This is a genomic window from Lactococcus sp. dk101 (genome assembly GCF_009601055.1).
In the GTDB taxonomy this organism is placed as follows: Bacteria; Bacillota; Bacilli; order Lactobacillales; family Streptococcaceae; genus Lactococcus.
Window position 1 is genome coordinate 1 of record NZ_WITI01000008.1, and the last position, 96,789, is coordinate 96,789.

At 39.0% G+C, this 96,789-nt stretch carries 86 protein-coding genes, 4 pseudogenes and 1 other annotated feature; of the genes and pseudogenes, 70 read left to right on the forward strand and 20 right to left on the reverse strand.

The window, feature by feature from the left end; all coding sequences use genetic code 11:
* From GHI45_RS07055 to GHI45_RS07065, 3 genes and pseudogenes are all read left to right on the forward strand, one after another.
* A pseudogene (locus tag GHI45_RS07055) lies at positions 1-106 on the forward strand (IS982 family transposase); the annotation flags it as partial.
* Between the two features lie 365 nt (positions 107-471).
* A complete protein-coding gene (gene rnr / locus GHI45_RS07060) occupies positions 472-2,469 on the forward strand; it encodes a ribonuclease R (RefSeq protein WP_147780194.1) in 1,998 nt (665 codons plus the stop codon).
* Positions 2,470-2,580: 111 nt separating this feature from the next.
* On the forward strand, positions 2,581-3,432 hold the full coding sequence (locus GHI45_RS07065; RefSeq protein WP_228386047.1) for an HAD family hydrolase: 852 nt from the start codon (positions 2,581-2,583) through the stop codon (positions 3,430-3,432).
* Positions 3,433-3,454: 22 nt separating this feature from the next.
* Here the strand turns inward: GHI45_RS07065 and GHI45_RS07070 are convergent, their stop codons facing one another.
* Positions 3,455-4,519: a PTS transporter subunit IIC gene (locus GHI45_RS07070; RefSeq protein ID WP_147780193.1), complete on the reverse strand. Its 1,065-nt coding sequence runs from the start codon at positions 4,517-4,519 to the stop codon at positions 3,455-3,457.
* Between the two features lie 238 nt (positions 4,520-4,757).
* Between GHI45_RS07070 and GHI45_RS07075 the strand changes: the two genes are divergently transcribed.
* From GHI45_RS07075 to GHI45_RS07090, 4 genes are all read left to right on the forward strand, one after another.
* Complete coding sequence (locus tag GHI45_RS07075; protein WP_147780192.1) at positions 4,758-5,789, forward strand: AI-2E family transporter; 1,032 nt, start codon at positions 4,758-4,760, stop codon at positions 5,787-5,789.
* A 197-nt stretch (positions 5,790-5,986) separates the two neighbouring features.
* Complete coding sequence (ylqF, locus tag GHI45_RS07080) at positions 5,987-6,823, forward strand: ribosome biogenesis GTPase YlqF (protein WP_147780191.1); 837 nt, start codon at positions 5,987-5,989, stop codon at positions 6,821-6,823.
* A gap of 18 nt (positions 6,824-6,841) precedes the next feature.
* Positions 6,842-7,621, forward strand: coding sequence for a ribonuclease HII (locus GHI45_RS07085; RefSeq protein ID WP_147780190.1), 780 nt, complete (start codon positions 6,842-6,844; stop codon positions 7,619-7,621).
* A gap of 83 nt (positions 7,622-7,704) precedes the next feature.
* Entirely contained in the window at positions 7,705-7,947 is a 243-nt protein-coding gene (locus tag GHI45_RS07090; protein ID WP_147780189.1) for a hypothetical protein, read from the forward strand.
* Positions 7,948-7,969: 22 nt separating this feature from the next.
* Here GHI45_RS07090 and GHI45_RS07095 read toward each other — a convergent pair whose 3' ends face one another.
* Positions 7,970-8,716, reverse strand: coding sequence for a mechanosensitive ion channel family protein (locus GHI45_RS07095; RefSeq protein WP_147780188.1), 747 nt, complete (start codon positions 8,714-8,716; stop codon positions 7,970-7,972).
* Positions 8,717-8,847: 131 nt separating this feature from the next.
* Here GHI45_RS07095 and GHI45_RS07100 point away from each other — a divergent pair, with 131 nt between their 5' ends.
* The 25 genes from GHI45_RS07100 to GHI45_RS07220 all read left to right on the forward strand — a co-directional run bounded on the left by GHI45_RS07100 (position 8,848) and on the right by GHI45_RS07220 (position 37,824).
* Positions 8,848-9,870: a branched-chain amino acid aminotransferase gene (locus tag GHI45_RS07100; protein WP_147780187.1), complete on the forward strand. Its 1,023-nt coding sequence runs from the start codon at positions 8,848-8,850 to the stop codon at positions 9,868-9,870.
* Between the two features lie 153 nt (positions 9,871-10,023).
* Positions 10,024-14,505, forward strand: a complete 4,482-nt coding sequence (gltB, locus tag GHI45_RS07105) for a glutamate synthase large subunit (RefSeq protein ID WP_147780186.1) — start codon at positions 10,024-10,026, stop codon at positions 14,503-14,505.
* Positions 14,498-15,943, forward strand: coding sequence for a glutamate synthase subunit beta (locus GHI45_RS07110; RefSeq protein ID WP_147780185.1), 1,446 nt, complete (start codon positions 14,498-14,500; stop codon positions 15,941-15,943). The genes gltB and GHI45_RS07110 overlap by 8 nt, the downstream gene beginning before the upstream one ends.
* Positions 15,944-16,007: 64 nt before the next feature.
* Positions 16,008-17,273 carry a diaminopimelate decarboxylase gene (locus GHI45_RS07115; protein WP_147780184.1) on the forward strand — a complete coding sequence of 422 codons (1,266 nt, stop codon included), beginning with the start codon at positions 16,008-16,010 and terminating at the stop codon, positions 17,271-17,273.
* A 163-nt stretch (positions 17,274-17,436) separates the two neighbouring features.
* Complete coding sequence (locus GHI45_RS07120) at positions 17,437-17,685, forward strand: YneF family protein (protein WP_147780183.1); 249 nt, start codon at positions 17,437-17,439, stop codon at positions 17,683-17,685.
* 74 nt (positions 17,686-17,759) lie between these two features.
* Positions 17,760-19,178 carry a glutamate racemase gene (racE, locus tag GHI45_RS07125; RefSeq protein WP_147780197.1) on the forward strand — a complete coding sequence of 473 codons (1,419 nt, stop codon included), beginning with the start codon at positions 17,760-17,762 and terminating at the stop codon, positions 19,176-19,178.
* 10 nt (positions 19,179-19,188) lie between these two features.
* Positions 19,189-19,692: a metallophosphoesterase gene (locus GHI45_RS07130; RefSeq protein ID WP_147780182.1), complete on the forward strand. Its 504-nt coding sequence runs from the start codon at positions 19,189-19,191 to the stop codon at positions 19,690-19,692.
* A 32-nt stretch (positions 19,693-19,724) separates the two neighbouring features.
* A complete protein-coding gene (gene cbpB, locus GHI45_RS07135; RefSeq protein WP_147780181.1) occupies positions 19,725-20,174 on the forward strand; it encodes a cyclic-di-AMP-binding protein CbpB in 450 nt (149 codons plus the stop codon).
* Positions 20,161-20,868: a site-specific tyrosine recombinase XerD gene (gene xerD, locus GHI45_RS07140; protein WP_228386048.1), complete on the forward strand. Its 708-nt coding sequence runs from the start codon at positions 20,161-20,163 to the stop codon at positions 20,866-20,868. Before cbpB ends, xerD begins: the two co-directional genes overlap by 14 nt.
* A gap of 30 nt (positions 20,869-20,898) precedes the next feature.
* Positions 20,899-21,630 carry a segregation/condensation protein A gene (locus GHI45_RS07145; protein ID WP_147780179.1) on the forward strand — a complete coding sequence of 244 codons (732 nt, stop codon included), beginning with the start codon at positions 20,899-20,901 and terminating at the stop codon, positions 21,628-21,630.
* Positions 21,623-22,207 carry an SMC-Scp complex subunit ScpB gene (gene scpB, locus GHI45_RS07150; RefSeq protein ID WP_147780178.1) on the forward strand — a complete coding sequence of 195 codons (585 nt, stop codon included), beginning with the start codon at positions 21,623-21,625 and terminating at the stop codon, positions 22,205-22,207. The genes GHI45_RS07145 and scpB overlap by 8 nt, the downstream gene beginning before the upstream one ends.
* Position 22,208: 1 nt before the next feature.
* Entirely contained in the window at positions 22,209-22,946 is a 738-nt protein-coding gene (locus GHI45_RS07155) for a pseudouridine synthase (protein WP_147780177.1), read from the forward strand.
* 251 nt (positions 22,947-23,197) lie between these two features.
* Positions 23,198-24,232: an Rgg/GadR/MutR family transcriptional regulator gene (locus GHI45_RS07160; protein ID WP_147780176.1), complete on the forward strand. Its 1,035-nt coding sequence runs from the start codon at positions 23,198-23,200 to the stop codon at positions 24,230-24,232.
* A 221-nt stretch (positions 24,233-24,453) separates the two neighbouring features.
* On the forward strand, positions 24,454-24,666 hold the full coding sequence (locus GHI45_RS07165; RefSeq protein WP_147780175.1) for a hypothetical protein: 213 nt from the start codon (positions 24,454-24,456) through the stop codon (positions 24,664-24,666).
* A 24-nt stretch (positions 24,667-24,690) separates the two neighbouring features.
* Positions 24,691-24,882, forward strand: coding sequence for a hypothetical protein (locus GHI45_RS07170; RefSeq protein WP_147780174.1), 192 nt, complete (start codon positions 24,691-24,693; stop codon positions 24,880-24,882).
* A 36-nt stretch (positions 24,883-24,918) separates the two neighbouring features.
* Positions 24,919-25,590: a CPBP family intramembrane glutamic endopeptidase gene (locus tag GHI45_RS07175; RefSeq protein WP_147780173.1), complete on the forward strand. Its 672-nt coding sequence runs from the start codon at positions 24,919-24,921 to the stop codon at positions 25,588-25,590.
* 100 nt (positions 25,591-25,690) lie between these two features.
* On the forward strand, positions 25,691-26,074 hold the full coding sequence (locus GHI45_RS07180) for a hypothetical protein (protein WP_147780172.1): 384 nt from the start codon (positions 25,691-25,693) through the stop codon (positions 26,072-26,074).
* Between the two features lie 461 nt (positions 26,075-26,535).
* Positions 26,536-28,686: a peptide cleavage/export ABC transporter gene (locus tag GHI45_RS07185; RefSeq protein WP_147780171.1), complete on the forward strand. Its 2,151-nt coding sequence runs from the start codon at positions 26,536-26,538 to the stop codon at positions 28,684-28,686.
* Positions 28,687-28,695: 9 nt separating this feature from the next.
* A complete protein-coding gene (locus tag GHI45_RS07190; protein ID WP_147780170.1) occupies positions 28,696-30,087 on the forward strand; it encodes a bacteriocin secretion accessory protein in 1,392 nt (463 codons plus the stop codon).
* A 428-nt stretch (positions 30,088-30,515) separates the two neighbouring features.
* Positions 30,516-31,097, forward strand: a complete 582-nt coding sequence (locus GHI45_RS07195; protein ID WP_147780169.1) for an ECF transporter S component — start codon at positions 30,516-30,518, stop codon at positions 31,095-31,097.
* Positions 31,098-31,261: 164 nt separating this feature from the next.
* Complete coding sequence (locus GHI45_RS07200; RefSeq protein ID WP_147780168.1) at positions 31,262-33,034, forward strand: ABC transporter ATP-binding protein; 1,773 nt, start codon at positions 31,262-31,264, stop codon at positions 33,032-33,034.
* Entirely contained in the window at positions 33,018-34,805 is a 1,788-nt protein-coding gene (locus GHI45_RS07205) for an ABC transporter ATP-binding protein (RefSeq protein WP_370450757.1), read from the forward strand. The genes GHI45_RS07200 and GHI45_RS07205 overlap by 17 nt, the downstream gene beginning before the upstream one ends.
* A 219-nt stretch (positions 34,806-35,024) precedes the next feature.
* Positions 35,025-36,689, forward strand: coding sequence for an acetolactate synthase AlsS (alsS, locus tag GHI45_RS07210; protein WP_147780167.1), 1,665 nt, complete (start codon positions 35,025-35,027; stop codon positions 36,687-36,689).
* A gap of 37 nt (positions 36,690-36,726) precedes the next feature.
* Positions 36,727-36,858 carry an ATP-binding protein gene (locus GHI45_RS11570; protein WP_147780166.1) on the forward strand — a complete coding sequence of 44 codons (132 nt, stop codon included), beginning with the start codon at positions 36,727-36,729 and terminating at the stop codon, positions 36,856-36,858.
* 210 nt (positions 36,859-37,068) lie between these two features.
* On the forward strand, positions 37,069-37,824 hold the full coding sequence (locus GHI45_RS07220; RefSeq protein ID WP_147780165.1) for an HAD family hydrolase: 756 nt from the start codon (positions 37,069-37,071) through the stop codon (positions 37,822-37,824).
* A 27-nt stretch (positions 37,825-37,851) separates the two neighbouring features.
* Here the strand turns inward: GHI45_RS07220 and GHI45_RS07225 are convergent, their stop codons facing one another.
* Entirely contained in the window at positions 37,852-38,808 is a 957-nt protein-coding gene (locus tag GHI45_RS07225) for a rhodanese-related sulfurtransferase (RefSeq protein WP_147780164.1), read from the reverse strand.
* 229 nt (positions 38,809-39,037) lie between these two features.
* On the opposite strand from GHI45_RS07225, the gene budA reads away from it, so the two are divergent.
* The 5 genes from budA (at position 39,038) to GHI45_RS07250 (ending at position 44,999) form a co-directional block, all read left to right on the forward strand.
* Positions 39,038-39,748 (forward strand): acetolactate decarboxylase, encoded by a 711-nt coding sequence (gene budA / locus GHI45_RS07230; protein ID WP_147780163.1) that lies wholly within the window; start codon positions 39,038-39,040, stop codon positions 39,746-39,748.
* 88 nt (positions 39,749-39,836) lie between these two features.
* The gene (gene dprA / locus GHI45_RS07235; RefSeq protein WP_147780162.1) at positions 39,837-40,682 is read left to right on the forward strand and encodes a DNA-processing protein DprA; all 846 of its coding nucleotides are present in this window, start codon (positions 39,837-39,839) and stop codon (positions 40,680-40,682) included.
* 186 nt (positions 40,683-40,868) lie between these two features.
* Positions 40,869-42,995 carry a type I DNA topoisomerase gene (gene topA / locus GHI45_RS07240; protein WP_147780161.1) on the forward strand — a complete coding sequence of 709 codons (2,127 nt, stop codon included), beginning with the start codon at positions 40,869-40,871 and terminating at the stop codon, positions 42,993-42,995.
* Between the two features lie 42 nt (positions 42,996-43,037).
* The gene (gene trmFO / locus GHI45_RS07245; protein ID WP_147780160.1) at positions 43,038-44,369 is read left to right on the forward strand and encodes a methylenetetrahydrofolate--tRNA-(uracil(54)-C(5))-methyltransferase (FADH(2)-oxidizing) TrmFO; all 1,332 of its coding nucleotides are present in this window, start codon (positions 43,038-43,040) and stop codon (positions 44,367-44,369) included.
* Positions 44,370-44,537: 168 nt separating this feature from the next.
* Positions 44,538-44,999, forward strand: a complete 462-nt coding sequence (locus GHI45_RS07250) for a DUF2798 domain-containing protein (RefSeq protein ID WP_147780159.1) — start codon at positions 44,538-44,540, stop codon at positions 44,997-44,999.
* 40 nt (positions 45,000-45,039) lie between these two features.
* On the opposite strand, the gene xerS is transcribed toward GHI45_RS07250, so the two are convergent.
* Positions 45,040-46,110 (reverse strand): tyrosine recombinase XerS, encoded by a 1,071-nt coding sequence (gene xerS, locus GHI45_RS07255; protein WP_147780158.1) that lies wholly within the window; start codon positions 46,108-46,110, stop codon positions 45,040-45,042.
* Between the two features lie 219 nt (positions 46,111-46,329).
* Between xerS and GHI45_RS07260 the strand changes: the two genes are divergently transcribed.
* Positions 46,330-46,626 carry a type II toxin-antitoxin system Phd/YefM family antitoxin gene (locus tag GHI45_RS07260; protein ID WP_187230098.1) on the forward strand — a complete coding sequence of 99 codons (297 nt, stop codon included), beginning with the start codon at positions 46,330-46,332 and terminating at the stop codon, positions 46,624-46,626.
* A 156-nt stretch (positions 46,627-46,782) separates the two neighbouring features.
* On the opposite strand, the gene treR is transcribed toward GHI45_RS07260, so the two are convergent.
* The gene (gene treR / locus GHI45_RS07265; protein WP_147780156.1) at positions 46,783-47,499 is read right to left on the reverse strand and encodes a trehalose operon repressor; all 717 of its coding nucleotides are present in this window, start codon (positions 47,497-47,499) and stop codon (positions 46,783-46,785) included.
* 138 nt (positions 47,500-47,637) lie between these two features.
* Between treR and GHI45_RS07270 the strand changes: the two genes are divergently transcribed.
* The 20 genes from GHI45_RS07270 (at position 47,638) to GHI45_RS07365 (ending at position 69,674) form a co-directional block, all read left to right on the forward strand.
* Positions 47,638-48,123: a glucose PTS transporter subunit IIA gene (locus GHI45_RS07270; RefSeq protein ID WP_147780155.1), complete on the forward strand. Its 486-nt coding sequence runs from the start codon at positions 47,638-47,640 to the stop codon at positions 48,121-48,123.
* A 96-nt stretch (positions 48,124-48,219) separates the two neighbouring features.
* On the forward strand, positions 48,220-49,866 hold the full coding sequence (locus GHI45_RS07275) for a PTS transporter subunit EIIC (protein WP_147780154.1): 1,647 nt from the start codon (positions 48,220-48,222) through the stop codon (positions 49,864-49,866).
* A gap of 143 nt (positions 49,867-50,009) precedes the next feature.
* Positions 50,010-52,328: a glycosyl hydrolase family 65 protein gene (locus GHI45_RS07280; RefSeq protein WP_147780153.1), complete on the forward strand. Its 2,319-nt coding sequence runs from the start codon at positions 50,010-50,012 to the stop codon at positions 52,326-52,328.
* 126 nt (positions 52,329-52,454) lie between these two features.
* The gene (locus GHI45_RS07285) at positions 52,455-52,730 is read left to right on the forward strand and encodes a hypothetical protein (protein ID WP_147780152.1); all 276 of its coding nucleotides are present in this window, start codon (positions 52,455-52,457) and stop codon (positions 52,728-52,730) included.
* A 64-nt stretch (positions 52,731-52,794) separates the two neighbouring features.
* Positions 52,795-54,168, forward strand: a complete 1,374-nt coding sequence (rlmD, locus tag GHI45_RS07290) for a 23S rRNA (uracil(1939)-C(5))-methyltransferase RlmD (RefSeq protein WP_147780151.1) — start codon at positions 52,795-52,797, stop codon at positions 54,166-54,168.
* A gap of 24 nt (positions 54,169-54,192) precedes the next feature.
* A complete protein-coding gene (locus GHI45_RS07295; protein ID WP_147780150.1) occupies positions 54,193-54,813 on the forward strand; it encodes a class I SAM-dependent methyltransferase in 621 nt (206 codons plus the stop codon).
* A 38-nt stretch (positions 54,814-54,851) separates the two neighbouring features.
* Entirely contained in the window at positions 54,852-56,216 is a 1,365-nt protein-coding gene (locus GHI45_RS07300) for an aldehyde dehydrogenase (protein WP_147780149.1), read from the forward strand.
* Between the two features lie 17 nt (positions 56,217-56,233).
* Complete coding sequence (locus GHI45_RS07305) at positions 56,234-57,835, forward strand: NAD(P)/FAD-dependent oxidoreductase (RefSeq protein ID WP_147780148.1); 1,602 nt, start codon at positions 56,234-56,236, stop codon at positions 57,833-57,835.
* Between the two features lie 68 nt (positions 57,836-57,903).
* Complete coding sequence (locus GHI45_RS07310; protein WP_147780147.1) at positions 57,904-59,091, forward strand: AI-2E family transporter; 1,188 nt, start codon at positions 57,904-57,906, stop codon at positions 59,089-59,091.
* Positions 59,092-59,112: 21 nt separating this feature from the next.
* A complete protein-coding gene (locus tag GHI45_RS07315) occupies positions 59,113-60,354 on the forward strand; it encodes a tetratricopeptide repeat protein (protein ID WP_147780146.1) in 1,242 nt (413 codons plus the stop codon).
* 90 nt (positions 60,355-60,444) lie between these two features.
* Entirely contained in the window at positions 60,445-61,203 is a 759-nt protein-coding gene (locus GHI45_RS07320; protein WP_147780145.1) for a VOC family protein, read from the forward strand.
* Positions 61,204-61,290: 87 nt separating this feature from the next.
* Positions 61,291-61,416: a sequence feature (ribosomal protein L10 leader region), on the forward strand.
* A gap of 32 nt (positions 61,417-61,448) precedes the next feature.
* Positions 61,449-61,958 carry a 50S ribosomal protein L10 gene (rplJ, locus tag GHI45_RS07325; protein WP_147780144.1) on the forward strand — a complete coding sequence of 170 codons (510 nt, stop codon included), beginning with the start codon at positions 61,449-61,451 and terminating at the stop codon, positions 61,956-61,958.
* 105 nt (positions 61,959-62,063) lie between these two features.
* Positions 62,064-62,429 (forward strand): 50S ribosomal protein L7/L12, encoded by a 366-nt coding sequence (gene rplL, locus GHI45_RS07330; RefSeq protein WP_147780143.1) that lies wholly within the window; start codon positions 62,064-62,066, stop codon positions 62,427-62,429.
* A 218-nt stretch (positions 62,430-62,647) separates the two neighbouring features.
* On the forward strand, positions 62,648-63,196 hold the full coding sequence (locus tag GHI45_RS07335; protein ID WP_147780142.1) for a ClbS/DfsB family four-helix bundle protein: 549 nt from the start codon (positions 62,648-62,650) through the stop codon (positions 63,194-63,196).
* A 137-nt stretch (positions 63,197-63,333) separates the two neighbouring features.
* The gene (gene murQ / locus GHI45_RS07340; protein ID WP_147780141.1) at positions 63,334-64,227 is read left to right on the forward strand and encodes an N-acetylmuramic acid 6-phosphate etherase; all 894 of its coding nucleotides are present in this window, start codon (positions 63,334-63,336) and stop codon (positions 64,225-64,227) included.
* Positions 64,228-64,279: 52 nt separating this feature from the next.
* On the forward strand, positions 64,280-65,560 hold the full coding sequence (locus tag GHI45_RS07345; RefSeq protein ID WP_147780140.1) for a PTS sugar transporter subunit IIC: 1,281 nt from the start codon (positions 64,280-64,282) through the stop codon (positions 65,558-65,560).
* A 54-nt stretch (positions 65,561-65,614) separates the two neighbouring features.
* Entirely contained in the window at positions 65,615-66,766 is a 1,152-nt protein-coding gene (gene anmK, locus GHI45_RS07350) for an anhydro-N-acetylmuramic acid kinase AnmK (RefSeq protein WP_147780139.1), read from the forward strand.
* A 10-nt stretch (positions 66,767-66,776) separates the two neighbouring features.
* Positions 66,777-67,862, forward strand: coding sequence for a DUF871 domain-containing protein (locus GHI45_RS07355; protein ID WP_147780138.1), 1,086 nt, complete (start codon positions 66,777-66,779; stop codon positions 67,860-67,862).
* 10 nt (positions 67,863-67,872) lie between these two features.
* On the forward strand, positions 67,873-68,790 hold the full coding sequence (locus GHI45_RS07360) for an N-acetylglucosamine kinase (protein ID WP_187230097.1): 918 nt from the start codon (positions 67,873-67,875) through the stop codon (positions 68,788-68,790).
* 35 nt (positions 68,791-68,825) lie between these two features.
* Positions 68,826-69,674 carry a MurR/RpiR family transcriptional regulator gene (locus tag GHI45_RS07365; protein WP_147780136.1) on the forward strand — a complete coding sequence of 283 codons (849 nt, stop codon included), beginning with the start codon at positions 68,826-68,828 and terminating at the stop codon, positions 69,672-69,674.
* A gap of 37 nt (positions 69,675-69,711) precedes the next feature.
* On the opposite strand, the gene gdhA is transcribed toward GHI45_RS07365, so the two are convergent.
* Entirely contained in the window at positions 69,712-71,064 is a 1,353-nt protein-coding gene (gdhA, locus tag GHI45_RS07370) for an NADP-specific glutamate dehydrogenase (protein WP_147780135.1), read from the reverse strand.
* Between the two features lie 275 nt (positions 71,065-71,339).
* Here gdhA and GHI45_RS07375 point away from each other — a divergent pair, with 275 nt between their 5' ends.
* The 3 genes from GHI45_RS07375 to icd are packed head-to-tail and all read left to right on the forward strand — an operon-like array spanning position 71,340 to position 76,463.
* Entirely contained in the window at positions 71,340-72,674 is a 1,335-nt protein-coding gene (locus GHI45_RS07375) for a citrate/2-methylcitrate synthase (RefSeq protein WP_147780134.1), read from the forward strand.
* A complete protein-coding gene (acnA, locus tag GHI45_RS07380) occupies positions 72,671-75,223 on the forward strand; it encodes an aconitate hydratase AcnA (RefSeq protein ID WP_147780133.1) in 2,553 nt (850 codons plus the stop codon). The genes GHI45_RS07375 and acnA overlap by 4 nt, the downstream gene beginning before the upstream one ends.
* Positions 75,224-75,227: 4 nt before the next feature.
* Entirely contained in the window at positions 75,228-76,463 is a 1,236-nt protein-coding gene (gene icd / locus GHI45_RS07385) for an NADP-dependent isocitrate dehydrogenase (protein ID WP_147780132.1), read from the forward strand.
* A 19-nt stretch (positions 76,464-76,482) separates the two neighbouring features.
* On the opposite strand, the gene GHI45_RS07390 is transcribed toward icd, so the two are convergent.
* On the reverse strand, positions 76,483-77,178 hold the full coding sequence (locus GHI45_RS07390; RefSeq protein WP_147780131.1) for a hypothetical protein: 696 nt from the start codon (positions 77,176-77,178) through the stop codon (positions 76,483-76,485).
* Between the two features lie 177 nt (positions 77,179-77,355).
* On the opposite strand from GHI45_RS07390, the gene psiE reads away from it, so the two are divergent.
* Complete coding sequence (gene psiE / locus GHI45_RS07395; RefSeq protein ID WP_147780130.1) at positions 77,356-77,787, forward strand: phosphate-starvation-inducible protein PsiE; 432 nt, start codon at positions 77,356-77,358, stop codon at positions 77,785-77,787.
* Between the two features lie 110 nt (positions 77,788-77,897).
* Here psiE and GHI45_RS07400 read toward each other — a convergent pair whose 3' ends face one another.
* The 4 genes from GHI45_RS07400 to GHI45_RS11420 all read right to left on the reverse strand — a co-directional run bounded on the left by GHI45_RS07400 (position 77,898) and on the right by GHI45_RS11420 (position 79,242).
* Complete coding sequence (locus GHI45_RS07400; RefSeq protein ID WP_153497421.1) at positions 77,898-78,062, reverse strand: hypothetical protein; 165 nt, start codon at positions 78,060-78,062, stop codon at positions 77,898-77,900.
* A 168-nt stretch (positions 78,063-78,230) separates the two neighbouring features.
* The gene (locus tag GHI45_RS07405) at positions 78,231-78,707 is read right to left on the reverse strand and encodes a GyrI-like domain-containing protein (RefSeq protein ID WP_147780129.1); all 477 of its coding nucleotides are present in this window, start codon (positions 78,705-78,707) and stop codon (positions 78,231-78,233) included.
* Positions 78,708-78,771: 64 nt separating this feature from the next.
* Positions 78,772-78,924 (reverse strand): hypothetical protein, encoded by a 153-nt coding sequence (locus tag GHI45_RS11415; protein WP_222705837.1) that lies wholly within the window; start codon positions 78,922-78,924, stop codon positions 78,772-78,774.
* A 108-nt stretch (positions 78,925-79,032) separates the two neighbouring features.
* The gene (locus tag GHI45_RS11420; RefSeq protein ID WP_222705836.1) at positions 79,033-79,242 is read right to left on the reverse strand and encodes a hypothetical protein; all 210 of its coding nucleotides are present in this window, start codon (positions 79,240-79,242) and stop codon (positions 79,033-79,035) included.
* Between the two features lie 110 nt (positions 79,243-79,352).
* Here GHI45_RS11420 and GHI45_RS07415 point away from each other — a divergent pair, with 110 nt between their 5' ends.
* The 5 genes and pseudogenes from GHI45_RS07415 to GHI45_RS07435 all read left to right on the forward strand — a co-directional run bounded on the left by GHI45_RS07415 (position 79,353) and on the right by GHI45_RS07435 (position 82,577).
* A complete protein-coding gene (locus GHI45_RS07415) occupies positions 79,353-80,321 on the forward strand; it encodes a YafY family protein (RefSeq protein WP_222705835.1) in 969 nt (322 codons plus the stop codon).
* 74 nt (positions 80,322-80,395) lie between these two features.
* Positions 80,396-80,950, forward strand: coding sequence for a DUF6036 family nucleotidyltransferase (locus GHI45_RS07420; protein WP_147780128.1), 555 nt, complete (start codon positions 80,396-80,398; stop codon positions 80,948-80,950).
* Positions 80,947-81,222, forward strand: coding sequence for a hypothetical protein (locus tag GHI45_RS07425; protein WP_147780127.1), 276 nt, complete (start codon positions 80,947-80,949; stop codon positions 81,220-81,222). The genes GHI45_RS07420 and GHI45_RS07425 overlap by 4 nt, the downstream gene beginning before the upstream one ends.
* 96 nt (positions 81,223-81,318) lie before the next feature.
* A pseudogene (locus tag GHI45_RS07430) lies at positions 81,319-82,137 on the forward strand (oxidoreductase).
* 96 nt (positions 82,138-82,233) lie between these two features.
* Positions 82,234-82,577 (forward strand): annotated as a pseudogene (locus tag GHI45_RS07435) (DUF1622 domain-containing protein).
* A gap of 31 nt (positions 82,578-82,608) precedes the next feature.
* On the opposite strand, the gene GHI45_RS07440 reads toward GHI45_RS07435, so the two are convergent.
* Complete coding sequence (locus tag GHI45_RS07440) at positions 82,609-82,974, reverse strand: hypothetical protein (RefSeq protein ID WP_147780126.1); 366 nt, start codon at positions 82,972-82,974, stop codon at positions 82,609-82,611.
* Positions 82,975-83,279: 305 nt separating this feature from the next.
* On the opposite strand from GHI45_RS07440, the gene GHI45_RS07445 reads away from it, so the two are divergent.
* The 3 genes from GHI45_RS07445 to GHI45_RS07455 all read left to right on the forward strand — a co-directional run bounded on the left by GHI45_RS07445 (position 83,280) and on the right by GHI45_RS07455 (position 88,081).
* Positions 83,280-85,637, forward strand: a complete 2,358-nt coding sequence (locus GHI45_RS07445) for an HAD-IC family P-type ATPase (RefSeq protein WP_147780125.1) — start codon at positions 83,280-83,282, stop codon at positions 85,635-85,637.
* A 115-nt stretch (positions 85,638-85,752) separates the two neighbouring features.
* Positions 85,753-86,865 carry an FAD-binding oxidoreductase gene (locus GHI45_RS07450; RefSeq protein WP_147780124.1) on the forward strand — a complete coding sequence of 371 codons (1,113 nt, stop codon included), beginning with the start codon at positions 85,753-85,755 and terminating at the stop codon, positions 86,863-86,865.
* A gap of 118 nt (positions 86,866-86,983) precedes the next feature.
* Positions 86,984-88,081: a family 20 glycosylhydrolase gene (locus GHI45_RS07455; RefSeq protein ID WP_187230096.1), complete on the forward strand. Its 1,098-nt coding sequence runs from the start codon at positions 86,984-86,986 to the stop codon at positions 88,079-88,081.
* Between the two features lie 270 nt (positions 88,082-88,351).
* Here GHI45_RS07455 and GHI45_RS07460 read toward each other — a convergent pair whose 3' ends face one another.
* From GHI45_RS07460 to GHI45_RS07495, 8 genes and pseudogenes are all read right to left on the reverse strand, one after another.
* The gene (locus GHI45_RS07460) at positions 88,352-89,089 is read right to left on the reverse strand and encodes an MIP/aquaporin family protein (RefSeq protein WP_147780122.1); all 738 of its coding nucleotides are present in this window, start codon (positions 89,087-89,089) and stop codon (positions 88,352-88,354) included.
* 26 nt (positions 89,090-89,115) lie between these two features.
* Complete coding sequence (gene glpO, locus GHI45_RS07465; protein WP_147780121.1) at positions 89,116-90,945, reverse strand: type 1 glycerol-3-phosphate oxidase; 1,830 nt, start codon at positions 90,943-90,945, stop codon at positions 89,116-89,118.
* Positions 90,946-90,956: 11 nt separating this feature from the next.
* On the reverse strand, positions 90,957-92,453 hold the full coding sequence (gene glpK, locus GHI45_RS07470) for a glycerol kinase GlpK (protein ID WP_147780120.1): 1,497 nt from the start codon (positions 92,451-92,453) through the stop codon (positions 90,957-90,959).
* Positions 92,454-92,584: 131 nt separating this feature from the next.
* Positions 92,585-93,037: a hypothetical protein gene (locus GHI45_RS07475; protein ID WP_147780119.1), complete on the reverse strand. Its 453-nt coding sequence runs from the start codon at positions 93,035-93,037 to the stop codon at positions 92,585-92,587.
* 90 nt (positions 93,038-93,127) lie between these two features.
* Positions 93,128-94,048: a helix-turn-helix domain-containing protein gene (locus GHI45_RS07480; RefSeq protein ID WP_147780118.1), complete on the reverse strand. Its 921-nt coding sequence runs from the start codon at positions 94,046-94,048 to the stop codon at positions 93,128-93,130.
* A 221-nt stretch (positions 94,049-94,269) separates the two neighbouring features.
* Entirely contained in the window at positions 94,270-94,692 is a 423-nt protein-coding gene (locus tag GHI45_RS07485; RefSeq protein WP_147780117.1) for a GtrA family protein, read from the reverse strand.
* A gap of 83 nt (positions 94,693-94,775) precedes the next feature.
* Positions 94,776-96,097 (reverse strand): annotated as a pseudogene (locus tag GHI45_RS07490) (glycosyltransferase).
* 1 nt (position 96,098) lies between these two features.
* A complete protein-coding gene (locus tag GHI45_RS07495; protein WP_147780116.1) occupies positions 96,099-96,605 on the reverse strand; it encodes a cell division protein in 507 nt (168 codons plus the stop codon).
* Positions 96,606-96,789: the final 184 nt, after the last annotated feature.

Here is a 96,789-nt window from a genome sequence, read left to right on the forward strand (position 1 = left end):
ATTAGAAATGATCTTTTTAGCGTACTCTATTCTTCTAAAGCTGGCTAAAACATTGAAACCAGAGACTTTGAAGTACTCAATTGGCTATCAAGTGATGGCAAAATAATCAACTAGCAATTCGGGTATTGTATAGAAATTTTAAAAAATGATAAAAATGTGTTGTTCAAATTAAGAAAACATTAAAATATATTTACTTATTTTATATATATAATCTTTTATGAAAGCCTATTCTAATCATCTTTTGACAAGACCTTAGGAAAAATTCATGCAATAAATGTGAAAAAAATGAAAGAATTAGTAAAAAATAAATAATAAAATTATTAGAATTATTCTATATAATAACAAATAAATAATATTATAAAAAGATTGTGAAATTACTCAATGGAGATGACTATCAGCATTTAAGTAAGCGGATACTTTTTTTGCTTATGTTATAATATGAGATGAGATAAAAAGATAAGAGGAAAACACTTGAAATTAGCTGATTCAGTCGTTGTAAAAAAAGAAAAGATTACAGGGACTTTTAGAGCAAATGCCAAAGGATTTGGCTTTGTTTCACCACTTGATGCAACAAACAGAAAACAAGATGTCTTTATTGGCATGAAAAATACACTTGATGCTTTGGACGGCGATGAAGTACTTGTCGAAATATTGCATACTGCTGAACAGTCCAAAAAAGGTGCAGATGGTAAAGTGCTTAAAATTACCAAACATGCGACTGTTGATACTGTTGGAACATTTATTCCATTTTCAAAAGAAGATAATAGTGGCTTGTTGGGGCAAGTTTTGTTGTACAATGATAAAATTACGGCAGCCCTGTATATCACCCATTCTGATGCAGCACTTTTACCAAACGATGTTGTGCGCGTGCATATTGACCAATATCCAAATAAAAAAGATGCCAAATCATTCCGTGGCATAATTACGGAAGTGATTGGACACCAAGGAGATGTTGGACTTGATATTTTGGAAGTGCTTTGTGCCATGGGAATTCCTGAACAATTTCCTGATGAAGTCATGGAACAAGCAAACGCCATTGCAGATGAAATTTCGGCTGATGAACGACAAGGTCGTGTGGATTATCGAGACGAAATCACTTATACAATTGATGGGGCAGACTCAAAAGACCTGGATGATGCCATTCATGTCAAAAAATTGGCCAATGGCAACTTTGAATTAGGCGTGCATATTGCCGATGTAGCACATTATGTGACCGAAGGTTCACCGCTTGACGAAGAAGCACTGTCGCGTGCAACTTCTGTTTACGTGGCAGACCGTGTTGTGCCAATGCTCCCTGAACGCTTGTCAAATGGCATCTGCTCATTAAACGAAGGCGTGGAACGCTTGACTCAATCTTGCGTCATGGAAATCGATGCCAAAGGCAAAATTTTATCAGCCAAAATCAATCCATCCGTTATCAAGACAACCTATCGCATGACTTATGATGCGGTCAACCAAATGATTGATAAAGATGAAGCTGCGCTTTCTGAATTTAGTAAAATTAAAACTTCCGTGGAAATCGCAACAGAATTGCATGAGGTCTTGTACCAAATGCGTTCAGAACGTGGGGCGATTGAATTTGACGATGCCGAATCAAAAATTATTTTGGACGAAAAAGGCATTCCAGTTGATATTGTCAAAAGAGAACGCGGTACTGCGGAACGTATGATTGAATCGTTCATGTTGGCGGCCAATGAATCTGTAGCGCATTATTTTATCAGTCACAAATTACCAGCTATTTATCGTGTCCATGATGAACCTAAAAAAGAAGCTTTTGCCAAATTAATGGTTTTTGCTGGAGATTTGGGCTACTCAATTTCATCTTCAAGTCATCAAGCGCTTGAATATTTCATGGAAAGCATCCAAGAAACACCAGAAGAAGCTGTTTTATCGACCATGCTTTTGCACAGTATGTCAACTGCTGTTTATTCCGAAGAAAATACGCATCACTTTGGTCTTGCGGCGCCAGATTATACCCACTTTACAAGTCCAATTCGTCGTTATCCTGACTTGTTGGTGCACCGTTTGCTCCATTTTTATGCTGACCATCAGTTGACCAATGAAGAAAAGACTGAACTGGAGGCAAAAATTCCACCGATTGCCAAACAATCTAGTGATATGGAACGCCGTGAAGTTGTAACAGAACGCATTGTTGACGCCATGAAAAAGGCAGAATACATGACGCAATTTATTGGGGACAGTTTCTATGGAACAATCAACGGTATTCAAAAATTTGGGATTTTTGTTCAACTTGAAAATTCTGTTGAGGGCTTGATCCGTTTGAATTTGCTTAAAGGCGAAGCGGGCGACCATTTTGATTTTGATGAAGAACAACAAATGGTTATCGCAAGCAAGTCTAAAACGACATTTAAAATGGGACAACCGATTAAAGTTAAAGTAATTGCAACTAATAAACGTAAAGGTGCAGTTGACTTTGAACATGTTTTAGTGACTTCCGAAAATGACTAAAAAATCCTAAGGGATTTTTTTATTTTAAGTAAAATAATTGCTAAATTTGGGTCTTTTGTTAAACTAGAGAAAGAGAGAAAAAATTGTCAGCGCTGACGGAGGAATAAAGAAATGATGAATATTGTATTTTCAGATATTGACGGCACTTTTCAAGGCTTAGGTGTGCCAGTTGACCCAATCAATCTTGAGGCAGTCGATTACCTCAAAGGAAGAGGGGATCATTTTGTTTTTGTCACTGGCCGCGGCATTGATATGGTGGAAATGATGCAAGAAGAACTCGGGATTTCTTGTGACATCATTTTTGGAAATGGAGCTGGATTAAAAAAAGACGGCCAAACGGCCACTTATCGTAATTGCCTCACTTTGTCAGACTTGGAAGCAGTGCTGCCAATTTTAGAAGGACTTGGGTTGCTTTATTTTGTCCATACAGACAAAGAAACGGTCATTCCTACTGTCGATCGATTTGATCAAAACCTGGCTGATTTGGCAGAAAGTCTGGGAAGTCTTGGGGAGACGGGGAAGCAGATTATGGCTTATAAGAAAGATTATTTTGAAAATGAATGTCATCAGGTACCCGATGTTCTAGCCTTTTTCAAGGCGCATCCTGATCGACACATTGTCAAAATTGAACTGATGGAAGCGAGCGACCGTAAGCATGAAGTTGTGCGTGACCAGCTGTCAGCACTGACAGTCTTCGTTTTTAGTTCCTTTGTCCATACGCTTGAAATTGTCAATCCGTTGAGCACTAAAGGTGCGGCAATTCGGAGTTATTTACAAGATTTTACCGCATATAAATCTTTCGGGATTGGCGATGGTGAAAATGATTTACCCATGTTTGAAGCCGTGGACGTGGCAGTGGCTATGAAAAATGCGCCTGAGGACATCAAAGCGAAATGTGATGTGGTGGCTGAATCTTGCGAATCCGGTGGTGTTGGCAAATTCATTTTTGATTATTGCAAATAAAAAAGAGCCGAGGCTCTTTTTCTTATTGTAATTCGATGACCAGATTATCGCGTTTGGCTCTTCCCATCATCAACATCACGTAGTAAATCAAGAAAGTCAATGCGGCAGACAAGACAACTCCTACAAGAATAAAGGTCATAAAGCTATTAAAATCGCTTGACCAGAGATTAAGTGGCACAATCAGCGAATTGAGACCAAGACCTGCTAATTCATAGCTGACTCTGAAATTAAAGGCAACAGTGGCAAGTGGGGCACAAATTGCAGCAGCAATAAATGGCGGAATAATCATTTGTGGGTGATTGATTAGATTTGGAAATTGAATTTTTGGTGTAATAAAGCATTGGGCAATGTTTGCACCAGGTTTGTTCACTTTCCAGCTCATGACAGTAAAACCGATAAATTGGGCGGTACATCCAATCAAGGCGGCAGCAGAAGACGCAGGGTCAAGCTGTAAAGCAATGGCAATCGCAACAGATGAAGCAGGCGTCATTAAGAGCGTGCTCCAGCACAAAGCAATCACAATCGAACCAATGATTGGTGAAATCGCAATACTACTTGCCATGAATGCACTAACAGAAAGTAAGAGTGGAGTGGTTACTTTGGCCAACAAAATCCCTGATAATCCACCGATGAATAAGCTTGAAAAAGGAACCAACAACATGTCAAGTGGTGTTTTCCCAGTCAAATATTTTCCGACAAGTGCAGCAATAATCCCTGCTAAAACGGCACTAATCGGCTGACCAGAATTAATCACGAGTCCGCCAGCAGCTTGAGCGGCGACGCTACCAGTTATGGCAAGTCCCTCAACAGGCGCTTGAGTAAAATTAATGGCATTGGCGCCGACGGTTGAAGCAATCATTGAGCTAAAAACGACCAAAGTGTTAGTTTTTAGCTGAAAAGCAATGGCCGCACCAAAAGCAGGGGCCAACAACATTTTAGCAATGGTTCCAATTTGAGTAATTCCAATAATTCCAGTTAAATTTCCAATTGTTTCAAACAACAAGCCAATTCCCAAACAAACCAAAACGGCGTTTGAGATTCCGGCGGAAATGCGATAGGCATAGTCTTTGATAACAGTTTTTTTCATAACAATTCTCCTTCAAGTGGTATTAAGATAATAGTCTAACAAAATATTCAGACTATTTCAAATATAATAACATTTACTGAAAATTTTATTTTTAATTTTATCCCATTCATCACAAATAATGTCATTTTATGAAATTTTTTTGTATAATTAGAATAATAAAATAATTTGAATTAAGGAGAAATTTTTCATTTTGTGTCAATGTTTTTTTGAATGGAAGATGGATTGATAGGGAGAAAAAATGCAATTTGAAAACTTAAAAAAGAATACCAAACTGAGAAGATGGCTTGTCCTCTTGATTGTGATTGGGCTCTTTTTTGTCCTTAAAGACATCGTTTCTCTTGTCTTATTGACTTTCGTTTTATCTTATTTGAGTACACGGATTTCTCATTTTTTCAAAAATAAATTTAAAATTCCGGAAAAGATAACGGTAATCCTCTTATATCTTTTGATTATTGTACTTGTTTATTTGGCTCTGACCATTTATGTACCCATGCTCGTAACGGAAATTCTCAAGCTTTCAACGGGAGTTCAAAAATTTTATGCCACTCTTAAGTACAATAATAATTCGTTCGTGATTGAAATGTACAACTGGGTGCAAAACTTTAATATCGGCGAAAAAATTCAGAAAAACGCCAGTTTGATTTTGGATTATGCGACAAGTTTTGGCAAATCAATTTTGGCATTTGTCATGGCCTTTCTGTTTAGCTTTTTCTACAGTTATGATCGAAAAGAAACCAATGCTTTTTCTAAGAAATTTGAAAAAGGAGATTTGGGTTGGCTCTTTAGCGATATTGCCTATCTTTTACGGACATTTTCTGAAAAATTTGGTATCGTTATCGAAGCTCAAATCATGATTGCAGCAGTCAATACCTTCTTGTCTCTCATTTTCTTGAGCTTATTGAAATTCCCTGCCCTCTTAAGTTTAGGCGTTATGGTCTTTATTTTAAGTTTGATACCGGTTATGGGCGTTGTCGTGTCCTTTATTCCGCTTGCAGTGATTGGTTATTCAATCGGTGGCATCAAGACAGTTGCCTTCGTTCTCTTAGCAATTCTTGCCATTCATGCGTTTGAGTCTTATTTTCTCAATCCAAAACTCATGTCACATAAATCAAATCTTCCCATTTTTTACACATTCTTACTCTTATTTTTGGGAGAAAAATTATTTGGTGTTTGGGGACTTATCATGAGTATTCCAGCTTTCCTCTTTTTGATGGAACTCTTGCAAGTGGACAAAAACGAAGATGACCTTTCAAGTAAATCATTAAACTGAGAAAGTAGTATGCTCTTGACTGCTTGAAGTCACATAAAAATAAAAAAAATGTTAAAATTAAAACAGGTAAGTTGAAGCTTATCTGTTTTATTATTGGAGTTGATAAATCAATTTCATATTGAGATGACAGATGATTTCAGAGCAACTGAATTGTGAAATAGAAAAAAACTGTGAAACACAGTGGAGGTAAAATAAGAATGGTGATACAATGGTTCCCAGGACATATGTCAAAGGCACGTCGTCAGGTGCAAGAAAATTTGAAATATGTTGATTTTGTGGTGGAACTGGTCGATAGTCGTTTGCCAATGAGTTCAAGAAATCCAATGCTTGGAAAGATTATCGGAGATAAGCCACGGATTGTGGCCTTGAATAAGGCGGATTTGGCTGACCGTGTTTTAGTGAAGCAATGGATTGAATGTTTTGAAAGTCAAGGCTTTATTGCTTTGGCAATCAATTCTAAAGAAGATTATACAGCAAAACGCTTGACAGTAGCCGCAAAAAAACTGATGGCCGACAAATTGGCGCATGATGCGGAACGTGGCATCAAAAATAAATCCTTACGAACCATGATTGTTGGGATTCCAAATGCAGGGAAATCAACTTTGATGAACCGCCTCGCTGGCAAAAAAGTGGCAATTACGGGAAACAAGCCTGGTGTTACTAAAGGACAACAATGGTTGAGAACTAATCCAGATTTGGAAATTTTGGATACACCAGGGATTTTGTGGCCAAAATTTGAAGACAGTCAAGTAGGTCTGAAACTGGCTTTGACGGGTGCAATTAAAGATCAACTTTTGCCAATGGACGAAGTGACTATCTTTGGTCTCACTTACTTTTTAGAGAATTACAAAAAAGAGACCATGAAACGTTATCGCATGAAAGAAGCCGATTTAGAGCTTGAAATTCCTGAATTGATCATGGAATTGACAGCACGTTTTGGCTTCCGCGATGATTATGATCGCTTTTATGAAATGTTTGTTAAAGATGTCCGTGACGGACGCTTAGGTACTTATTGCTTAGATAAACTGTTATAAATAAAATTGGGGGATTTTATGGTACAAACAATTAAAGAAATCAAAAACTTGCTGTCAGAGCTGACAGATACTGCACATCCAATGTTCAAAGATTATGCTTCCGACAAACGTGTCGGGGTGCAAAAAGCGATTGAACAACGTAAAAAACAACTTTTGGCTGACCGTCATGAAGATGAACGTTTAGAAGAAATGTTGACGTATGAAAAAGCCTTGTATGAAAAAGGCCTTACTTTGATTGCGGGGATGGATGAAGTTGGGCGTGGCCCACTTGCTGGTCCAGTCGTTGCTGCGGCAGTGATTTTGCCCAAAAATTGTAAAATCAAAGGTTTAAATGACAGCAAGCAAGTACCAAAATCAAAACATCAAACCATTTATAATGAAATCAAAAAACAGGCAATAGCCATTGGGATTGGCCTTGTAGATCACGCTGTCATTGATGACATCAATATTTACGAAGCCACAAAAATTGCTATGACTAAGGCACTTTCTGATTTGGAAGTTCATCCAGAACATGTCCTTATTGATGCCATGAAACTTGAACTTCCCATTCCGCAAACAAAGATCATTCATGGTGATGCCAGAAGTGAGTCTATTGCGGCTGCCAGCATTGTCGCCAAAGTTACACGTGACGAGATGATGAAAGATTTCGCAAAGATATATCCTGGTTATGATTTTGAGCATAATTCAGGTTATGGAACAGCAAGTCATCTGGAAGCATTGAAAAAACTGGGTGTGACGCCCATTCATCGCTTGAGTTACGAACCAGTCAAAAGTATGGTTGAGTCATCTAAAGATTAGCAATATTTCATAAATAGTTGAAAATCTTGTCATAGTCTGCTAAAATAGCCTTGTAATTATATTTTGAAACGAAAGGTAAAGCGATGGATACTGAATTAATCAAACGTTTAGTTGATGAAACCAATCAAAAGGGATCTGCTAAATATCGTACTTATGTTTTAACAAAAAATGAACAAGGTTACCAGTTGACCATGAATAAAAAACCAATGGTCAATTTCGTGATCACTGGTTATGAACAAGGTTATCTTGAAGAAAATATGGCCAAAACGGATTATCAAATCAATACGGTAGCAAATCTTCAAGCCTTCTTAACAGGACAGTATTAAAAAAAACGTGCGTGCACGTTTTTTATTTGTCAAAATAAGCGTCTAAAATTTCCATTTTTAGTTTTGTCAGCTCTGACAAAGGAGCCGTCAATTGGCTGCGGATGAAAATTTTATCTTGCAAGGTGATAATGCCTAGAAATTGAACCTGCGGATAGTTTTGATTGACTTGAAGGATTTTTTCTTTCCAGTCTTTTAGATTGTAAGTCGTTACAGGAACATCCAGTAAGACTGAGCGGTCGCCATAAGAATAATTTTTGAGCGATTCGATGTTACGGTTGGGGATATAAGTGGTGGCACCGTCCATTGAGGTGAGCGTGATGGAGCGGATACCGACAGCTTTCACAACACCCTCAAGGTCTAAGTTTTCAAAGCGAATGGTGTCTCCCACGTTGATTTGATGTTCAACGATGATAAAGAAACCATTGATGATGTCAGCCACTAAATCACGGCCAGCAAAACCGAGTGCCACACCAAAGATACCAGCTCCCGCTAGAAGATTGCTGACAGGAATTCCTAAAATGCCAAGCACAGTATAAACATATAAAAAAGCAGTGACGTACTGAATACCAGAAACTGAAAGTTTAGAAAATGTCAAAATGCGAGCAGTATCACTGCTTTTTCGTTTACTGTAATTTAAAAAGAGTTTCCGAACAATGTATTTGCCGACCCGATTAAGTACGACAAACAGGAGGCTGACCCAGATGAGTTCGATTGATTTATCAATAAGGAGGCTACTAAAGCTCTCCCAATTAAAGGATGAAAGTTTCATATTTTTACCTAATTTTCTGAATGTTTTCTTGTATTTCGTTCAAAAAAATACTATAATCTCTATTATAACAAAAATTTAAAAAACAACGAAAAACGCTTGAAGTTGTTTCGATAATTCGAGGAGGAATAATAATGACTGTTGAACTTGACTGGGAAAATCTGGGATTTGAGTATCGTAACTTGCCTTTTCGCTACATTTCTTATTACAAAGATGGAAAATGGGACGAAGGAAGCTTGACGGGAGACGCTCAATTACACTTGAGTGAATCATCTCCCGCCCTTCATTATGGGCAACAAGGTTTTGAAGGCTTGAAAGCTTATCGGACTAAAAATGGAGACATTCAACTTTTTCGTCCTGACCGCAATGCGGCTCGTTTGCAAGCAACGGCAAAACGCTTGCGCATGGCAGAAGTCCCAACGGAAAAATTTATTGATGCAGTCATGCAGGTGGTTAAGGCAAATGAAGAATTTGTTCCTCCTTACGGAACTGGAGCGACCCTTTACATTCGTCCACTTTTGATTGGTGTAGGAGATGTAATCGGCGTTAAACCAGCGACAGAATATATCTTTACGGTTTTTGCCATGCCAGTTGGGTCTTATTTCAAAGGTGGACTTGCACCATCAAGTTTCGTGATTTCTCGCGAATATGACCGTGCTGCACCACTCGGCACGGGAGGTTCAAAAGTTGGTGGCAACTATGCCGCATCGCTCCAAGCTGAAGTTGAGGCAAAAGAAGGCGGCTATGCCGATGCCATTTATCTTGACCCTGCCACCCACACAAAAATCGAAGAAGTCGGCGCTGCAAATTTCTTTGGAATTACAGCCAACAACGAGTTTATTACACCGCTCAGCCCATCGATTTTACCATCCATTACCAAATATTCACTCTTGTACTTGGCAGAACATCATTTGGGCATGAAAGCAATCGAAGGCGATGTTTATGTGACAGATCTGGATCAATTTGTCGAAGTTGGTGCATGTGGAACTGCGGCTGTCATTACGCCAGTTGGTTCGATTGATGATGGTGAAATTCATCATGTCTTTCATTCGGAAACAGAAGTTGGGCCTACCATTCGTCGCCTCTTTGATGAGTTGGTCGGTATTCAATTTGGAGATGTGGAGGCACCAGAAGGTTGGATTTATAAAGTAAAATAAATAAAAGCGCTCGTTAGAGTGCTTTTTTCTTCTATTAAAAAGCATAAAATGTAAAACCAATTTTACATTTGTTAATAATCGTCAGAAAATATTGATTTTTACAAATAATTCGAGTAAAATGAATTGTAAACTTTTTAATAGAGGTTAAAAATAATGGAAATAAGAGATAAAAAAACAGCTTTGAGACACACCCTCTGGCAACCTGAATTTGAGTCTGATGCTTGTGGAATGGGCTTTATTGCACAAATTGATGGCAAGGCAAGTCATCTACTTGTTGAGCATGCATTGACCATGCTCAAACGCATGAATCATCGAGGTGGAACGGGTGCTGAGCCCGAAACCGGAGATGGGGCAGGTGTCTTGTTAAGCTTGCCTGACGAATTTTTCAGAGCAGTCCTAGCTGATGAAAATATCCAACTTCCTACATTGGGGAATTATGCAGTTGGACAATTCTTTTTAACGCGGGAAACATTTCGTAAAGAAGAACTTTTAGATGCCATCAAAGCGGAGGTCAAAGCTAAAGGAGATGAAGTTATCTTTGTCCGTCAGTTGCCTTACAATTACTCAGCTTGTGGCCTTTCAGCGCAACAAATCATGCCTGCATTTGTTCAAGTCTTTATCGAGAAAAAAGCTGTCAGTGCTGACAATGCTTCTTTTGAACAGACACTGTTTCAAATTCGGCGTCGTTTGGAGAAACGCTTTGGCGAAGAGGAGCTTTATATCTGTTCTCTATCCAGTCGCACCATCGTTTATAAAGGGATGCTGCACGCTTATCAAGTCAAATTATTTTATCCGGACTTATCAGATGAGCGCTTTAAATGTCATCTTGCATTGACCCATAGCCGTTTTTCTACCAATACTTTTCCCTCATGGGATCGGGCGCAGCCATTTCGATTTTTAGCACATAATGGCGAAATCAACACCCTGCGAGGTGCTGAAAATTGGATGAAGGTTAACGGCATTGAAATCTACAATGAAAATAACTCGGACTCTGCCAAGTTGGAAAACTGTATGGAGTATTTTTTACGGCGAGGCATTGAAATCCCAGAAAGTTTGTTGATGATGATTCCAGAAGCTTGGAGTGAAGAAGCTGGCTTAAGCCCAGAATTGTCGGCATTTTATGAATACGCGACGTCGCACATCTCACCATGGGATGGGCCTGCCGCTCTGGTCTTTACGGACGGAAAAACGGTTGGCGCGAGATTGGACAGAAATGGCCTTCGACCAAACCGCTATATCGTGACGAAAGACCGCTTTATCATTGCTTCAAGTGAATCTGGTGTGGTAGATATTCCGGCTTCTGAAATTGTCGAAAAGCGTGTTTTAGGGCCAGGGAACATGATTTTAGTTGATACCGAAAAAGGTGAAATCATCCGAAATGAAGCGGTCAAAAAAAGCATTTCACAAAAACATCCTTATGAGAAATGGCTTAAAGACGGTCTTAAAAAGCTGTCAGAGCTGACAGAACGCAAAAAAGTTCCAGCGATTTCTGCTGACCGAATGAAAGAGCTTTGGAAAGTCTTTGGCTATAACGATGAAATCATTCGAACGGTCATGTTGCCGATGGCAACCAATGGCGAAGAGCCAATTATTTCGATGGGCTTTGATGCACCTCTGGCTGTTTTATCAGACCAAGCTCAGTCGCTTTATACCTTCTTCAAACAGCAGTTTGCTCAAGTCACAAATCCACCGATTGATGCCATTCGAGAGAAAATTGTCATTGGAACGGAAACCTATTTAGGTGCTGACGGAGACCCCGCGTGTGTCAGTGCTGACAATGTCAAAAAATTGAAATTGGATAGTCCTGTTTTATCAACTTTTGAGTTTGAAAAAATCTTGGCACTTAAGAAAGAAAACTATCATACTGAACTTGTTTCAACCCTCTATGATGAAAATGATGTGCTTGAAAATGCCTTGAATAAACTATTTTATAAGGTTGAAAATTTAGTTTCAGATGGGGCAACAATTATTGTATTAAGCGACCGTGATTTTGCTCAAGGGAAAGTTGCTATGCCGATTTTACTTGCTTTATCGGGCTTATATCACTATATGCTGGGGCGGCAAGCCGCAAGTAAGTTCGCCATTATTGTCGATACTGCTGAGGCTTGCGAGGTTCACCATTTTGCAACTTTGGTTGGCTTTGGGGCGTCTGGCATTCATCCTTATGGCGCTTATGCGACTTTGAAAGACTGGGAGTTTGGTCAGGAAGAAGCCCTAGAAAATTATCGTCATGCGGCTGAAAAAGGCATTGTAAAAGTCATGAGTCGTATGGGAATTTCCACAATATCAGGTTACAAAGGCGCACAACTTTTTGAGGCCATTGGTCTATCTAAAGCAGTCATTGATAAATATTTCACGGGAACAACGACCCGTATCGGTGGTTTATCTCTTGCTCAGGTCGAAAATGAATACCGCAAACGCTACGAAAAAGCTTATGGGCGCAGAAAAAATGATCCACTTGAAACAGGCGGAAGTTTCCAATATCGCGCAGATAAAGGTGAGACACACCTTTATGATCCCGTCATGATTTATCAAATTCAAAACGCGGTCAGAAATGACAACTATGAGCAATTTGAAAAGTACATCGGCCATCTCAACGAGATAACCACAAAAAATCCAACCAGTTTACGTCATCTATGGGACTTGAAGTCACCACGCCAAGCTGTTGCTCTGTCCGAAGTGGAACCGGCCGAAGTGATAGTCAAACGGTTTAAAGTCGGTGCCATGAGTTTTGGATCGCTTTCACAAGAAGCTCATGAATGCATTGCGAAAGCCATGAATTCCATCGGTGCTAAGTCCAATTCTGGCGAAGGTGGCGAAAATGTTAACCGCTACAAAAATGCTAATAATTCAAAGATTAAGCAAGTCGCTTCTGGCCGTTTTGGCGTTTCCGCAGCTTATTTGATGTCGGCAGAAGAAATACAAATCAAACTTTCACAAGGAGCTAAACCAGGTGAAGGAGGCCAACTTCCCGGTAAAAAAGCTTTTCCTTGGGTTGCCGAAGTTAGAAATTCAACACCGGGTGTGAGTTTGATTTCACCGCCACCTCATCACGATATTTATTCGATAGAAGATTTGGCTCAGTTGATTTTTGATTTGAAAAAAGTCAATCCCTTTGCCAAAATAAATGTGAAATTGGTTTCCTCAACAGGCGTGGGAACTATTGCGACAGGGTGTGTGAAAGCAGGCGCTGATAAAGTCGTTATCTCAGGTTACGATGGTGGAACGGGAGCAAGCCCGCGGAATTCAACACGCGATGCTGGATTACCTTGGGAAATGGGACTCATCGAGACACATCAGACCTTAAGCATGAACCATTTGCGAGATCGAATGACGCTTGAAACAGACGGAAAGATTGTGACGGGACGGGACATTGTGATTGCTGCGGCACTGGGTGCAGAAGAATATTCTTTTGCCAGTCTTGTTTTGGTTGCAATCGGCTGTATCATGACGCGTAACTGTCATCTAAATACGTGTCCTGTTGGCATTACAACACAAAATCCAAGTTTACGCGCCAATTTTGCAGGGAAACCTGAACATATTGTACGTTTGATGTTCTTTATGGCAGAAAATCTTCGTAAATTGATGGCAGAACTGGGTTTTCGTTCTATCAACGAACTCGTGGGCCATTCAGAAATCTTGACTGAAAAGCAGGATTTACCAGACAAAATGCGTGGGCTTGACTTCAGTCGAATGATTGGACAAGCCTTGCCTATTTTGCCCAAAACACAAAATCCATTTGCTGAAACTAAAAAATGGCGAGAACTCGATGCCGTCGCTAAAGCAGCATTAGACAGTGGGGCTAAGACGCAGGTCAGTGAAAACATCTCAAATATCAATCGCTGTGCGGGGGCTAGAATGGCAGGATGGGTTGCGGAACGCTATGGGAATTTTGGCTTACAGGACGGCAGCATAAAAACAGTTTACACAGGCGTTGCGGGCCAGTCATTTGGCTCATTTGCAACGGCTGGAATGGAATTAAGCTTGATTGGCGAAGCCAATGATTATATCGGTAAATCCCTGTCAGGCGGGCGTTTGATTGTCAAACCGCCACATGATGCGGCCTATGATATTGAAAATACAGCTATTGTGGGCAATGTTTCCTTGTTTGGCGCCATTAAGGGTGAAGCCTATTTTAGAGGACGAGCGGGAGAACGCTGTGGCGTAAGAAATTCGGGTGCTCAGTTTGTTGTTGAAGGCGTGGGGGATCACGGCTGCGAATACATGACAGGTGGTGTTGCTGTTATCTTAGGAACAACGGGGCGGAATTTTGCAGCAGGAATGTCCGGTGGAATAGCTTATGTCTATGATGTCAATGGCGATTTCGCTACAAAGGTCAATCCTGAAATGGTGGACTGTTTTGGCTTATTTGAGATTGCGGGAGATCAGGTCCTACAAGAATTATTGAGAAAACACCTGCACTATACAGGATCAAAAAAAGCAAAAATGATCCTAGAAGATTGGGAGCATCAACAGGAAAAATTTGTTAAAGTTTATCCGCGTGAATTCCACCATATCAATGTTGTAGAGGCTAGTCTACAAGCAAAAGGACTTACTGGCGAGCGCTTGATCTATGAAACATTTGAACACGTTCAGATTGAACAAGGTGTAATGAGAGGAGGCAAAAATGGCTGATCCAAATGGTTTTTTAACATATGAAAGAAAAGATAATCCTTATCGGGAGATTGCTGAGCGGGTGCGCGATTTTGCTGAATTACAACTCCCCTTATCCAATGAAGAACGGAAAAAGCAAGCGGCAAGATGCATGCATTGCGATGTTCCATTTTGTCATTCAGGTGTCTTTTATGGTGGCAAACGTGCTGTTTCTGGTTGTCCCAATGATAATCACATTCCGGAATGGAACGATTTGATTTATCGAGGCGCTATGAAAAAGGCTTATGAACGTATGAGCTTAACCAATCCCTTTCCCGAATTTACGGGCAGAGTTTGTCCAGCACCTTGTGAAAAAGCCTGTGCCGAAGCTTTAAATGGCAGTGGAGTTACGATTAAGGACAACGAACGTCATATCGCTGATACCGCAAATGAAGCAGGTTGGGTGCTTGAAATGGGAAAACCGAGTCAAAAAACGGGTATCAAAATTGCAATCGTTGGCTCTGGGCCTGCTGGTTTAGCAGCGGCTTGGCGGCTGACTCAACTTGGACATTCGGTTACAATCTATGAAAAATCAGACCGCTTTGGCGGCTTACTCATGTACGGTATTCCAAACATGAAATTGGATAAGGCCATTGTTCAGCAAAGAATTGACTTGATGCACCAGTTGGGCGTGACATTTATCGCCAATGCCGAAGTCGGAAAAACCATAAGTTATGACGAGCTTCAAAAGACTTATGCGCGCGTGATAATTGCTACAGGAGCTGGGGGTCCGCGGGATTTAAAGGTTGTCGGTCGCCAGAGTTCAGGCATTGAATTTGCAGTTGACTTTTTAACGCAAACCACCAAACGTTTGCTTGTCAGTGCTGACAAGAGCTTAGAGCCATCTTTGAGTGGCAAGAAAGTGATTGTCATTGGTGGTGGCGATACTGGAAATGACTGTATCGGAACGGCGGTTCGCTTGGGTGCGGCATCGGTCAAACAGTTCGAAATCACGCCAGCCCTCCCACTTTCAAGAAATGCAAACAATCCGTGGCCGGAGTGGCCAATGATTTTAAAAGAAGGGTATGGACAAGCAGAAGGTCAATTTGCTGGGAATAATGATTTGACCGAATACACCATTGCAACACAAGCCTTTGTCAGCGATGACAAGGGTGCTGTTAAAGGGATAAAAGTAGCACAAGTGGGCAGTGATTTTAAACCAATCGCTGGAACCGAACAAGTTATCGCAGCAGATTTGATACTGCTTGCCATGGGCTTTGTCGGAACAGATACGGCAGTTCTTGACGGCTTTGATGTGACCGAAATTGACAATGACTATGCCACAAATAATCCTCATGTTTTTGTCTGTGGAGACGCAAGGCGTGGCCCGTCGCTCGTGATTTGGGCCATCCGAGAAGGGAGAAAAGCGGCTGAGTTTGTTGATAAAAGCTTAGAAGCGCTCATAAAAATATCTGTCTAAGCTGACTTATTTTTCAAAATTTTATAGAAAGTAAGGTATAATAAGATAAAAAGATGGAGGACTCATGAAAACACCATTTGTAACTAAAAACCAACTCGAAAAAATCACTGAACAATACCCAACGCCCTTTCATATTTATGATGAAAAAGGCATTCGTGAAAAGGCTAGAGCATTAAATAATGCTTTCTCATGGAATAATGGCTACAAAGAATTCTTTGCGGTTAAAGCGACGCCGACACCAGCTATTTTAAAAATCTTGAAAGAAGAAGCTTGCGGTGCGGATTGTGCCAGCTATGTTGAACTTTTGATGGCAGACAAATGTGGATTTGACGGAGCAAATATCATGTTTTCGTCAAATGATACGCCAAAAGAAGAATTTTTATTGGCTAAAAAATTAGGGGCGACAATCAACTTGGATGCTTACGAGCATATTGCCTTTCTGTCAGCGCTGACAGAAACCGATGGCTTTGAATTTCCTAAAACCATGAGTTTGCGTTACAATCCTGGCGGTGTCTTTGCCATGGGGACTAAAATTATGGACAATCCCGAGGATTCTAAGTTCGGTATGACGCATGAGCAACTGCTTGACGGTATTTTACAACTCCAAAAACAAGGTGTTGAACATTTTGGTATTCACAGCTTTTTGGCTTCCAATACCGTAACCAACGATTATTATCCAGAACTTGCCCGCCAATTATTTGAATTTGCACTTGAAATTCGTGAAAAAACGGGTGTAACACTTGATTTCATCAATTTATCAGGTGGGATTGGTGTGAATTACCGTCCAGAAGAAGTTGAAAATGATATTGCTGTCATTGGTGACGGCGTTAGACGCGTTTATGAAGCGACTTTAACTGCAAATGGCATGGGGCAAGTCAAAATTTTTACTGAGCTTGGCCGTTTTATGTTGGCACCTCATGGCTTGCTTGCCACACGTGTTTTACACCGTAAAAAGACTTATCGCACATATATTGGCGTTGATGCTTCTGCGGTCAATTTGATGCGTCCTGCCTTTTATGATGCCTACCATCATATTACAGTTTTGGGCAAAGAAAATGAGACAGCTACAGAAATCGTAGATGTGACCGGTTCTTTATGTGAAAACAATGATAAATTTGCTAAAAACAGAAGTCTTCCTGTGATTGAACCAGGCGATTTGCTTGTCATTCATGACACAGGCGCGCATGGCTTCTCAATGGGCTATCAATACAATGCCAAATTACGTTCGGCAGAGCTTTTACTAAAAGAAGATGGGCAAGTTCGTCTCATTCGTCGAGCTGAAAAACCTGAAGATTATTTTGCAACGATTGAAGGCTTTGATTTTGAATAAAAAAGACCAGCAGAAAAGCTGGTTTTTTTGTCTCTCTTTTTTTGAAAATGACCATTAAAATTTTTTAAGATTAGCAGATAAAAAGCTGACAAAATACATAAATTTTGATATAATGTTTAAGTAAACGTGACCATATTGGCCACACAGAATTAGGAGATGACTAATGAATTTAGTTTTAGCTATTATTTTAATGATCGTTTTTGCACTTGCAGGCTTTGCTGGTGGGACTTACTACATGCAACGTCAAACGAAAAAAATGTTGATTGAAAATCCACCACTTAACGAAGATGGTGTGCGTCTCATGATGAGTTCAATGGGCCGTAAACCTAGCGAAGTTCAAGTTCAACAAGTACTTCGCCAAATTCGTGCTGCCGCTAAACAAGCAGACAAAGACGGAAAAAAGAAAAAATAATCAAATGAAAAGGTACTTTGCTTTTGGGCAAAGTATCATTTATCAAATGAATAATTAAATATTGGGAGGAAATGATGAACAACAGACCAATCGGATTACTTGATTCAGGTGTCGGAGGACTAACAGTTGTTCGCGAAGTTCTTCGTCAATTACCGAATGAAGAAATTGTCTATATCGGAGATACCCGTCGCGCCCCTTATGGGTCACGAACTAAAGAGCAGATTACCGCTTTTACTTGGGATATGGTCAATTTTTTGCTATCTAAAAATGTAAAAATGATTGTCATGGCTTGCAATACAGCCACCGCAGCCGCACTTGAAGAAGTGAAGCAGACTTTAGATATTCCAGTTCTTGGCGTTATTTTGCCTGGTGCGTCTGCTGCACTACAAACAACACAAACAAAAAAAATCGGAGTTATTTCAACTCAAGCCACACTTGATTCGAAAGCATATGTTAAAAACATCATGCAAAGAACCAGTGACGCTGAGGTGTTGAGTCTAGCTTGTCCGAAATTTGTTCCGATTGTGGAATCAAATGAAATGAATTCAGAGATTGCTAAAAAAGTGGTTCACGAAAGTGTTCAATCGCTTGTTGGCAAGGTGGACACTTTGATTTTGGGGTGTACACACTATCCACTTCTGAGACCCTTGATCCAAGAAGCAATGGGCTCAGAGGTTAAATTGATTGATTCAGGTGCTGAAACCGTACGCGATATTTCAGTCTTGCTGAATTATTTCGCATTAAATGGCGATAAGCGGCAAGAAAATCATCATGAATTTTACACGACTGCTAGTGTGACACCATTTTATGAAATTGCACACAACTGGCTCGATGGATTAGAAGACCTCAAGGTTTTCCATGCCGAAATTGAAACGAAGCCTAAAAAAGTCATGTTAGTTGCGACGCACAATCAAGGAAAAGTTAGAGAATTTGAAAAACTATTTGGTAGCTTTGGCTATCAGATTAAGAGTTTGAAGGATTTTCCAAATCTGCCTGACATTGACGAAACAGGGACGACTTTTGAAGCAAATGCCAGACTCAAAGCAGAACAAATATCAGCGCTGACAGGTGAACTTGTCATTGGTGACGATTCAGGCCTTTGTGTTGATGCATTAGGTGGACGCCCTGGCGTCTATAGCCACCGTTATGCTGGCGAAGATCCTACGGATGCACAAAATAATGCCAAGCTTTTGCAAGAATTATCAGCTACTGAAAATCAGCCAGAAAAACGAACGGCGCATTTCCATACAACACTTGTAGCTGCTCGCCCACAACATGAAAGTTTAGTGGTTGAAGCCGATTGGCAAGGACATATCGCCACTCAAGCGCAAGGCGAGAATGGCTTTGGCTACGATCCCCTTTTCTTGCCGGAAAACAGCTCTAAATCTGCGGCTGAATTGTCGGAAGAAGAAAAAAATGCCCAATCGCATCGGGGACAGGCACTTCAAAAATTGATGTTGGCTTTGCCAGAATGGCTTGAAAACAAAGCCTAAAGGAGAAATGATGTTTGTTGTCATGTCTGATTCTCATTATGATCGACAGGTTGTAATGGCAATCAAAGAAAAATACCAAAATACAGCGTCGGCCATTTTTCATTGTGGCGATTCTGAGCTTGATAGTTCTGATCCGATTTGGTCAGGGCTGACCGTTGTCCGTGGAAATTGCGATGACGATCCGGGTTATCCAGAAGTAGATAGCAAACGCGTTGAAGGAAAAAAGGTGCTGATTACTCATGGTCATCTCTATAATGTTGGCTTTGGTTTAGATCAGTATTCCTACCTTGCTGAAGAAGTGGGTGCAGACATTGCGCTGTTTGGCCACATTCATCAGCCTGTTGCCCAACGGATCAATGGAATTTTGTACTTAAACCCAGGATCAGTTGCACAACCACGCGGCCACTACCAGATTAAGATGTATGCCACTATCGAAGTGAGTCAGGATAAGTATATTGTGTCTTATCGTGATCTCAATCACCGTCCGATCAAAGAATTGCAGTTTGTTTTGTAATCTTATCAACTTACCTATGGAGTAATTAGCCAATGATTGACAAATCGATTAAAGCCTTTATTTTAGACCAAAGCGAGACCTTTGTGAAGAAAGCGGAAGATGTCGCTGTACTCTACGCCGAACATAACCTATCGCATGCCAAATTACTTTTGAGCCAATATCAGTACACTCGGGTTCCTGTTTTAAATGAAGCCAAGGCCTATGTGGGCGTGATAGGGCTGACAGACATTGTCAATTATGAAATGATGCATGAAAATGCGTCGGATGTAAAAATTTCAGAAGTGGTCAATAAGGAAGTTCCTACCTTACAAGCTAACTTTACTTTGGAAGAAATTTTAAATCTACTCGTCAAAGAGCCATTCATTCTCGTCTTGCAGGGGGAAACCTTCAAAGGAATTGTGGTTCGTCAAGAAATTCTAAAGGCATTTAATGCTTTTGCACATGACTTTACAAAAAAATATGAAATTAATGAACGAAATTGATGATTTTTTAGACAGTAAAAACTTCTCACAGAACACAAAATCGAATTATTACTACGATTTAATTGCATTTACTCATTTTTTTGAGAACAAAAAAATTTCAGAAACGGGGCTGGAGCTTTATCGAGCCTCTCTTGTCAATGCAGCCATTTCGGCACAGAGAAGAAAAATTTCAAGCGTCAATCAATTTTTGCTTTATTTATACAATCAAAAAAAGATTGACCATTTTTACCATTTGGAGCAGGTGTCTTATCCTAAGTCACAACCGCAAAAAGCTGCACATCCTATGTATAAGGAATTTCCAGAATTCTACAAGGATTTGCAATCGCCAGGTCAATTTCTGGCCCTCTTAATCTTGGAATTTGGACTTAATTTTTCAGAAATTCAGCAGCTTGAATGGCGAAATTTTAATTGGAATTTCAAAATTTTGACCATTGAAAAAAAGGGCATGACACGTGTACTGCCCATTCGTGAAAAATTTGCATTACGGGTGCGTGGCATTACAAATGCGGATGAATTATTCAGCAAGACGCGCCAGTTTTTGTATTTGGAACTAAAAAAATATACGACTTACTCTTCAAAAGAATTGAGAGAACAATATATTTTAAGACAGATCAGATCAGGAAAAACCATTTACGAAGTCGCAGAAATGCTTGGTTTATCAACCATTATCACGCTTGAAAAGTACTACCGTTAGGAACATTACATAAATTAAATTACGTTAAATATGACCAATGAAATAAAAATTAAAATAAATGACTTTGAAGGACCGCTGGATTTGCTCTTGCACTTGGTCAGCCAATACGAACTTGATGTTTTTCAAGTCCCTCTTGTTCCTGTCATCGAACAATACTTGGCTTATATTAAGGCTTCGCAAAACTTAGAACTTGAGATTGCAGGAGAATATATGGTCATGGCGAGTCAGCTGATGCTGATAAAATCAAGACGCTTGCTGCCAGCGGTGACGGATCATTTTGAAGAAGACACCGCTCAACTTGAATATGACATTTTGGCACAAATTGATGAGTACCGCAAATACAAACTTTTATCAGAGGATCTGGCTGAATTACATCAAGAAAGAAGTCACTTTTATTCCAAAAGTAAAACAGAATTGATGACCGAAGACATGACCTTGCTCAAAGACAAAACCAGTGTCGATTTGTTCTTGGCATTCAATAAGATTTTGGAAATGCACAAGCAAAAAGTTCAAGATGAAAATACGACCATTGAGGCCGAAAAATATACAGTTGCGGATAAGATTTTGGAATTAAGCAAGAAGTTTAAGCGCCGTAAAAGTTACCGCTTTTCACAACTTTTTAAGGCTTCAGCCCCAAAAACAGAGCTTTTAACCACTTTTTTAGCACTCTTAGAATTGATTAAAAATCAACAACTGGATTTCACTCAAGAAAGTCTATTTGGGGAGATTATTTTAGAAAGAAGAGGCAAGCAGATTGAATAAAACGGCAACGTGTGAACTTTTATTGTTTGTTTCAGGAGAGGCAGGCCTTTCTCTAGCCGAGCTGTCAGCACTGACAGAGCTTCCTAAAGCGGCTTGTCAGCAGCAAATTGATTACTTGAGAGAAAAATATCATGCTGATGTGGAGTCTGCTTTTACCATTATCGAAACGGCTGGGAAATTCAGAATGACCAGCAAAGAAAGCTTTGCAGAGCTTTTGAAAAATTATGCAAAAACCCCACTCAATCAATCCTTATCAAAATCAGCCATGGAAGTCTTGTCAATTATTGCTTATAAGCAACCGATGACCCGACTTGAAATTGATCTTTTACGTGGCGTGAATTCGTCAGGTGTGATTACGACCCTTCGGGCATTTGATTTGATTGAAAAAGTTGGCGAAGTTGAGGCACCGGGGCGTCCAAGTCTTTATGCGACCACGGACTTTTTCTTGGATTATATTGGCATCAATAGCCTGGATGAACTTCCAGAAATCAATGAAGCAGACTTTGCTGCAGAACAACAAAATTTGTTCAATGATACTGAACTTTTTGACCAACACATAGAAAACTTAGAGGATTAAAATGACCCGAATTAACAAATACATTGCGCACGCGGGTGTTGCAAGTCGGAGAAAAGCGGAAGAATTGATTTTGGCTGGACGGGTAACCGTGAACGGACAAACCATGAAAGAACTTGGCTACCAAGTGGAGTCAGGAGATTTGGTGGAAGTCAATGGACTTGCCATTTATAACGAAGAACCTGTTTATTATCTTTTGAACAAACCAAGAGGTTATATCTCTTCTGTCAGCGATGACAAAGGCCGAAAAACTGTGCTTGAATTATTGCCAAACGTGAAAGAACGGATTTATCCAGTCGGACGTTTGGACTGGGATACGTCAGGGCTTTTGATTTTGACAAATGACGGTGATTTTACCAATTTGATGACTCACCCTCGCCACGGGATTGAAAAAGTCTATGTGGCAAAGGTTGAAGGACAAGCCAATAAAGTCAATCTGCGTCCTTTGACATTGGGCATGACCATTGACGGCAAAAAAGTAAGCCCAGCCCGTTATGAAATCATCCGCCATGAACAAGAAAAAAATCATACCATTGTTAGCTTGACCATTCACCAAGGACAAAATCACCAGGTCAAAAATATGTTTGCGGCGTGTGGACTTCCCGTCCAAAAATTGAGCCGTGTCCAATATGGAACATTGGCGCTTGACGGTTTGCCAACTGGCCAATACCGCCGTTTGAACAAAAAAGAAGTTTCACAACTGGTCAATCAAGCCAATCAAAAAGGTGAAAACAAAGAATAATGCTGCTTGTCAGCACTGACAAAAACCGTTTCAGAAGAGGAGCGGTTTTTCTTTGTTTGATTTTTGAAAAAAATTATTATTGCGTGTTGAATCCATAAAAAAATATACTTACTATCTTAACTTACACGTATTTTATTTATGCCACCCAAAGAATATAAGAGTATAATTGGAATTATCAAAAAATTCAATTTTTTGATACTGCTGTGGCATTCTATTTTATAATTAAAATTTAGAAAAGGAAATATTGATTTATGGAACTTCAAAAAATGGCAAAAACATTCAAATTTTTGCGTGAGCAACGTGGATTGTCGCTCTCAGATTTCAATGTAGTTGGCATATCCAGACAAAATATCGCAACTTTTGAATCAGCAAAAAGTATGATAAAAATTGATACACTAGAAAGTGCATTACAATTTATGGGAATTCATTTGGACTCTTTTCTTACACTTGTGGATAATAAGGCAATTTTTCGTCGCTATGGTAAGGTATTTCATGATTTTCGTGAGCAACGAGAGTTCCTATTAACTGATTTTCAAAATATTGGATTAAGTGAATTAGGTCTATCTTTATTTGAAGAAGGAAAAATTATGCTTAATTTTGATGTAATCGATGCAGGACTTCAAATGATGCATGTTCCTTTATCGGAATATAGTTATGCTTTAAATTTTGGAACAGAAGAAAATTTTGTCGTGATTTATCATGACTTAAATCAAGCCTACTTTAAAGCTGATTGGGATAAAATTAAGTCCATATACGAGGAAGCCAAACATCATAAAGACTATCAGATGGTTGCCTATTCAGCAAAAGCGTGCCTAGAGCCATTAAATGAATTTGAAATTACCGAAGTAAGCACATATTTCTTTGGGTTAGAAGATTGGACGTCAAGCGAACTAAAGGCATTTATATTAATTTGTAAGAATCTAGAAACTGATACCATCCGATTGATTATAAAAGATTTTATTCGCAATAAAATTCTATATGACTATCGTATTGGTTATCACAATCTGATAATTCGAGCTGCGTTGACAGTAAGTTTTATCCTAATCAATAGAGAAGAGTATGAATTTGCACGCCTTATTTTGAAAAATTGTCAGACCTTATTCATGGATCGGGACGAATATGCTAGGATATCCTTTAATTTTGTGACAGGATATTTTTACTTTAAACACGAAGATAAAGAACATGGACTTGAAGAAATGAAACAGGCCATTAAGCTTTTTAAACAACTTGGTGATGTTCAGACTTACAATAGATTTCGCAGTCTTTATCAGCAATATGTCAAATAAATAATTAGTCGTCAAAAATTTTTGACGATTTTCTTATTCTCAAAAAACGGGGTGTATAATAAACTCATAAAGATAAATGAGCTGAACGAGAAATCGTAAAGCGAGGAGAGGAAGATATAGTAGAGGTACACTCCAATGGAATTTTTAATATAGATAATCAGATGTGATTATCATAGGTGTCGCAAAATCAAAACTATTTTAATAAGGAAAGCGTGAATTTTATGATGAACGAAAAATTTGTAATAATCTCCGATGAAAAACTCTCAGAAATTAAAGGTGGTTGGTACTATAATGGGTGTGCAGGTGCTACTAATGATACAGAATATACCAGTCCCAGTCATGGAGGGTATGACTTAGGAAATTTTTTCATCGATGCATTTAGAGGTTGGTGTGCTGGATTTTCAAAAGCAGATCGTGTAACAAATGGTTATTAATACGGAAGAATGGAGGATATTATCATGAAAAATGATATTAGTGAAATTACAAAGAAATTTAATAAAATTTCTGATGAAGAGCTTTGTACTATACTTGGAGGAGAAAGCGGAGTCTACAAATTTTTTGAATTCTGTGGTTATACTGCGGGACTGTTCGCTTATGGTTTCAGCCAAAGTTATGGTAATAACGAACCCAACTATGATTTTGATCAATAATCATCAGAAAGTAAAAAGGTTATCAAGAATAGTAAAATGACGTTGACACATAAAATAATCGAGAATATACAATCGATAATAATTAACATTCCAATTATTTTAGGGCTGATTACACTTAACTTTATTCCTCAAAAGATTATCTATTTTTTCCAACCTCACAATGGAGATCTTTCTTTTATACAAATGGTGATTGTAACGGGAGTAACTTTGTTGGATATCGTCTTTTTCGTTTATTGGACGAAGAAAAAAGGTTTTAGTAAGTGGGAATGGCGATTAATTTGGCAAAATAGATTAAAAATAGTTTTCGCTTTTGGAACTATATTTATTGGGCAACTCATTTTGACTGCTGTTAGGGTTGTAAGTCATGCTTCGGTACTTTCCTCTAATCAAAGTAGCATTCGTTCGTGGAATATACCTACTTTTCTCATTTTGTTATTGGTTTGCATTGCGGGACCCATAATGGAAGAAACTATCTTTCGTATAGGATTTTTTGAGCTTCTGTTTCAGAACAATAAAAGATTATCTTGGATATGTTCGACAGTTTTCTTTGCTGCTTGGCATATGCAATATCAGATTACTTGTTGGATACAGTGGCTACCTTATCTTTTGATGGGAGCAGTCTTTAGTTCATTGTATTATAGAACTGGAAAGGTTGAAATAAGTGTAGTGGCACACTGTATTTGGAACATTTTCGTAACTATTATTTAGAAGATGTGAAGTATGAGAGTCGCTTCATCCAAAGTGACAGTTGTAAAAACTAAAAAATACTAATTTAATAAAAATGAGTAGACAAAGAAAGCTGATAAAAATGAGCAAAAAAAGAATTTGGACGTTATTTGCAGCTATTGCAAATACAGTCACTACACTAATACTGATAGGGATTTTTTCCATTTCCTTTAATCAAGATGCTGTAAATGGCTTTAATGCTGGAGCACAAGGAAGCGCACGACTTTCAATCGGTACAGCATCAATGATTGGAATACTAATTATGAGTATTGCCATTTTGGGATGTATCCTGACATGGATTTCTTTCGCAAAACCAAATCTCAAAATATTAAATACTTTCCTCCTTATTTATGGTATCCTTTCAATCTTTCCTGGAATGTTTTTTACACTTTTCTTAAGTATTATTTCAGGTCTCTTGATGATAGTAGCTTCTAGAATAAATGATAAAGTTACAAATGTTGCTTAAACTATAAAACTTCATTATGTTGTTGCTAGATATACTGCAGGATACGTGTTGGTTGGACTGATTTTCTAAATGGACTAATGTCAGGATACATGTCTGGATTTTTCGACTTTCAACAGGAAGAAATCCGATATATTCGGCCTTGTCCAACATATGCTTAAGTCTTAAAAAATAAATTCAGACAATTAGTCTGAGTTTATTTAAGAGGAGGATATCATGGATAAAATAAAACATTTCGCTCTGTTAGGAAATATCTTCAATACTATCCTGATTTGCATAATGTGTTTGATCTTTAAGCTTAATAACGGCAATATTCTATTTTCTCGTAGTTATAAACTATAACAAAAAGGTTTAAATTAACAAACTCTGTTACTAGAAATTGCAATTTTTTGCAATTTCTACAACAGCCTATAAGATTTGTAGGTTGTTGCAGAAATCAAGTTTCTTTAGGAAGTGGGTTTGATATGCCAAAATTTAAGAAACAATATTATACACCTCAAGTTGACCAACGTGATTGTGGAGTCGCAGCACTTGCAATGATTTTAAAAGTCTATGGTTCTGAACAATCACTGGCTGCTTTACGTGTTAGAGCAAAGACCGATATGGAAGGAACCTCAGCATTTGGCATTGTTCGGGCTGCAGATGAACTTGGTTTTTCTACCCAAGCCTTACGTGCAGATATGACTTTATTTGAGATGAGTGATATATCTTATCCTTTTATTGTCAACGTTATTAAAGAACAAAAATATGCCCATTATTACGTGGTATTCGGACACAAAGGCAATGAAATTCAGATTGCTGACCCAGATCCAACTGTCAAGATATGCAAAATATCTAAAGAACGATTTGCTAAAGAATGGACTGGCGTAAGCTTGTTTATTGCACCAAAGCCAGAATATAAACCCCTAAAAGAAAAAGCAAGTTCCTTGGCTTCATTCATCCCTGTCCTTATCCGCCAAAAGAAATTAATTATAAACATCGTAGTTGCAGCTTTACTCGTGACTTTGATTAACATCGTTGGTTCCTACTACCTTCAGAATATCATTGATGATTATATTCCAAATGCCTTAATGAATACGCTTGGGATTATCTCTGTAGGGCTTCTCGTGACTTATATAATTCAGCAAGTTCTATCCTTTGCTCAGACTTTTTTACTCAACGTTTTGGGGCAACGTTTAGCAATTGATGTGATTTTATCATATATTCGTCATATCTTTGAATTACCGATGTCCTTTTTTGCAACACGACGAACAGGAGAAATTACGAGTCGTTTCTCTGACGCTAATTCTATTTTGGATGCACTTGCTTCAACGATGATGTCGCTCTTCTTAGATGTATCTATTGCCTTACTTACAGGCACAGTACTTGGACTCCAAAATTTAAATCTCTTTTTACTAGTTCTCGCTTCAATACCGATTTATGCCGTGATTGTCTTTCTTTTCATTCCCTTGTTTGAAAAGAAAAATCAAGAAACAATGCAAGCAAATGCTATTTTAAGTTCATCTATTATTGAAGATATTAATGGAATTGAAACAATAAAGGCACTTGGAAGCGAAGCGGCACGTTATCAGAAGATTGATCGCGAGTTTGTCTTTTATCTCAAAACTTCATTTGAACGTCAAAAATATGAAGCCTTGCAAGCTTCTTTCAAAACTGGAACTCAGCTTATGTTGTCAGTTTTTATTCTTTGGTTTGGTGCGACACTTGTTATGAGTCAAAAATTGACATTAGGGCAACTGATTACATTCAACGCCTTATTAACCTATTTTACTAATCCTTTGGCCAATATTATCAATCTTCAAACGAAACTTCAATCGGCAAAAGTTGCCAACAATCGGCTCAATGAAGTTTATTTAGTCGAGAGCGAGTTTGATAATACAAAAGCACAGATACTCATTCCAAATCATGAAATTCATCTGAATAATGTTTATTATAGATATGGCTTTGGTCGAGATACTCTCTCAAATATTAACCTCAGCATCAAAGAAAATGAAAAATTAACGTTGGTTGGAATGTCTGGATCAGGTAAAAGTACACTTGTTAAATTACTGGTCAATTTCTTTGAGCCAACGAAAGGAAATATCACATTCGGTGGAATTGATATTCAAAATATGGACAAACATCAGCTCCGTAAAGTCATTAATTACCTTCCACAACAGCCATATATTTTTACAGGTACAGTTCTTGAAAATCTAACACTGGGATGTGAAGTAGAGGTAACGCAGGAAGCGATTATGAAAGCAGTTGAATGTGCTGATATTCGCTTAGATATTGAGCGGCTACCTATGGGCTATCAAACAGAGCTTTCAAGTGATGCGACGACTTTATCAGGCGGTCAAAAACAACGAATTGCGTTGGCTCGTGCTCTGCTGTCTCCAGCTAAAGTCTTGATTTTTGATGAAGCGACAAGTAATCTTGATGTCATCACTGAAAAGAAAATTTTAAACAATATTTTTGCACTAGATAAAACGATTATATTTATTGCACATCGTTTATCTATTGCAGCACAGAGTGACAGAGTGGTGGTAATTGAACAAGGAAAAATCATTGAGAGTGGAAGTCATGAAGAACTAGTCGCTCAAAATGGTTTCTATGCCAAATTGTACCAAAGTTAGGAGTTATCAATGTTTGATAAAAAATTATTAGAAAGTGCTGAACTCTATTCACGACGCTACAAAAACTTTGCAACGATGGTTATATTTCCAGTTCTTGCCTTGATGATTGGATTGCTCATATTTTCCGTTTTTGCAAAAAAAGAGGTACTCGTTACGAGTCAAGGTGACATTGAGCCTAGTGCGATTGTTGCACAAATTCAATCTACCAGTAATAGTCAGATTGTGGTTAACAATTTACAAGAAGGGAAAAATATTTCAAAAAATGACTTACTTATCAAATACAATAGCATTGCAGATACGACAACACTTGATGCAATAATTGCACAGGAGAAGCAATTTGAAGCACAAAAAATTCAACTCTTAATTTTAAAGCAAAGTGTATTAAACGGAAACGATGAATTTCAAAAGGATGATGGTTTTGGATATGAATCGGAGTATAAGGCATATCAAGCACAAGAACAGTCAGTAACAGCTAATGTCAATAAGTCTAATCAAGCCGTAACGGATCAGAATAATACAGTTGCAGACGAGCAAAGCACAATCAGTGCACAAATTGTAACTTTGAACACCCAAATCTCACAGTATCAAATTCTTGAAAATGCAGTCAATACTTCCGGAAGCGGTAAGGTTGAAAGCGAAAATCCATTCAAAGCGCAGTTAGACAGTTTCAATAGTCAAATAAAAACAATAACGGGTACAGATACAGCCTCAACTTCACAGAAGCAGGCACTACAAAGTCAATTTTTAGCGAGTATTCAAAGTAGTATTAACAGTTTACAAGAACAAATTCAATCTTTGAACGTTCAAAATTCAAGTTTGAATAATAGCAATGCGATAGATACTAGCTTGGGAAGTCAACTGTCAGAGCTTAAATCGCAAGAACTTCAGAACATTGATAAAAATATGACAGATTTAACATCAAATTTAGCTAATATAAATGCAAAAATTGGTTTACAGAAACAGGAAAATCAACAAGGAGAAATATTATCCAATAATAGTGGGATACTCCATGTACTACCTAATATAATTGGCTTAAAGACTATTCCAAATGGGACACCACTTGCACAGATTTATCCGACATTATCTATAAAGACACCAGTAAAGATTACAGCATATATTCCTAGTTCCCAACTTTCAGGTATCAAATTAGGACAGACCGCAAGGTTCACTGTGATTCAAACACTGCCCAAACCTGAAATTATGGAGGGGAAAATTACACATATTGACAGTGCACCGACAGATCAAAATAATCTAAATTTCTATAAAGTTGAAGCAACGACAACACTAAATAAATCAGACCTTCTAAATATAAGATATGGTATTCAAGGTAAGGTTGGAATAATCATAGGAGATAAAACATTTTTTAACGATTATTTAGACAAATTAAGCGGTAAAGAATAAATACTAGAAAAAGAAATCTAATAATATTTTAAAGTCGAACTGTTTAAGTTTGAAATAAGAAGCTTGTCATTCGTAAGACTTTATGTTATAATACTCTTATCTTCAGGGCACCGTGAAATTCGGGACCGGCGGTAAATCAGGCTGATTTAGATAGTTAGACCTGACAACTCCGCGATTCGCAAGAGCGATTGAGCTAGTGAAAATCTAGCAGCGACAGTGAAATCTGACCAGCGATTAAGCAGGAAAGATTTAATCGATAAATAAGGTTATGAAAATGACAGTTTTTTATCGGTTTTACAGTCTGGATGGAAGAAGATGGACAATTTTTTGTGTTACGTACTTTTTAGGACGTCTTTTCACGAACAAAAAATGCTTATCAACTTCCTCGAAATATGAAGAATTACTTTTTCTATTTGGAGGCTTTTTTTATGTCTAACTCAATGTTACAGACGCGCAAATTGACAACCATTGCCATTTTGTCCGCAATCTCAACGGTGCTTGCACTGCCATTCTTACAATTTTCAATCTTGGGAATTCCATTCTTGAAAGTTGATTTGACCATCTTACCAATTTTATTGGGCTTATTTATGATGGGCATGGGCGCAGGGCTGACCATCTTAATCATTCGTACGATTTTATGGTTTCTCTTATTCAATGACGGAGTCAATACGGTCGTTGGTTTACCAATGAACTTTGTTGCCATTATCGTCTTTGCAGGCTTGATTTATCTCTTTGTTCGTAAAGAATTCACGATTGGCAAGTACATTTTAGGGGCAATCGTTGCCACGCTTGGAATGACTGTTGCCATGACTTTCTTAAATCTGGTCTATGCCATTCCAGTTTATGAAACATTTGCACATTATCCTGCATCTGCTTTAAGTTTATCTGCATATGTACTGCCTGTTGTTATCCCATTCAATTTGCTTGAAGGTGTGATTTTCGCAGTAGCCTTTGCTGTTCTTTATTGGGCACTTCGCAGTTCTAAAGCTGTCAAATTTATCAACGCTTAATCATAAAGACCATTCGTGAAATGGTCTTTTTTATTTTCATTTTTATTATATTTTAAATCCTCTGACGATTGTGTTATAATATTGTTGACTATACTATAATTGTATATACAATAACACGCCGTCCGCTCACTTTACATGTATAACGGCTTAATCAGAGGATTTTTATGAAAATTTTTAAAGAACTTTGGTGGTTTTTTAAAGAAGAGAAAAAAGGCTATGGAATTGGTCTTTTTGCACTTTTTATGGTGTCTTTAACGCACCTAATTCCACCTCTAATCATCGGTAAAGTCATTGACCATCTAGTCAAACATAATTTGACTTTGTCAGTGATGACAGTTTATATGGTGGTGCTATTAGTCACCGCCCTTTTTGAGTACGCATTTCGCTACATTTGGTCAACTAACATTTGGGGCGAAGCCTTTCGCCTTGAAAAAATCATGCGTGCTAAACTCTTTCATCATTTCTTAAAAATGGACACCCTCTTTTATCAAAAAAATCGAACGGGTGATTTGATGGCACACGCCACAAATGATTTGAATGCCATTCAAGAAGTGGCAGGGCTAGGTGTTTTGACTTGGGCAGATTCTCTTATGACTGGCGGGACGACCATTGTTGCCATGTTGCTTTTCATTGATTGGAAATTGACCATTATTGCCGTCCTTCCATTACCTCTACTCGCCATTGTCTCAAAAACCCTTGGAGATCATATCCATGAAAGTTTTGAGCATGCGCAAGAGACCTTTTCTGAGATGAACGATAAGGTTCAAGAGTCAATCACGGGCATGAAAGCCATCAAGTCATTTGGCGAAGAAGAACAGGATAAGGCAGATTTGCAGGTCAAGCTTGATCAAATTGATGCCGCTTTTGTAAGAGTCAATCGAATTGATTCACTTTATGATCCTCTCATCACTTTCATCGTTGGTCTCTCTTATACCTTGACCATTTTACTTGGCGGTTATTATGTTGTTCACCATGTCTTGAGTCTAGGACAACTGGTTTCATTTATGGCCTACATCAGTAATCTGGTTTGGCCAATGTTTGCCATTGGTATGTTGTTTAATGTGATGGAACGTGGGCGTGCCTCTTATGCCCGTGTTGACAAATTGCTCCATCAAAAAGCCTATTCTAAAGTTTCTGAAGGTGGATTAGATTTGCCTGAACAAGGAAGACTTGATTTTGAAGTGAAAAATTTTTCTTATCCAGATGAAGAAAAAGTCATGATTAAAGACATCGAATTCGCACTTGAACCAGGACATTTGCTTGGCCTTGTAGGTCGGACGGGTTCGGGAAAATCTTCAATTATTAAATTACTCATGCGCGAATTTGATCACTTTGAAGGAACAATTTCTTATGCTGGACATTCGATTGTCGATTATCAGTTAGATGAATATTTAACGTCGATTGGTTATGTGCCTCAGGAACACTTCCTATTTTCAATGACCGTGAAAGACAATATCCGATTTGGTAAAGCGGACGCGACACAGGAAGAAGTTGAAAAAGCAGCACAAATCGCAGGCATTCATGACGATATTTTAGCATTTCCAAAAGGCTATGAAACGGTCGTTGGCGAACGCGGCGTGTCATTGTCTGGAGGACAGAAACAACGCTTATCCATTGCACGCGCACTGTTGGTCAATCCCAAACTCTTGATTTTGGATGATGCCTTATCAGCGGTCGATGCCAAAACTGAAAACAAGATTTTGAATAACCTCAAAGAGCGGCGCAATGCGTCAAGCACCATTATTGTCAGTCATCGCTTAAGCTCAGTCATGGAAGCAGACGAGATTTTAGTGCTTGAAGCCGGCCGTGTCAGTGAGCGAGGCAAACATCATCAGCTTGTCAGCACTGACGGTTGGTACGCCAAAATGTGGCAAATGCAACAAATCGAAAGCCATTTATCAGAAAAGGCGGGAAAGGAGGATGAAAATGGAAAATAATGAAAACATGGACGAAAAAATGACCTGGAAAGAAAACTGGTCGGTTTTCAAATTCATTTTTAAGTTCCTCTTGCCCTTTAAACGTTATTTTATTTTGGCTTTTGTCTTTAGTATCATAACAACAGCCCTAGCATCCATCATGCCATTTGTTATTTCCACCTTTATGGACGCTTATTTGCAAACGGAAAAAGCCACAGATCAGATTATTTGGTATTTTGCCATCTTGTATTTTGTCCTCAATTTGATCAATTCCATCGCATTTTTCTTCAAATGGAATGAATTGCAAAATGGATCAATTTTTGTCAATCAGGCCATTCGTAAAACCGTATATGCAAAATTGCATACCTTAGGCATGCGTTATTTTGATCAAAAGCCAACGGGCTGGCTAATTACGCGAATGACCAACGATACGGATTTATTTCCATTCTGGCAAATGTTGTTTAACGCCTTGATGAGCGTGATTTCAATTATCATTGCTTTCATTGCACTTTTTGTTATTGATGCACAAATTGCATTGGTCATGCTGATTTTCTTGCCCCTTTTGCTATTTGCAGTGATCATTTATCAAAAGGCAAGTACCAAAGTATATCAACTCATGCTGAAAAAACGCTCAGAGCTGAATACCAAGCTTAACGAGTACATCTCAGGTATGCGGATTATTCAACAATTTCGTCAGGAAAAAAGACTGGAGGCCAATTTTAATCAAACCAACGAAGAATATTATGGTTATCGTAAACGCGTCATTCAAATCAATGGACTTTTGCTTAGTCCATTGGTAAATTTCCTGATGGGCCTGTCAATCATTATCGTACTTCTGATGTTTTCAAACCGCAGTATGCACACGGTCGTGGCATCTGGATTGATTTATGCCTTCATTTCCAACGTACAAATCTATTTCCAGCCGATTTCAAATCTCATGGATTCCCTCTCCAGTTTCTCAAACGGCATGGTTTCCGCCAGCCGAATTAAAACTATCATGGAAGAGACCGAATATGCACCTATCAGCGCTGACAACAATACCCATCTCATTCAACAAGGAAAAATTGAATTTCGTCATGTCAATTTTAGCTATGACGGAGAACATCAAGTCTTGAAAGACATTTCTTTCATTGTCAATCCTGGCGAAACGGTTGCTTTTGTTGGTCATACGGGCTCTGGTAAGTCAAGTATTATCAACGTCTTTATGCGATTTTACGAATTTGAAGAAGGCCAAGTTTTGATTGATGATGTGGACATCAGAGCTTATAGCAAAGAAGAACTTCGCAAAAAAATAGGTCTGGTCTTGCAGGATAGTTTCATGTTTGTAGCCTCGGTGACTGACAATATCAAGATGATGAGTTCTGTCATTACTGACGAAGCTGCCGTTGAAGCTGCCAAATTTGTCCATGCTGACAGTTTTATCAATGCGCTTGACCAAGGATTTGACACGCAAGTTATCGAGGGGGGCAGTAATTTTTCGGCTGGAGAACGCCAACTCATCAATTTTGCACGAACCATGGTGCGCCAACCTAAAATCCTACTGCTCGACGAAGCGACAGCCAATATCGATACGGAAACCGAAGCACTAATTCAAAAAGGATTAGGTAACATGCGACAAGGTAGAACGACAATGGCCATAGCCCACCGGCTGTCAACCATCAAAGACGCCAATCAAATCTTAGTCCTAGAAGCAGGACAAATCATTGAACGTGGCACACACGACCAACTCCTTGCCCAAAACGGCTATTACGCCGAAATGTATTTGCTCCAAAGTTTACAAAGTGAGGTGTAAAAAACTAATAATTTTATTAGTTTTTTTATTTTTTTCTAATTTTGCCTTAATAATTGACCTTATCATAATGGAAGCGATTAACACAAAAATATGTAATCGTTATCTTAAATTGGCGGTAAAAATATCAAATAGATTTTTTGAAAAAGCCCATGAAAACTGATAGAATAGGAAGATAACAAGAATACAATTTGTTTATTAATAATTTAAAAGAGGTATAAAATGGCTGAGAAAAAATTCGGAGCCGATTTGATTGTTGATAGTCTTATCAACCATGATGTAAAATATGTTTTCGGTATTCCCGGAGCTAAGATTGACCGTGTTTTTGACCGTCTCGAAAATGGCGAAAACACTCCAGAACTCATCATTACACGACACGAACAAGGCGCAGCCTTCATGGCACAAGCAGTTGGACGTTTGACTGGTAAACCAGGTGTAGCACTTGTTACAAGTGGTCCTGGAGTTTCAAACCTTGCGACTGGTCTTTTGACAGCAACAGCTGAAGGAGATGCCGTACTCGCTATCGGTGGACAAGTTAAACGTAGCGACTTGCTCAAACGTTCACACCAATCAATGAACAATGCCGCATTGTTTGCTCCAATTACTAAATACTCAGCAGAAGTTCAAGCACCAGAAACCCTTTCTGAAACACTTGCAAATGCTTGGCGTTTAGCAAAATCAGGAAAACACGGCGCAAGCTTCCTCTCAATTCCTCAAGACGTTACAGATGCAGAAGTAGATGTAAAAGCAATTAAACCAATGTCAGAACCAAAAATGGGGAATGCCTCAATCGATGACATTAACTATTTGGCACAAGCCATTAAAAATGCAGTTTTGCCAGTTATCTTAGTTGGTGCTGGTGGATCTGATGCAAAAGTTGCAGCTTCACTCCGTCAACTTTTGACTCACGTTGCTATTCCAGTCGTTGAAACATTCCAAGGTGCAGGTGTTATTTCACGTGATTTGGAACACACTTTCTTTGGACGTGTCGGACTTTTCCGTAACCAACCAGGAGATATGTTGTTGAAACGTTCAGATTTGATTATTGCGATTGGTTATGACCCAATCGAATATGAAGCACGTAACTGGAACGCTGAGATTGATAGCCGTGTTGTTGTTATCGACAACGCCATTGCTGAAATCGATACTTTCTATCAACCAGAACGTGAACTTATCGGAAATATCGCTCAAACACTTGACAACTTGCTTCCAGCCATTCGTGGTTACCAACTGCCAAATGGTTCAGTAGATTATTTACGCGATATCCACGCTATCATGAACAACCGCGACCAAGAAATCGTCCATGTTGACGGTCGCTTGCACCCACTCGAATTGGTTGACGCATTCCAATCTATCGTTAAAGACGATGAAACAGTTACAGTTGACGTTGGTTCACTTTATATCTGGATGGCACGTTACTTCAAATCATACGAACCACGTCACTTGCTCTTCTCAAACGGAATGCAAACGCTCGGTGTTGCACTTCCATGGGCAATCACATCAGCATTGCTCCGTCCAGGAAAACGTGTTTACTCTCACTCTGGTGATGGCGGAATGCTCTTTACTGGACAAGAACTTGAAACAGCTGTTCGTTTGAACCTTCCAATCGTACATATCGTATGGAACGACGGACATTTCGACATGGTTAAATTCCAAGAAGAAAAGAAATACGGTCGTTCAGCAGGTGTGGACTTCGGTGCAGTTGACTACGTCAAATATGCTGAAGCAATGGGAGCAAAAGGCTACCGTGCAACAAGCGTAGATGAATTCCTTGAAATCATCAACAATATCCCAGAAACATCTGGCCCAGTCGTAATTGATGTACCAATCGACTACTCAGACAATATCAAATTGGCAGACACTATGTTGCCAGAAGAATTTTATTGATATTAAATAAAACAAAAGAAAAAGCACTTCGTTTGTAGTGCTTTTTCTTTTGAAAAATGGGATTGGTCTTGCTATTGTGAAAAGAATTATTGATTTACATGGTGGAAAAATCACAGTAGAGAGCAACAGTCAACAGACAATATTTGAAATCAGTCTAAGTCAAGACTAGTCATTCTGCTATTGACTTGGCTAAACAAAGCTCAAGATACAAATACTCCTGCTGAAAAACTAAAAGCTTGAGACAGTAATAAAGTTTGAACTTCCGAACATTAACAGAAGATAATCAAAGAATTGTTCGCTTGTGCTAGATGCGGACTGAAAGAAAAGGATATAATAAAAGAAGTGGATTTTACAAAAAAAAAATAGAAAATGGTTTTGAATGATTGATGTATTTGATTTAGATGGAACAATTTCCTTTCAAGGAGCGCAAATTTCGCCAGCACTTGTGGCAGCAATTCATAAGCTGGAGGCACAGCATCACACGGTGGTTTTTGCGTCTGCTCGTCCAATCAGAGACATGCTTCCCTTGCTCAAAAAGGATTTTGAAAATAATTTTTACATTGGAGGAAATGGCTCAATAGTCAAAAATGACGGAAAGATTGAAAGTATAGCTGTGATTGATATCGAAAGCATGGGATTTATTAAGGCGCTCATTGATCAGTATGACCTTGATTATTTGATTGATGACGAGTGGTATTATGCTCTCAAAAATAGAAATGAGGCCCTTGCGCAAATCAATTCGAAAGTAGATGCTTTGAAACTCTCTCAAAACGTAGCTATAGAGAAGCTGAAGAAACCCATCAAGTGCATTTTATTAAACTTGCCTGAATGTTTATTTGCACAAATCGCAACACTTTTGGCGAGTTTTCCAGTCGAACTGGTTTTTCACGAAGGGACAAGCAGTATTGACATTACCGCAAAAAATATCAATAAACTGACGACCTTTAAAAAATTCTTTCCCAATCAAACCTATAATGCTTTTGGAAATGACCACAACGATGTGAGTCTCCTGAAATCTTCCCAAAAGGCACATATCATTGGCAATTCTTTGACACTAAAACATTCAGATTTGACTTACCTACCTGCAAATGCAGAGGGCATTGCAGCTTATCTTAAGGAATTTTCTACAAAATAAAAAAGCCAGCTAATGCTGGTCTTTTTATTAAGCAATGACTTCGTTAATAAGGCTCATGCGTTCAGCAACTTCTTCAGAAGTGAGTTGATGTTTCGCGATATAGCGGTTATTCGGATGAATGCGGCATTCGTGTGAACATGAACCAAGGTATTTGTATTCATTTTCTTCAGATGCAAGCATTTGGCGGTTACATTCTGGGTTACCACAGTTGATATAACGTTCGCAAGGACTTCCATCAAACCAATCTTTTCCTACAATGATATGTTCTTTGTGGTTGATTGGAACAGAGATACGGCTATCAAAGACATACATTTGTCCTTCCCAAAGGTCGCCTTGAACTTCAGGGTCTTTTCCATAAGTTGCAATCCCACCATGGAGTTGTCCAACGTCATTGAAGCCTTCGCGGACGAGCCAACCTGAGAATTTTTCACAACGAATTCCACCTGTACAATAAGTCAAAACGCGTTTATCAGCGAATTGTTCTTTGTGGGCGTTAATCCATTCTGGCAGGTCACGGAAGTTACGAATATCAGGACGGATGGCATCTTTAAAATGTCCTAAATCGTATTCGTAATCATTACGGGCATCAATAACGACTGAATTTTCGTCAAGCATTGCCTTGCGGAATTCAACGGGTGAAAGATAAGCACCAGTTGTTTGGAGTGGGTTGATGTCGTCTTCAAGGCTCAAGTTAACGAGCTCATTGCGGTAACGGACGTGCATTTTTTTGAAAGCATTCTCGTCTGCTTCGTCAATTTTGAACATCATATCAGCAAAGCGTGGGTCAGAATGCATCAATTCGATATAGGCATCTGTTTGTTCAACGGTACCTGAAACAGTACCGTTAAGCCCTTCGTCAGCAACCAAAATCCGACCTTTTAAACCAATGGCTTTACAATTTGCCAAGTGTTGTTTGGCAAATAATTCTGCATTTTCAAGTGGGACATATTGGTAATATAAGAGTACTCTGTAATCCTGAGTCATTTTAATTCTTGCTCCTTGTATTATTAAATTCAATTAAATAAATTTAACCTCATTCTAATATAACAATTTTTCTTTGTAAATGCAAAAACTCTAATTGTTATTTCTTTCACAACAATTATATGACGAATTATATTTTTGTCAGCTCTGACAGTACTTAATCGACTTTGCTTTACAGCTTAAGGGATTTGATTTATAATAGAAGAAGTTTTTATAAAACGAAGGAGAAAAAATGCAAGAACAAACAAAACTATTTCATCACAATACATTGGCCGCATTGATGTCAGGCTTGTATGGTGGAACCATTGAAATCGGAACGCTATTGAAAGAAGGTTCATTTGGTATCGGGACGCTCGATGGCGTAGATGGCGAATTGATTGTTCTTGATGGACAGGCTTATATCGCTAAAGGAGACCGTACGGTAAGACTTGTCAGCGCTGACGAAAAGGCCCCTTATGCTGCAGTAACTACATTAGGACAGGGACAAACTTTTGATATCTCTGATGAGATTACTGACCAAGCACTTTTAAAAGAAATTGAAAAACATTTGACCAGCCGCAATCTTTTCCATGCGATTAAAGTTCATGGAAACTTCAAAAAGATGCATGTCAGAATGTCACCTGGTGCAAAAGAAGGGGAACAATTTGTCGATGTTGCTGCCCGTCAACCTGAATATGTTGAAGAAAACGTAATGGGAACAGTGGTTGGATTTTGGACACCAGATTTGTACCATGGCATGAGTGTTGCAGGTTTCCATCTGCACTTCTTGTCTGATGACCGTTCATTTGGTGGTCACATCATTGACTTTAGTTTGGCTTCTGGTCAAGTCGAAGTAACAACGATTGGTCAAGTTATTCAAAACTTCCCCCTCGATGCTAAAAACTTTTTAGAAGCTGATTTAAATCTTGATCAATTGAAAAAGGACATCGAAATTGCTGAATAAAAGAAAAACCAGTTGTACTGGTTTTTTTGTTACATTTTTTCTTGCTTTTCGTATTAAAGATTAGAAAAGAGTGATCAAAGGAGAAAAAATGTTAAGTAATTTTGAGTTTTATCGTTTAAAAAATGCAGGTATGACGAACTTAGGAATAAATAAATTACTTGCCCATTATAAAATTGCACCCGAAAAAATAAGTCTTCGCAAGATGGGGATTATCGCAGGAGTCAAGTCGATTGCTGATTTCTTAGAGCGTTACAAGAGTCAAGATGTCAAATGTTTACGTGAAGAGTTCAAACGATTTCCATCTTTTTCGATCAATGAGTCCATTTATCCAGAACGACTCAAACAAATCTATAATCCACCGGTCCTTTTATTTTATCAAGGAAACTTAGAACTTTTGAAACGTCAAAAAGTGGCTTTTGTCGGTAGTCGAGCTTGTAGTGATAACGGTCAAGCTGCTGTTCAAAAAATCATCAGAGAACTACAAAACAAGCTTGTGATTGTCAGCGGTCTTGCTAGAGGAATTGATGCAGCGAGTCATGTGGCGGCCATCAAAAATGCAGGCCAAACAATTGCAGTCATTGGGACAGGATTGCAAGTAGCCTATCCAAAAGAAAATCGACCCATACAAGAATACATGTGTCAAAAGCATCTGGTCTTAAGCGAGTACGGGCCAGACGAAAAACCGCTTAAATATCATTTTCCTGATCGAAATCGAATTATTGCGGGGCTTGCGCGTGGCGTGGTGGTCATTGAAGCAAAAATGAGAAGTGGGAGCTTGATTACTTGTGAACGGGCAATGGAAGAAGGGCGAGATGTTTATGCTGTTCCAGGCCAGATTAAAGACTCCTACTCAGAAGGTTGCCATTATCTGATTCAGCAAGGTGCGAAGCTTGTCTTTCGCGGAAAAGACATCTTGGAGGAGTATTTTGAATAGGAGCTAAATCAATCAGACTAAAGTTGGAAATTGCTATAGGCAGATACTAATTACTTGACATTATAAAAAAAACCTCTTATGATGAGGAAGTATAAAATCATTGCCACTTGACAAGTGACCATTTAACAAGTAAAATGATTTTAAATTTATAAAATGTATGAAGTTATTTAATAGTAGAAAGTAGACATGCCAACAACCACAAAAACAACGAAACCAAAAAAGAAGAAAACGGCGACTAAAAAAACAGTAAAAGGAAAAAATCTTGTTATTGTTGAATCGCCTGCCAAAGCGAAAACCATTGAAAAATATTTAGGTAGAAATTTCAAAGTTGTCGCATCAGTTGGGCATATTCGCGATTTGAAAAAATCGAGCATGTCCGTTGATATTGAGCATGACTATGAACCTCAATACATCAATATTCGTGGGAAAGCCCCTTTAATCAATTCTTTGAAAAAAGAAGCAAAAGCTGCAAAAGCAGTTTATCTCGCGAGTGACCCGGACCGAGAAGGAGAAGCCATTGCATGGCATTTGGCTCATATTTTAAATCTGCCACTTGACGAAAAAAATCGTGTTGTCTTTAATGAAATCACAAAAGATGCTGTTAAAAACGCCTTTAAAGAGCCACGTACCATCGATGTTGATTTGGTTGATGCCCAGCAGGCGCGTCGTATTTTAGACCGTTTGGTAGGTTATTCCATCAGTCCAATCTTATGGAAAAAGGTCAAAAAAGGACTTTCAGCTGGACGTGTTCAGTCTATTGCCTTAAAATTGATTGTCGATCGCGAAAATGAAATCAATGCCTTTGTACCAAAAGAATATTGGTCAATCAACGGAGACTTTAAAAAGGGAACGAAAAAGTTTGCAGCGGCTTTTTGGGGCGTTGACGGCAAAAAACGTGCCTTAGATACGAACGAAGACGTAATTCAAGTAATGGAGCGGTTAGATGGGCCTGATTATCAAGCCGATAAAGTAGAGAAGAAAAAACGGACGCGTAATGCACCGTTGCCTTATACAACCAGTTCCTTACAACAAGATGCGGCAAATAAAATCAATTTTAGAACCCGTAAAACCATGATGGTTGCTCAACAATTATACGAAGGCATTACCTTAGGCGCTCAAGGCCATCAAGGGTTAATTACCTATATGCGTACCGACTCGACACGTATTTCTCCAGTTGCGCAAGCTGCTGCTGGTGAATATATCGTTGGTCAATTTGGTGAAAATTACAGCAAGCATGGGTCAAAAGTGGTCAATAAGGCTGGTGCTCAAGATGCCCATGAAGCCATTCGTCCATCAAATGTTCTGAATACACCAGATTTGATAGCCAAATATCTGGATAAGGATCAATTAAAACTTTACACTTTGATTTGGAACCGATTTGTTGCAAGCCAAATGACAGCTGCAATCTTTGACACAGTCAAGGTTAATCTGTCTCAAAATGGTGTAATTTTTGTTGCTAACGGGTCTCAAATTAAATTTGACGGATATCTTAAAATTTATAATGATTCCGATAAGAATAACATGCTTCCAGAAATGGCTGAAGGCGATGTGGTGAAGAAAGTCAATCTGAAACCAGAACAACACTTCACACAACCACCTGCACGTTATTCTGAAGCCACATTGATTAAGACCCTCGAAGAAAATGGGGTTGGACGTCCATCAACATACGCACCAACGCTTGAAACAGTTCAAAAACGCTACTATGCACGTTTGGTTACCAAACGTTTCGAACCGACAGAACTTGGCGAAATTGTAAATAAATTAACCGTTGAATTTTTCCCTAATATTGTCAATACTGAATTTACAGCTGAAATGGAAAAAAGTCTTGATGAAGTTGAAGAAGGCAAGCGTAAATGGGTTAGCGTCGTTGATCAATTTTATAAGCCATTTGCAGTTGAACTGGCCAAAGCAGAAGTTGACATGGAAAAGATTACCATCAAAGATGAACCTGCTGGTTTTGAATGTGATTTGTGTGGTCATCCAATGGTAATCAAACTCGGACGTTTTGGAAAGTTTTATGCTTGTAGTAATTTCCCAGAATGTCATAATACAAAAGCCATTGTTAAAGAAATCGGCGTTATCTGTCCAACCTGTCATAAAGGGCAGGTTATCGAACGCAAGACGAAGAAGAACCGTCTCTTTTATGGCTGTGACCGTTATCCAGAGTGTGAGTTCACAAGCTGGGATAAACCGATTGGTCGCGACTGTCCGAAATCAGGTCATTTCCTGGTTGAAAAGAAAGTTCGTGGGGGTGGCAAACAGGTCGTTTGTTCATCCGAAGACTGTGATTATCAAGAAGAAAAGCAAAAGTAACATCATTTTAATTATGTAAAATACATTTTGAAAAGGACTTTTATGAAGACGAATCATATTAATGTCATTGGTGCAGGCTTAGCAGGTTCAGAAGCCGCTTATCAAATTGCTAAAAGAGGAATTCCTGTTAAGCTCTATGAAATGCGAGGGGTTAAACCAACCCCTCAGCATAAAACGGACAAGTTTGCTGAACTCGTTTGCTCCAATTCTTTTCGTGGTGCTGCACTTACGAACGCAGTTGGCTTATTGAAAGAAGAAATGCGCCAACTTGATTCATTAGTAATACGAGCTGCCAACGCGACACAAGTGCCTGCTGGTGGTGCTCTTGCGGTTGACCGTGAAGGTTTTTCAGCCTATATCACAAATGAGTTAGAACAAAATGATAATATTGAAATCATTCGTGGCGAAATCACCGAAATTCCTACTGATGAGATTACGATTATTGCGACGGGACCTTTGACATCAGATGCTTTAGCCAGTAAAATTCATGAATTGAATGATGGAAATGGCTTTTATTTCTATGATGCCGCAGCACCGATTGTTGATATTTCGACAGTTGATTTGGAAAAGGTTTATAAGAAATCCCGTTATGACAAGGGTGAAGCAGCTTATTATAATTGTCCAATGAACAAAGCACAGTTTAATGCTTTTCAAGAAGCTCTTATTTCTGCTGAAACCGCAGACCTTCATTCTTTCGAGAAAATGAAAGTGTTTGAAGGCTGTATGCCGATTGAAGAAATGGCAAGTCGTGGCTACAAGACCATGCTTTATGGCCCTATGAAACCTGTGGGACTTGAATACCCTGAAGATTATAAGGGCGAGCGGGATGGTGAATTTAAAACGCCTTATGCTGTCGTACAGTTGCGTCAAGATGATGCGGCAGCCTCACTTTACAATATTGTAGGCTTTCAAACACATTTGAAATGGGGAGAACAAAAGCGTGTCTTTCGAATGATTCCAGGGCTTGAAAATGCGGAATTCGTTCGATATGGTGTCATGCACCGTAATTCGTATATGGATTCACCAAATCTCTTGAAACAAACCTTCCAATCACGCAAGCAAGACAATTTGTTTTTTGCTGGTCAAATGACTGGCGTAGAGGGTTATGTCGAATCTGCTTCAGCAGGTTTGGTTGCAGGAATCAATGCCAGTCGTTTGTATCAAGGACAAGATGAAGTTATCTTCCCTCGGACAACAGCGATTGGAAGTTTGCCTTATTACATTACGCATACGGACAGTAAGCATTTCCAACCCATGAATGTTACTTTTGGGATTATGGAAGAATGGCCTGAACGCATTCGAGATAAAAAAGAACGATATGGATTGATCGCTGATCGTTCCTTGAATGATTTAAAAGCATATCTTGATTATTGAGACATCACTTTTCAAATAAAATGTGTTATAATAGATATGTAAAATTTAATAAATAAAACAAAGACAATAAATGTTACCTTGCTAATGTCAGACAGCAGGGGGAATATTTATTGTCTTTTTTATTTTATAAGGAGAAAAAAATGCCTCAAACAAAAAAAAGAAGCAGTCGTGTTTACGGCTATCACAGCATGGATTATGGTATATACCATGACCATCTATAATGCCCTCTTATTGGATAATAATTTCACAACAGACGTCTTATGGCACGCCCTAAAAGAAATGTGGTTCGAATTTGTCATTATCTTTTGCTGCGCCTATTTTTTGTCGAGTAAATTTGCTAAATATTCGGCTTTTAAATTTGTTACACCGCAATCAAAGCCTATCGTTATTATTTTGACCATTCAAACTTTTACTGTCATTGCTCAGGTAACTTTTGCAAGTTTTATTGGACTTTATCATAGCAATGGCTTCACAAGCTCTTTTATTCAAAATTATTTGCTCACGTTTTTCCATAATTTTATTATGGCATTGCCCCTTCAGTTACTTATTGCGGGCCCAATCACACGAAAATTATTCCGTTTGATATTTAGATCTGCTGATCAAAATGCACAAAAGGCTACAGTAGAGTAAGAACAAAAAAACCTTGGTTTAACCAAGTGTTTTTTTATTTTTATAGTTTATCCAATCCATTTTTGTTTTCGTCATTGATGATTGAAATGTAAAGGGCAGAAGTGTTGAGATCCGAGTGTCCCAACTGATTGGCGACAAGGGCTTGGTTTTTTGTTTCAGAATAAAGTCTTGTGGCAAGGGTGTGGCGAAGTTTGTGTGGTGAAACTTCGGTTTTAAATGCCTTGGAGTATTTGCCTACTAATTTTTGAACCGAGCGGTTGTCTATTCGCCGTGGAGCTTGATTATAAGTGGACAAAAACAAGGCTTGTTCACGTTCCTCGGGTTTATAGATTTGTTTTCTGACTTCTAGATATAATTCGAGATAGATTTTTGCAAAGGGAGCAATGTTTACGGAGTCTTTTTTTCCGCCTTTTCGGATAACCTCAACAGTCAGCGTATTTAGATTAAGACTTTTCAAATCTGTGTTGGTGCATTCTGACAGCCGAAGTCCTGTACCTAAAATCAAGGCAATAATGGCCAAATCACGTGCTTTATTTTTTTCGAAAAAGGCTTTGGCACGTGACGAGAGTTGCTGTTCGTAGTCATGATCAATAAAATCGAGAAAATCTTGTGTTTCATGATCTAAAAATAGCTTGGATTTGATAGAAGCAGCTCTGGCGTTTAAGGTCTGCTTAGATTTGACAGTTTTAATTTTGTTCATGACATTCCGATAAAAATAAGGCTCGCCTTCTTCATTTTCAGTTTCAACTGTGAGGTAATGAAAAAGACTGGAAAGTGCAGAAATGGTTCGGTTTATTGTAACTTGACTGACGCCGAATTGCTGATTGTTTGAATTACTTTTTGGGCGTTCCCGCAAATATAAAATAAAACTTTCGACATCAACCTTTTTTAAATGTTCAAGAAATGAGAGTGGCAGTTGGGTATAGTCTTGGCTGTCAATCAGTCCAGACTCAAAAAGCCAGTCAAAAAAACGGTGAAATTCTTTAAGATATTCGTAAATGGTATTTTGTGAGCGTTGGGCAACTTGCATGGCGCGGACATATTCATTGACATAATCAGGCATCAGTTCTTGTTCAGCAGAAATGTGTTGAAGCAGTAATTCTTTGTTCATAGGACTAGTATATCACAAGCCAATCCGATAATTCAACTGTTCGCAAAAGCAGTTTGAACCAAAATGAGATTGGTATTATTAACAATTTTATATATCATCTTTTACCACAAAAATAATCCAGTTAATTTAGCGACAACTTTCTTGAAATCTAAAATTCATTCCTTTATAATTGATATATACCGAATTAAATAAAAAATTCATAAGAAGGAGATGACAAAAATGATGAAACTAATTAATGGCGCTACAGTCAGTGCAACGAGTGTAAGAAAGTCTTGGACACAAATTGTCAAAAACATCATTCGCACAAAAACTCCAACCTATGTTTTGTCAAACAATGTCCCAGAAGTTGTTATTGTTGGATATGAAGATTACCAAGAAATGCAACGTAAGTTGGAAGAAATTAACCGCGAAGAATTGGGCAAACAAATCATACAAGAGCATTTAGAAGAATTAGAAGAATTTGTATCGGAACATCAACATGATGTTGTTGATACTAACGAAAATGAACAAGATTAATATTTGGTAGCATTAAAATAAAAACATCTACATTGGTTAAAGTAGATGTTTTTTTGGAGCCTGGAATTGTTATGGTTAAATTATAGCACACAATCTGAATAATCTGTTAAATAAACTATCTAAAAATTACAAAAACTGTCAGAGCTGACAGTTTTTTTATGCTTTTTGGCGACGTGCAAATTCAGAAAAACGGAATTTATCCACTTGATAATGGCTTTCTGTGTACTGAAATGGGCGATTATCTTGGAGATAGACCACAGATTTTACGGAAACGACATGTCGATCAAGTGGTTCTAAATCTAGGAATTTTTTATCGTCATCGGTGACAAGGTCAATGGTAATTCCTTTTTGAGCATAAGCGATGTCGAGTTGCAATTCTTTTTCTAAATAGTCATAGATAGAAGCTTTGGCATGTTCAGCGCTTAAGCCTTCGGCGACATCACAAATAAAGAAATCACGGTCTAAGATGGCATATTTTCCTTCAATTTTGCGACGGCGAAGCACATGATACGCTTGTGTACCAATCGGGAAAGTGGTCAGCGCTGACAGCTCACGGTTAATGACGACAGGCTCAAAGTAAAGCACATCGGTCTCTGCCTCAAAGCCAAGTGTTTCTTGAAGCTCCTTAAAAGAAATCAGTCCTGTTACTGGAAAGAGTAGTTTTTCTTGGGGAATAACAATGCTGCCGAAACCATGTCGGCGATGTACCATCCCATTGTCAGCAAGGACTTTCAAGGCTTGGCGAACGGTGGCTCGTGACGCACCATACAAACTGGTCATTTCATTTTCACTTGGCAAGAGTGAATTTGGTGGATAGCTGCCATTTTTAATCTTTTTTTCTAAATCCTGTAATATAACTTCATACTTTTTCATATAACTATTATAGCAAAAATTTATCCTTTGAAGCTTTATGAAAACGTTTTTATATGATAAAATAACCTTGTTAAAACTTGTACGTACAAGCTACAAATTTTTATTCTATTGTTAAAAATAGATGGAAAGGAACATCTTATGTTTGGTTTTGGAAAAAAGAAAGAACTTGTGGTTGACGACAGCCTTTATGCACCGCTTGCTGGTCAAGTGATTCCTATCGAGGAAGTCTCAGATCCTGTTTTTTCTAAAAAAATCATGGGTGACGGCTTCGCTGTTGAACCTGACGGCAATAAAATTTATGCCCCTGTTACCGCTCGCGTTGAACTAGTTCAAGGTCATGCTCTTGGTTTTGTCAGAGCTGACGGACTTGAAGTCTTGCTTCATGTCGGTATTGATACCGTCAGTCTCAAAGGAGCACCCTTTAATTTCAAAGTTAAAGTTGGCGATATTGTCGATGGAGGCGATGAAGTCGGCACGGTCGATTGGGCTCAAGTTGAAGCAGCAGGTTTAATGAAAACAACGATGGTTGTTTTCACGAATAGTAATGAAAAATTGGCTCGATTTGACATTGCTAAAGGACAAACAACAGCAGCGACTAAATTGGGTACTGCGGCTGTAAAATAGGGAGCATTCGCCCTAGCTATTATTATTTTGTGAATCACATGACGGTTGACAACCGTCTCTGTTTCATCACTAAGATGAAGCAAAAAGGAGAACATTATGTCAAAATACACAGCAATGGCGTCAGACATTATCGAAAATGTCGGTGGTCCTGACAACATTCAAAAAGTCATTCACTGTATTACGCGTTTACGCTTCACTTTGAAAGACAAAGACAAAGCCAATACCGAAAAAATCGCAGCGATTTCTGGTGTTGCAGGTGCAGTTTACAATCAAGGGCTTAATCAATATCAAGTCGTTATTGGACAAACAGTAGAAGATGTTTACGACGAAGTGGTTGCTCAACTGGGGGATCGTGTTGTTGATGATGAAGCAACGAAAGACGCTGTAGCTTCAACTTCAGATAGCAATGGAAGTAAAAATCCATTTGTTCATGCTTTCCAAGTCATCATCGGTACAATTACAGGTTCAATGATTCCAATCATCGGACTCTTGGCCTCAGGTGGTATGATTAACGGGCTTGCCAACTTGTTCAAACAACAAGTAGCAGGATCAATGATTTTCCCCGCCGCAATTAATGCGCACTTATTGAATCCAAACGGATCAACATTTATCATCATCACAACAGCTGCGATGGCACCATTTTATTTCTTGCCAATCCTAGTTGGTTTCTCAGCAGCAAAACAACTCAAAGCAAATGAATATGTTGTTGCTGCAGTTATGGGCGTTTTCCTCGATCCAAACCTTCGTGGCGCCTTGAACACCATTACAACATATATTCATAACGGTGTGACTTACACTAACTATACGGTAAATGATTTGCACACTGTCCTCGGTGTTCACTTCACATCTTCATTGTTCGGTATTCCAGTAGCCTTCCCAGACCCTACAGGATATCCATCATATGCTTATACGATTTTCCCAGCAATCTGCGCTGCAGCTATTGCAGCACCGCTCGGAAAATGGCTCCACAAACATTTGAATGCTGCACTTCGTCCAATCTTTGAACCAATAATTACATTCTTCATCACATTGGTACTCGTTATGGTTGCCGTTGGTCCAATCATGAACCTTATTGGTGGTATTTTGGGTAATGCTGTTACTGGTTTAATTGGTAACGGAGATAATTTGCTTCAACTTGGTATTGCCGCTCTTATCATTGGTGGATTGTATCAATGTTTGGTTATCTTTGGCTTACACTGGCTCATCATCCCAATCCTTACACTTCAACTTGCATCAACTGGTCAATCTAATATCAATATGATTGTTTCATTCACAATGCTTGCACAAGGTGCTGGTGCGCTTGCAGTTTTTGTTAAGACACGTAAGACAGACATGAAAGGACTTGCACTTCCTGCAGCGCTCTCAGCTTTGATGGGTGTCACAGAACCTGCCATTTATGGTATCAACCTTAAATATATTAAAGTCTTTATCATGAGCTCAATCGGTGCTGCTGTTGGTGCCGCTGTCGGTGGATTCATGGGACTTCAAATGTATGGCTTCTCTGGTTCATTGATTGGTTTCCCAAGTTTCATTTCAAATCCAAATGTTGGAAAAGTAATCAATGGCGTAAAAGTAGAACCTCACGTATTCCTTGGTATGAGCAACTTGACAATCTTCTGGATTGCTACAGTTGTCTGTTTCGCAGTTGCTTTTGTACTTGTATTCATGTTTGGTTACAATGACAACGACGTTATGGGCGCGGGCGTTGAAAAGAAGAATGCATTCAAAGACGCAGTTAAATAAAAAATTTCCTTCCAACAATGAAAAAGAAATTAGAGAAAAAATCTCTGGTTTCTTTTTTTGAACGAGATTTTTTAACTATTTTTTGATAAAATGAACTTGTACGTACAAGTGAAAAAGTTTGACGCGACGAAAGGCGAAATACGATGCGAGCAGATTGGATGATTAAATACGAGACGCTTGAAACAGGAAAACGTGCTTATGGCCAAGAGTCTTTGATGACGCTTGGAAATGGCTATCTGGGTTGGCGAGGTGCGCCGGTTTGGGCTAAGTTTTCTGACAATCATTATCCAGGGCTTTATGTGGCAGGCGTTTTTAATCGCACACACACTGAAGTTGCTGGACATGATGTTGAAAATGAGGATATGGTAAACCTGCCAAATCCACAGTTAATCCAACTCTATGTCAACGATGTAGCAGTTGATTTCGAAAATCAAAGTCTTGAGCGTCAAAGTTATATTGACTTTGAAAATGGCAAACAAGTGGATCAATACACGGTCAAAGTTGCAGAAGGCTTACTGACCTTGACGACAGAAAAATATGTTGACCCAATCAATTTCCACCAACTTGCCTTTGAAGGTCAAATTGAAACGGATTTTGATGGTCAATTACGTTTTGAAAGTTTGATTGATGGTTCTGTTCTCAATCAAAATGTGGAACGTTACTGTGCCTTTGACAGCAAAGAATTTGATGTTGTCAGCACTGACAAGGAACTTTTACTGGCCAAAACAAGAACGACCGATATTGAGCTTGCCGTTGCTGCCAGAACACGCGTTGCAGGTCAAACGTTGGCTGCGGAAAATTCAGGACATCCTGAAATTTTGATGCAAGCAGGCCATTTTGACATCAAGGCACATGAGCCACTTTCCTTTGAAAAAGTCATGGTTCTTGCCAGTAGTTATGAAACCAAAGGCGCTGGTGATTTCGCTCGAGCTGAGCTGAATAAAGCCAGTTTGGAAAGCATTAAAGCCAATAATACAGCGTATTGGAAAAAGGTTTGGGAGACAGGCGATATTGTCATCAGCACTGACAACAAAGATTTGCAAGTCATGACTCGCATGAATATCTTTCATATTCATCAAGCTGCCCAACATGAAGCCAATCAATTTTTGGATGCTTCCGTTGGTTCACGTGGCTTGACAGGCGAAGGCTACCGCGGGCATATTTTCTGGGATGAGATTTTTGTAGTGCCTTATTATGCCGCCAATGAACCTGAAACGGCGAGAGATTTGCTGCGTTATCGGATCAATCGTTTGGCTGCTGCGCAAGCCAATGCACAAGTTGATGGCGAACGTGGTGCCATGTTCCCTTGGCAATCTGGCATGGTTGGTGATGAACAAGCTCAATTTGTCCATCTGAACACCGTTAATAATGAATGGGAACCTGACAACAGTCGTCGTCAACGCCACGTCTCACTTGCCGTTACTTACAACATGTGGGTTTATGTTCAACTGACTGGAGACACTTCGATTCTTGAAGAGGGTGGTCTTGATTTATTGGTTGAAACGACTAAATTCTGGCTGAATAAGGCAACACTTGGACAAGATGGACGCTACCATATTGCTGGCGTGATGGGCCCTGACGAGTATCATGAGGCCTATCCAGGACAAGAAGGTGGCATTCGTGACAATGCCTATACGAATTTGATGCTGACTTGGCAGATTAACTGGCTTTTTGATCTTCAAGAACAAGGATTTGATGTGTCAGCATTGGGATCAGAATTGCTTGAAAAGGCAAATTTGGTGCGTCAAAAACTCTTTCTCAATGTGGATGAAAATGGTGTTATCGAACAATATGACGGTTTCTTTGATCTCAAAGAAGTTGATTTTGAGGCCTATGCTGAAAAGTATGGTGACATTCACCGGATTGACCGCTTTTTGAAAGCTGAAGGCCTCTCTCCTGATGACTATAAGGCAGTCAAGCAGGCAGATACGCTCATGACCATTTATAACCTTGGTCACCAAAAGATGCATGATTTGGTGGAACAACTGGGCTATCAGTTGCCTGAGCATTGGCTTGAAGTCAATCGGGACTATTATGTGGCTTGTACCGTTCATGGCTCGACCACCTCTCGTCCCGTTTTTGGCGGTGTTGGTGTTCAATTAGGCGAAACAGAAGATGCACTTGACGCTTTGATTGTGGCTATCGGCTCAGATTATTATGACATTCAAGGTGGAACAACGGCAGAAGGAGTCCATATCGGTGTCATGGGCGAAACGCTTGAAGTCATTCAAAATGAATTTGCGGGCGTGGTCATGCGTGATGGTGTGTTCTCAATTTCTCCTGTCATGCCTGACAGTTGGAAATTACTTCAATTTACTCAAAGATTTAGAGGTGTTCTCATCAATATCGAGATTTCCGATAAAATGCTTCGCCTTACCGCAGACAAGAATGTGACAGTCTTCGTCTATGGTCAATCAGCAACACTTCAAGCAGGCAAAGAGACAAGCTTTTCTTTGAATTAAAAAATTTAGAAATAGGCAGTTGAATTACTGCTTATTTTTTATTGATTTTTTCGATATAAACCATTGACCATTATAAAAAAATACGATATAATATAGAAAAAATCAATAATCAATAAGGAGTATCTCATGAAATTACAAGAAGTTAAAGTTAAAAAAAGATTTAAGTTTGAAAATTTAGGCTTTATTTTATTGATTATTTCTGTCATTTTTGCCTTCATTTCGATGATTTATTTCATGAACGGCGCGCAAAACGAATGGTCAAATACAGCGGCAAAAATCTGCCTCTCTTGTTTCGCAAGTGCTTGGTTTATGATTAACTATGGACAATATGCTAAAAAACATAAAAAATTCATCATCAAAGTGGTACAAACTGAGGATTACGAGACAAGAAAAACATATTGATACCTGCTTTTTTTGTTATCATATTTATTAGTCCTTTCGGCTTATTTTATGATAAAATAAAGGTATGAATGAATTGAAAAAGAATATGATTTTTGAAGCAGAAGTGGTCGATTTGACGCACGAAGGACAGGGGGTGGTTAAGATTGACGGCTTTCCGCTTTTTGTCGATAATGCGCTGCCTGGCGAACTAATCGAGGTTCGCGTCATTAAAGTCGGAAAAAATTTCGGCTTTGGCCGTGTCGAAAAAATCCTCAAAGCATCGCCTTATCGCGTCACTGATATTAGTCTAGACTATTTAAGAACCGGAATTGCTGACTTTGGTCATTTGACTTATGAGGAACAGCTCGTTTATAAACAAAAACAAGTGGTTGAGCTTTTGAAAAAGACAGCAAAGAAAAAGAATTTTCCAGTTGAACCAATCCTTGCTGCTGAACAGACGACTAAATATCGCAATAAAGCACAAGTTCCCGTTCGTGAAATCAATGGTCAAATCGAGACAGGATTTTACCGTAAAAATTCACACCAACTTGTACCGATTTCAGATTTTTATATCCAACACCCAAGAATTGACGCCCTTGTCAATTTTATTCGTGATTTCTTAAGAAAATACGATAGTGCCAGCAAAATCGCTTATAATGAGCAAACAAGAAAGGGCTGGCTCCGTAATATTGTTATCCGTAGAGCTTATCACACTGAGGAAATGATGGTAGTCTTGGTTGTAACTTCTGACAAGTTTCCAATCGATAAGCAGGCATTTCTGTCAGCGCTGACAACGGAATTTAAAGATTTGAAATCAATCCAACTCAATATAAACAACTCAGACGGCAGTTTTATCTTAGGCAAGAAATATCAACTCTTATACGGAAATTCAAGCATTACTGACAGCATGTTAGGAAAGCGGTTTGAGATTTCTGCTCCCGCTTTTTATCAAGTCAACACGGCACAAGCTGAAAAATTATATCAAACAGCATACGAATTTGCTGATTTATCTGAGACGGATACTATTGTTGATGCATATTCAGGAATTGGAACGATTGGTTTATGTGTAGCGGATCAAGTGGCGCAAGTTTATGGCATGGAAGTCATTCCAGCTGCCGTTGAAAATGCGAAACTGAACGCAAAAAACAATAATTTACATAACACAAATTATGTAACGGGTAAGGCAGAACAAGTCATGCCGCAATGGCTTGAAGCAGGGGTTAAACCTGACCTCATCTTTGTTGATCCACCGCGTAAAGGACTTGATGAACAATTTATCATGGCAGCAACACAAATGCAGGCCCGAGCCATCGTTTACATTTCATGTAATCCTGCGACATTTGCGCGCGACGTGGTTCGATTTGAAGAAAATGGCTACCTCCTTGAGAAAGTTCGCCCCGTTGATTTGTTCCCACAAACGCACCATATTGAATGTGTCGGGAAATTTATTAGAAAATAAAACAAGAAGAAGATAGGCTTAGATATGACAAAACATAATCATGAAATTGACTCAAAAAATCATTATGACAAAGTGGCAAGTCATTTTAATCGTACTTGGGATGGCTTTCTTTCTGGCTTTTTTAAACGTTATATTAAAAAAACAGTCCACATTGATGAAAATGACCGTGTCTTAGACATTGGATGTGCAGATGGACAACTCTTGGGCATGCTTTCAGAAAATCAAAGTTTCGAAGCTTACGGGCTTGATATTTCGCCAGAAATGGTCAAAGTTGCCAGCCAAAAGTATCCAAAATTCAATTTTGTCAATGGCTCAGCTCAAAATTTGCCATTTGAAGATGACTTTTTTGATATCTTGATTTGCTCAGCCAGTTTCCATCATTTCCCAGATCCAGAAGGTTTCTTGAAGGAGGCAAAACGTGTCCTTCGACCAAATGGGAAATTAGTTTTAGCTGAAATTCGAATTCCGATATATGATGTCCGCAAGATTTACAATGCTTATGTTGAAAAAACATCAACGGAAGGCGATGTTAAAGTCTATGGACAACAAGAATTGATGGATCTCTTTAAGCAGGCCAATTTTGAACTGGTCAAGCACCATAATGCCCTTCAAATTCAATATTATGAACTTAAAAAACTGCGTTAATCCGCAGTTTTATTGCCTATAAAAGAGAGAGGATTACAATGAACGATTATCTTTCGCTGGTCAAAAAGCAAGGTCGTTTTTTTAATAGTGGCCAAACAAAAAGTCTGGCTTTTCGTCTGTCAGTACTGACGAAGCTAGAAACAGCGATTTTGAACAATGAACAAAACATTTTAGATGCACTCGCCACAGATTTGAGTAAGGCAGCATTCGAGTCTTACGCCACTGAAATTGGACTTGTTTTAGACGAAATCCGTTACAATAAAAAACAACTCAAAAAATGGATGCGTCCCAAGAAAGTAGCTACAGGCATTAAAAATTGGCCCTCAAAAGGTTATATTTATCCAGAACCGCTTGGTTTGTCTTTGATTATTGCCCCTTGGAATTATCCTTTTCAACTTTTACTAGCTCCTTTGGTTTCAAGTATCGCCGCTGGAAATTGTAGTGTTTTAAAGGCAGCAGAAGATGCTCCTGCGACTGAAAGAATCATCAAGGAAATGCTTCATCAAACGTTTGACGAGGATTATATTGCACTTGTCAGCGGTGACAAAACGGCAAGTACGGCTCTTTTAGAACTGAAATTTGATAAAATCTTTTTTACAGGATCGACTGCTGTTGGAAAAATTGTCATGCGGGCTGCCAGCAAAAATTTGACACCAGTAACGCTTGAATTGGGTGGGAAAAGTCCTTGTATCGTTGATGAGACGGCAAGCATTGAACGTGCGGCCAAACGGATTATTTGGGGCAAGTTTTTAAATGTTGGTCAAACCTGTGTTGCGCCTGATTATGTTTGGGTGCATCAGTCTCAAAAGATGGCATTGATTGAAGCCATGAAAAGAGAAATCCAGCTCATGTATCCGCACCCGCTTGACAATGCAGATTATCCTGCTGTCATCACGGACAGACATTTCAAGCGGCTACTTGGACTCATTGAGGCAGATTGCTTGATTTGCGGTGGGCAATCCAATCCTGAAAATCGAAAATTGGCGCCAACCTTGCTAGATCTCGACGGTTGGGATTATCCTGTCATGGCTGACGAAATTTTCGGACCGATTTTGCCCATTTTGACCTATCAAAATTTTGAAGAAATCCAGCTCATCTTGCAGGAAAAACCAAAACCCTTGGCAGCTTATTTATTTACTACGAGTCAAAAAAATGAGCAAACCTTTTTAAATACTCTCTCGTTTGGCGGTGGCTGTATCAACGATACTGTTGTTCATGTTGCGACAAGTCGTTTGCCATTTGGTGGCGTTGGTGCCAGTGGTATGGGGGCATACCACGGTTTCAAAGGTTTTGAAACTTTTTCACATTTTAAAAGTGTGCTTAAAAAATCGCAAATCATCGACCTGCCCTTACGCTATCCGCCTTATCAAGAAAAATGGTTCACATTACTAAAAAAATTATAAAATGAAAGTCAGTAATTATGCTTAGAATTTCACAAATCCGTCTCTCTATTGACGACGACATCAAAAAAATCAAACCTTTAGTTCTCAAAAAGCTCCGTCTTCCTGAAGAAGATTTAATCAATTATCGCATTTACAAGGAGTCGATTGACGCACGACACGCCGGAAAAATTGACTTTATCTATACGGTTGACGTAGAGGTTAAAAACGAGGCCAAGCTGCTCAAGAAGAAGTTGCTTAACGTTTCTGAAGCTCCTGACCTTGCTTATCACATGCCCATTTCTGGAACACAAGTTTTAAGCCATCGTCCACTTGTCATCGGTTTTGGCCCTGCGGGCATGTTTGCGGCACTTTTATTGGCGCAAAAAGGCTATCGCCCAATTGTTTTAGAACGTGGCGGTCAAGTGGATGACCGTGTCAAATCAATCGATGCTTTTTGGAAAGAAGGAAAATTAGATCCTCATTCCAATGTCCAATTTGGTGAAGGGGGCGCAGGCACTTTTTCTGACGGCAAATTAACCAGTCGTGTTCGTGATTTGCGTGGACGTAAAGTTCTACAAGAGTTCGTTAATGCGGGAGCGCCAGAAGACATTTTGTACCATGCACATCCCCATGTCGGAACAGATTTATTGCGTGATATTGTTAAAAATATCCGCCAACAAATCATTACACTCGGTGGGGAAGTTTACTTTGATAGTCAGGTTGAAAAATTTGTCATTGCTGACAAGGCATTGCAAGCGGTCAAATTAAAAAATGGAAGGACTTTTGAGACTGAACAAGCCATTTTAGCTATAGGGCATTCAGCACGCGATACATTTTCGGAACTTTATGAAACAGGGGTTCAGATTACGGCCAAACCTTTTGCCATTGGTGTTCGTATAGAACATCCGCAAAGTTTGATCAATAAGGCCCAATACAAAGAATTCGCCGAACATCCGCGTCTCGGTGCAGCAGAATACCGCTTGACCCACAAAGCAAGCAGTGGTCGTGGAGTTTATACGTTTTGTATGTGTCCCGGAGGCCTCGTTGTACCTGCAGCTTCAGAAGAAGGACGCTTGGTAACCAATGGCATGAGTGAACATGCACGAAATGAAGAAAATGCGAATAGTGGACTTTTAGTTCAAGTCTTTCCTGAAGATTTTCCAACGGACCATCCACTTGCTGGGGTCGAATTCCAGCGTCAACTTGAAGCAAAAGCTTATCAATTAGGTGGTTCAACTTATCAAGCTCCTGCACAATTAGTGGGTGACTTTTTGGCAGGCCAAGCCTCAACCAAAATGGGAACAGTAAAGGCCAGTTATGCGCTTGGTGTGACGCCAACGGATTTAACAGCACTTTTCCCAGCTTACATTACAGATGCCATGAAAGAGGCGATTACAGCCTTTGATAAAAAGATTCACGGCTTTGCCATGAATGATGCTGTCATGACAGGGATTGAATCGCGTTCCTCATCGCCAGTCAGAATCAATCGAGATGAAGACAGCTTCCAATCTGTTAGCATCAAAGGGATTTATCCAAGTGGCGAAGGTGCTGGCTTTGCTGGAGGAATTGTTTCTGCAGCAATTGACGGGCTCAAATGTGCGGAACATTTGATTGAAAGCTTCGCACCAGCTCAATCTTAAAGACCACAACTTAAAATATGCTATAATAGAATGAGAATATCATTCAATCAATAGTGAAGGAAATTATTATGAAAAAGGAAAACAAGCCATTTTCATCAACAGTTTTTATGAAATGGATTATTAACAATAAAATTGTCACCATACTTACGATTATTCTGCTCTTCTTACTGAATATTTTTGTACTAAGCAAGGTAGAATTTATCTTTCAGCCGGTCAATGACTTTTTAGCCATCATCGGACTTCCGATTGTTTTGGCTGCTGTATTTTACTATTTGCTCAATCCAGTCGTTGACTTTGCTCAGAAGCACAAGGTACCTCGCGTGGTTTCAATTGCAGTTCTCTTTATCTTGATTGCGGCTTTGATTGTTTGGGGCTTGGTCGTTGCCATTCCTAACATTTCTAGTGGGATTGAATCTTTTGCTTCAAATGTTCCCATTTATGTCAATGATGCCCAAAAAGGTGTGAATTCCATTTTGGAAAATCCGCATTTTGAGCAACTTAAACCACAAGTCGATAAAATCGCAAGTTCTTTGGGAAGTCAACTGATTGATTGGTCAAAAACCTTTTCATCTACAGCCCTCGATACCATTACCGGCTTAATCGGTAAAACAACCAGTGTGGTCATTTCTTTGATTGTCTTTCCTTTTGTCCTCTTTTATTTATTGAAAGATGGCAAGAAATTAAATGGCTATGTGACACATCTTTTACCCAAAGCATGGCGCAAGGACACTTCAGATATTTTACATGAAATCAACAGCCAACTGTCCAACTATGTTAGAGGGCAAATCATTGTAGCTTTCTCGGTTGCGGTCATGTTCTTGATTGGCTTGCCACTCATTGGGCTTAAATATGGCGTTGCTTTAGCCATCATGTCTGGATTCTTTAATTTGATTCCTTTCTTAGGTTTTTATCTGGCCATTGTTCCTGCGCTTATCATTGCCATGGTAACAGGTGGCCCAATCATGTTGGTGAAAGTCATCATTGTTTATACGATTGAACAAACCATTGAAGGCCGTTTGATTTCTCCTCTGGTTCTTGGAAAATCACTTACCATTCATCCCATTACCGTCCTCTTTGCTTTGTTAACATCGGCCAAAATTTGGGGCGTTTGGGGCGTGCTTCTCGGCATTCCATTGTACGCGACAGCCAAAGTTGTCATAGTCCATATTTTTGAATGGTACAAACAAATCTCCGAACTTTACCCTGATGACCCAATTCTAGAGTTAAGTTCGCCCGATGAAACATCAATGAATTAAATATTAGAAATTAGGTTACCCATGTCATACGCTCAAGAGACAGTCGATTTTTTACATCAAGGTCAATTCGACAAAATGCAAGAAAGCCTTGAAAATGCCATAAAAAATGATTCCGAAGAATTACTGGCTGACTTAGCAGAATACCTTCAAATGATGGGATTTGATGCTGAAAGCCAACAGATTTATGATGCCATTTTACAGAATAATCCTGAGAGTACCGCCATTTTAATCAATTTGGCAGAACTGGCTGAAGATGATGGCGAGCTTGATAAGGCGCTGGATTACCTCTACCGGATTACACCTGAGGACAGCAATTATATTGCTGCTTTAGTTAAAATTGCGGATTTATACGAAGTGGACGGCGATTATGAAACAGCCATTTCAAAACTTGAAGAAGCACAAGCCCTTTCAGATGACCCATTGGTAACTTTTGCTTTGGCTGAAAGTTTATTTGCCAATCTGGAATACCAACGTGCCATTAACGAATACGCTAAATTATCTGAACGTAAAATCTTGCATCATACAAAAATTTCGATTTATCAGCGGATTGGCGAAAGTTATGCTCAACTGGGCAACTTTGAAAACGCCATTTCTTTCCTTGAAAAATCATATGAATTTGATAAATCAAGCGATACACTATATAAAATCGCTATTTTATACAGTGAGATTGGCAATCGGACGCGCGCCATTTCAACCTTTAAAAAACTTGTCAGTGCTGACAACGATTTTCTCAATTTTGAGTTTGCTTACGCACAGGTCTTACTTGAAGATGGCCAAGCTGACGAAGCTTTCAAAATTGCTGAACAAGGACGCAAAAAGGCCCCTAATAATGTTCCGCTCATGCATTTTGTTTCACGCTTGAAATATCAAAATAAAGATATTGAAGGGTCAGAAGCAGAACTGATGGAGGCACTCAATCAGCCAGAAATGCACGACCAAACCATTTTCTTGCTGGCCAATCTTTACTTCAATCAAGAAGATTATCATGCCGTCTTAAACCTTAAATCCTCGCTTGAAGAACAACACTTGCTTGCGCAATGGCTCTTTGCCCAATCTTACCGTGCCTTAGAAGATGACGAAGAAGCTCAAAAAGCATATGATGAACTCTTAGAAACAAGTCTCTCTGAAAATCCCGAATTTCTTAGTGATATGATCGATTATTTGCGCGAAATTGGACAAATCAAGGCTTCTGAAAATTTGATACGTCGTTATTTAGAACTTGTTCCAGATGATGAAAATATGAGAAACTTACTTTTCGAGTAAGTTTTTTCTTATTTTAGCCTTCTTTAAGTTTTTAGCAGTATAATACGTCAATCAAAACGTTTTCAAATTTAATAAAAGGAAGCACACATCATGACAACATTACACAAAAAAGGCTTGCCCGCTTGGGTTGAAGTCGCAGCAGATGACACAAAGGCAGCAGTCGAATTTTATACCAGCCTCTTTGGTTGGACAAGTCAATCCATTGGTGATGAAAATTTTGAATATCACATTTTATTGAACAATGGCAAGACGGTTGGCGGACTTTCAGGCAAGATGAACCCTTATCAACCAACGCAATGGTTAACTTATCTGGAAACCGATGATATTGAAAAGACAATTTCTGAAGTGACTGAAAATGGCGGACAAATCTATATGCCAGCCACTGATATGCCTGGTGGAAAATTCACAGTTGCAAGCGACCCTGCGGGTTCACCTTTTGGGATTGTTGAGGGAACGGGCATGAACGAAGCCCTGAATGAAGTCGGTGGCATTTGTTGGTATGAACTCGAATTAAACAAAGCTTTTAACACAACCGTTGATTTTTATAGTGCCGTTTTTGGCTGGCAAGCTCATACCGAAATTGACACGCCAGAAATGACTTATTTGACAGTTAGACAAATGCTTGGTATTTACACTGGCCCAGATTTTCCAGCCTATTTCAAAGACCAGTCTCAATGGTCAGTGACTTTTGCTGTTGAAGATGTGGAAGCCATTGCTAAGACAGCTGAAGGATTAGGTGCAACCGTAGAAGCGGTCAGAACTGGCACACCTTATGGCGATTTTGCCATGTTGCGTGACCCTCAAGGCGCCTTCTTTGTAGCCATGAAACCAAATCTCCCATCAAAATAAAAAGATAAAAACTGTCAGTACTGACAGTTTTTTGTCTTTAAAATTTTTATACTTGACAGGATTTAGAAGACTATGCTATAATAATTAATGTTCGTAAAGAACAGACCGAAGACAGTAGGGGGCATAAGCCATAAACATCCTACCGAGGACAAACATTTTTAAAGAATGATTGAACTCTCTATGTCTTTTGGATGTGGATTTTTTTATTTTTTAGATCCGCAACAAAATAAAATGGAGGTAAAAAAATGAGCGATTACAAAGTAAATGAAGCAACTATTGCTGTTAAATCAGAATTAGTTGACGTCTATGCTAAGAAATTTGCCGAAGCAGTATCTGTTGTCGTAGCTGACTCACGTGGTTTGACAGTTGAACAAGATACACAACTTCGTAAAAACTTGCGTGAAGCTGGTGTTGAATTCAAAGTAGTTAAGAATTCAATATTGCGTCGTGCAGCAGAAAAAGCTGGTATCGAAGGAATGGAATTTTCTGGCCCTTCAGCAGTAGCTTTCTCCAATGAAGATGTTGTAGCTCCTGCTAAAATTTTGAGCGAATTTGCTAAAACAGCAGAAAACCTTGAAGTTAAAGGCGGAATTATCGAAGGTAAAGTATCTTCACACGAAGAAATTGCAGCAATTGCAGCTCTTCCAAGCCGCGAAGGACTTCTTTCTATGCTTCTCTCAGTGCTTCAAGCACCTGTTCGCAACGTGGCTCTTGCAGTCAAAGCAGTTGCAGACAAAGCAGAATCAGCAGCTTAATTTCATTTGAAATCAAATTGTTGAAATCCGTTGCTTAATTTGATTAAGTAACAAAACATATCGGCGGATTAACGCATAATAAAATTCTAATAGGAGAATATCAAAATGGCATTGAACATTGAAAACATCGTTGCTGAACTTGAAACAGCAACAATCCTTGAACTTTCTGAACTTGTAAAAGCAATCGAAGAAAAATTTGACGTAACAGCAGCAGCTCCAGTAGCTGTAGCAGCAGCAGGTGCTGGTGAAGCAGCAGCTAAAGATAGCTTCGACGTTATCCTTACATCTGCAGGCGACAAGAAAATCGGCGTTATCAAAGTCGTTCGCGAAATCACTGGTCTTGGACTTAAAGAAGCTAAAACTCTCGTTGATGGTGCTCCAGCTCCAATCAAAGAAGGTGTTGCAACTGCAGAAGCTGAAGAACTCAAAGCTAAACTTGAAGAAGCTGGCGCTTCAGTAGAACTTAAGTAATCGAGTCTTTGATTCTGTCGTCAATTCAAATTGAATAACGAATTAAAACACAACCAAATCATTTGGTTGTGTTTTTTTGACTTTAAACAATTATTTTTGTCCATAATAAGATAAATGCTACAATTAAATCAGAGCTATCACTGAAATTTTTGATGTATATCCGATTGATTGAGAGGATGATCAAAGATGACTTAAAAATATAACTGAAAGGAAATTTCATGGCAAGACCTACAACTAAAACTGATTTATTAGAATCTGCGACTCAGTCCTATCTTGACTTACAGCAGTGTTTGTCAGCACTGACAGAAAATGAGCGGATGACGGCTTTTGATTTTTCACAGGATTCGAAAAAGAAAGAAGCCCATTGGGCAAGGGACAAAAATGTGAGAGATGTACTCGCTCACTTGCACGAGTGGCATTGTTTAGTCATTAACTGGGTGGAGGGAAATTTGGAAGGCAACGATAAAAAATTTTTCCCAGAACCTTATAATTGGCGCACGTATGGCCAATACAATCTAGAAATCTTTGAGCATTATCAAACGGTTCCTCTTGAGCAAGTTCAAGAAAAGTTTGCTCAATTGCATGAGGAAATTTTATCTCTTATCGGGCGGTTTTCAAATGACGAGCTATTTTCAAAAGGAACTTACCCTTGGGTTGGTGGAAGTAGCCTAGGTTCTTATTTTGTTAGCGCGACCTCTAGTCATTACGAGTGGGCGATGAAAAAACTCAAGGCACATCAAAGAAGGTTGAAAAATAAAGAGAAGTAAGGAATTAAGCGGGCGAAAGCCTGCCTTTTTTATTTTAAAAGCGTTCAGATGAAAACGTAACCAAATTGTAATGATATATTATTTCTTTATATGTTATAATAAATTCAAATAAAGAAATAAAATATCTAGGAGGGCAAATGATAAATCTTGATCATCTGACGACAGAGAAAAATAATGAAAAGTCAGTTCATTTGGATGAAATGACGGTTGGTGAGAGCTTGATTGCCATGAACAATGAGGATAAGCAAGTAGCACAAGCAGTTGAGGGCATTTTGCCAGTAATTGAAAAAGTTGTTGAAGCGGTGATTGATTCATTTAATCATCAGGGACGCTTGATTTATTTTGGGGCAGGAACAAGCGGAAGACTTGGCATCTTAGATGCTGCTGAATGTGTTCCAACTTTTGGGATTGATTCGGAAATGGTTGTTGGTCTCATCGCCGGTGGACCGAGTGCGATGATCAATGCGATTGAAGGCGCTGAAGACGATGCTTCACTTGGAAAATTTGATTTGGAACAACTCCATCTTAATGCAAATGACACCGTGATTGGCATTGCGGCAAGTGGTCGCACACCTTATGTGATTGGCGGGCTAGATTATGCGAATAGCATTGGAGCCACAACGGTTTCTCTTGCCTGCAATAAAAATGCTAAGATGAGTTCCCATGCAAAATACCCGATTGAAGTTGATTGTGGGCCTGAATTTCTGACTGGATCAACCCGATTAAAAGTTGGAAGCGCTCAAAAAATGATTTTGAATATGATTTCCACACTTTCAATGGTTGGAATTGGCAAGGTTTATAAAAACCTGATGGTTGATTTGAAGCCAACAAATCTTAAGTTGGTTGAAAGAAGCAAGCATATCATCATGCAAGCAACCGGCTGTACGTATGACCAAGCCGAAAATCTTTTTGAAGCTTCTGGTGAAAATGTGAAAACCGCGATTGTCATGTTCTTGACTCATTCCACTTTTGAAGAAGCAGAGGTTTTACTCAAAGCAACAAACGGCTTCGTTCGAAAGTCAATTCAGTAGGTTGTGATATATTATTTTAAATAGAAAATTATATTTATAAAAAGGAGAAATTATGAATGCGATTATTCATTTTTTAGAGAAGTATTTACAAGGCCCAATGACCAAGCTTTCTCAGCAACGTCACTTGCAAGCCATTCGTAACGGAGTTGTCTCAGCTTTACCTTTCATCATCGTCGGGTCGATTTTCCTGATTGTTGCCATGCCGCCTGTTCCAACAGATTGGGGAATTGCCAAATGGTCTGCGGAACACATCACTGAAATTATGATTCCTTATCGTTTGACCATGTACATCATGACCATTTATATGACCTTTGGGATTGGTTACAATTTGGCAAAATCATATAAAATTGATGCACTGGCAGGTGGACAGCTTTCAGTTGCTGCCTTCTTGATGACCATTACACCAATCGCTGATCCAAAACTTGGTCAAATTTTGCCAATGGCAAATCTTGGTGGACAAGGGTTGTTCATGGGGATTATCACCAGTTTCTTTGCGGTTGAAGTTTTGAGATTATGTAAAGAAAAGAACTTTACAATCAAAATGCCTGAAGCAGCACCACCTTTTGTTTCACGTCCTTTCGAAGCGCTTATTCCAGTAATTATCGTAATTGGCGTTATGGCTTTGATTACCGTTGTTTTCAAAGTAGATTTGAATGCATTGATGATGGAGCTTTTTGCACCGATTATTAAGGCTGGAAATACGCCTTGGGGAATTTTACTAGTCATCTTCTTGAATGGTTTCTTGTGGGCCTTCGGTGTTCACGGAGCTGCGGTTGTTGGGGCGGTTGCCACACCAATTTGGCAAGTATATGTTCAACAAAATGCAGCTGCTGTTGCAGACGGAAAACCAATGCCAAATATCGCACCAGAACCTTTCTATCAATGGTTTGTTTATATCGGTGGTTCAGGAGTTACGCTTGGTTTATTGATTGCCATTTTCTTAGTGGCAAAATCAAAATTTGCAAAATCCATTGCCAAATTAGGTTTCATTCCTGGCTTGTTCAATATCAATGAACCTGTTATGTTTGGTGCTCCTGTAGTCTTAAATCCACTCTTGATCATTCCATTTATTATTTCACCAATGGTGGGTGGTTTAATCGCCTACGCAGCAACGGCGCTTGACATTGTCGGAAAAGCTTATGTTACTGTCCCATGGACAATGCCTGCTCCAATCGGCGCCTTCTTAGCAACAGGCGGAGACTGGAAAGCCATTATCCTTGTTTTAGTCAACTTGGCCATCTCAATCTTGATTTATATCCCATTCATCAAAATGTGGGACCAAAAACTTGTTGAACAAGAAGCAGGCGAAGGTATTTCTGAAGATTTAGCTTAAAAACTCAATGTAGTTGCTTGTTTAGTAACTACATTTTTTTATAAAGGAGAAGGAATGGTTTATGCAGTTGGTCTGATGTCAGGCACGTCGCTTGATGGCATCGACGCAGCCCTTGTCACGATTGACAACAGTAAAAAAAGTCCTCAAGTAAAAGAATTGGCTTTTCTGACCTTGGCTTATACTGAAGTTGAAAAAGAGCAGATTAAAGCTTGTCTTTCTCTTGAAGACTCGGATGTTCAAAAAATATGCAGCTTGAATTTTTCACTTGGAAAGAAGATGGCCATGGCAGTGAAGTCGGTCTGTCAAAAAGTTAATTTTCCACTGGAAAAATTAGATTTTATCGCCTCACATGGTCAAACCATTTGGCATCAACCTCAAAAAACTGATACACTGGTGTCATCTACCTTGCAAATTGGAGAAGCCGCTGTCATTGCTTACGAGACAAATTGTCAAGTGGTTTCTAATTTTAGAGTGATGGACATGGCTGCTGGTGGGCAAGGCGCACCTTTAGTTCCATTTTCAGAAGGGCTCTTATATCATGATCCAAAAAATTCACGGCTTTTACAAAATATTGGTGGCATTGGTAATGTTACGTTGATTCCTAAAGAGAGCTCAGACCTTTCTTTTCTTGCCTTTGATACAGGGCCAGGAAACATGATGATTGACGAAGCCTGCCAAATCTTTTTCAATCAGGCTTATGATGACTCCGGAAAGATTGCTGCTTCAGGACAGGTTAATCTGTCATTGCTGACAGCACTTTTAAGTCATCCTTTCTTCAATGAAGAGGCGCCAAAAACAACCGGGCGGGAGATGTTTGGCGCACAGCGCGTCCATCAGTTGGTTGAACAATATCCAGAGCTTAAAGGCGAAGATGTCGTTGCAACCTTAACCATGTTCACAGCTCAGACCATTGCCAATGCTTATCGTGAATTCATTTTTCCCAAAATTAGCATTGATCAAGTCATCATTGGTGGTGGTGGAAGTTATAATCTGACGTTATTAGAGATGTTACGGGACTTGCTTCCAGAAATAGAGCTACTCACGCAAGAAGATTTAGGACGATCATCAGAGTCAAAAGAAGCAGTTGCCTTTGCTTTATTGGCAAATGAAAGCTTGCATCACCGACCAAGTAACATCCCATTTGCAACAGGTGCTAAAGAAGCTGTTATTTTAGGGACGCTAACCCCAGCACCATTTAGAAAATAAGGAGACACACATGAAAACATTAGGTATTTCAATTTATCCAGAACACTCAACGATTGAAAAAGACAAGGCATATATTCAACTGGCGCATCGGTATGGTTTTAAGAAAATTTTTACCTGTCTTTTATCTGTTGATGGCGACAAAGAAAAAATATTGGCAGAGTTTAAAGAACTGATTGCCTTTGCAAATGCTTTGGATTTTGAAGTTACTCTGGACATTTCCCCACGAATTTTTGAAAGTCTTGGCATTTCTTATAATGATTTATCTTTCTTTGCCGAAATGGGTGCTGATAGTATAAGACTTGACCAAGGATTTACTGGGCAAGAAGAAGCCTTGATGACTTACAATCCTTACGGCTTAAATATCGAAATCAACATGTCGCAAGCCAATAAATATTTGGACAATCTCTTGTCATACGTGCCAAATCTGGAAAAATTGACGGGCTGTCATAATTTTTATCCTCATCGTTATGCTGGACTTTCTGAAGCTTTCTTTTTAGAATGTTCTAAGAAATTCAAAGCCCAACAGTTGCGGACAGCGGCCTTTGTCAGCTCTGACAATGCGACTTTTGGCCCTTGGCCAATCATGGAAGGTTTATGTACGGTTGAAGATTATCGTGATTTACCGATTGACATTCAAGCCCAAAAACTGTTTGCGACAGGTTTGATCGATGATGTTATCATCGCCAATGCTTATGCTTCAGAGGCTGATTTGAAAGCATTAGCTGATTTGAACAAAGATATGTTGACTTTCACGATTGAGCTTTATCCAACGATTACAGCTTTGGAACGCAAAATTGTCCTTGAAGAAGCACATTTTTATCGGGGAGATATTTCTGATTATTTAATTCGTTCAACACAATCTCGTGTCAAATATAAAAATGAAAGTTTCAAACCAACCGCTACACCAGACATTAAACGGGGTGATCTTTTGATTGAAAATGAACGCTATGGTCAATACAAAGGAGAGTTGCAAATTGCGCTCAAACCGATGAAAAATTCAGGTAAAACGAATGTCGTGGGACGCATCATTCCAGAAGCCATCAGTTTACTTGACGACATCAAACCATGGCAAAATTTCCAGTTTACTGAAAAATAAAGGAGAAAAAATGGAATATATGATTGCTGTTGATGCGGGAGGCACCAAGACTGAAAGTGTTGCTTACTCAATGGATGGACAGGTTTTGGCTGAACAAAAAGCAGCTTTCGGCAATATTTTAATCGACCCTGAGCTGGCATTAAATCATATTTGTGAAAGCATTGAGCAGCTCTTGCTACAACTCGCTCCTGATGATTGCAATATGCTTGTGCTTGGGATTGCAGGATCGGACAGTAAAAAACACGAGTCCCTCATACAGCAGCGCCTTGAAAAATTCAAATTACCATTTTTGGTCACCAATGATGCCTATTTGGCTCATGCTGCCTATTTTAAAGGTGAAAGTGGTGTATTGACTATTGCTGGTACTGGTGCAGTCAGTATTGCTGTCAACGCTGACAAGAAAGCCATGCTGGGCGGCTGGGGACACTTGTTAGGGGATGAAGGTAGCGGTTACTGGCTTGCGATTTCAGCCATTAAACTAGCCATTCTCCAATTTGAAAGGAACGCAAGCAGTTCGTCAGCGCTGACAGAAAGCATTTTAGACTTTTATCAGCTGAAAAATCTGTCAGAAGTTAAAAATATTGTTTATGGCGGCAGCAAAGCAGATGTGGCAAGCCTAGTGCCGACACTCGTAAGTTTAGCCAATGAAGGCAATAAAGAAGTCGCGACTTTATTTGAAGCAGCAGCTCAAGAATTGTCAGCGCTGACCGCACGCGCCATTGAAAAAGCAGAACTCATGGATGCACCGATTGTTGCAATAAAAGGCAGTATTCTAACGTACATTGAGTCTATTCAAGTTGCCTTTATCAAAAATGTGAGACAGGTTTATCCAAACGTTCAGTTTATTACGGAAGATCTTTCATCAACACTCGGCGGTTTTTATTTGTCACAAAAGGAAACTTCGACTCCTGGTATAGATATGTTATAATAGAGTCAGAAAAAATTCAGAAGAGAGGTATTTTAATGAACACTTTTTTAATCATTAAACAAGAATACCAAAACTTTAGCCCTGTCGAACGAAAAATTGCCGATTATATTTTGGAAAATGGTGCTATGGTTTTAACCCTTAGCGCACAAGAAATGGCCAAGAAAGCAGGCACAAGTCCAGCTGCACTGGTTCGATTTAGTCGAAGAATTGGCCTTACTGGCTTTACACAGCTCAAACAAAAAATTTCAGCATCCCTTGCCAGTATGGATAACTCAGATGATTTTGAGGAAGTCAAAAAAGACGAGTCGGTGGGATCAATCAAACGAAAAGTAAGCATTCGAATGAATACTATGATCGAACAAACCAACGATTTACTTGTCGATGAAACAGTGACGCGCGTTTCCAATCTCCTAGATGCATCGGATTTGATATTTGTCTATGGTTTTGGAGCGTCTGGTTTAGTTGCACAAGATATCTTCCAAAAATTCACCAGAATTGGAAAACAGGTTTTTTATGTGCAAGACATCCATCATTTTTCATCTTCTTTGGTGGCTTTAAAAGAAAATGCAGTCTTTATTGCCATTTCAAACTCGGGAAACACCAAGTCATTGCTCCGTTTATGCTCGATTGCACAGCAAAACGAAATTCCCATTGTAGGCATTACTAGTGATAAAAACTCAAAACTTGCCAAAATGACCAATGAACTTTTACAATCGACCTCAGGTGATACCTTTGTCATGCGTGCAGCAGCGACAATTTCACTGATGGCTCAACTTTATGTTGTTGATATTTTGTTTTATACCTATCTCTCAAATCATTACGATGATGGAATGTCTGTCATTCAATCCACAAGAGACGCCATACTCGATTTTGATCAATTATAAAATAAAAACGCTAGGCATTTACCTGGCGTTTTTTTATTTATACAATACCTTGAGCTGACATGGCCTGCGCGACTTTCAAGAAGCCGGCGATATTGGCACCGACAAGCAAATTGCCCTTGGCACCGAATTTCTCAGCTGCTGAAGCGGATTGGTCATAAATGTCTTTCATGATTTGATAAAGTTTTTGATCGACATCTTCAAAAGTCCAGTTGACTCGGCTACTGTTTTGAGCCATTTCAAGTGCAGAGACAGCAACACCACCAGCGTTGGCAGCTTTTGCCGGCCCAAACAAGACGCCTTTAGCATGGAATTCATTTACGGCATCCGTAGTTGATGGCATGTTAGCGCCTTCCACGACTGCAATGAGGCCATTTTCAATCAAGACTTTGGCATGTTCCAAATGAAGTTCATTTTGTGTGGCACAAGGGAAAGCCAAATCGGCCTTAATGTGCCAAATTGAACCTGCAGAAGCCTCAGTATAAACCGCATTTGGATGATGAGCAACATATTCTGAAATTCGACCGTGTTCAACTTCTTTAATTTGTTTGAGTGTATCGAGCTGAATGCCGTTTTCGTCAAAGATAAAGCCAGAAGAATCAGAAGCAGCAACGACTTTTGCCCCAAGTTGATGGAGTTTTTCAATGGCATAAATGGCTACATTTCCAGAACCAGAAACAATTGCCCTTTTTCCTGCCATACTTTGTCCAGCATGCTCAAGCATTTGTTGGGCAAAATAAATTGCACCGTAACCAGTCGCTTCAGTTCGTGCGAGTGAGCCACCGTAAGCCAGCCCTTTACCTGTCAAAATGCCAGCCTCAGAACCATTCAAGCGTTTGTATTGACCGTAGAGATAGCCGATTTCACGCCCCCCGACACCAATATCTCCTGCAGGAACATCGATGTCTAAACCAATATGTTTTTGAAGTTCTGTCATGAAACTTTGACAAAAACGCATGATTTCAAAATCTGATTTTCCTTTTGGATCAAAATTTGACCCACCTTTTCCGCCACCAATTGGTTGTCCGGTCAATGCATTTTTAAAAATCTGTTCAAAGCCCAGAAATTTAACGATGGATTGATTGACAGAAGGATGAAATCTCAAGCCACCTTTATATGGACCAATGGCAGATGAGTATTGAACCCGATAACCGCGGTTGACCTGAACAACCCCTTTATCATCTACCCAAGGGACACGAAATGAGACGATGCGTTCAGGTTCGACCAAGCGCTCAAGCAGATTTTCTTCAATATAATTAGGATATTGATCAAAGACGGGAGCAAGTGCATCGAAAACCTCTTCGACAGCCTGAAGAAATTCGACTTCATTGCTGTTTTGTGCCTCAACTTTTTGATAGACGTGATTGACATATTCTTTTCCTGTAAGGGTCATAGGTTCTCCTTTTAAATTAAACGTTATGTTAAATATTATAAATTTTCTGAATATTATTGTCAAGAATAATGTCATATCTGCTAGAGAAGTTGATTGATGTGAGAGTTTACTGGCTTTGTAATCGATTGTAATGGTTTTATTCTTTGAATTTAATAAAAAAAGCTGAATTTTTGCAAAACTATTTCCAATAAAAGTGTATAATAACATAAAATGAATTTTAGTTACTAATCATTCTTTTATGCTTTATGTTATTAAAAAGAGAATAGAGAAAAAAGATGGACAAAAAATTAGAAGCTTATGAACAAAAAGTACTGGAGAGTTCAAAAATTCCCATTGCTTATTATGAAAAATTCGATGTAAAAAAAGGTTTACGTGACATTAACGGCGTCGGTGTTTTAGCTGGTTTGACCAATATCTCTGCCGTGCATTCCCATGATAAAGAAGGCAATCAGATTCCTGGTATTTTGGAATATCGAGCCTATGATGTTAAGGCTATTGTATCACATTTGAGGCTGGAAAATCGCTTCGGTTTTGAGGAGATGACTTATTTACTGCTTTTTGGCAATTTACCAAGTCAAGAGGAACTTTCGGAATTTCAAAGTCTTCTCGCTGAAAAAAGAAAATTACCCGAGCGTTTTGTTCGTGATGTCATCTTGTCTCACCCGAACGATGATGTGATGAATTTGATGAGTTTAAGCATTTTGTCGCTTGCCAGTTATGACGATGCGGTTCGAGACATTTCGATTGGTAAGGTGCTGGATCAATCGCTTGATCTGATTGCAAATTTCCCTTTGATTGCCATTTACGGATATCAAGCGCACAGCCATTATCACAAAAATGAGAGCTTATATATCCATTACCCGAAAGCTGAACTGACAACGGCGGAAAATATTTTGCGACTTTTACGGCCGGATTGTTCTTATACAGATACAGAAGCAAAAGCTTTGGATATTGCCCTCATTTTGCATATGGAGCATGGCGGCGGAAATAATTCGACCTTTACGACACATGTCGTCACTTCCTCTGGTTCGGATACATATGCCACCATTGCGGCTGCCTTATCAAGTCTTAAGGGGCCAAAACATGGGGGCGCCAATATCAAGGCAGCACAAATGCTGTCAGATATCCGAGAAAATGTTGTCAACCCTGACGATGAAGCTGAAATTTCAGCATATCTATCGAAAATTCTCAATAAAGAAGCATTTGATAAAAAAGGCTTGATATATGGCATCGGTCACGCCATCTATACGGTTAGTGACCCTCGATTTGAAATCTTTAAGGCTTATGTCGCTGATTTGGCAGCGGAAAAAGGGCGTGAAGAAGAATTTCAATTTTACCAAAAGGTTGAACGATTGGCACCGCAAGTCATTCAAAAAGAACGAAAAACCTATAAGACCATTTCGCCAAATATTGATTTTTACTCTGGTTTTGTGTATGAAATGCTTGGAATTCCTGGTGAATTATATACGCCCTTGTTTGCCATTGCCCGTATCGTTGGCTGGTCAGCGCACCGTATCGAAGAATTGATCAATATGAATAAAATCATTCGCCCAGCCTATGAAAGTGTCTTGATTTCCAAAGAATATGTAGAATTAAAGGATAGAAAATGAAAAAATTAACTGTTTTAAATCGAACTTACGACTACTGCGATATTTCTGATTTTCCTGACATTGAAAAATATCCCTACAGTCTGCGCATGTTATTAGAAAGTGTGCTGAGGCAAGAAAATGGCTTGTCCATTACGAAGGAACATGCAAAAGTCATTCAAACATATCTTGAAGGTAAAACGGGCGCCGAAACAGTTTTTCTCCCCAGTCGTGTCGTTTTGCAAGATTTCACGGGTGTCCCTGCCATTGTTGATTTGGCTGCCATGCGTGACGCCATGGTCAAATTAGGAAAAAATCCAAGTCTAATCAATCCTGAAATTCCTGTGGATCTGGTGATTGACCATTCTGTCCAAGTCGATGAGCAAGCCAGCGAATGGGCAATCTTGAAAAACTCACAAAAAGAATTTGAACGCAATCATGAACGCTATGCTTTTTTGAAATGGGCAGAAAAAAGCTTTGATAATTTTAGAGTGGTTCCACCTGCGACAGGGATTATTCATCAGGTTAACATTGAATATTTAAGTCATTTGGTGCAAGAAAAAGAGGGGCTGATTTATCCAGATAGCGTCTTTGGAACTGACAGTCATACCACCATGATTAATGGCTTGGGGGTACTCGGTTGGGGTGTCGGCGGCATTGAAGCAGAAGCGGTCATGTTAGGGGAGCCAAGTGCTATTCCACTTCCAGAAGTCATTGGTGTCAATTTGACGGGCGAATTAGGCCCTTTTGCAACCGCAACTGATTTGGCTTTAACGGTAACAAAAGTCTTGCGCGATGCCAAAGTCGTTGGAAAATTCGTTGAATTTTTTGGCAAAGGCTTAGGCAATTTATCGGTTGCTGACCGGACGACCATTGCCAATATGGCACCGGAATACGGAGCGACCTGCGGTTATTTTCCGATTGATGAGAAAACGCTTGACTATTTGCGTAATACCAACCGTAAAGAAGAAGAATTGCTACTGATTGAAGCTTATATGAAAGCCAACTGTCTTTTTTATGATGACAAAACAGAGCCTCAATACAGCCGTGTGATTGAGATTGACTTGACGACCATTACAAGTCGCATGTCGGGCCCCTCACGTCCGCAGGACATGGTCGAATTGGCAGATTTATCCCAAAATTTTGAAGCCTTTGTCACGCAACAACGGCCGCTCAAAAAAGAAGACGGGCGAGTGGCTATCGCAGCCATCACGAGCTGTACCAATACCAGTAATCCTTATGTTATGATGATGGCCGGACTCCTTGCCAAAAATGCTGTAGAACGTGGCTTGAGCGTGCCTTCTTATGTCAAAACGTCATTGGCACCAGGTTCAAAAGTGGTTACTGCCTACTTGGAAGCTTCGGGCTTGTTGCCTTATCTTGAAAAGCTAGGCTTTCATGTTGTCGGTTATGGCTGCACCACCTGTATTGGAAATTCGGGACCTCTTTTGCCAGAGATGGAAGAAGCTGTCAGCGCTGACGACTTGATTGTTGCCAGTGTTTTAAGTGGAAATCGAAATTTTGAAGGGCGTATTCATCCGCTGGTCAAAGCCAATTATCTGGCCAGTCCACCTTTAGTTGTCGCTTATGCTTTAGCTGGAAATGTTAGACGAAATCTGACCACGACCAGCTTGGGCATTGACAATGATGGGCAGGACGTTTTTTTAAGTGAACTTATGCCCACGGCTCTAGAAGTCGAAGTGCTAGTCAAAAAATACGTGACCCGCGATTTATATGCTGAAAATTATGCTAAAATTTTTGATGAAAATGAAGCATGGAATGCCATTGAAACGAGCCAAAGCGAAGTTTATGCTTGGAATGAAAATTCGACTTATATTTCAAATCCGCCTTATTTTGAGACTTTAGAAGAAAGCCTGCCAGAAACTGGACAGCTATCCGGCTTACGTGTCCTTGGAAAATTTGGCGACTCTATCACCACTGACCACATTAGCCCAGCAGGAAACATTCCCTTGCAATCTCCAGCTGGAAAATATCTGTCAGCGGCTGGCCTTGCTTACAAGGATTTCAATAGCTACGGCTCACGACGAGGAAATGATAAGGTCATGACCCGCGGGACTTTTGCCAATGTCCGCATTAAAAATCAACTGGCTCTGGGACAAGAAGGCGGCTATTCGCAATACAATGGCCAAGTGCTTCCCGTTTACGATGTCGCCGAGGCTTACAAACAAGAACATACGGGACTCATTATCTTGGCAGGGAAAGATTATGGCATGGGATCTAGTCGAGATTGGGCAGCGAAAGGAACCAAACTTTTAGGTGTTAAGGCTGTCATTGCTGACAGTTTTGAGCGTATTCATCGGAGTAATTTGGTCATGATGGGCGTGCTTCCATTGCAGTATTTAGACGGACAAAATGCAGAAACACTGGGCTTAACTGGCTATGAAAGTTTTAACATTGACTTACCCAAAAAGCCACAGATTTTGGAGGAAATTACGGTTCAGGCAGATGACAAAGTTTTTCAAGTCCTCTTACGTTTCGACTCACAGTCAGACCTGCAGTACTATGCCAATGACGGCATCATGCCTTACGTTATCAGAAATAAAAAGGAGTGAAGAATTGAAAATCAAAATGCACGAGGGACAACTCATTGTCCCAAATGAAGCAAGCATTACTTATATTGAAGGTGATGGCGTCGGTCAGGACATTTTTCTTGCGGCAAAAAATGTCTTTGATTGGGCAGTTAAACTGGCTTATGCGGGAGAGAAAAAAATTGATTGGATCAAATTAACGGCAGGGCAGTCTGCTTTTGAGGCAACAGGAAGCTATTTGCCAGACGCAACGCTAGAAGCCATTCACTCACATCTGATTAGCATTAAAGGGCCATTGATGACACCAGTGGGCGAAGGTTTTCGGTCAATCAATGTCAGTCTGCGGCAAAAATTAGATTTATTTGCCTGTGTGAGACCGGTTGAATATTTCGCAGGGATCAATGCCCCAATCAAGCACCCAGAAGATGTCAATATGACCATTTTCAGAGAAAATACGGAAGACATTTATGCAGGTATTGAGTTTGCCAGCGGAAGTATCGAAGCGCAAAAATTGACAGCCTTTCTTGCTCAAGAATTGCAGAGCTCAAAAATCCGTTTTGACAAAACTTCAGCACTTGGAATTAAACCTGTCAGCCCTGACGGTAGTAAGCGCCTTGTAGTCGCAGCATTTGACTATGCTGTCAGCCACAAAAAGCAACGCTTGACCATTGTTCATAAAGGTAACATTATGAAATTTACCGAAGGGGGATTTCGAAAATGGGCCTATGAAGTTGCCGAAGATTACCCGACTTTTACCAAGCTCACTTATGAGGCAATCAAAGTAAAAGAAGGTGTAGCCGCTGCAGAAGCAGCAAAAGCAGAAGCGCTAGCAGCTGGTCTCATCTATGTGGACGATGTCATTGCTGACAATTTCTTGCAACAAATCATCATCAATCCAGAACAATTTCAGGTGATTGCCACTTTGAATTTGAACGGGGATTATCTGTCAGATGCCTTGGCTGCCGAGGTTGGCGGGATTGGGATTGCGCCTGGTGCCAATATCAATTATCAGACGGGGCATGCCATCTTCGAAGCGACACATGGGACTGCGCCAGATCTTGCAGGGCTAAATGTAGCCAATCCGTCAAGTTTGATTTTGTCAGGGCTGATGATGTTTGAATATCTGGGCTGGTTTGAAGCAGCCGAACGCATTCGCAAAGCCTTGAGTACAGCGATTTTAGAAGGGCAAGTGACACAAGATTTGGGCGGGAAGCTCTCGACAAGTCAATTTTCAGACCTTCTGATTGAAAAAATGAAAGTATAATAAAACACCAACTGGTGTTTTATTTTTTTGTCAGGTCAATTTCAGATGCTTCGCCAAAGACTTGCTTTGCTGCACCTTCGTATTGTTTTGAATTTTTTGAAGAAAAAGTAAAATCGAAACTCCGAATTCGGTTGATAATGCGCGTGAAGTCATTGAAAAGATTGGTATTTTTGATTTCTAAACTGAGTATATCCGTTTGGCGACCGAAATCTTTCGTCAAGTCCTTAATCTCTTCACGGAGCGCATTTTCTAAAATTTTGATCTTGATTTCCATCAACTGATCTTTGTTTTCCAATTCAAAAGTGCTGACCTGTCTGGAAATGGTCAAGAATGTTTTGGCAACACGATTGCGGAGTTTAGGGAAATCATACTTCGAAATCTCAATTTGTGAGTTCCAAATCTTGCGACGCAGCTCGATTTCCATTTGACTCAGCTCTGTCTTCATTTGATAGACAAAGGCCGAATGCGCATCATCAATAGGTTCTCCCTGATCAATCTTTTCTTGAATGATAAAGCGTTCTGTAAAATAACGCACTTGTAAATCCGCATATTTCCACAAGACGCCAATCAAATCAACGGCATAGCTCTGAAGGTCATTGCGTTGATGACGTTTCAAGTCTTTGACATTTCCGTTATGGTTGAAACGCACATTGATAATGAGTGATAAGGCAGGCACAAATGATAAGATGGCCGCTGTAGTAAGAGATAATTCCATAGTTGTCCTTTCACAATGATACAATCCACTGTTTCATGTATTGTAACTAGTATATCACGAAAAACTAAAACTAAGATTATAATTTTTACTTTTTTATTGAAAATAATGTATTTTTACGATAATTTATTTTTTGTAAAATAAAAAAATAATGATAAGATTAAAGAACGGAGGAGAAAAATGAATAAATTATTAAATAAATTTGAAAGTAAGACCCTAATTTTTCTTGAAAAACTCAGTTTTCTTGCCTTAATTTTAGTCGGCTTATTGATTGCCTTTTTCATATTTAGAGAAATCTTTAATATGTTTATGCTTGTTTTTAAAGCCGAAACGCCGACACAATACTATAAAATATTGGATAGCGTCCTTTCATTTTTCATCTTTTTCGAATTTTTAACATTGATTATTACCTCGATTAAGCACAAGGGACATGTCTCACTCATTTTCCTCTTATCACTTGGCGTAACAGCCTTAATTCGTGTGGTATTGACTTATCATGACAATCTGATTGGCACTTTGGCTGTTTCAGCATCTATTTTAATTTTGATTGTTGGAATTGTGATTTTAAAACGCTTTATCTTTCCTGATGAACCAAGTGATGAGCATTTATAAGAAAAAACACAGTTGTAACTGTGTTTTTTAGCTGAAGGAAAGATAGATGATTTGGCTAGAGTCAATTAACACTTTTTCATAATCATCTTGAATTTCAACTTCATCGTTGTTCATGCGTGCCGCTTTGACTTTCTCAAAAGCAGAGAGGGCATTTTTTTCTCTTTAAATTTAAGCAAAATGAGGACAGGGATGCCACTGAGGTAAATTTTGATATTGTATCTCGTTTTTGCCTTTTTAACTGTAATAGATTGGATTTCACCAGATTTTTGGTTCATCTTTGCCTCCTTTTCGTTTAAATCAAGTCCCCAAAAGATAAAAATTAAGTGTTCTGTTTATCATTCGAGACTAAATAAGCCATCTTTGATTTTTGTATAACAATTATAACATATATTTATTGAAAATGTAACTAATATGTTATTTAAGAAATAAAAAAGAAAAGGCTCTCATTTTTTGACGACAGGAACCCAAAATTCTCCAGAATAATTTCCATCTTCATTTTGAACTCGAAATGTTGCATTTGGCCCACCGATGTAGGCGTAATCGGTAATCGTCGTTAAAACACTGCTAAATGCACGATAGGTCAGCTCATCAAAAAGCTCATCTTTTGCCCCTTCGCCAGCAACGACGATATAATCACTCTCAGGAAACTCAATGATACGCGTAATATCGGTCGGAATTTTAGATGTTTGAACGGCAAAATAATTCCAGGGTTTGCCCTGATAAACCTCATTTACTGACCATTCTCTCTCATCTTTGGCGATTTTTTTGAGCTGGTCAAATCGGCCATCACTTTTCAATCCCTGCCAAAAGTTTTCTTTCTCTGCTTTCAAGGCTTCCATTTCCTGAAAATTTGATTGAATTGTAAAACCGTAGCCTACCAAGCGAAATGCACCATGGTGAATCAGTTGATATTCTGACATTTTTTCTCCTTTTTTATATTATTATATTTCAAGACCTTCTGAATTTCAACTCCAAAAGGAGAATTTAGATTTTCTCAGCGCGTAAAAGCAGTTCAGCAGTGAAATTTCCTTCTTCATTTGGACGAACCGCAATGGTATTGCCTGGGCCGATGTATTTGTAGTCTGTGATGGTTTGCATGATGCCGCCGAAAAATTGACCTGTTAATTGATCTGCCAATTGGGATGCATTGTCTCCGTCAAGACTGACGGAAATGTAGTCTCCTGCCAAAAATTCGAGAACGGTTGTTCCTTCAAAATCAAAAGCTCCGATGACACCAAAGCCACGTCAAGCCTTCCCATTAAGCACATAATTTATTTGGTAGCTTTGACCGTCACTCAATGCTGTCAGCGCTGACAGCTTACCAGTTGCTGTAATTTCTTCTTTCAAGCTGGCAGTTTTCTTTGCATTTCCTTCCCAATCGTTGAAATCGTCAAAAGAAGTACCGAAAGCGGTCATTTTAAAGTTGTGTTCCATTGTTTTGATAAGATAAGTCATTGTTAAGTTCCTCACGCACATTGCGTTCTTTCTTTTTATTTATAAATTCATTCTATCAAGTAAATGTATCAGAAAATGATACTTTTTATTATTTTTGCTATAATAAAGCCATGAATAAGACCGAACGAATCAATCTCATCATGCGGTATATCAACAACAGAGCACAGTTTGCGATTAAAGAAATCATGCATGAATTTGATATTTCGAGAGCAACAGCCATACGAGACATCAATGAGATTCAGCAAATGGGATTTCCCTTAGTAGCAGAGCGTGGACGGGCTGGGGGTTATTTTGTCATGTCCAATCAATTTTTACCATCCGTTCGTTTTACCTCGGACGAATTAAAAGCTGTTTTCATTAGTTTTATGGCTTCGAAAAATTCACAGCTTCCTTATCTTCAAAATCGTCGTTCTATTTCGGAAAAACTGATTGGTATTGCAACTCAAGCACAACAAGATGAGCTGATTGATTTGAATCAACTACTTTTGTTTGAAAATACGAATCCTGCAAATCCCAATTTGCTTGAATTGGACGATGCGGCACCGCCAGAACTTAACCAGCTCATCAGATTAGCATCAAAAAATCAACATTTACAAGTCAGTTATGACATGGGAATGGGCTTTGTTGCACGGATGGATGTTTATATTTTACATCTCCTCAATAGTAATGGGCAATGGCTGGTAGAGCTTTATGATTTAGAACAGCATCAGTTTATGTTTTTGCCTGTTGTTCAGCTTCGAGATTCAAAAAGCTCCGAACGAGATTTAGAAATGACCGAGGCAGAGATTTTAGAAGAAAAATTAGATCAAGGCCGTCAAGCAAATCTCATTGTTCTTCTTGATGGAATCGCCATTCAACGCTTTAAGAGACTTCATCCACCAGGTTTGATTTTGTCATTTACTGGTATGTTTCAAAGTAGTGGACGTTTTAATGCTCAAATTGATGTCAGTAATGACGAGGACTTAGATTATTACCGGGATTGGCTCTTGTTTTTAGGCCCAGGTGTTCAATATGTAAAAATACCAGAAGCACTAGCAAATAAAATCAAGAAACGGGCCGAAAGTCTAATGAAGCCTTAATTTTTCAAAAGCCCCTATTACATTTTTTTGAGCTTTGTGTTAAAATAGAGGTAAATCAATACAAAGGAAGTGCCATGGATTATAAACGCTTATTTTTCAGACTCAATGAAAAATTACAAGAGCACAATTTGACGCTCAAAATACATTGTATTGGTGGTTTTGTTTTGGAATATTATGGCTTGAAAGCGACCGATGACATTGACGCCTTTTATGAGTCGTCTGAAAAGATTGATCAGTTGGTCGATGAGATTGGAACTGAATTTGGTCTAGGCACGCAAAAGGAAGCATGGCTTAATCATGCGGTTGGGCAAATCATGTCTGTCAGCGCTGACAACGATGAACTTGTCATCATTGACCTGTCAAATTTAACCGTCAGCATTTCATCATTAGAAGCGATTTTGATTGATAAGGTTCAGGCGGGTCGCGCAAAAGACATTCCAGATATTGCTAAAATCATGAAATATTTAGGCATCAATCGGCCAGACAAGCTTTTAAAAAGAGCTGTAGCTTATAATACTGGCGAGTCAGATCCGGCCATTATCCTTGAAGCTTTTAGCTTGGCTTACGGCGAGGAAGCATTAAAAAATTATTTACGAGAAAATCCAGAATTGTTGAGGTTATTAAGATGAGTTGGGTTGACTATTATGTTGCGGCTGCTCAAAAATCAAAATGGAATTTTGAGCTATGGTTGCGTTATTTGAATAAAGCCATAAATCGAGATGAAATCAGTCTCAGCAAAGAAGAGATTGACACGTTACTGAAATCAGAAGCTTTGACTAGCTTTCAAAAAGTCTTTTTAGAATTGGCTGTCCAAGAAGGCACAACGCCTTGGCAAATGACAGTGGAAATGTCAGAGCCAGCTCAGTTCACGCACTTAAATGCAGTTTTACAAGAATTATAAAAGAGCCTTGCTCTTTTTTTGTTTTTTCATCATAAATTTTTGACAAAGCTGTTCTGAAGCATTATGATGAAAGAAAAAATAAAGTAGGTAAAGCACATGACAAAACAAGTAGCCCTCATCACAGGCGCTTCCTCAGGAATTGGCTTTGCGACAGCTGTCGCACTAAAAAAAGCAGGCTACACCGTTTACGGTGCCGCAAGACGCTTGGAAAAATTGGAAGCCCTCCGCAAGTATGACATTAATATTGTCTCTCTTGATGTTACAGAAGACACTTCTATAGAGCAATGCATCAAAACAATATTTGATGCAGAAGGACGCATTGATGTTCTAGTAAATAATGCGGGTTATGGATCATTTGGTGCGGTTGAAGATGTACCGATGACTGAGGCCAGATGACAAATCGAAGTGAATTTGTTTGGCTTGGCACGCATGACACAACTGGTTTTGCCGGTCATGCGCGGACAAAAAACAGGAAAAATTGTCAACATTTCATCAATGGGTGGCAAAATCTGGACGCCTTTTGGCGCATGGTATCATGCAACCAAATTTGCGATTGAAGGCTTTTCAGATAGTTTACGACTGGAAGTCAAACCATTTGGTATCGATGTGATCTTGATTGAACCCGGTGGAATTGCGACAGATTGGGGAGAGATTGCGGCGGAACATTTAATCGAGAGCTCAAGTGAGGGGGCATACAAAACGCTTGCGCTCAGCGGTGCAGCTTCCCTTAGAAAAATGTACACGGGCAACCAACTCACCTCGCCTGACGTGATTGCTAACTGTATAAGGAAAGCTGTTCAAAAGAAAAAGCCAAAGACGAGATATTTGATTGGTTACATGGCCAAGCCGTCAGTACTGATGAAAAATCTTCTGGGCGATAAATTATATGACAAAATCATCATGAAAATGTTTTAATGAGCATTTAAAAAATAAATGTTGTCTTTTTGTCGGTTTATTGTATAATATAAATCATAAGTAACTGCTTTATCATATAAAAACAGGAGACTCTTGATGATTTATGAATTTATTAAGCACTATATTTTCTCTTTTTCCGTCTTGCTTATCAACGGCATTTCAATCCTCATTATACTTTATGGCACGCTGACAGCATTTATTCGAATGCTAAGCGACCGTAATACCAATCCAGTCACGCGCAACCAATGGATTAAAACCTATCTTGGCTCTTACATTTTGTTGTCACTTGAGTTTTTGATCGTGGCCGATATCATCGAAACCATTATCAACCAACCTTCCAAGACATTGCTAAACTGGGAATTATCGTTGTCATTCGAACCTTTATTTCTTATTTCTTAAATAAAGAAATCGAAGAAGGTAATAAGGAATACAATAAATAAAAAGCTTCTGTCAGCACTGACAGAAGTTTTTTTAGATGAAAAATAAGCTGGTGGTCGAATAATCACACAGTTGATTTTCCTTGTAAAGCTCAAGTGTGAAATCATGGCATTGGTGGGCTTGTGCATGATGAAGCGTAATGTTTAAAATCAAGTCAATATTGACTAAACCGCCAATTCCTAAGTCAATCATAGACACTTCCAGCGGTAAAGCCTGCTTATCAAAAATAATGCTGTTGGGACTTTTGAGCCGAAATTGGTACTGACTGGGCATTCCGTCAATGATGAGCTTTGCCACCAGATTGAGCGTTGCATCAAATGGATTGGGTGTCGGTACTGAAATAATCGTATCCATCGTGTTATTATTTACTGTCGGGAAAAATAAATTTATTTTATTCATTTGGATTTCCTTTTATCTTGTCATTTATTTATTATTATACGCTTTATTTTGAAAATAAAAAAGCCCATCTGGTGAGTTGTGGACAATAGGAGCGGAATGTATGTGCTTTCATACATACAATTATATTATAACCTATTGTCAGACTTAAAGATACATATTTATACAAAAGAGGAATATGTATCAGAAAATGTAACAGCTTTCTTCTTTTATTGACCTGCCTTACACTATGGTAAGCTACAAAGTGACAGTCTTATGGTAAAATAGTTACAAGAACATGTAAGCTTTCAAAAAGAAAGGAACCAGACATGGATAGAATAAAGCATTCAGGACTGAGTCATGCGCAAGTAGAAGAACGCATGGCAAAGGGTCAAGTCAATCTGATTACGAGTGTCAATAATAAAAGCATCAAAGAAATCATCTTAAAAAATTCACTAACCCTCTTTAATTTAATCAATGCCTTACTTGCAGTGATTGTTATTATGGTAGGTTCATATAAAAACCTCTTATTTATCATTTCCATTCTGGTCAACACTGGGATTGGTATTTTTCAAGAAATCAAAGCCAAACGCTTGATTGATAAAATCTCGGTTGACGAAATCAGTGCCGTTCGTCTGGTCAGATCTGACCAAGAAGTTTTGCTACCGAAAGAAGAAATTGTCATTGATGACATTTTGTTGCTTGAGAAGGGAAGTCAAGTCCCAGTTGATGTGGTCAATCTGGACGAAAAAGTTTATATTGACGAGTCTTTGATTACGGGGGAGTCTGAGCTGATTGAAAAAAACAGCGGCGATAAGATTTATTCTGGCTCTATCATTGTTCAAGGCAAAAGTGCCATGCGTGCCATTGCTGTTGGCGAGGACACCATCATCAATACGCTGACCCTTGAAGCCAAGAAAATCAAAACGAAAAAATCAAAAACACAAATTGATATTGATAAAATTTTAAAAGTCATTGCATTTTTGGTTATTCCAGTCTCTTTGATTATTTTCTTAAATCAAATGTTTTTCACAGACCTCAATTTCTCCTCTCCAGACTCGAAAAAATTACTGCTCATTGGCGGTGTGACAGCCATTACCAGTCTCATCCCAGAAGGGTTGGTTTTATTGGCTTCTGGCGCATTAGCAATTGGTGCTGTAAAGCTGTCGCAAAAAAGAGTCTTGGCTCAAGACTTGCCTGCCATTGAAACGTTAGCACGTGTGGATACGGTTTGTTTTGATAAGACAGGAACCATCACAGAAGGTAAAATGACCTTATCTGACGTGCGTTATTTTTCTGAAAAAGAAAAAGTTGACCAAATCATGTCCACATTTATCCAGTTAGACAAAGATGGCAACGCAACGACCTTAGCCCTGCAAGAAAAGTACAATCAAGCAAAAGAAAATTTGGCTTTCGAGAAATTCTTGCCTTTTTCGTCCATCAATAAATATCAAGCCCTTCAAGTCATAGCTGACGGGACTTACATTCTTGGTGCTTTTGATATTGTCAGTGCTGACTATACGGCTGAACAAGAAGAAGCCATTCATCAGGCTGCAAAAACAGGTCATCGTGTGCTCGCATTGGTGCACAGTCTCAAGCCAATCGATGATAAAGATATTCTGAAATCAAGTGAACTCCTCAGTCTCTTCTTTATTCAAGACAAACCAAAACAATCAGCACTTGAAATTATTGAATTCTTCAAGAGCCAACAGATTGACATTAAAGTCATTTCTGGTGACCACATGGATACAGTGGCTGCCATTGCAAAAGAGGTTGGGATTGACGGAAATGCCATTGACCTCTCACAAGTTAATCTTGAGCAAGAGCCAACACTCGACCTTGAGGGTATCAGCATTTATGGACGTGCCAAACCTAAAGACAAACGTGAGATTATCAAGCAGTTGCAAGAAAATGGACACGTGGTTGCCATGGTTGGCGATGGCATTAACGATGTCCTTGCACTTAAAAATGCAGACTGTGCGATTGCTTTTGGAAATGGCGAGGACGCCACCAAATCCGTCGCTCAATTCGTGCTCTTAGACAATGATTTTTCAAAAGTGCCACTGATTATGCGAGAAGGACGCAAGGTAATCAATAACATCAATCGTGTCGCTGGTATGAGCTTATTGCGCGTGATATACACCATTGTTTTTGTAGCGCTCATGCTCTTTACAGTGAACCATTTTCCACTTGAATCAATCAATCTGACGCTGGTTGGTGTATTGACGATAGGCGTGCCAAGTAGTCTTCTCATTCTAGAAAATGATGTGCAACGGATTAAAAATAATTTCCTCGATCGCATCGTAAAAGAAATGGTGCCTTACGGCATATTGATCGGTGTTGCCATGTTTACCTTCATGATTTGGACAAATTCGAGACCAATCTACAGCGTAACCAGTCCAACAGAAATTTCAACGCGCCTCTTTATCACAGATACGACGCTCATTATTGGGAGCCTCCAACTCTTTGTCCTATACATGATTTGCAAACCCTTGAGCAACTACCAAAAATATGTTATCCTCTTTTCCATGCTGATTTTTTATACCACCTACTTTATCACACCCATCTCACGTTTCATCGGCACCACGTCAATAAAATACCTTTACTTTATTGTTCCAACAATCCTTTGTATGCTAGCCATCAAACTGGTGAGTCTGATTTATCATGCCAATGTCAAGGAAAAATAAAAGAAGCCGCAAGGCTTTTTTTATTGGATTTACAAGGCCGTCAGCTCTGACAAGCTTTCAAAGTAACTTATCACTAGCAAAATCTCCTTTTTAAGAACTGTGGTATAATGAAAAGATGAAAAAAATAGCAATTATTGGCGGTGGCATCATCGGAATGACCTTAGCCAATTATATCGACCCAGAACAATTTGAAATCACCCTCATTGATGCTGGTCACAATCAAGCAACGAAAGCCAGTGCGGGAATCATTTCTCCTTGGCTCTCAAAAAGAAGAAATAAAAAATGGTATCTCCTCGCAAAAAATGGTGCGGCATTTTTGGAACAACTGGTTGCTGATTTTGAGCTTGACGAAAGCATTTATGAAAAATGTGGAAGCTTGTTTGTCCGCGACAAAGATGCTCTAAAGGCTCTTGAAGAACTCGCTATCGAGCGGAAGAAAGAAGCCCCAGAAATCGGAGACATCCGTCTTCTTTCGCCTGAGGAAACAAGCGCGATGCTCCCTTTGTTGAAATCAACAGAAAGTTTGTATATTTCTGGTGGTGCAAGACTTGATGGAAAGGCTTATCTTGAAGCGCTCAAAAAACGCGCCCAAGCACGCGGTGTAAGCTTTATTAGTGCACAGGCGAAAGTTGAAAAAAAGGAAAATTCATGGCTTGTCAGTACTGACACAGACGGATTTCTTTTTGATCAGCTTGTTTTGACAGTTGGGCCAGCGCTCAATCAAATGCTTCAACCCTTGGGCTACACCGCGGCCGTTACTGCTCAAAAAGGTCAGCTTTTATCTTTTGATACATCTTTCACAACAGGGCAATGGCCCGTTGCCTTTTTGGAAGGAGAAGCAGATTTAATTCCTTTTCAAGATGGAAAAATTTTATTAGGCGCAACGCATGAAAATGAAGCGGGTTGGGATCTTGCGCCAACTCAAGCAGCCTATGACCAACTGACACAAGGCGTGCATCGTTTTTTAAAGGATGACCAAGTTCTTGATTTCCCATATCATTACCGTGTCGGAACCCGTGCCTATACGAAAGATTTTGCACCATTTTTTGGACCAATTGAGACCGAGAAAAATCTGATGCTAGCAAGCGGGCTCGGTTCGTCAGGGCTGACAACAGGCCCTTACATTGCCTATCTGATGGCTGATTACATCAATCATTCCTCAAAAGAGTGGGAAACCAGTGCCTTTCAGAAAGAAATGGCGCTTTACGTATGGCCAACAGAGAAATAAAAATTTTCTTCACTGAATAATCATACAGTAATAGAAAAATATTATCATAAATTATATAATATAAATTGTATAATATAATGTTTTTACTTACTGTTTTTTTATTTTAGGAGGAATGAAAATGCCAAATATAAAATGGTTCAAACATGTTTTATTTGGCGCAATCATCACAGTACTCATCTTCGTGACTGCGAGTCACGTTTATGCTGATACGACTGAGAACAGTTCAACCACAATAACTGCAAGTCCCTCGCTGACGCAGGGAGGGACACTAAATTTTGATTTGGCCAGACACCCATTAACGCTAGATGAAATGAAGCTCCTCATTGATGCGCTACAAACATCAGAATTTAGCAATTTGTCCTTAAGACTCGGGGACTCCGAACGCCTAATGTATCAGTCAACCTATCTGCAAAATACAAATTCGGATGCTTTTTCAATAGTAGATTTACGAGAATTGGTTTTGTATGCAGCTCAACGCCAAATTTCAATCATTCCAGACTTGGATTTACCATCGCATGCTGGTGCCATTCTGAACGCCTTGAAATTAAGTCACCCAGACTTCTATCAGCAATTATATATGGATGATAACACACTTGATTATACCAATCCATTATCAATTGAATTGGCTAAAACACTTGCTGCTGAACTATACCCCATTTTTGAAGGACAACAAACACAAGCCTTCGTGATTGGTGCAGACGAAGTTCCAGGAAGTGACAGCTTATATGAAAACTACCTCACAACTTTTATAAATCAGGTCAGCACTGACAGTATAGCACATGGTTATACGCCCATTATCTGGAATGACTCAATCTTAAAAAGTGAAGTTCCTAAGCTTAACACTTCAATCCTTATCTATTATTGGTCACAAGCAGGACACACGCAAGGAGAAGAACTGCTTAACCGTGGGGCTACTAGAGCAAGTGTCAGTGATTTCTTAAATGCTGGCTTTCAAGTCCTTAACGCTAATGATTACAGCAATACCTATCATTTGTCAAATATTGGTGATATAAATTCTGAAAATTATTTTTTGAATTACTTAAAAAACATCTCAAATTCAAGTTTATTCCAAGAGGTGATTGATGGAGAAAGTCAATGGTGGACAACTGAAAATACTCAAAATACTGGTAGCTTAATCTCATTTTGGGGTGAGAATTCGAGTGCCATTTCTATCTCAGCCATCACAAGTCTCATCGAACGAATTGTTTTACCATAACCAAAGTTAAAACGGAAGTAAGCATATCAAATTATCAAACAGTCCATAGCATCAATCGGCTGTTTTTTTGCTTTATTTTCCAAATAATCCCAGAGAAGAATGATTTCATATTAATCTATAACTGTTCGCAAAATACTATTTTTCTGAAGAAATACAAAGAAATGAGAAGCCACTCTCCCAAAATGACCCTATTAGCTTATTTTTTAATCCTTATCCATAATCCCGAAAAAAAACTTTCTCATACTTGAATAAGAAAGTTTTTTTATTATTTTATTTGGCTACAAAATTGATAACCGCTTGGAAAAGGATCGCGCCAAGTCCACCACCAATGATTGGGCCAACGATAGGGATCCATGCGTATGACCAATCTGAATCTCCCTTACCTTCAATTGGTAAGATGGCATGCATGATACGTGGTCCTAGGTCACGAGCTGGATTTAAGGCATATCCTGTTGTTGCACCTAATGAGAGCCCAATGGCTGTAATGATCGCACCGACAAGCATGGGCGATACACCGCTGGTTTGAGTAATGTCATATTGACCAAAGGCCAAGATAGCAATAACCAGCATGGCAGTTCCAACGATTTCACTAAACACATTAGAAAAATTGTTTCGAATGGCTGGTCCTGTTGCAAATGTTCCCAAAATATCAGCAGGTTCTTCTGTTTCTTTGTAATGTGGTAAATACATCAAATAAAGAACAATACTTGCAACCATTGCACCAAGCATTTGTGCAATGATATAAGGGACAACCATACCCCATGAAAAGCTTCCAATCAAAGCCATGGCAATTGTTACCGCTGGATTTAAGTGTGCTGGGGACATAAAGCCTGACACATAAACCCCCATCATAATGGCAAAGCCCCAACCCAGTGTAATTGCAATCCAACCAGCTCCAGTAGCTTTGGTTTTCTTCAAAACGACACCACTTACGCCCCCATTACCTAGCAAGATTAAGACAAAAGTCCCGATGAACTCTCCTAATAACTGTACCATCTCCGAATGCATAAATTACCTCTTTCTTTACTTCATATTTAATTCGCTTTTAAGTCTGCCAAATCATTTTCAGCCAGTACTTTTTTATAAGTTTCAATATTTGCAGCTTTTTCGTCTGCTGTCCACTCCAAAACATCAGCCATAACAGCTATTACAGCGTCTTGAATACTGTCTAAACTTTCTCTTTGGAAAAGGATATGATTGGTTCTGCGAAGCAAGTAATCCGCTGGTACAAGCACCATTTCGTCTTCCAAGCCATAACGCAAACATGCTGATTCCGCAAGACTAAGCCCATCATAAGCATTCATTTCTTTAGCATAAGCAAAGATTTTGAGCGCATTCATGCCGTAAAAGTCAGCGATATATCTTGCTTCAGTTTCAGAAAGGCCTGCTGCCAAACCAGCTTTCATGTTTTCAGCCACAGTTTCAGTGACTTGAGTTGGATCAAATTCACCACCAGAAATCTGATAATGTTTTGAGTCAATCGTCTTGAAGCTTAAGCCATAATTTTCTTTCAAAAGTTGAGCAATCAAAGTCATGGCACCTGCTGCCATTTTACGATAATCTGTGATTTTACCACCGGCAAGTGTGATTAAGCCATCTTCTTCTTGCTCCAGAGAACTGCCTCGAGAAACAGAAGATGGGGCGTCGCCTTTTTCAGCCAAGCTTGATTCCAAATGATTCAAGACAGCTTCCACTTCAATTTTTGTCGCCTCTTTCTTTTGGAATTGAGTCACAATGTTGATGACATCTTTGAAGCTTTCCTCTGAAATGGCACCATTATCGCCTCCGTTATAGTCACTTCCTGAGTTATCGGCAAGAAGCGGACGGATACCTGCCCATGAAGACTCGATATCATTGATGGTCAGATGAGCTTCAGGGTAACGATAATTGATGACCTCAAGCAAGTAATCAACATCTTCCTGAGTGACTGTAGGGTGTTGTAAATCGCCCGTATAATCCGTGTCAGTTGTTCCAAAATAGGTTTTATTTTCACGCGGAATGGCAAAGACCATGCGTTTGTCCTTTTTGCCCGTATCAAAGTAAGTGGGTTGTGGCACTGGCAGCTTACTTGCATCGACGACCAAGTGAACCCCTTTAGTCGGACGCATTTTTGGAAGCACTGCACGCGTAAAGTTGAGGGTTCTGATTTTATCAACCCATGGGCCACTCGTGTTAACCACAAGTTTGGCCTTCACTTCAAAAGTCGTACCCGAAAGAAGGTCCCTTGCCTTAACACCTACGATTTTTCTATCTTCATACAAAAAGTCTGTTACTTTTACTTTACTTAAAGCAATCGCACCATCTTCAGACGCCTTTTTGATGTTGTCAATGACAAGTCGAGCGTCATTATTTCTGAAATCAAGATAAACCCCAGCCCCTTGCAAACCTTCTTTCTTAAGCAATGGTTCACGACGCAGGACTTCTTCTGGTGAAATTGTATAATTTGCAAATGGTGTATTTTCAACTCCTGCCAAGCGGTCATACAAGTCCATCGCGACCTTGACAGAAAACATATCAAAAGTTGTTGGGCCTTCATCGTTGTAAATTGGCAGTAACATCGGATCTGGTTTTGGAATGTGTGGTGCAATTCCTTGAACGACCGCACGTTCCGTTACAGTATCAGAGACAACTTCAACATCAAAGTTTTTCAGATAACGAATGCCACCATGAACCAATTTCGTTGACCGAGAGGAGGTTCCTTCTGCAAAATCTTGCATTTCAAGCAAGGCAGTTGACATACCCGATGCTGCCGCTTGAACAGCAAGACCAGCACCTGTTATTCCACCACCGATAATCAAGACATCTAATTGCTTGTCTTTAAGATTTTTGATTGCTTCTTGTCTTGTTTTCTTTGAAAAAGTCATTTCATCTCTCCTTATTTAAAAATACGAGTGGCTTCAACCGCTTTTTTCCAACCTGAATAAAGTTTTTCGCGTCGCTCTTCTTCCATTTTCACTTGGAAAATCTTTCCTGCTTCATAGTTTTCTTTGATTTCATCGGTATCTTTCCAGTAACCAACAGCCAAGCCAGCAAGGAAAGCTGCACCAAGCGCTGTTGTTTCAAGATCACTGGCACGTTGAAGTGGAATATCCAAAATATCCGCTTGGAATTGCATCAAATATTCATTGTTGGCTGCACCGCCATCCACTTTTAGCACAGGAATTTCAATGCCTGTATCTTGTTCCATGGTATTGACAACATCACGAACCTGATAAGCAATACCTTGTAGGGTCGCTTTAATAATATCTTCTTTGGTTGTGCCACGTGTTAAACCAAACATAGCACCGCGCGCTTCCTGATCCCAATAAGGAGCGCCAAGTCCAACGAATGCTGGAACTACGTAAACTTCATCTTTGTTTTTCGAATTCAATGCGGCTGCTTCAGAATCACTTGAATTTTTCAACATTTTGAGGCCATCGCGTAACCATTGAATTGATGAACCAGCTACGAAAATACTTCCTTCAAGGGCATAATAAACTTTTCCATTGATGCCATAACCAATTGTTGTGAGCAAATTATTTTTTGAAAGTTGAGGTTTTTCGCCTGTATTCATGACAATGAATGAGCCTGTCCCGTATGTATTTTTAATCATGCCAGGTTCAAAGGCCATTTGACCGAACAGTGCGGCTTGTTGGTCACCTGCCATGCCAGAAATTGGAACTTCTGAACCGAAGAAATGGAAACCTTTCGTTGTGCCATAAACTTCTGAATTTGACACCACTTTTGGCAACAATGCTTGAGGGATATTCAGAAGTTCTAAGATTTCAGTGTCCCATTTCAAGTCATGAATGTTGTAAAGCATGGTACGACTGGCATTTGAGTAGTCTGTCGCATGAACTTCACCATCCGTTAATTTCCATAAGAGCCATGTGTCAATGGTTCCAAAGAGCAGTTCACCTTTTTCTGCACGTTCTTGTGCACCCTCGACATGGTCTAAAATCCAACGGATTTTAGTTGCGGAGAAATAAGAGTCAACAACCAAGCCTGTTTTGTCATGAATGAGTTCTTCATAACCTTTCGCTTTCAAATCGTTAGCAATATGTGAAGATTGTCTTGATTGCCAGACAATCGCATGATAAATTGGACGCCCAGTTGCTTTTTCCCAGATAATCGTTGTTTCACGTTGGTTAGTAATCCCAATCCCCGCGATTTGGTCAGGTTTTACACTAGACTCAATAAAGGCACCTGCGATAACAGATTGAACAGAATTCCAAATTTCGTTGGCATCGTGTTCCACCCAACCTTCTTCTGGAAAATATTGGGTAAATTCTTTTTGAGAACTTCCAATTTGGGTTCCTTTTTTGTCATAGATGATGGCACGAGAACTTGTCGTTCCTTGGTCAATTGACATAATGTAAGATTTTTCTTGCATCGATTTTCTCCTTTTTGTAATCGTTTACTTTATGGCTTTTATTATAACATGTCATTCAAATTAAATACTTTCAAAAATATTAAAATTTCTAAAAAAATGAAAACGTTTTATTTTAATATAAAAAAGCAGACCTAAATGTTGCTTTTTTGTCTTTTTAATGTGTCAATTTTATCCTTTATCTTGACAACATCGTGTGCTGGTGTAGCTTCTGAGAGATAAGTGATTTTTTCTCTGATGTCATCACGGTTGGAACTAATCAATAAATCATAAAAAGTTCCTTCTTTTGCGGGAATAAGACTGATGGATTCAATGCTTCTGAGCTGATTGAGAAGCATTTGCTCTAAGGCAATTTGATAAGTAGGTGTGCTACTAAAATCATATTGAATGATGAGCGTTGGCGCAGAATAATTTTCCAGTAAGATGAGGCTATTTCCATAGCCAAACTTGAGGTCTAAAATCGAACTTATGGATTGATGCGGGTGTTTAAACAGTTTCGTTGCCTCAAAAGTCAGTTCTTCTAAAAACTGAACGAGATTTGCTTTTAGCATTTTTTCTTGTGCTGATAAAATGATCTTTTGATCCACGAAAGTCAGACTACCAGTAAAGAAATAATAGCGGTTATTTACCTGAGCTAACTGATATTCAAGTGCTTTTTCATCTGCAATGCCTAGGCGTCAGATGTGATAATGGGCAAGCATTTTTTCTCTAATAGTCACATTAAGCATGACAGCAGGGATTTGTTTACTCCGAAAAATATTAAAGCGGTAATCATCTTCCTGATTCAAAATAAAGAATGAAACACAAAAGCTATAAAAAAGCATGGTTTCGCAATGATTGATGTCTGAATTTTGATAGATTTCTTGATAAAAAAGGGAATCTAAGAGTTGATAGAGATGATCATTCTGATAAATCTGCTTTTGCGCTAATAAAAATTCCTTTTTAATGGCAGTGAATTTATTTCTCTGTTCGGCAATCCCCATCCAGCATGAAATCTGATCTTTATTCACTTCTGAAAAACTTAAACGCAAACTTTCTTCCGCATGCAATATAAATTTGGTTTTTTCTTCTGTTCGTAGCAGATAAGCAGGTCGTTTTCCTTTTTGCACGCCATTGAAAAGCAGAAAATAAAAGTAGCGAATCTGTTCTTCATTTCCAATCAGTTTATTATTTTTGATCTGGAGATTGAATTCTTTGAGGTCATGATTCAACTCTTTGATTTTTCGAAAAAGTGTCGATTCACTGACAAGGAGTTTCTCGGATAAATCAATCATGTTCAGCTCTTGATTTTCAAGAAGTAGCCTCATGAAGCGATATTTTGTTGCATCAAGGAGTAAAAATTCGACAATTTCATTAAAAGACAGACGCTTATCTAGTTCTAAAACAACGTCATTTTCTAAGCGACTGATAGAAATGGACTTTCCCATTTGACTTCCTAAATCCTCAAGGCTCTGCAAGTATGTATCTAGAGAAGGACGTGAAATATTGCAGTCGAGCGCTAATTTTTGAATTGAGGTACGTCCATTAGTTTGTATGAGCCGTCTCAACAATTCGACTTGCATTTGTTCTCTTTTATCGAGTAGATTTTCAAATTTCACACCAAACTCCTTTGACTAATATTAAATTTATTTTAAATATTTTATAATAATAATTTAATTTTATGATTTAATAATATCTTATTATGGATAGATTATCAAACATATAAATTCAGTTGGACAGAAATATATGAAATGAACTCCTATCTATCAGGGAGACTAGCCTTTAGAAATCACAACAAAAAAAGCAAGTAAAATCTGTTAGAAATCACTTACTTTCCGTTTTAATGAGCTGAGGTTGCTTTTTTATTATTAAAGATAATTCTACTAAATAAATAATTAAGAATTAGCGCGGTGCCATGTGAAATGACTTTACTGACCATGGCGTCATTTTTTAATAAGCTGATAAAGAACCATAAAAGTGCAAGTTCCACAAGGAGCGTACAAAGTCTTGAGGAAGCATAATATAAGAATTCGCGTAAGTTAAGGTGGGTCGTTGATTTAAAGACCAGCACTTTATTGACAAAAAAGGAAATAAATAAAATGATAATCCAATCAATAATTTCTGCGGCTTGATAAGCCATCCCTAACTTATTATTCAAGAGGTAAAAAATGATGAGATTTGCGGCTACAGTCAAGGCTCCCCATAAGAGATACAGAACAATTTGTTTTCCTTCTCGACTTGTTTTTGATGAATCTTGTCTCATTGAAGCACTCCATTTCTAATAATTCTGATTTTATCAGAATTATCTAACTGAGTCAAAAATTAAAGATAATTGATATTTTTTTCTTAGCCGTTTGTCCGATTCTGGAGGCCTTTTCTTTCAGGAGACTTCCATGTTCCAGAACCCAATCCTAAGATTGTTTTTACTGCTGGGACAAATGTTGTTACGATTGTTAGGGCATTGACCATCCAAAAAAGCAACATATAAAGCGGTGCAAAGAGCATGTATTTGAATTTTCGTGCCTGGTCATCAATGATAAGTGAGGCTAAAAGTTGAAGAGTACCAGCTACCATTTCAAAACATACAAAAATAAAGGCCATCGTAATCATGTGATAGACACGTTCAAAATTTCCTTGGAAAGCAAAAGTGAACAAGGTAATCAGATAAATAATTGAGCTAATCCAGAAAAAGAATGACCATACGATACTAAAAGTTTGGTCGATAAACATGACCGTTCTTCCAATGTGTTCAAAAGGACGGAAAAAGACTTTTTTAAAGTTGGTTAACCAAACTTCTGTTCCACCTTTTGCCCATCTTTTACGTTGATTATATAGGCTACTTAAAGTTTCTGGAACTTCCATATAAAACATGATATCAGCAGCAAAAATAGATAGCCAACCATTCGTTTGATGATCCCAAGCAATACTGATGTCTTCAGTCGCTCTATCTTGACGGAAAAGTCCAACGTCGATTAGGGCATCTTTCCGATACATTGTATTAGCACCGCTATAGGCATAGAGGCTCCCAAGAACACCGAGTTGCGTCCGTTTGATGATCCCTACAATACTGGAAAATTCAACGGTTTGAGATTTTCCCAAAAGTGTTGTTCGATTTTGGACATCCATATTGGCAGTAATGGCAGCAATATTTCGACTTTCTGGACGTGTCATCAGGTTAATATAGCGTTTCAGAGCATCGGGTTCAGGAACTGTATCTGCATCATTACTCAAAATCAATTTTCCGTTTGCAAAGGCAATACCGAGGTTAAAGGCATGGGCCTTTCCTTTATTTTTTTCAACTCTAATGACCCGTAATTTATCATAATTTTCTTGAAGAGCTTTTAAAATTTCTGGACTACTGTCAGTCGATCCGTCATCCATGACCAAAACTTCATAATTGCTGTAGTTAAGCTTGGTCATCAAGTAGTCAATCGTGTCTTTAATGACAACTTCTTCATTATGGACAGGAACCATGATGGTAATGAGGGGTTCAATTTCAGAAGGAATTTCAAACCATTCCTTTTGTTTGTATTTGAATATTTTATTGTAGCAGAAGGCTCCAATAAACCATGAAAAGCACCGATGATTGGATAGGTGATAAGAATTAAGAATAATACAGTTAGGGTAATATCCAATACTGGAAATCCAGTGTTAACAAGGTTTATCAATTTATTCTTCTCCTATTCTGTATAATTCTTGGACAAAATGCGTGTCAAAATTTTGTTCTTCTTTGATGGTATAACTCTTTACTGACTTTCTGAATTCCGCACTTCCAAAGCGCTTCGTGTACTCATTTTCCAAAATTCTTTTTCTGATTTCAACTTGATCTTCATTGAATTTAATCTGAGTTGATAGTTTATTTTTATAATTATCATTGTTTTTGAGGGTTAAGGAAATGTATAAAATTAAAATCGCAACAAAAATGATCCCTAAAAAAAGAGCCAAAAATTGAAAAGTTGGAAGTTCTTCTTTATAATATAAAAAATTTATCGGATAATCAGGATGTGAAGAAAGAAAAGGCACCATCAACCAAAGGAAAGGCAAGATAACACCAAACCACCCCAAAATTGCAATTAGAGTTTGATAGAATTTCAAACCGAAATGCTTTTTTTCAAAATAGGGATCACTAACAAATTTTTCATCTACTTTTTTGCTTATATTTGTAACTTTAGACATTTAATCTCCTTAAATTTATTTAACGTTTAATTTTATCACTAAAAAATATAAAAATACTACCCGAATTGCTAGTTGATTTTAATGCAAAATAAAACCAGCCATGCTATTCTATTCTTAACCAACTAAGTTTAGAAAGGGCATGACTGATATGAACGATTATAGCACACTTCCCAAAGTTTTTGTT

Excerpts from the sequence above, each read along its gene's own strand:
- glpO (WP_147780121.1), bottom strand. The coding sequence starts at position 90,945 with ATGACTTTTTCAAAGAAAACAAGACAAGAAGCAATCAAAAATCTTAAA.
- GHI45_RS07445 (WP_147780125.1), top strand. The coding sequence starts at position 83,280 with ATGGATAGAATAAAGCATTCAGGACTGAGTCATGCGCAAGTAGAAGAA.
- anmK (WP_147780139.1), top strand. The coding sequence starts at position 65,615 with ATGGTTTATGCAGTTGGTCTGATGTCAGGCACGTCGCTTGATGGCATC.
- GHI45_RS07420 (WP_147780128.1), top strand. The coding sequence starts at position 80,396 with ATGGATTATAAACGCTTATTTTTCAGACTCAATGAAAAATTACAAGAG.
- GHI45_RS07155 (WP_147780177.1), top strand. The coding sequence starts at position 22,209 with ATGACCCGAATTAACAAATACATTGCGCACGCGGGTGTTGCAAGTCGG.
- GHI45_RS07390 (WP_147780131.1), bottom strand. The coding sequence starts at position 77,178 with ATGGAATTATCTCTTACTACAGCGGCCATCTTATCATTTGTGCCTGCC.
- GHI45_RS07185 (WP_147780171.1), top strand. The coding sequence starts at position 26,536 with ATGCCAAAATTTAAGAAACAATATTATACACCTCAAGTTGACCAACGT.
- GHI45_RS07115 (WP_147780184.1), top strand. The coding sequence starts at position 16,008 with ATGAAAACACCATTTGTAACTAAAAACCAACTCGAAAAAATCACTGAA.
- GHI45_RS07335 (WP_147780142.1), top strand. The coding sequence starts at position 62,648 with ATGGCAAGACCTACAACTAAAACTGATTTATTAGAATCTGCGACTCAG.
- glpK (WP_147780120.1), bottom strand. The coding sequence starts at position 92,453 with ATGCAAGAAAAATCTTACATTATGTCAATTGACCAAGGAACGACAAGT.
- GHI45_RS07375 (WP_147780134.1), top strand. The coding sequence starts at position 71,340 with ATGGACAAAAAATTAGAAGCTTATGAACAAAAAGTACTGGAGAGTTCA.
- GHI45_RS07120 (WP_147780183.1), top strand. The coding sequence starts at position 17,437 with ATGAATTTAGTTTTAGCTATTATTTTAATGATCGTTTTTGCACTTGCA.
- GHI45_RS07075 (WP_147780192.1), top strand. The coding sequence starts at position 4,758 with ATGCAATTTGAAAACTTAAAAAAGAATACCAAACTGAGAAGATGGCTT.
- xerD (WP_228386048.1), top strand. The coding sequence starts at position 20,161 with ATGAACGAAATTGATGATTTTTTAGACAGTAAAAACTTCTCACAGAAC.
- GHI45_RS07295 (WP_147780150.1), top strand. The coding sequence starts at position 54,193 with ATGACAAAACATAATCATGAAATTGACTCAAAAAATCATTATGACAAA.
- GHI45_RS07440 (WP_147780126.1), bottom strand. The coding sequence starts at position 82,974 with ATGAATAAAATAAATTTATTTTTCCCGACAGTAAATAATAACACGATG.
- rplJ (WP_147780144.1), top strand. The coding sequence starts at position 61,449 with ATGAGCGATTACAAAGTAAATGAAGCAACTATTGCTGTTAAATCAGAA.
- GHI45_RS07270 (WP_147780155.1), top strand. The coding sequence starts at position 47,638 with ATGTTTGGTTTTGGAAAAAAGAAAGAACTTGTGGTTGACGACAGCCTT.
- GHI45_RS07405 (WP_147780129.1), bottom strand. The coding sequence starts at position 78,707 with ATGTCAGAATATCAACTGATTCACCATGGTGCATTTCGCTTGGTAGGC.
- GHI45_RS07365 (WP_147780136.1), top strand. The coding sequence starts at position 68,826 with ATGAACACTTTTTTAATCATTAAACAAGAATACCAAAACTTTAGCCCT.
- psiE (WP_147780130.1), top strand. The coding sequence starts at position 77,356 with ATGAATAAATTATTAAATAAATTTGAAAGTAAGACCCTAATTTTTCTT.
- GHI45_RS07260 (WP_187230098.1), top strand. The coding sequence starts at position 46,330 with ATGATGAAACTAATTAATGGCGCTACAGTCAGTGCAACGAGTGTAAGA.
- GHI45_RS07280 (WP_147780153.1), top strand. The coding sequence starts at position 50,010 with ATGCGAGCAGATTGGATGATTAAATACGAGACGCTTGAAACAGGAAAA.
- GHI45_RS07100 (WP_147780187.1), top strand. The coding sequence starts at position 8,848 with ATGACTGTTGAACTTGACTGGGAAAATCTGGGATTTGAGTATCGTAAC.
- GHI45_RS07195 (WP_147780169.1), top strand. The coding sequence starts at position 30,516 with ATGTCTAACTCAATGTTACAGACGCGCAAATTGACAACCATTGCCATT.
- GHI45_RS07160 (WP_147780176.1), top strand. The coding sequence starts at position 23,198 with ATGGAACTTCAAAAAATGGCAAAAACATTCAAATTTTTGCGTGAGCAA.
- GHI45_RS07130 (WP_147780182.1), top strand. The coding sequence starts at position 19,189 with ATGTTTGTTGTCATGTCTGATTCTCATTATGATCGACAGGTTGTAATG.
- GHI45_RS07305 (WP_147780148.1), top strand. The coding sequence starts at position 56,234 with ATGCTTAGAATTTCACAAATCCGTCTCTCTATTGACGACGACATCAAA.
- ylqF (WP_147780191.1), top strand. The coding sequence starts at position 5,987 with ATGGTGATACAATGGTTCCCAGGACATATGTCAAAGGCACGTCGTCAG.
- GHI45_RS07095 (WP_147780188.1), bottom strand. The coding sequence starts at position 8,716 with ATGAAACTTTCATCCTTTAATTGGGAGAGCTTTAGTAGCCTCCTTATT.
- dprA (WP_147780162.1), top strand. The coding sequence starts at position 39,837 with ATGTTAAGTAATTTTGAGTTTTATCGTTTAAAAAATGCAGGTATGACG.
- GHI45_RS07205 (WP_370450757.1), top strand. The coding sequence starts at position 33,018 with ATGAAAATGGAAAATAATGAAAACATGGACGAAAAAATGACCTGGAAA.
- GHI45_RS07495 (WP_147780116.1), bottom strand. The coding sequence starts at position 96,605 with ATGTCTAAAGTTACAAATATAAGCAAAAAAGTAGATGAAAAATTTGTT.
- GHI45_RS07180 (WP_147780172.1), top strand. The coding sequence starts at position 25,691 with ATGAGCAAAAAAAGAATTTGGACGTTATTTGCAGCTATTGCAAATACA.
- gltB (WP_147780186.1), top strand. The coding sequence starts at position 10,024 with ATGGAAATAAGAGATAAAAAAACAGCTTTGAGACACACCCTCTGGCAA.
- budA (WP_147780163.1), top strand. The coding sequence starts at position 39,038 with ATGCAAGAACAAACAAAACTATTTCATCACAATACATTGGCCGCATTG.
- GHI45_RS07225 (WP_147780164.1), bottom strand. The coding sequence starts at position 38,808 with ATGACTCAGGATTACAGAGTACTCTTATATTACCAATATGTCCCACTT.
- GHI45_RS07175 (WP_147780173.1), top strand. The coding sequence starts at position 24,919 with ATGACGTTGACACATAAAATAATCGAGAATATACAATCGATAATAATT.
- GHI45_RS07400 (WP_153497421.1), bottom strand. The coding sequence starts at position 78,062 with ATGAACCAAAAATCTGGTGAAATCCAATCTATTACAGTTAAAAAGGCA.
- topA (WP_147780161.1), top strand. The coding sequence starts at position 40,869 with ATGCCAACAACCACAAAAACAACGAAACCAAAAAAGAAGAAAACGGCG.
- treR (WP_147780156.1), bottom strand. The coding sequence starts at position 47,499 with ATGAAAAAGTATGAAGTTATATTACAGGATTTAGAAAAAAAGATTAAA.
- GHI45_RS07320 (WP_147780145.1), top strand. The coding sequence starts at position 60,445 with ATGACAACATTACACAAAAAAGGCTTGCCCGCTTGGGTTGAAGTCGCA.
- GHI45_RS07065 (WP_228386047.1), top strand. The coding sequence starts at position 2,581 with ATGATGAATATTGTATTTTCAGATATTGACGGCACTTTTCAAGGCTTA.
- GHI45_RS07345 (WP_147780140.1), top strand. The coding sequence starts at position 64,280 with ATGAATGCGATTATTCATTTTTTAGAGAAGTATTTACAAGGCCCAATG.
- racE (WP_147780197.1), top strand. The coding sequence starts at position 17,760 with ATGAACAACAGACCAATCGGATTACTTGATTCAGGTGTCGGAGGACTA.
- GHI45_RS11420 (WP_222705836.1), bottom strand. The coding sequence starts at position 79,242 with ATGACTTATCTTATCAAAACAATGGAACACAACTTTAAAATGACCGCT.
- GHI45_RS07360 (WP_187230097.1), top strand. The coding sequence starts at position 67,873 with ATGGAATATATGATTGCTGTTGATGCGGGAGGCACCAAGACTGAAAGT.
- GHI45_RS07300 (WP_147780149.1), top strand. The coding sequence starts at position 54,852 with ATGAACGATTATCTTTCGCTGGTCAAAAAGCAAGGTCGTTTTTTTAAT.
- GHI45_RS07085 (WP_147780190.1), top strand. The coding sequence starts at position 6,842 with ATGGTACAAACAATTAAAGAAATCAAAAACTTGCTGTCAGAGCTGACA.
- gdhA (WP_147780135.1), bottom strand. The coding sequence starts at position 71,064 with ATGACCCTTACAGGAAAAGAATATGTCAATCACGTCTATCAAAAAGTT.
- GHI45_RS07425 (WP_147780127.1), top strand. The coding sequence starts at position 80,947 with ATGAGTTGGGTTGACTATTATGTTGCGGCTGCTCAAAAATCAAAATGG.
- GHI45_RS07485 (WP_147780117.1), bottom strand. The coding sequence starts at position 94,692 with ATGAGACAAGATTCATCAAAAACAAGTCGAGAAGGAAAACAAATTGTT.
- GHI45_RS07455 (WP_187230096.1), top strand. The coding sequence starts at position 86,984 with ATGCCAAATATAAAATGGTTCAAACATGTTTTATTTGGCGCAATCATC.
- murQ (WP_147780141.1), top strand. The coding sequence starts at position 63,334 with ATGATAAATCTTGATCATCTGACGACAGAGAAAAATAATGAAAAGTCA.
- GHI45_RS07415 (WP_222705835.1), top strand. The coding sequence starts at position 79,353 with ATGAATAAGACCGAACGAATCAATCTCATCATGCGGTATATCAACAAC.
- GHI45_RS07170 (WP_147780174.1), top strand. The coding sequence starts at position 24,691 with ATGAAAAATGATATTAGTGAAATTACAAAGAAATTTAATAAAATTTCT.
- acnA (WP_147780133.1), top strand. The coding sequence starts at position 72,671 with ATGAAAAAATTAACTGTTTTAAATCGAACTTACGACTACTGCGATATT.
- GHI45_RS07110 (WP_147780185.1), top strand. The coding sequence starts at position 14,498 with ATGGCTGATCCAAATGGTTTTTTAACATATGAAAGAAAAGATAATCCT.
- trmFO (WP_147780160.1), top strand. The coding sequence starts at position 43,038 with ATGAAGACGAATCATATTAATGTCATTGGTGCAGGCTTAGCAGGTTCA.
- cbpB (WP_147780181.1), top strand. The coding sequence starts at position 19,725 with ATGATTGACAAATCGATTAAAGCCTTTATTTTAGACCAAAGCGAGACC.
- rlmD (WP_147780151.1), top strand. The coding sequence starts at position 52,795 with ATGAATGAATTGAAAAAGAATATGATTTTTGAAGCAGAAGTGGTCGAT.
- rplL (WP_147780143.1), top strand. The coding sequence starts at position 62,064 with ATGGCATTGAACATTGAAAACATCGTTGCTGAACTTGAAACAGCAACA.
- GHI45_RS07355 (WP_147780138.1), top strand. The coding sequence starts at position 66,777 with ATGAAAACATTAGGTATTTCAATTTATCCAGAACACTCAACGATTGAA.
- GHI45_RS07285 (WP_147780152.1), top strand. The coding sequence starts at position 52,455 with ATGAAATTACAAGAAGTTAAAGTTAAAAAAAGATTTAAGTTTGAAAAT.
- GHI45_RS07165 (WP_147780175.1), top strand. The coding sequence starts at position 24,454 with ATGATGAACGAAAAATTTGTAATAATCTCCGATGAAAAACTCTCAGAA.
- xerS (WP_147780158.1), bottom strand. The coding sequence starts at position 46,110 with ATGAACAAAGAATTACTGCTTCAACACATTTCTGCTGAACAAGAACTG.
- GHI45_RS07310 (WP_147780147.1), top strand. The coding sequence starts at position 57,904 with ATGAAAAAGGAAAACAAGCCATTTTCATCAACAGTTTTTATGAAATGG.
- GHI45_RS07145 (WP_147780179.1), top strand. The coding sequence starts at position 20,899 with ATGACCAATGAAATAAAAATTAAAATAAATGACTTTGAAGGACCGCTG.
- GHI45_RS07315 (WP_147780146.1), top strand. The coding sequence starts at position 59,113 with ATGTCATACGCTCAAGAGACAGTCGATTTTTTACATCAAGGTCAATTC.
- alsS (WP_147780167.1), top strand. The coding sequence starts at position 35,025 with ATGGCTGAGAAAAAATTCGGAGCCGATTTGATTGTTGATAGTCTTATC.
- GHI45_RS07275 (WP_147780154.1), top strand. The coding sequence starts at position 48,220 with ATGTCAAAATACACAGCAATGGCGTCAGACATTATCGAAAATGTCGGT.
- GHI45_RS07070 (WP_147780193.1), bottom strand. The coding sequence starts at position 4,519 with ATGAAAAAAACTGTTATCAAAGACTATGCCTATCGCATTTCCGCCGGA.
- GHI45_RS07190 (WP_147780170.1), top strand. The coding sequence starts at position 28,696 with ATGTTTGATAAAAAATTATTAGAAAGTGCTGAACTCTATTCACGACGC.
- GHI45_RS07090 (WP_147780189.1), top strand. The coding sequence starts at position 7,705 with ATGGATACTGAATTAATCAAACGTTTAGTTGATGAAACCAATCAAAAG.
- GHI45_RS07460 (WP_147780122.1), bottom strand. The coding sequence starts at position 89,089 with ATGCATTCGGAGATGGTACAGTTATTAGGAGAGTTCATCGGGACTTTT.
- GHI45_RS07220 (WP_147780165.1), top strand. The coding sequence starts at position 37,069 with ATGATTGATGTATTTGATTTAGATGGAACAATTTCCTTTCAAGGAGCG.
- GHI45_RS07450 (WP_147780124.1), top strand. The coding sequence starts at position 85,753 with ATGAAAAAAATAGCAATTATTGGCGGTGGCATCATCGGAATGACCTTA.
- GHI45_RS07200 (WP_147780168.1), top strand. The coding sequence starts at position 31,262 with ATGAAAATTTTTAAAGAACTTTGGTGGTTTTTTAAAGAAGAGAAAAAA.